General features: G+C 60.1%; 80 protein-coding genes, 1 other RNA gene and 2 pseudogenes. 47 read left to right on the top strand and 36 right to left on the bottom strand.

The features are described from left to right. Positions 1-72 precede the first annotated feature (72 nt). Positions 73-1470, bottom strand: coding sequence for a NorM family multidrug efflux MATE transporter (locus GVL50_RS17120; protein ID WP_159814409.1), 1398 nt, complete (start codon positions 1468-1470; stop codon positions 73-75). 159 nt (positions 1471-1629) lie between these two features. On the opposite strand from GVL50_RS17120, the gene GVL50_RS17115 reads away from it, so the two are divergent. From GVL50_RS17115 to GVL50_RS17105, 3 genes are all read left to right on the top strand, one after another. Then, a complete protein-coding gene (locus GVL50_RS17115) occupies positions 1630-2550 on the top strand; it encodes a LysR substrate-binding domain-containing protein (RefSeq protein ID WP_159814407.1) in 921 nt (306 codons plus the stop codon). 189 nt (positions 2551-2739) lie between these two features. Continuing rightward, complete coding sequence (locus GVL50_RS17110) at positions 2740-4716, top strand: methyl-accepting chemotaxis protein (protein ID WP_159814405.1); 1977 nt, start codon at positions 2740-2742, stop codon at positions 4714-4716. 219 nt (positions 4717-4935) lie between these two features. Further along, entirely contained in the window at positions 4936-6150 is a 1215-nt protein-coding gene (locus GVL50_RS17105; protein ID WP_159814403.1) for an aldose 1-epimerase family protein, read from the top strand. On the opposite strand, the gene GVL50_RS17100 is transcribed toward GVL50_RS17105, so the two are convergent. The 4 genes and pseudogenes from GVL50_RS17100 to GVL50_RS17085 all read right to left on the bottom strand — a co-directional run bounded on the left by GVL50_RS17100 (position 6147) and on the right by GVL50_RS17085 (position 9525). Further along, entirely contained in the window at positions 6147-7640 is a 1494-nt protein-coding gene (locus GVL50_RS17100; protein ID WP_053124981.1) for a YifB family Mg chelatase-like AAA ATPase, read from the bottom strand. The genes GVL50_RS17105 and GVL50_RS17100 overlap by 4 nt on opposite strands. A gap of 383 nt (positions 7641-8023) precedes the next feature. Then, the gene (locus GVL50_RS17095) at positions 8024-8488 is read right to left on the bottom strand and encodes a hypothetical protein (RefSeq protein ID WP_159814401.1); all 465 of its coding nucleotides are present in this window, start codon (positions 8486-8488) and stop codon (positions 8024-8026) included. 184 nt (positions 8489-8672) lie between these two features. After that, a pseudogene (locus GVL50_RS17090) lies at positions 8673-8900 on the bottom strand (phage antirepressor protein); the annotation flags it as partial. 364 nt (positions 8901-9264) lie between these two features. Next, on the bottom strand, positions 9265-9525 hold the full coding sequence (locus GVL50_RS17085) for an accessory factor UbiK family protein (RefSeq protein ID WP_008086041.1): 261 nt from the start codon (positions 9523-9525) through the stop codon (positions 9265-9267). Positions 9526-9939: 414 nt separating this feature from the next. On the opposite strand from GVL50_RS17085, the gene glnK reads away from it, so the two are divergent. From glnK to sutA, 4 genes are all read left to right on the top strand, one after another. Next, positions 9940-10278 carry a P-II family nitrogen regulator gene (gene glnK, locus GVL50_RS17080; RefSeq protein ID WP_002555808.1) on the top strand — a complete coding sequence of 113 codons (339 nt, stop codon included), beginning with the start codon at positions 9940-9942 and terminating at the stop codon, positions 10276-10278. A gap of 38 nt (positions 10279-10316) precedes the next feature. Further along, positions 10317-11654: an ammonium transporter gene (locus GVL50_RS17075; protein ID WP_016985874.1), complete on the top strand. Its 1338-nt coding sequence runs from the start codon at positions 10317-10319 to the stop codon at positions 11652-11654. Positions 11655-11870: 216 nt separating this feature from the next. Further along, the gene (locus GVL50_RS17070; protein ID WP_007920418.1) at positions 11871-12296 is read left to right on the top strand and encodes a secondary thiamine-phosphate synthase enzyme YjbQ; all 426 of its coding nucleotides are present in this window, start codon (positions 11871-11873) and stop codon (positions 12294-12296) included. Positions 12297-12398: 102 nt separating this feature from the next. After that, positions 12399-12725, top strand: a complete 327-nt coding sequence (gene sutA / locus GVL50_RS17065; protein WP_007920420.1) for a transcriptional regulator SutA — start codon at positions 12399-12401, stop codon at positions 12723-12725. 234 nt (positions 12726-12959) lie between these two features. Here sutA and GVL50_RS17060 read toward each other — a convergent pair whose 3' ends face one another. Genes GVL50_RS17060 through GVL50_RS17035 form a run of 6 tightly spaced genes read right to left on the bottom strand, consistent with a single transcriptional unit; the run spans position 12960 to position 17569 of the window. Beyond that, complete coding sequence (locus GVL50_RS17060; protein WP_159814399.1) at positions 12960-13667, bottom strand: HAD family hydrolase; 708 nt, start codon at positions 13665-13667, stop codon at positions 12960-12962. Beyond that, on the bottom strand, positions 13664-14563 hold the full coding sequence (gene xerC / locus GVL50_RS17055; RefSeq protein WP_053124977.1) for a tyrosine recombinase XerC: 900 nt from the start codon (positions 14561-14563) through the stop codon (positions 13664-13666). Before xerC ends, GVL50_RS17060 begins: the two co-directional genes overlap by 4 nt. Before the next feature lie 2 nt (positions 14564-14565). Then, positions 14566-15291: a DUF484 family protein gene (locus GVL50_RS17050; protein ID WP_053124974.1), complete on the bottom strand. Its 726-nt coding sequence runs from the start codon at positions 15289-15291 to the stop codon at positions 14566-14568. 13 nt (positions 15292-15304) lie between these two features. Beyond that, on the bottom strand, positions 15305-16135 hold the full coding sequence (gene dapF / locus GVL50_RS17045) for a diaminopimelate epimerase (protein ID WP_053124973.1): 831 nt from the start codon (positions 16133-16135) through the stop codon (positions 15305-15307). A 3-nt stretch (positions 16136-16138) separates the two neighbouring features. Next, entirely contained in the window at positions 16139-17386 is a 1248-nt protein-coding gene (gene lysA / locus GVL50_RS17040; protein ID WP_159814397.1) for a diaminopimelate decarboxylase, read from the bottom strand. A 9-nt stretch (positions 17387-17395) separates the two neighbouring features. Next, positions 17396-17569 (bottom strand): lipoprotein, encoded by a 174-nt coding sequence (locus GVL50_RS17035; RefSeq protein WP_082341500.1) that lies wholly within the window; start codon positions 17567-17569, stop codon positions 17396-17398. 318 nt (positions 17570-17887) lie between these two features. Here GVL50_RS17035 and cyaY point away from each other — a divergent pair, with 318 nt between their 5' ends. The 3 genes from cyaY to rnk all read left to right on the top strand — a co-directional run bounded on the left by cyaY (position 17888) and on the right by rnk (position 19131). Next, positions 17888-18220: an iron donor protein CyaY gene (cyaY, locus tag GVL50_RS17030; RefSeq protein ID WP_008084571.1), complete on the top strand. Its 333-nt coding sequence runs from the start codon at positions 17888-17890 to the stop codon at positions 18218-18220. A 4-nt stretch (positions 18221-18224) separates the two neighbouring features. Next, positions 18225-18443 (top strand): DUF1289 domain-containing protein, encoded by a 219-nt coding sequence (locus GVL50_RS17025; protein WP_159814395.1) that lies wholly within the window; start codon positions 18225-18227, stop codon positions 18441-18443. 268 nt (positions 18444-18711) lie between these two features. Further along, positions 18712-19131, top strand: a complete 420-nt coding sequence (gene rnk, locus GVL50_RS17020; RefSeq protein ID WP_053124969.1) for a nucleoside diphosphate kinase regulator — start codon at positions 18712-18714, stop codon at positions 19129-19131. Positions 19132-19138: 7 nt separating this feature from the next. On the opposite strand, the gene GVL50_RS17015 is transcribed toward rnk, so the two are convergent. From GVL50_RS17015 to GVL50_RS17005, 3 genes are all read right to left on the bottom strand, one after another. Next, positions 19139-21982 carry a class I adenylate cyclase gene (locus GVL50_RS17015; RefSeq protein ID WP_159814393.1) on the bottom strand — a complete coding sequence of 948 codons (2844 nt, stop codon included), beginning with the start codon at positions 21980-21982 and terminating at the stop codon, positions 19139-19141. 181 nt (positions 21983-22163) lie between these two features. Further along, complete coding sequence (locus GVL50_RS17010; RefSeq protein WP_008084565.1) at positions 22164-22409, bottom strand: TIGR02647 family protein; 246 nt, start codon at positions 22407-22409, stop codon at positions 22164-22166. A gap of 196 nt (positions 22410-22605) precedes the next feature. Continuing rightward, positions 22606-22896: a hypothetical protein gene (locus tag GVL50_RS17005; protein ID WP_053124965.1), complete on the bottom strand. Its 291-nt coding sequence runs from the start codon at positions 22894-22896 to the stop codon at positions 22606-22608. Positions 22897-23019: 123 nt separating this feature from the next. Here GVL50_RS17005 and GVL50_RS17000 point away from each other — a divergent pair, with 123 nt between their 5' ends. Continuing rightward, on the top strand, positions 23020-23679 hold the full coding sequence (locus GVL50_RS17000; RefSeq protein WP_159814391.1) for a glutathione S-transferase family protein: 660 nt from the start codon (positions 23020-23022) through the stop codon (positions 23677-23679). Between the two features lie 98 nt (positions 23680-23777). On the opposite strand, the gene argH is transcribed toward GVL50_RS17000, so the two are convergent. Then, positions 23778-25172, bottom strand: coding sequence for an argininosuccinate lyase (gene argH / locus GVL50_RS16995; protein WP_008084559.1), 1395 nt, complete (start codon positions 25170-25172; stop codon positions 23778-23780). Between the two features lie 272 nt (positions 25173-25444). Between argH and GVL50_RS29455 the strand changes: the two are divergent. The 8 genes and pseudogenes from GVL50_RS29455 to GVL50_RS16960 form a co-directional block, all read left to right on the top strand. Then, positions 25445-25648 (top strand): annotated as a pseudogene (locus tag GVL50_RS29455) (sensor histidine kinase); the annotation flags it as partial. Next, the gene (locus tag GVL50_RS16990) at positions 25645-26391 is read left to right on the top strand and encodes a LytTR family DNA-binding domain-containing protein (protein ID WP_007911111.1); all 747 of its coding nucleotides are present in this window, start codon (positions 25645-25647) and stop codon (positions 26389-26391) included. The pseudogene GVL50_RS29455 and the gene GVL50_RS16990, both read left to right, overlap by 4 nt. A 138-nt stretch (positions 26392-26529) precedes the next feature. Continuing rightward, a complete protein-coding gene (gene hemC / locus GVL50_RS16985; RefSeq protein WP_159814389.1) occupies positions 26530-27471 on the top strand; it encodes a hydroxymethylbilane synthase in 942 nt (313 codons plus the stop codon). Then, complete coding sequence (locus GVL50_RS16980) at positions 27468-28229, top strand: uroporphyrinogen-III synthase (protein WP_159814387.1); 762 nt, start codon at positions 27468-27470, stop codon at positions 28227-28229. Before hemC ends, GVL50_RS16980 begins: the two co-directional genes overlap by 4 nt. Positions 28230-28245: 16 nt before the next feature. Then, positions 28246-29388 (top strand): uroporphyrinogen-III C-methyltransferase, encoded by a 1143-nt coding sequence (locus GVL50_RS16975; protein WP_053124956.1) that lies wholly within the window; start codon positions 28246-28248, stop codon positions 29386-29388. Next, the gene (locus GVL50_RS16970; RefSeq protein WP_159814385.1) at positions 29385-30623 is read left to right on the top strand and encodes a heme biosynthesis protein HemY; all 1239 of its coding nucleotides are present in this window, start codon (positions 29385-29387) and stop codon (positions 30621-30623) included. The genes GVL50_RS16975 and GVL50_RS16970 overlap by 4 nt, the downstream gene beginning before the upstream one ends. A gap of 219 nt (positions 30624-30842) precedes the next feature. Beyond that, positions 30843-31394, top strand: coding sequence for a disulfide bond formation protein B (locus GVL50_RS16965; protein WP_159814383.1), 552 nt, complete (start codon positions 30843-30845; stop codon positions 31392-31394). 184 nt (positions 31395-31578) lie between these two features. After that, positions 31579-32037 carry an Rsd/AlgQ family anti-sigma factor gene (locus tag GVL50_RS16960; RefSeq protein WP_053124949.1) on the top strand — a complete coding sequence of 153 codons (459 nt, stop codon included), beginning with the start codon at positions 31579-31581 and terminating at the stop codon, positions 32035-32037. A 58-nt stretch (positions 32038-32095) separates the two neighbouring features. On the opposite strand, the gene GVL50_RS16955 is transcribed toward GVL50_RS16960, so the two are convergent. Then, positions 32096-32761: an FKBP-type peptidyl-prolyl cis-trans isomerase gene (locus GVL50_RS16955; protein ID WP_159814381.1), complete on the bottom strand. Its 666-nt coding sequence runs from the start codon at positions 32759-32761 to the stop codon at positions 32096-32098. A gap of 193 nt (positions 32762-32954) precedes the next feature. On the opposite strand from GVL50_RS16955, the gene GVL50_RS16950 reads away from it, so the two are divergent. After that, complete coding sequence (locus GVL50_RS16950) at positions 32955-34199, top strand: AlgP family protein (RefSeq protein WP_159814379.1); 1245 nt, start codon at positions 32955-32957, stop codon at positions 34197-34199. Here the strand turns inward: GVL50_RS16950 and GVL50_RS16945 are convergent. Continuing rightward, on the bottom strand, positions 34196-34657 hold the full coding sequence (locus GVL50_RS16945) for a TIGR02444 family protein (protein WP_159814377.1): 462 nt from the start codon (positions 34655-34657) through the stop codon (positions 34196-34198). The two genes, GVL50_RS16950 and GVL50_RS16945, sit on opposite strands and share 4 nt — an antisense overlap. Before the next feature lie 50 nt (positions 34658-34707). Here GVL50_RS16945 and GVL50_RS16940 point away from each other — a divergent pair, with 50 nt between their 5' ends. The 3 genes from GVL50_RS16940 to rhtB all read left to right on the top strand — a co-directional run bounded on the left by GVL50_RS16940 (position 34708) and on the right by rhtB (position 37984). Continuing rightward, a complete protein-coding gene (locus GVL50_RS16940) occupies positions 34708-36618 on the top strand; it encodes an ATP-binding cassette domain-containing protein (protein ID WP_053124941.1) in 1911 nt (636 codons plus the stop codon). Next, on the top strand, positions 36618-37199 hold the full coding sequence (locus GVL50_RS16935) for a mechanosensitive ion channel family protein (RefSeq protein ID WP_016985893.1): 582 nt from the start codon (positions 36618-36620) through the stop codon (positions 37197-37199). Before GVL50_RS16940 ends, GVL50_RS16935 begins: the two co-directional genes overlap by 1 nt. Positions 37200-37351: 152 nt before the next feature. After that, positions 37352-37984, top strand: coding sequence for a homoserine/homoserine lactone efflux protein (rhtB, locus tag GVL50_RS16930; protein WP_053124937.1), 633 nt, complete (start codon positions 37352-37354; stop codon positions 37982-37984). Between the two features lie 198 nt (positions 37985-38182). Here rhtB and GVL50_RS16925 read toward each other — a convergent pair whose 3' ends face one another. The 5 genes from GVL50_RS16925 to GVL50_RS16905 all read right to left on the bottom strand — a co-directional run bounded on the left by GVL50_RS16925 (position 38183) and on the right by GVL50_RS16905 (position 42940). Further along, positions 38183-38929: a penicillin-binding protein activator LpoB gene (locus tag GVL50_RS16925; protein WP_159814375.1), complete on the bottom strand. Its 747-nt coding sequence runs from the start codon at positions 38927-38929 to the stop codon at positions 38183-38185. Positions 38930-38932: 3 nt separating this feature from the next. Further along, on the bottom strand, positions 38933-39520 hold the full coding sequence (gene lpoB / locus GVL50_RS16920) for a penicillin-binding protein activator LpoB (protein WP_016772610.1): 588 nt from the start codon (positions 39518-39520) through the stop codon (positions 38933-38935). A gap of 36 nt (positions 39521-39556) precedes the next feature. After that, the gene (locus GVL50_RS16915; protein ID WP_007911131.1) at positions 39557-39931 is read right to left on the bottom strand and encodes a YcfL family protein; all 375 of its coding nucleotides are present in this window, start codon (positions 39929-39931) and stop codon (positions 39557-39559) included. A gap of 15 nt (positions 39932-39946) precedes the next feature. Then, the gene (locus GVL50_RS16910; RefSeq protein WP_159814374.1) at positions 39947-41341 is read right to left on the bottom strand and encodes a COG3014 family protein; all 1395 of its coding nucleotides are present in this window, start codon (positions 41339-41341) and stop codon (positions 39947-39949) included. A 195-nt stretch (positions 41342-41536) separates the two neighbouring features. Beyond that, complete coding sequence (locus GVL50_RS16905) at positions 41537-42940, bottom strand: COG3014 family protein (RefSeq protein ID WP_159814372.1); 1404 nt, start codon at positions 42938-42940, stop codon at positions 41537-41539. A 178-nt stretch (positions 42941-43118) separates the two neighbouring features. On the opposite strand from GVL50_RS16905, the gene GVL50_RS16900 reads away from it, so the two are divergent. Continuing rightward, the gene (locus GVL50_RS16900) at positions 43119-45017 is read left to right on the top strand and encodes an FTR1 family protein (RefSeq protein ID WP_159814370.1); all 1899 of its coding nucleotides are present in this window, start codon (positions 43119-43121) and stop codon (positions 45015-45017) included. 109 nt (positions 45018-45126) lie between these two features. After that, positions 45127-45582 carry a YaiI/YqxD family protein gene (locus GVL50_RS16895; RefSeq protein WP_127930187.1) on the top strand — a complete coding sequence of 152 codons (456 nt, stop codon included), beginning with the start codon at positions 45127-45129 and terminating at the stop codon, positions 45580-45582. A gap of 131 nt (positions 45583-45713) precedes the next feature. Here GVL50_RS16895 and elbB read toward each other — a convergent pair whose 3' ends face one another. After that, positions 45714-46382, bottom strand: a complete 669-nt coding sequence (gene elbB, locus GVL50_RS16890) for an isoprenoid biosynthesis glyoxalase ElbB (protein ID WP_008084520.1) — start codon at positions 46380-46382, stop codon at positions 45714-45716. 115 nt (positions 46383-46497) lie between these two features. On the opposite strand from elbB, the gene GVL50_RS16885 reads away from it, so the two are divergent. Further along, entirely contained in the window at positions 46498-47733 is a 1236-nt protein-coding gene (locus GVL50_RS16885; RefSeq protein ID WP_159814369.1) for a sterol desaturase family protein, read from the top strand. On the opposite strand, the gene GVL50_RS16880 is transcribed toward GVL50_RS16885, so the two are convergent. After that, on the bottom strand, positions 47714-48382 hold the full coding sequence (locus tag GVL50_RS16880) for a DedA family protein (RefSeq protein ID WP_159814367.1): 669 nt from the start codon (positions 48380-48382) through the stop codon (positions 47714-47716). The two genes, GVL50_RS16885 and GVL50_RS16880, sit on opposite strands and share 20 nt — an antisense overlap. 207 nt (positions 48383-48589) lie before the next feature. Here GVL50_RS16880 and hemB point away from each other — a divergent pair, with 207 nt between their 5' ends. Both hemB and ppk1 read left to right on the top strand, forming a co-directional pair. Continuing rightward, on the top strand, positions 48590-49603 hold the full coding sequence (hemB, locus tag GVL50_RS16875; protein WP_159814365.1) for a porphobilinogen synthase: 1014 nt from the start codon (positions 48590-48592) through the stop codon (positions 49601-49603). Between the two features lie 18 nt (positions 49604-49621). Further along, positions 49622-51847, top strand: coding sequence for a polyphosphate kinase 1 (ppk1, locus tag GVL50_RS16870; RefSeq protein WP_159814363.1), 2226 nt, complete (start codon positions 49622-49624; stop codon positions 51845-51847). 195 nt (positions 51848-52042) lie between these two features. On the opposite strand, the gene ppx is transcribed toward ppk1, so the two are convergent. Beyond that, on the bottom strand, positions 52043-53545 hold the full coding sequence (gene ppx / locus GVL50_RS16865) for an exopolyphosphatase (RefSeq protein WP_159814361.1): 1503 nt from the start codon (positions 53543-53545) through the stop codon (positions 52043-52045). A 449-nt stretch (positions 53546-53994) separates the two neighbouring features. On the opposite strand from ppx, the gene GVL50_RS16860 reads away from it, so the two are divergent. The 4 genes from GVL50_RS16860 to GVL50_RS16845 all read left to right on the top strand — a co-directional run bounded on the left by GVL50_RS16860 (position 53995) and on the right by GVL50_RS16845 (position 58352). After that, positions 53995-54630, top strand: coding sequence for a DUF1120 domain-containing protein (locus GVL50_RS16860; protein WP_159814359.1), 636 nt, complete (start codon positions 53995-53997; stop codon positions 54628-54630). 112 nt (positions 54631-54742) lie between these two features. Beyond that, a complete protein-coding gene (locus GVL50_RS16855; RefSeq protein ID WP_256671876.1) occupies positions 54743-55462 on the top strand; it encodes a fimbria/pilus chaperone family protein in 720 nt (239 codons plus the stop codon). A 3-nt stretch (positions 55463-55465) separates the two neighbouring features. Next, the gene (locus GVL50_RS16850; protein ID WP_159814357.1) at positions 55466-57847 is read left to right on the top strand and encodes a fimbria/pilus outer membrane usher protein; all 2382 of its coding nucleotides are present in this window, start codon (positions 55466-55468) and stop codon (positions 57845-57847) included. Next, a complete protein-coding gene (locus GVL50_RS16845) occupies positions 57837-58352 on the top strand; it encodes a hypothetical protein (RefSeq protein WP_159814355.1) in 516 nt (171 codons plus the stop codon). Before GVL50_RS16850 ends, GVL50_RS16845 begins: the two co-directional genes overlap by 11 nt. Positions 58353-58356: 4 nt before the next feature. Here the strand turns inward: GVL50_RS16845 and GVL50_RS16840 are convergent, their stop codons facing one another. The 4 genes from GVL50_RS16840 to GVL50_RS16825 are packed head-to-tail and all read right to left on the bottom strand — an operon-like array spanning position 58357 to position 61209. Beyond that, positions 58357-59094: an amino acid ABC transporter ATP-binding protein gene (locus GVL50_RS16840; protein WP_159814353.1), complete on the bottom strand. Its 738-nt coding sequence runs from the start codon at positions 59092-59094 to the stop codon at positions 58357-58359. Next, complete coding sequence (locus GVL50_RS16835) at positions 59081-59731, bottom strand: amino acid ABC transporter permease (RefSeq protein ID WP_159814351.1); 651 nt, start codon at positions 59729-59731, stop codon at positions 59081-59083. The genes GVL50_RS16840 and GVL50_RS16835 overlap by 14 nt, the downstream gene beginning before the upstream one ends. Then, the gene (locus GVL50_RS16830) at positions 59728-60402 is read right to left on the bottom strand and encodes an amino acid ABC transporter permease (RefSeq protein ID WP_159814349.1); all 675 of its coding nucleotides are present in this window, start codon (positions 60400-60402) and stop codon (positions 59728-59730) included. The genes GVL50_RS16835 and GVL50_RS16830 overlap by 4 nt, the downstream gene beginning before the upstream one ends. A gap of 21 nt (positions 60403-60423) precedes the next feature. Further along, positions 60424-61209: a transporter substrate-binding domain-containing protein gene (locus GVL50_RS16825; RefSeq protein WP_159814347.1), complete on the bottom strand. Its 786-nt coding sequence runs from the start codon at positions 61207-61209 to the stop codon at positions 60424-60426. 256 nt (positions 61210-61465) lie between these two features. Between GVL50_RS16825 and GVL50_RS16820 the strand changes: the two genes are divergently transcribed. From GVL50_RS16820 to GVL50_RS16790, 7 genes are all read left to right on the top strand, one after another. Beyond that, positions 61466-62173, top strand: coding sequence for a FadR/GntR family transcriptional regulator (locus GVL50_RS16820; protein WP_159814345.1), 708 nt, complete (start codon positions 61466-61468; stop codon positions 62171-62173). A gap of 120 nt (positions 62174-62293) precedes the next feature. Further along, the gene (trxA, locus tag GVL50_RS16815; RefSeq protein ID WP_003206727.1) at positions 62294-62623 is read left to right on the top strand and encodes a thioredoxin TrxA; all 330 of its coding nucleotides are present in this window, start codon (positions 62294-62296) and stop codon (positions 62621-62623) included. A 249-nt stretch (positions 62624-62872) separates the two neighbouring features. Beyond that, positions 62873-64132: a transcription termination factor Rho gene (rho, locus tag GVL50_RS16810; RefSeq protein ID WP_003229334.1), complete on the top strand. Its 1260-nt coding sequence runs from the start codon at positions 62873-62875 to the stop codon at positions 64130-64132. A gap of 196 nt (positions 64133-64328) precedes the next feature. Continuing rightward, a complete protein-coding gene (locus GVL50_RS16805; protein ID WP_159814344.1) occupies positions 64329-66326 on the top strand; it encodes an acyltransferase family protein in 1998 nt (665 codons plus the stop codon). Positions 66327-66395: 69 nt separating this feature from the next. Beyond that, a complete protein-coding gene (gene ubiD, locus GVL50_RS16800; protein ID WP_008081413.1) occupies positions 66396-67862 on the top strand; it encodes a 4-hydroxy-3-polyprenylbenzoate decarboxylase in 1467 nt (488 codons plus the stop codon). Then, a complete protein-coding gene (locus GVL50_RS16795) occupies positions 67862-68830 on the top strand; it encodes a CDP-6-deoxy-delta-3,4-glucoseen reductase (protein WP_159814342.1) in 969 nt (322 codons plus the stop codon). Before ubiD ends, GVL50_RS16795 begins: the two co-directional genes overlap by 1 nt. Positions 68831-69039: 209 nt before the next feature. Beyond that, positions 69040-69708, top strand: coding sequence for a gamma-glutamylcyclotransferase (locus GVL50_RS16790; protein ID WP_053124899.1), 669 nt, complete (start codon positions 69040-69042; stop codon positions 69706-69708). Here GVL50_RS16790 and glpT read toward each other — a convergent pair. After that, complete coding sequence (gene glpT / locus GVL50_RS16785; RefSeq protein WP_053124897.1) at positions 69684-71033, bottom strand: glycerol-3-phosphate transporter; 1350 nt, start codon at positions 71031-71033, stop codon at positions 69684-69686. The genes GVL50_RS16790 and glpT overlap by 25 nt on opposite strands. Before the next feature lie 222 nt (positions 71034-71255). Here glpT and GVL50_RS16780 point away from each other — a divergent pair, with 222 nt between their 5' ends. Then, positions 71256-71885: a phosphoglycerate mutase family protein gene (locus GVL50_RS16780; RefSeq protein WP_159814340.1), complete on the top strand. Its 630-nt coding sequence runs from the start codon at positions 71256-71258 to the stop codon at positions 71883-71885. Between the two features lie 19 nt (positions 71886-71904). Here GVL50_RS16780 and GVL50_RS16775 read toward each other — a convergent pair whose 3' ends face one another. Then, positions 71905-72882: an NADPH:quinone oxidoreductase family protein gene (locus tag GVL50_RS16775; RefSeq protein WP_053124892.1), complete on the bottom strand. Its 978-nt coding sequence runs from the start codon at positions 72880-72882 to the stop codon at positions 71905-71907. Between the two features lie 150 nt (positions 72883-73032). Here GVL50_RS16775 and GVL50_RS16770 point away from each other — a divergent pair, with 150 nt between their 5' ends. Then, positions 73033-73440, top strand: a complete 408-nt coding sequence (locus tag GVL50_RS16770; RefSeq protein WP_053124890.1) for a flagellar basal body-associated protein FliL — start codon at positions 73033-73035, stop codon at positions 73438-73440. 115 nt (positions 73441-73555) lie between these two features. Here the strand turns inward: GVL50_RS16770 and GVL50_RS16765 are convergent, their stop codons facing one another. Then, positions 73556-74008, bottom strand: coding sequence for an EVE domain-containing protein (locus tag GVL50_RS16765; RefSeq protein WP_159814338.1), 453 nt, complete (start codon positions 74006-74008; stop codon positions 73556-73558). 197 nt (positions 74009-74205) lie between these two features. Between GVL50_RS16765 and GVL50_RS16760 the strand changes: the two genes are divergently transcribed. Beyond that, complete coding sequence (locus GVL50_RS16760; RefSeq protein WP_008081430.1) at positions 74206-74361, top strand: hypothetical protein; 156 nt, start codon at positions 74206-74208, stop codon at positions 74359-74361. Between the two features lie 34 nt (positions 74362-74395). On the opposite strand, the gene GVL50_RS16755 is transcribed toward GVL50_RS16760, so the two are convergent. From GVL50_RS16755 to GVL50_RS16740, 4 genes are all read right to left on the bottom strand, one after another. After that, complete coding sequence (locus GVL50_RS16755) at positions 74396-75001, bottom strand: 5-formyltetrahydrofolate cyclo-ligase (RefSeq protein WP_159814336.1); 606 nt, start codon at positions 74999-75001, stop codon at positions 74396-74398. Positions 75002-75080: 79 nt separating this feature from the next. Further along, a non-coding RNA gene (ssrS, locus tag GVL50_RS16750) (6S RNA) lies at positions 75081-75259 on the bottom strand. Positions 75260-75289: 30 nt separating this feature from the next. Further along, positions 75290-75607, bottom strand: coding sequence for a cell division protein ZapA (locus tag GVL50_RS16745; protein WP_008081434.1), 318 nt, complete (start codon positions 75605-75607; stop codon positions 75290-75292). Then, positions 75604-75813: a TIGR02449 family protein gene (locus tag GVL50_RS16740; RefSeq protein ID WP_007911197.1), complete on the bottom strand. Its 210-nt coding sequence runs from the start codon at positions 75811-75813 to the stop codon at positions 75604-75606. The genes GVL50_RS16745 and GVL50_RS16740 overlap by 4 nt, the downstream gene beginning before the upstream one ends. A gap of 130 nt (positions 75814-75943) precedes the next feature. On the opposite strand from GVL50_RS16740, the gene GVL50_RS16735 reads away from it, so the two are divergent. Genes GVL50_RS16735 through GVL50_RS16715 form a run of 5 tightly spaced genes read left to right on the top strand, consistent with a single transcriptional unit; the run spans position 75944 to position 80755 of the window. Next, complete coding sequence (locus tag GVL50_RS16735) at positions 75944-76504, top strand: YecA family protein (protein WP_053124884.1); 561 nt, start codon at positions 75944-75946, stop codon at positions 76502-76504. Between the two features lie 27 nt (positions 76505-76531). Further along, positions 76532-77866 (top strand): Xaa-Pro aminopeptidase, encoded by a 1335-nt coding sequence (gene pepP, locus GVL50_RS16730; protein ID WP_159814334.1) that lies wholly within the window; start codon positions 76532-76534, stop codon positions 77864-77866. After that, the gene (gene ubiH / locus GVL50_RS16725; protein ID WP_053124880.1) at positions 77863-79050 is read left to right on the top strand and encodes a 2-octaprenyl-6-methoxyphenyl hydroxylase; all 1188 of its coding nucleotides are present in this window, start codon (positions 77863-77865) and stop codon (positions 79048-79050) included. Before pepP ends, ubiH begins: the two co-directional genes overlap by 4 nt. Beyond that, a complete protein-coding gene (locus GVL50_RS16720; protein ID WP_122594598.1) occupies positions 79043-79528 on the top strand; it encodes a DUF4442 domain-containing protein in 486 nt (161 codons plus the stop codon). Before ubiH ends, GVL50_RS16720 begins: the two co-directional genes overlap by 8 nt. A gap of 9 nt (positions 79529-79537) precedes the next feature. Further along, entirely contained in the window at positions 79538-80755 is a 1218-nt protein-coding gene (locus tag GVL50_RS16715) for a 2-octaprenyl-3-methyl-6-methoxy-1,4-benzoquinol hydroxylase (protein WP_178124199.1), read from the top strand. Positions 80756-80881: the final 126 nt, after the last annotated feature.

The raw sequence follows: 80881 nt of genomic DNA, 5'->3' as shown, positions 1-80881 counted from the left end.
GCGCCGGGTCAGTCAATGCACATATCGACTGACCCACCGCTTTCGCGAGCAAGCCCGCTCCCACAGGGGATCTCACTCCGGTTGTGCGACGGCGTATTGCCGTAAAGACGCAGGCTCCAGCCGAATCATCCGCTTCATCTTCCACTCAAACGCCAACGTCAAACTCACCGCCGCGCACGCCAACCCCAGCGCCAATCCCCACCAGACGCCCGTCGGCCCCCAGTTCAAGTGGAATGCCATCCACCACGCCGCTGGCGCGCCAATCAGCCAATAACAGCCGAGCCCGACCAGAAACGTGGTCTTCGCATCCTTGAGCCCGCGAATACAGCCCATGGCAATCGTCTGCGTGCCGTCGAACAGCTCGAACCATGCCGCCACGGCCAGCAGGCTCACCGCCAGACGAACGACCTCGGCAAACGCCGGATCGTTGTGATCGAGGAACAACCCGACCAATTGATTCGGCAAGAACCAGAACACCATCGCAAAGCCGAGCATCACTACCGCACCAAAGACGATCCCGACCCGGCCCGACATCCGTGCATCGAGCAATTGCCCGGCGCCGTAATGCTGGCCGATGCGCATGGTGATCGCATAAGACATCCCCGCCGGCACCATGAACGCCACCGAAACAATTTGCAGAGCAATCTGATGCGCGCCGAGTTGCGTGCTGCCCATGGTGCCCATGCACAGTGCTGCGAAGGCGAACAATCCAACCTCCACCGCGTAGGTGCCGCCAATCGGCAGGCCGAGGCGCCAGAGTTCTTTAAGGTACTGGCGGTTCGGCCGCGATAACCCTGCGCGCAGCGGATAAGCGTCATACGCCGGGTGCCGACGAATGTGCCAGGCCAACCCCAGCGCCATGCAGTTGGCGACAATCGCCGTGACCAGACCGATGCCCATCAGACCCATTTTCGGCAGACCGAACATGCCAGTGATCAGCGCGTAATTGAGCAGGAAATTGGCCACGGTGCCGGCCAGACTGATGACCATCACCGGTGTCGCCCGACCAATTGCACTGGTGAAACCGCGCAGGGCCATAAAGCTCAGGTAGCCGGGCAGGGCGAACGGCAGGGCGATCAGGAATTGCCCGGCGGCGTTGACGTTGGTTTCGGTCTGGCCGAACAACAGCAACACCGGTTTCAGGTTCCACAGCAGCAAACCGGCGCCCAGCGCCATCAGCCACGCCAGCCACAATCCGGCCTGGGTCAGACGGGCCGCGCCAATGATGTCGCCCGCACCTTTGCGAATCGCTACCAAGGTGCCGACTGCGGCAATCACACCGATGCAGAAGATCGACACGAAAGAATAGGTTGCTGCACCCAGCCCGCCGCCGGCCAGCGCTTCGGGACTGAGGCGCGCCATCATCAAAGTGTCGGTCAGCACCATCAACATGTGCGCCAACTGTGAAGCGATCAACGGCCCAGCCAGCCGCAGAATGGCCCAGAGTTCAGTACGCACAGGATGCTGCATGGGTATCACCACTCAATTTTCAGAGGGAACAAGAGACCGTCGATTCTCGGCGCTTGGCAGGCATTGCACAAAGGGATAAAAAGGATGGGTGGCATGACTAAAACTCATCCTGAACAAATTCCGCTCATTTCGCTGCATCCCGCCACTGGAGCTTTGTGCATGGCCCGTCGACTTCCTCCGTTGTATGCCCTGCGCGCATTTGAAGCGGCGGCGCGACATAGCTCGTTCACCCGGGCGGCGGAAGAACTGTCGATCACCCAGAGCGCGGTGAGTCGGCATATTCGTACGCTGGAAGAGCATTTTGCCTGCCGCTTGTTTCACCGCAGCGGCCGCAATCTGCAACTGACTGAAGCGGCGCGGCTGCTGTTGCCAGGGATTCGCGAAGGTTTCACGGCGCTGGAGCGCGCCTGCAACACCTTGCGTGCCGAGGACGACATCCTGCGCATGAAAGCCCCGTCGACCCTGACCATGCGTTGGCTGTTGGCGCGGCTCAGTCGGTTCCGCCATTTGCAGCCGGGCAACGAGGTGCAACTGACCAGTGCGTGGATGGATGTCGATTCGGTGGACTTCAACGATGAGCCTTTTGATTGCGCCGTGTTGCTCAGCGACGGCCATTTCCCTCCTGACTGGGAGGCGAGTTTGCTGTTTCCCGAAGAACTGATCCCGGTCGGCGCGCCGAATTCGCTCAATGATCAACCGTGGGATCTTGATCGACTGGCAAACACCGAATTGCTCCACCCGACCCCGGATCGCCGCGACTGGCGCAGTTGGCTGGAGCACATGGGCTTGTCCGATCAGGTCTCGCTCAAGGGTGGGCAAGTGTTCGACACGCTCGAACTGGGCATGATCGCGGCGGCGCGCGGCTATGGCGTATCGATGGGCGATTTGTTGATGGTCGCCGAAGATGTTGCGCAAGGACGCTTGAGTCTGCCGTGGCCGACCGCCGTTGCCAGTGGCCTGGATTATTACCTGGTGTGGCCAAAAACCCGTCCAGGAGGTGAGCGTTTGCGCCGCCTCAGCGACTTTCTTCAAGGCGAAGTCCGCGCCATGGAACTGCCGGCCGTTGCGCGCTTGAGCTGAAACGTTCGAGCCGCCACAATGCCGGCCCCGTGCCATACCCTCGCACAGCGCTCAAGTATTCGGATTTACCGCCGACTATGAGCAAGTGGAACCGTCGTGCCGGTCTCCATGCTTCACCCCCATTATTAGAATTATTCCGAGCATCAGCTGCGATCAAGGAGGATCCGGTGGCTCGGCCAGGAGCTGTTCATGTCTCAACCTCGCGCTCGGATTGCCTCGCAGCTGGGCCTTGCCCTTGCTGTGATTCTGGCGGTCGTCATCAGTGGCAGTACGGTGTTCGCGTTGCGTTCGCTGGACACCGCGAACCTCGCCACCCGTGAAGAACATCTGGCCAGTGAGGCGCGGCTGCTGGCCGACCAACTGAGCACCTTCCACGGCACGTTGCGCGAAAGCACCCAGCGCCTCAGCGGGTTGTTCGAGAAGCGCTTCAGCAGCGGGTTGAGCCTTCATCCGGACGAGCCAGTGAGTGTTGCCGGCACCCAGACTCCGGGCCTGCATCTGGGCAGCGAAGTGCTGAACAACAACTTCAAGGAAGTCGACGAGTTCAAGCAGATGACCGCGGGCGTCGCCACGTTGTTCGTGCGCAGTGGCGAAGACTTCATCCGCGTCAGCACCTCGCTGACCAAACAGGACGGCAGCCGCGCCATTGGCACCTTGCTTGACCACGCCCATCCGGCCTACGCGAAGTTGATGGCCGGACAGGGTTATGTCGGCCGCGCCTTGCTGTTTGATCGTTCCTACATGACCCAATACACCCCGGTGCGCGATGGCAGCGGCAAAGTGATTGCGGTGCTGTTCGTCGGTTTCGATTACACCGATGCGCAGAACGCTCAGTTCGACAATCTCAAACGCTTCCGCATCGGTCAGACCGGCTCGCTGGCGTTGCTTGATGAGCAAAGCAAATGGCTGGTTCCACCAGCGAGCGTGCAGGCGCTGGATCAAGCAATTCCGCTGATCAAGGATCTGGCGAAATTGCCGGGCAAAGGCCAGTTCTGGGGCGACACGTCCGAAGATTTCTACAGCGTCGCGGTGCCGTTCGACGGCGGCCCGTGGTCGGTGGTGGCAAGCATGCCGAAAGCCGAGATTCGCGCAGTGACCTGGAGCGTCGGCACGCAACTGGCGATTGGCAGCCTGTTGGCGATGTTGCTGGCGGTCGGTTCGGCGATGTGGCTGCTGCGTTCGAAACTGCAACCGCTGGGTGATCTGGTGCGTCAGGCCGAAGCCTTGGGCGCCGGTGATCTGAGCGTGCGTCTGAATGTAGCGAGTAACGACGAAATCGGTCAGTTGTCGCGCGCGTTCAACCAGATGAGCCAGGCGCTGTCGACCATGGTTGAGCACATTCGCCGTTCCTCCGCGGAGGTCAACAGCCGAGCGCAGGCACTGTCCGGTTTGTCTGGCGGTGCTTATGAAGGCATGGAGCAGCAGTCCGGCGAAATCACCAGCATGGCCGGCGCGGTGGAAGAATTCAGCGCGACCTCGTTGAACATCGCCGACAACATGGGCGCGACCCAACGTCTGGCACAGGAAAACGCCCAGCAGACGCAGATTGGCCGCAGCTCGATGGAAGAAGCGTCGTCCTCGCTGGAGCAAATCGCTGGCGCCCTTAACAGCACCGCCACCGTGATCAACACCCTCGGTCAGCGCTCGCAGGAAATCGGCGGCATCGTTGGCGTGATCACCTCGATTGCCGAGCAGACCAATTTGCTGGCGCTCAACGCTGCAATTGAAGCGGCGCGTGCCGGTGAGCAAGGTCGCGGCTTTGCCGTGGTGGCGGATGAAGTGCGCAGCCTGGCTTCGCGTACCCGTCAGGCGACCGATGAAATCTCGGTGATGATCCACAGCATTCAGCAGGAAACCGGCAACGCGATCAGCACCATGGAGCAGGGCAATGTGCTGATGCAGGAAGGCTTGTCGCGTAATGCCAATGTCGCCTCGGCACTGGCGCGGATCGATGAGCAGAGCCGTTCTGCCGGGCAGCAGTTCGCCGCGATTACCACGGCGACTCAGGAGCAGAGCAGCACCGCGACGTTGTTGAGCAGCAATTTGCAGAGCATTGCGTTGGCCAACAGTGAGCAGCGTGAGGTTGTTTCGAATCTGGCGGTGACGGCTAAAGAGCTGGAAGGCTTGGCGGCGGACTTGCGTGCCGAGGTTGATCGGTTTCGTTGAGGTGCGCCTGAAATAGCTTTCGCGAGCAAGCTCGCTCCCACAGTTTCCAGGGTCGCTCACTAATCGTGTGAACAACCCAAAACCCTGTGGGAGCGAGCTTGCTCGCGATTGCATCACTGAAGATCTTCGGCAGAACATGCGATCTGTCGATCCAATACACTTGCTGAAACGTTTCCGCAGCGCTATACAAATGGCACAACTCCAATAAAGGCTGCTGCCATGACCCCGCTCAAACTCGCCGTCGCCCTCGGCGCATTCTCTGCTGCTTCCCACGCCATGGCCTGGGATTACGTCCTCCTCGATACCAACAAGTCCGCGCAAAACTGGAGCATCACCAGTGAGCAGCTCGGCGTGAAAACCGACAAACCCTTCTCCGTAAGCCTGCGTACCTTGCACGGGGGGCGGCAGGAAGGCGTCAGCATCGTCGATATCGATAACGGCACGATGAAACTCTCGGTTGTGCCGACCCGCGGCATGAATGTCTTGCAGGCCTCTGTCGGCAACGTGCGCATGGGTTGGGATTCGCCGGTCAAGGACGTGGTCAACCCGGCCTTCATCGAGCTCAACGGGCGCGGTGGTCTGGGCTGGCTGGAAGGTTTCAACGAGCTGGTCGCCCGCTGTGGTTACGAATGGGTTGGCCATCCCGGCATGGACAACGGTGAACTGCTGACCTTGCATGGCCGCGCCGCCAACATCCCGGCCAGTACCGTCACGCTGCACATCGACGAAAAGCCACCCTACGCCATCAGTCTGCGCGGCGAGCTGAAAGAGCAAGCTTTCAAGAAAGTCGATTTCTCGGTTGTCACTGAATTGGTCACCGAACCTGGCAGCGTGCGCTTTGCACTTAACGATACGCTGACCAACAACGGCGACTATCCAAAGGAATACCAGGCGCTGTATCACAGCAATTTCAGCACGCCGTTCCTCGAGCAGGGCGCCCGTTTTGCTGCACCGGTTAAACAGGTCTCGCCGTTCAACGACAAGGCCAAGGGCGATCTGGCTGACTGGCAGACTTATCGTGCGCCGACCAAGGACTACGACGAAACCGTCTACAACGTCGTGCCCTATGCCGACGCCAAAGGTGAAACCCTGACTGTTCTGCATAACAAGGCGGGCAGCCTCGGCGTCTCTGTTGGCTTCAATACCCAGCAGTTGCCGGTGTTTTCCCTGTGGAAAAACACCGATACCCATGGGCAGGGCTATGTCACGGGGCTGGAGCCGGGCACCAGTTTTTCCTACAACCGCCGCTATCAGCGTCCGTTGAATCTGGTGCCGACCATCGCACCGAAGGAACACAAACAGTTCCAGATCAGCTACAGCCTGCTCGCAGACAAAGGTGCTGTGGATAACGCCTTGAAGCGCGTGACCGAAATTCAGGCGGGGCGCGACACCGAAGTGCGGCAGACGCCGCTGGTTGATCTGACCGAGCATTAAGGTGTCGCCGGCCGATATTGCAGCGCCTCGGCCAAGTGTTCGCGTTTGATTGCATCGACTTGCTCAAGGTCGGCCAGTGTCCGGGCGACTTTGAGTAGGCGATGGGCCGAGCGCAGCGAAAGCGTTAATCGCTCACAGGCCGACTCGAGCCATTTTTCATCGGCTGTGGATAACGCGCAGTGCCGCTTCAGCCCCGGCAAATCAAGAAATGCATTGGCGCAGCCCTGACGTTTCTGCTGTCGTTCCCGCGCCTCAGCGACCAAGGCAGCGGCGGTGGCACTGTCCTCTCCCGGCTTTACCTGCGGATTCAACGCGGTCGCCTCCCGCGCGACCGTCAGGTGCAGATCGATTCGATCCAGCAACGGCCCCGATAGCTTGTTGCGATAGCGCTGCACCATGTCCGGTGTGCAGGAACATTTGCCGCTCGGCTCGCCAAGATATCCACAGGGGCAGGGGTTCATTGCTGCGACCAACTGGAAACGTGCCGGAAAACGCACACGATCCTTGGCTCGGGAAATCACGATGTGTCCGGACTCCAATGGCTCGCGCAGCACCTCCAGAACCTTGCGATCAAACTCCGGCAATTCATCGAGAAACAGCACGCCGTGGTGGGCGAGGGTGATTTCACCGGGTTGCGGTTTCGAGCTGCCACCGACCAGTGCCGGGCCGGATGCCGAGTGATGCGGCTGGCGAAACGGCCGCTGCGGCCAGTGGGTCAGCGGCACGCAACTGGCGACCGATTGAATGGCCGCCACTTCCAGTGCCTCGCTTTCCGCGAGTGGTGGCAGCAACCCGGGCAGGCGACTGGCCAACAAGGTTTTGCCCGTCCCCGGCGGGCCGCTGAACAACAGGTTATGCGCGCCCGCCGCGGCAATCAGCAGCGCACGTTTGGCAGCTGATTGACCTTGGACTTCGTTGAGATCGGGATAGGGTTTGCTGGCGTACATCAGGCCGTTAGAGACATACGGTTCAACCGGCGTATGGCCATTGAAATGCGCCACCGCCTCCAGCAGATGATCCACCGCAAACACTTTCAACCCCGATGCCAGACAGGCTTCCTCAGCATTCGCTCGCGGCACCACCAGAGCACGACCCGCCTTGCGCGCCGCCAATGCTGCCGGCAACACGCCACGCACTGCTCGTACGGCGCCGGACAGCGCCAACTCACCAAGACATTCCACATCATCCAGCGTCAGACACGGCACCTGCACACTCGCCGACAGAATCCCCAAGGCAATCGCCAGATCAAACCGCCCGCCATCCTTGGGCAAATCAGCCGGCGCCAGATTCAAGGTGATCCGCCGCGCGGGAAACTGCAGCCCGGAATTGATGATCGCGCTGCGCACCCGATCCTTGCTCTCCTTCACCGCCGCCTCGGGCAGGCCGACCATGGTCAGCGACGGCAGGCCGTTGGCCAGATGGACTTCGACGGTGACAGCGGGGGCTTCCACGCCAATCTGGGCGCGGCTGTGGACGATGGAGAGGGACATGGTCGTTCCTTGAGCTGAATCGGGGGGGCCGCTTCCTGCGGGTTTTTTAAGGGTAGTTGAGCCGGGTTTCAGTGCTGAAATAGAGGTTTACAAGACGTATCAAGACCCGATGGGCTGTCACTGCTTGCCTGAATTGGAGCGTTGACTCTCGACCGGCATTGACGGATCATCCTGTTCGAGGACTGCAACTGCGCATTCGTCGGGACTGGGCACCAGCAAAAGCTCCCCCGCATTTTTGGCAGCAGAGAAAGCTGGTTTCTCTGAAGTAGTGACGACGGGCTAGCCTGTCGGATTCTGAACCCAAGGCCGTAAAGCCCGGAGCTAAAGAATCGCTGCGACTACTCCTCAAAAAATACTTAAAAGGCGTCCATCGGACGCCTTTTTTATTTCTGATTTGATGGTGCTCGTGGTATCTGCCCTACTAACGTGCCATGTGCGCGTTTTTGCGGGTACCAAGTCACCACGAAGTAACCAAATCCTGTGGCGCGCTCGTGTCGCGGTTCAAGAATCAGTGTTCCCATAGATGTCCTCAGTACCGCGATCCTGTTTCCACATCGCTGTTCTTTGAACTCACAATAGATTTGTGCTCCCGGGACAATCATTTTCGCAACAATCGCTGCTATCCCATCGGCAGTCTGGCAACCATGCTTGAGCAAATCGGCACTATGGGCTTCCCAAATGTGCACTACGCCAAAACCACTATTCGCTCGACGGTGGATACCTACACGCAGATAAATCTTCCCGCCTGGCAAGCCGAATTTTGGCATATCGGGGATCGTGCCAAAGATGTAACCACCATCTGGATGCTGAACCAGCGTGTTTTCTTTGAGCTTAAGCAAATCAGACAAGAGGGATCCAGAACCAGAGTGTCTGGCGATCAATGTGTATCGCCTGGAACTCGACAAATAGGATCGACCAGCGCAGGCGAAAACCACCAGCCTAATCACAGCGAAGAACTCACGTAATCAGGCGCAGACGCTGATTCTCGTAGGGTTATGCCCTAATAGTTGTAGGACGCCGGCGAAACGGTTTGCCCGATTCGCTGATCAGCAGGGCGTTTTCGATCTGGTTGTGGATCAAGGTTTTGCGGGTTTGGTATTGGTCGGGGTCGAGTTTTCGCAGCATGCGTTCGTTGAGGTAGATGTGCAGCAGGCGACTCAGGTCTCGTGCGCAGAACCAGGGTTGGTTCTGGATGAGAAGGGCGTGGAGGGGGAGTTTGTGGCGGGTGAAGATGTTAGGTGTCAGGTAGTTTTCGTCCATGGTTCAGTTCTCGAATTCAAGTGAAGAAAACTGCTTCTGTTCGTCGCCAAACGAAAAGGGTGGCAGCTATGCGCGGGTTGGCGAACCGGTGAATTCGAAACCGGCAGACCCTGAGGTCTCCCACGCAAAGCCGCCATAACTCGTTGAGAGAAAAAACCTCTCTGTGAGTTTAGTTGCATTGCGTCAAATTCGATCCAGGTCGCCAAACCCGCTGCTGAACATTCAGCATCGGGTGAGCTTAGAAACCTGGGCTTATCGGCGCAATCGGACGGCGGTCATTCAGGTTGTAGGACGTTGCCGGGATGGTTGAAGGGCTGGAGATCAAAAGATCGCAGCCTTCGGCAGCTCCTACAGGGGGCGTGGGTTATTCAGCGGGCGGCGTCAGCTTGGCTTCCATCTCGGCGACTTTGGCTTCGAGGCTTTCGAGGCGGGCGCGAGTGCGGGCCAGTACGACCATCTGGCTGTCGAATTCTTCACGGCTGACCAGATCCAGTTTGCTGAACGCACTCTGCAGCAGCATCTTGAACTGGCTTTCGATTTCGGCTTTCGGCAGCGGGGTGTCGCCGTTGAACAGGCGGGAGGCGGTGCCGCTCAGGGCGTCGAGGAAGTCTTTGGGCGCGAGCATGGTGGATGTCCTGGAAACAATGGCCGGCAGTGTATCACGCAGTGTCTATAGTCAATCCCGTGGTCAGGGATGCACGCTTTTCGCGCAGGCGGACGGACGGCGACGCACCGTTGTTGTGCGTATCCGGATGGGGTTTCGCACGGGATGGCGTGCGGCAGCGGCCAAGGGATTGAAATCAGTGGTTTTTGGCGAGATGGCAAGCTTTCTGCTTAGTCACCTTCGACCCATGCACTGATGCAGTCGCTGTGACGAATGCAGTGCGGCAGACGGAGCGGGGAGTTTCGTCGGCAGCGGTTAGCTGGCGTCAGTCGGGCAGGTACGGCCGACGATGCGTTACAAAGCCAGGCACTGCGCTTAGACTTGAGTCGGGTTTGTTTTCCTGGGGCAAGTCCACCAATTCGGGAGAGAGTTTTCATGAAGCTAGTCACTGCCATCATCAAGCCGTTCAAGTTGGACGACGTGCGCGAGTCGCTGTCCGAAATCGGCGTGCAGGGCATTACCGTTACTGAAGTCAAAGGCTTCGGCCGGCAGAAGGGTCACACCGAGCTGTATCGCGGCGCGGAATATGTGGTCGATTTTCTGCCCAAGGTGAAAATCGACGTGGCCATCGACGACAAGGATCTGGATCGGGTTATCGAGGCGATAACCAAAGCGGCCAACACCGGCAAGATCGGTGACGGCAAGATCTTCGTGGTCAATCTGGAACAGGCGATTCGCATCCGTACCGGCGAAACCGATACCGACGCGATTTAAACGCCGCCACAAACCCCAACGCCCCAGGAGAAAACAATATGACTCTGCGTAAATTCGCAGGGCTAGGAGCCCTGTTGTCCATCGTAATGCCAAGCCTTGCAATGGCGGCAGACGAAGTGGCGGCCCCAGTCCTCAATTCTGGCGACACTGCCTGGATGCTCACCTCGACGGCACTCGTGCTGTTCATGACCATCCCGGGCCTGGCGCTGTTCTACGGCGGCATGGTTCGCTCGAAAAACATTCTTTCCGTGATGATGCAGTGCTTCGCCATTACCGGTCTGATCAGCATCCTGTGGGTCATTTATGGCTACAGCATTGCGTTCGACACCACCGGCATGGAGCAGGGCGTCGTCAATTTCAACTCGTTCTTCGGCGGCATGGGCAAGGCGTTCCTCGCCGGTGTCACGCCTTCGAGCCTGACCGGTCCTGCGGCGTTGTTCCCTGAAGCGGTGTTCATCACCTTCCAGATGACTTTCGCGATCATCACCCCGGCGCTGATCGTCGGTGCGTTCGCCGAGCGGATGAAGTTCTCCGCGATGCTGATCTTCATGGGCATCTGGTTCACCCTGGTTTACGCGCCGATCGCACACATGGTCTGGTCCGGCAACGGCGGCCTGATGTGGGACTGGGGCGTGCTCGACTTCGCGGGCGGCACCGTGGTGCACATCAACGCTGGTGTGGCCGGTCTGATCTGCTGCCTGGTGTTGGGCAAGCGTAAAGGCTTCCCGACCACCCCGATGGCTCCGCACAACCTCGGTTACACCCTGATGGGCGCGGCGATGCTGTGGGTCGGCTGGTTCGGCTTCAACGCCGGTTCCGCTGCGGCGGCCAACGGCACTGCCGGCATGGCGATGCTGGTCACCCAAATCGCTACCGCTGCGGCGGCGCTGGGCTGGATGTTTGCCGAATGGGTCACTCACGGCAAGCCAAGCGCACTGGGCATTGCTTCGGGTGTGGTTGCCGGTCTGGTCGCGATCACTCCGGCTGCCGGCACCGTGGGCCCGATGGGCGCACTGGTGATCGGTCTGGCTGCAGGCGTGGTGTGCTTCTTCTGCGCCACCACCCTGAAACGCAAGCTCGGTTATGACGATTCCCTGGACGCGTTCGGCGTACACGGTATCGGCGGTATTCTCGGCGCGATCCTTACCGGTGTCTTCGCTGCGCCGGCTCTGGGTGGCTTCGGCACCGTCACCGATATCGGCGCGCAAGTCTGGATTCAGGTCAAAGGCGTCGGCTTCACGGTGATCTACACCGCGATCGTCACCTTCATCATCCTCAAGGTGCTGGACGCCGTCATGGGTCTGCGTGTGACCGAGGAAGAAGAATCGGTCGGCCTCGATCTGGCACAACACAACGAACGCGGCTACAACCTGTAAGTACGCGCACTGAAAAAAATTGCCCGGTTCGCCGGGCATTTTTTTGTCCGGGATTTGTCATTAAGCGACAGGCTGAAAGGATTTTTCGTACGCCTTTAGTCGTGTTTACGACGACGGTTTTTCACCGGCCAAACGCTTACGTCATTGCACGCGTATTAGGGCCTTTGTTTTTTCCCAGAGCGCGCTAGAATGCGCCCCGAACGTGCGGAGAACTGTATGTGGCAACAGACTCTGATTACCCTGCGGGCACGGCCCCGGGGCTTTCATCTGGTAACGGACGAGTTACTCGCTGGCCTGCCTGAACTCAGGGAGTGCCGGGTCGGTCTGTTGCATTTGTGGCTGCAGCATACCTCGGCGTCGTTGACCATCAACGAGAACGCCGATCCGGCGGTACGTCGCGACTTCGAACGATTTTTCAATCGTCTGATCCCACAAGGAACAGACGGCTATGAGCATAACGACGAAGGCCTGGACGACCTCCCGGCGCACTTCAAGGCCAGCGTGCTTGGTTGTCAGATCAGTCTGCCGGTGTCGGCAGGGCGACTGGCACTGGGTACCTGGCAAGGTGTTTATCTGGGCGAGCACCGTGATCATGGCGGTGCCCGTAAAGTCCTCGCCACCTTGCACGGTGAAGGGGCATAAACCGTTGGTCACCAATGGTTACTGATTTTTTAACGGCGACTTTCGACAGTTGCCAAAGCTGGTCTATAACTAATCTGCTTTTCGCAAGTCATGAGGTAGAACATGAGCGACGATGATCTGGAAAACGACGACCTCGAAGTAGGCGACGAAGACGAGGCCGAGGAAGGCCTGGAAGCAGCAGCGGAAGACGTTGCTGACGACGATGGCGGTGACGATACGCCGGCCCCGGCTGCCAAAGGCAAAGCCAAGGCTGCGGTGTCGGTAGATGAGTTGCCGAGCATTGAAGCCAAGAACAAGGAGCGCGACGCCCTGGCCAAGGCCATGGAAGAGTTCCTGTCGCGCGGCGGAAAAGTGCAGGAAGTGGAGGCCAATGTGGTCGCCGATCCTCCGAAGAAGCCGGACAACAAGTACGGCAGCCGCCCTATCTGAGGCGTGCCGGTTGCTTGCTGAAAAAGCCCGCCGTCGCTGCGGGCTTTTTCATGCCTTTAGAAAATGCACGACCCGCTGCGGTCACTGTGGCGAGGGGATTTATCCCCGATCGGTTGCGCAGCAGCCGTGAAGTCAGCTTGCGCGGTGTGTCAGGATTGTTGGGTTTTCTGCATTTGGGGCCGCTTCGCAGCCCATCGGGGATAAATCCCCTCGCCACAAAAAGGCGGTTGTGCGTCAGGCGGAGGCGGCATTCCAGCGTGCAAGCACGGCTGGCAAATCGCTGAGGCTACGGATTTCCGCATCCGGCAGACGATCCGCTTCCCACGGTTTACCCGCCGGGTTAAACCAGATTGCCCGCAAACCCGCCTGTTGTGCGCCGGCAATGTCATCACCCGGATGATCGCCGATGTGCACGGCGGTTTCGGCGGTGGCGCCACCGCGTTGCAGAGCCTCATGAAAAAGCCGCGCGTCCGGTTTGGCGATGCCGATATCTTCCGCGCACAACGCAAACTTGAAGTAATCCGCCAGGCCCAACCGACGCACATCGGCGTTGCCGTTGGTGACCACGCCAAGGGCGTAATGATTGGCGAGAATTTCCAGCACTGGCTCGACTTCAGGAAACACTTCGATTTGATGTCGCGCATGCAGAAACACTTCAAAGCCCTTGTCTGCCAGGTCGGTGGCTTCGCCATGGGCGTAGCCGGCGTCTTCCATCGCATGAAACAACACCCGCCGACGCAACGCGCTGATGCGATGTTTCAGCCCCGGCTCATTGGCCAGCACACGCTCACGAATCGCCCACAAATGCTCGACCGGCACCGCGCCCAGATTCGGCGCATGTTCGCTCAGCCATTCGCGCAATACCGCTTCGGCGCTGACGATCACTGGCGCGGTGTCCCACAGCGTGTCGTCGAGGTCGAAGGTGATCAACTGGATGCTCATGAATCGTCGCCTTTCATGCGTTTGGCCCGTGGGTGGGCGCTGTCGTAGACCGCCGCCAGGTGCTGGAAGTCCAGGTGGGTGTAGATCTGCGTGGTCTTGATGTCGGAGTGGCCGAGCAATTCCTGCACCGCGCGCAGATCCTGTGAGGATTCGAGCAGATGGCTGGCGAAGGAATGCCGCAGCATGTGCGGGTGCAGGTTCTGCCCGAGCTCGCGTTCGCCGGCCAATTTGACCCGTACCTGAATCGCTCGCGGGCCAAGGCGTCGACCTTGCTGGCTGACGAACACGGCGTCGTCCGCCGGGTTGGTCATCGCGCGCAATGGCAGCCATTGTTCGATGGCTTCGCGGGCCTTTTTTCCTACCGGCAGCAGACGGGTTTTGCTGCCCTTGCCGAGCACTTGCACCATGCCATCGGCCAGATCAAGTTGATCTAGATTAAGCCCGGTCAGCTCGGAGAGGCGCAGACCGGAGGAGTAGAACAACTCCAGAATCGCCTGATCCCGACGCGCGAGAAAATCATCCTCGACCGCACCTTCCAGCAGTTGCAGCGCACGGTCAGTGTCGAGGGTTTTCGGCAGGCGGCGCTCGCCTTTCGGTGGCGCCAGACCGGTCGCCGGATCATGGTCGCAAAGGCCTTCGCGATTCAGATAGTGATAGAGCCCACGCACCGCCGAGAGCAACCGGGCGAGGCTGCGCGAGGACTGGCCTTGCGCATGCAGGCGGGCGATCAGGCTGCGCAGGCGTTGAATATCCAGCGCCGCCCAACTGCCGATGTTCTGTTTGATGCACCAGCCGAGGACTTTATCGAGGTCGCGGCGGTAGGCCGAGAGCGTGTGCGGCGACACCTGTCGCTCACTGCGCAGGTGTTCGCAGTAAGCGTCCAGTTGTCGTTCCATGTTCAGCGTACCGAGCGCAGGGAGCTGTTGACCCGTGGCAGCACGCGGCCCATGACTTCGGCGATGTAGCTGAGGAACAGCGTTCCGACCGAACTCTTGTAGTGCTGCGGATCACGGCTGGCAATCGCCAGAATGCCGTGGATGCCTTGATGGCTGACCGCGACGACGGCGGTGGAGCCGATCTGCTTGCGCTGTTCTTCGCCGAAGAGGAAGTCCAGTTCATGTTCGCGCAGGCTGCCGCTGACGCTTTTGCCTTCGGTGAGCAAGCCGCCGATGGCGACTTGCGCATCGGCGTGGGTGACCCAGCGGCCAACCGGTGCCGGGTTGTCGCCGAGCAAAATCAGGCTGACAAAAGGCACTTGGAAATCCTGACGCAGACTGTCTTCGACGCTGATCACCACGTCTTCCAGGCTGCTGGCATCCATCAAGGAAAGAATCAGGCGACGGGTTTTGTCGAACAGGCGATCGTTGTCGCGGGCGACGTCCATCAACTGCGAGAGGCGATGACGCATCTCGATGTTGCGATCACGGAGGATGGTCATCTGCCGTTCGACCAGCGAAACGGTGTCGCCGCGCTGGTGCGGAATGCGCAGGGCGGGCAGCAGTTCTTCGTGCTCGACGAAGAAGTCCGGATGCGCCTCAAGGTACGCAGCAACCGCTGCCGCCTCCAGGCTCTCGGACGCTGATTCGTCGGACTGTCGGGCGGGTACCTGAGGCTTATCGGTCATGGTTTTTGCTCACTCAAAGACGCACTTGTCCTTCGTATACACGCACTGCCGGACCGGTCATCAGCACCGGTTGGCCAGGGCCTGCCCATTCAATGGACAGACGCCCGCCGGGCAAGTCGATCAACAGCGGCGAATCCATCCACCCCTGACTGATGGCCGCAACCGCCGCCGCGCATGCGCCGGTACCGCAGGCCTGGGTTTCCCCGGCGCCACGTTCCCACACACGCAGTTGCGCGCGGTTGCGGTCGATGACCTGGAGAAAACCGACGTTCACGCGCGCGGGGAAGCGCGGGTGATGTTCGATTTTCGGCCCCAGTTCATGCACTGGCGCGTTGTTGATGTCCTGCACGCGCAGTACCGCGTGAGGGTTGCCCATCGACACAGCGGCCAGTTCGACCGTGGTGCCATCGACTTCCAGTTGATAGCTGATGGCTTGCGCCGGTGCGTCGAACGGAATGTCCGCCGGCACCAGGCGCGGGGCGCCCATATTCACGCCAATCTGGCCGTCGTTACGCACGTCCAGTTCGATGATGCCGCCCTTGGTCTCGACGCGAATCTGCCGCTTGGCGGTCAGACGCTTGTCGAGCACGAAGCGCGCAAAGCAGCGCGCACCGTTGCCGCACTGCTCAACTTCCGAGCCGTCGGAGTTGAAGATCCGATAACGGAAATCCACGTCCGGATTGCTCGGCGCCTCGACGATCAGCAATTGGTCGAAACCAATGCCAGTGTGGCGGTCGCCCCATTGCTTGGCGTGCTTTGGCTGAATATGCGCGTGCTGGCTGACCAGGTCGAGAACCATGAAGTCATTGCCCAAGCCGTGCATTTTAGTAAAACGCAGCAGCATGGGTTACTCCGGCAGCAGGCTTTCGCCGGCAAACAGCTCGGCCACGGTCTCGCGGCGACGCACTTCAAAAGCCTGATCACCGTCTACCAACACTTCAGCGGCACGGCCACGGGTGTTGTAGTTGGAGCTCATCACAAAACCGTAGGCGCCGGCCGAATGCACGGCCAGCAGATCGCCTTCGGCCAGAGCCAATTCGCGATCCTTGGCGAGGAAGTCGCCGGTTTCGCAGATCGGGCCGACGATGTCGTATTTGCGCGCAGCAGTATCACGCGGTTTGACCGCGGTAACGTCCATCCACGCCTGATACAGCGCCGGGCGGATCAGGTCGTTCATCGCCGCATCGACGATGGCGAAGTCTTTGTGCTCAGTGTGCTTGAGGTACTCGACCTGAGTCAGCAGCACGCCGGCGTTGGCAACGATGAAACGGCCCGGCTCGAACACCAGTGCCAGATCACGACCGTTGAGACGCTCGCGTACGGCTTTGATGTAGTCGGCAGCCAATGGCGGCTCTTCATCGCGATAACGCACGCCCAAACCACCACCGAGATCGATGTGGCGCAGGTGAATGCCGCAATCGCCGAGACGATCGACCAGATCCAGCAGACGGTCGAGCGCATCGAGGAACGGTGGCAGCGTGGTCAGTTGCGAACCGATGTGGCAGTCGACACCGACCACTTCGAGGTTCGGTAGATGCGCGGCGCGCACGTACACGTCTTCGGCGTCGGCAATGGCGATGCCGAACTTGTTCTCTTTGAGACCGGTGGAAATGTACGGGTGGGTGCCGGCATCGACGTCCGGGTTCACACGCAACGAAACCGGCGCACGAACGCCCAGCTCGGCAGCCACGACTTGCAGGCGCTCGAGCTCGTCGGTGGATTCGACGTTGAAGCAGTGCACGCCGACTTCGAGGGCGCGACGCATGTCATCACGGGTCTTGCCGACGCCGGAGAACACGATCTTGTCAGCGCTGCCGCCAGCGGCGAGCACGCGTTCCAACTCGCCCCGGGAAACGATGTCAAAACCGGCACCGAGACGGGCCAGGACATTCAGAACGCCGAGGTTGGAGTTGGCTTTGACCGCAAAGCAGACCAGGTGCGGCATGCCGGCCAGCGCATCGGCGTAAGCCAGATACTGCGCTTCGATGTGTGCGCGCGAGTAAACGTAGGTAGGGGTGCCGAAGCGGTCGGCGATGGCGGACAGCGCCACACCTTCCGCAAACAGCTCCCCGCCACGGTAGTTAAAAGCGTCCATGGCGATCCCTTAATAAACGTCGTGCTTGTGTGCTTTGGAAGCCGGTTGTTTTTGCGACGATTTGGCTTGCTCGGCCGGATCCTGAGTGTCATCGGGCAGGTACAGCGGGCCTTTTTGACCGCAGGCCGAAACAAGGCAGGCAACCGCGACGAGCGCAGCAAGGGAAGAGATCAGGCGCTTCATGGCGAAATCCTTGAAAATGCGTTAATTGCGCCGGAGTATACCGGCCACCCGGCAGCTTGCCTATGCGATGGCCTTCCCGTCCGGCGGGGCTTGCTGCAGATGCACAAACCCCTGTGGGAGTGGGCTTGCTCGCGAAAGCGCTGGTTCAGGCGGCAAATATGTTGGATGTGCCGGCCCCTTCGCGAGCAAGCCCGCTCCCACCGGTACGGTGTCTACAGTGCCATTGAGGTGCTTGGTCGTTAATCTTTGCAATCGGCCGGAAGCGTCCGTATCTTTCGGCGCTTGAGCCTGATCAGAACATTTTTTGAGGTTGCCGCAATGAGTTTGTCCGAAGCCCGTTTCCACGATCTGGTCGATGAAACCCAGGAAAAACTGGAAGACATCTTTGATGAAAGTGACCTGGATATCGACATGGAGAACTCTGCCGGTGTGCTCACCGTCAAGTTCGAAAACGGCTCGCAGCTGATCTTCAGCCGTCAGGAGCCGCTGCGTCAGCTATGGCTGGCGGCCGTGTCCGGTGGTTTCCACTTTGATTACGACGAAGAAAGCGAGCGCTGGATGTGCGACAAGAGCGAAGAGCAACTGGGCGAAATGCTCGAGCGCATCGTCAAGCAACAGGCCGGCGCCGATTTCGATTTCGAAGGTCTGTGATTCCGTGACTGATACCGCTCCCGTTTGTCCGCCGAAGCCGCTTTACAGCAATGTCAGCGCGGCCGTGCCTTCGCCGTGCAGCGGGGTTTGTCGGCTGGACGAGCAGAAGGTTTGTCTGGGCTGCTTTCGGCATGTTGAAGACATTCGCGAATGGCGTTCGGCAGATGATCAGCGCCGGCGGGTCATCTGCGCCCAGGCTGCTGCCCGCCAAAATTCTGTTTGATACCCATTGTGGCGAGGGGATTTATCCCCGTTGGGTCGCATAGCGGCCCCAAAATCTTTACGACTGCTGCGCAGCCGAACGGGGATAAATCCCCTCGCCACAAAGGTTCCCGGATGGATAAGTGGGGGCTGGGGCAGGGTGGCTTGTATATTTTTTGAGCTGTGATAGTGTCCGCAGACGCCTCAAACCACCGAGGCACGGTGAAAACCCCGTCTTTTTTGGCGGGGTTTTGCTTTTTATGTGCAGAAGAAAGGAGTCTGCCCGGATCATGACCGCACCTTCCATCACCCTTACCCGTCTGGACGTGCAACGTCTGGAGCGCTTGATCGACAACCTGAACGAGAAAGACCAGGCTGCGCCGGGCGTGATTGCGCTGCAAACCGAACTGGATCGCGCCGACACCGTGGTCGGCCACGATGAAGTGCCCGCCGATGTCGTGACCATGAATTCCCGCGTGCATTGCCGCGAAGAAGGCAGTGGCAAGGATTACCACCTGACGCTGGTCTATCCCAAGGATGCCAACGCCGACGAAGGCAAGATCTCCATTCTGGCGCCGGTCGGCAGTGCGCTGCTGGGCCTGAAAGTCGGTCAGCACATCGATTGGCCGGCGCCGGGTGGCAAGACTCTCAAGCTGACCTTGCTCGAAGTCGAATCGCAACCGGCCAACGGTGGCGCGTTCCCCGAGTAATCCTGCCTCAGACCTGTTCGAGCGCCTCGTTCAGTGCGCGCTCCAGGTCAGCCTTGTAGCGCAGATACAAATTGCTTGAACTCTGCCCGTCACCGAGCAGGCCCGAAAGGTCGAGGTCGGTGATGTAGCAGCGGTAGCGCTCGGTCTCGCGACGCTGCTCGACGATCTCCCGGGCGACCACGCTGAACAGCTGGTCGCCATGTTCCAGCTCGCTGAATTCCCGTTGATTGCAATACAAAGTGACCTGCACTTCGCCCGGTGCGGCTTTGCCGACGATCGCCTGCACGTCGTAGAACGGTTTGTTGATTGGCGTTTGCGGCGCGGGCCGTGCTTCGACCCGGCGCGCGCGCCCGGGGCCCGATGGCAATAACTGGTAATACAAAGTTTCGAGGGCAGCGTCTGGGCCTGCGTCCATCGGCAGCACGGCTTCGCGGCGGAACAGGATCGATTGCAGAAAACGCTGCAATGGCACCAGCAGACTTTGCTCATCGTGATACGGCAAACGCTGCAGCCACAGCGCATTGAATTCATCCAGCACGTACAACTCGGCCTGTTGCTCAGTGATCCGGTAGAACACCTGAATGCATTCCGGCTGGCCCATCGGCAGGATCAAGGCGAGGTCGTGCTCCTCCAGCGCCATCGGATCCAGATGCAGCGGGCTATAACGCGGCTGTTCTTCACCGAGATAATCGAGCAACGCCGGCAGCGTGGCGAGGGCGACGTGGTTGACCTGGCCGGGCACCAATTCCAAAACGTGATAGTGCTGCTGCACCTGAATCAGGTAACGATGATTCAGCTCGCTGAGCAACAGGTTCTGCGCGGTGTCGACAATCTCTTCGACGCGGCGGGCAATGAACTGTGCGCGGTTATGACAAAAGCAGCGTACCTTTAATTTCGGCTGCTGCGGCCCGCGCGGCAGGTTGTTGAGGTAGTCGCGCAGGCAGTCGAGCAAGGCGTGTGGGCCGTCGAAACGGTTGACCAGCACTTCGTTCCAGCTGTTGAGCGTGACCTGATCCAGGGTCAGCACCAGATTTTCGCGCACGCCGGCGTAGCTCAGCGAGTCGGTGCGTTCGGTGGTCATCAGGATGTTGAGGTCGCGGTGATGCTTGAGCGGGTCGATGCCGACGTTGACCAGCATCAGCACTTCGCTGGGCACTGCGGCGCGCAGCAACGGGATTTCGTCGACCGTGGGCAAGGGCAGGGCGATGCACTGTTGCAGGCTGCCGAGCAGGTTGAACAGTTCGAACTCGCTCATGTCACTGGTGCCGGGGTGCAGCGCCAGGCGCGTGCTGCTGTCGATCACGCCGTTGCGATGGCTCCAGGTCAGCAGTTCAAGCAACTCGCGGCTGCGTTTGATCGGTGCGAAATGCTCCCATTCCTGCGCGGTGAGGCTGCCGTTGTACAGGCCCCACTGGGTTTGCCCGGGTTCCTTTTTGTTGCGCGATTGCACCAGCGTCAGGGTGTCTTCGGCCAGATCCGGGGCGATGCCGGGGTTGATGAACTCGACCTTGTCGGCCTTGCGTTCAAACGCGGCGTACAACCGTCGGCCGAGCACATTGAGGTCACGCTTGTTGATCAGGCTGACGGTTTGCTCGGTGCGGGCGAATTGGGTCAGGAAGCGATAGCTGTAATTCAGCTCGCTGACCAGCGCGCGGCGTTCGGCGCTGACCTGACGGACTTTCCACTGGCTGCGGCTATCGAGCAGCGCCAGCTGCCGCTGATCCCAATGCCATTCGCTGGCCAGACGTTCGAGCAGCGAGCGCTGCCAGCTCTGCGTGCGGCTGTTGCCGGTGAGCTTGCGATTGACCTTGAGGTACAGCGCGCGCCGCACCAGTTCCAGACGCTCCGGCTCATTGCGCGCCTTGAGGTATTCCTCGATGCGCCGGTACACGACCATGTACGGATCCAGTTCATCCAGATCCAGTTGATTGGCGAACACGGCTTTTTTGAAGCGCAGGCTCAGGCACTGCACTTTCGGATGCTCGCTGGCGTAGACCTCGGTCAGCAGCAGTTTGAGCACCGATTTGTACGGTGACTCGATGCCTTTGAACAACTGCCACAACCCGGCGCCGATGAACTCTCCCGGCGGAATCGTCGCCAGATGGCCGAGGTCGAGGGTTTCGTCAGCGCGAATAAAGCGCTTCGACAGCAGGGTGTGAGTGTAAACGTCGTAGGCGGTTTCTTCGTAAACCGGCACCAGCCACCAGATCGGCGTGCGCCCGGCCAGCCAGATCGCCGTACGATAAAACTCGTCCAGCAGCAAATAGTGCTGGGTGGTGCCGCAGTTTTCCGAGCTGAGCTGGTTGTCGCGTTCACCTTTGACGAAGCGCACCGGGTCGATCAGGAAGAAATGCGCCTCGGCGCCCTGGCTCGCGGCCCAGGCTTCGAGCAACTGGCATTTCTTGCTCAGCTCACTGAGTTCGCTTTCGCTCAGATCCGGTGCGTGGCAGACCCACACGTCCATGTCGCTTTGATCGGCCTGCGCCAGTGTGCCGAGGCTGCCCATCAGGAACAGGCCGTGAATCGGTCGCGGCGGGTTGCTGCCGTGGCGCGGCTTATAAGAAAACGAGCGAGTCAGGCGTTGGGCTTCAGCGAGCACATTGGTGTCCGGCTCGTAATTCGACAGGCCGGCCGGCGCACTGCCCGAGACGTAACCCGGCAGCAGCGGATGATTGACGTGGAAGAACAGCGGCAACAGCGTCAGCACGCTCTGTTGGCGCGGCGACAACCCTTCGAGGGCACGGCCGAGGCGGCCTTCATTGAGTTTGAGAAACCGCGCGCGCAGCTGGCTGAGAACCTTGCGGTCAATTCCCTCGTCCAGGTCGGGGCGGATTTCGTGGGTGCGCGTCATATCAGCTCAAACCGGCCCGCAGGCTCGGACGTAGAGGGTCTCGGAATGTCGGGCAGTTTAGCCTTAGCGCAGCGGGACTTTTAAGCTGAATTTGTTTTTGACGTCAGATTTCTATCGTTTCGCCCGCACAGGCCCGCGGAAATCCCGTGGCAGGAGTTTCCGTGGGCGAAGTCGGGGGGAATCAGGCGGTTTCTTGCTCTCTCAGAATGGTCAGCACGGTTTGCACATTTTGCGCAGCATCGCGACCGAGGCTGGTCAGATAACCGCCATCGGGCTGATCCGTCAGGTCTTTTTCAAAGAGGCGTTTAGCGGCAGAGATATGTTTCGGGGCAGCGGTCTGATGAATTTTCAAACCTTCCTGGGAACTGTCCAGGGGAAAGAGTGCGAGGACTTCCAGTTCGGCAACCAACTCAGGGGTAAGCGACATAAGGACTCCAGACTTTCTAGGAATTAGACGACAGCGCCCCTAAGGTGAACCCGCTTTTGCGGCATGTCCAGTGCACAGATCAGGGATTTTGTCGTGAGGCGGATTCCAGTGTAGTCCCCATAAAAAAGATCGCAGCCTTCGGCAGCTCCTACAGGGGATTTGTGTAGGAGCTGCCGAAGGCTGCGATCTTTTGATCTTAGGCTTTTTCTGGTGGCAACTCAGGGAGTGCACGCAGGGCCGCTTCGTACCATTCAGTATCAAATGCGCGGTCTTCATCGAGCATCGCGTCAATCTCGTAGGCCAGCACGTGGGCCATCAGATTGAGGATTTCTTCGCGCTCGACGCCGACCAGGGTCAGTTTGTTGAACGTCGCTTTAGCGGCCGGCGGGTTGTCGCTTTCGATCTGGTTTTCGATGGCTTCGATCAACGTCGCTTCGGTGAACTCTTCTTCGTCGTTGTCATTGTCGATGTCTGTCGGCTCGCTCATGGCAGGCTCCTCAAGGAAAGGCGCCAGTTTACCCGCATTCAGCGGCGTGATGCTGCTGGCGGGATTGGCCTGAGCGATCTATAAACAGGCACTGCCCACCCCGCACGGCCTGGAGGCTATGTGATGCTCAAGCTCTACGGATTCTCAGTCAGCAACTACTACAACATGGTCAAACTGGCGCTGCTGGAAAAAGGCCTGCCGTTCGAAGAAGTCACCTTCTACCCGACACCGACCCCGGAATCACTGGCCATCAGCCCGCGCGGCAAAGTCCCGGTGCTGGGCGTGGACGCCGGTTTCATCAACGAAACCGCGATCATCCTCGAATACCTGGAGCAAACCCAAAAAGGCACGCCGCTGCTGCCGAGCGATCCGTTCGAACGTGCGCAAGTGCTGGCGATTGCCAAGGAAATCGAGCTGTACATCGAATTGCCGGGCCGCGCCTGTTACGGCGAAGCGTTCTTCGGCATGACCTTGCCGGACGCGATCAAGGAAAAGACCAAGTCTGAATTGCTATTGGGTTTTGCGGCGCTGGGTCGTCACGGCAAATTCGCCCCGTACGTGGCGGGCGACAGTCTGAGCATTGCCGATTTGTACTTCCTCTACAGCGTGCCGTTGGCCTGTGCGGTCGGGCATAAACTGTTCGGGATCGATTTGCTGGCGGAGATGCCGCAGGCGAAGGCGCTGCTGGAGCGGCTTGAGCAGAATCCGCATGTGCAGAAGATTGCGGCGGACAAAGAAGCGGCGATGCCAGCGTTTTTGGCGATGATCGCTGCCAAGAAGTAGGAGTTTATTGTTCTGAAGTCAGTCTTCGCGGGCAAGCCTTGCTCCTACAAGTTCACACCGAACCCGTAGGAGCAAAGCTTGCTCGCGAAGCTTTGCTGTTAGCGGCTGGCGATCAGCGCCTGACCGCGAACTACAGCAGCCTTGACCTGCGCCGGCGCAGTCCCGCCGATATGGTCACGGGCATTCACCGAGCCTTCCAGGGTCAGCACGGCAAACACATCCTGCTCGATCTGATCGCTGAACTGACGCAGTTCTTCCAGGCTCATCTCGGCCAGATCCTTGCCAGTGTCCACGCCGTACTTCACCGCATGACCAACGATCTCGTGGCAATCACGGAACGGCAGACCACGGCGCACCAGATAATCCGCCAGATCGGTCGCGGTGGAGAAACCACGCAACGCCGCTTCACGCATGATCGCGTGCTTCGGTTTGATCGCCGGGATCATGTCGGCAAAGGCGCGCAGCGAGTCGCGCAGGGTGTCGGCGGCGTCGAACAGCGGCTCTTTGTCTTCCTGGTTGTCCTTGTTGTAGGCCAGCGGCTGGCCTTTCATCAAGGTCAGCAGGCCCATCAAGGCACCGAACACACGGCCGGTCTTGCCGCGCACCAGTTCTGGCACGTCAGGGTTTTTCTTTTGCGGCATGATCGAGCTGCCGGTGCAGAAACGATCCGGCAGATCGATGAACTGGAACTGCGCGCTGGTCCAGAGCACCAGCTCCTCGGAGAAACGCGACAAGTGCATCATCGCGATGCTCGCGGCCGAGCAGAATTCGATGGCGAAGTCGCGATCGGAAACGTTGTCCAGCGAGTTGCCGCCGACGGCGTCGAAACCGAGCAGTTGTGCGGTGTATTCGCGGTCGATCGGGTAGGTGGTGCCGGCCAGTGCGGCGCTGCCCAGTGGCATGCGGTTGGTGCGCTTGCGGCAGTCGACCAGGCGCTCGTAATCGCGGCTGAGCATTTCGAACCAGGCCAGCATGTGGTGCCCGAAGGTCACTGGCTGCGCGGTCTGCAGGTGAGTGAAGCCGGGCATGATGCTCGCGGCTTCGCGCTCGGCTTGCTCCAGCAGGCCTTTTTGCAAACGGGTGATTTCGGCGAGGATCAGGTCGATCTCGTCACGCAGCCACAGGCGGATGTCGGTGGCGACCTGGTCGTTACGGCTACGCCCGGTGTGGAGCTTTTTACCGGTGACGCCGATGCGATCGGTCAGGCGTGCTTCGATGTTCATGTGCACGTCTTCGAGGTCGATGCGCCAGTCGAACTGGCCGGCTTCGATTTCGCCCTGAATGGTGTTCAGGCCGTCGATGATGCTGTCGCGCTCGGCATCGGTCAGCACGCCGACCTTGGCCAGCATGGTGGCGTGGGCGATCGAGCCCATGATGTCGTGGCGATACAGGCGCTGGTCGAAAGTGACGGAGGCGGTGAAGCGGGCGACGAAGGCGTCGACGGGTTCACTGAAGCGGCCGCCCCAGGACTGATTGGTCTTGTCAGTGCTCATGAATTCGCTCGTATCGGCTTGAAGAAAAAAGGCGTGAAACGCTGGCGCGGATAATAACAGGGTTGCCAATCCTGTCGTTGACACTGGTCGATACGTTTTTTTCTCATCGAACCGGCCATAGTCGGCACTGCTCCCGGGGGATTTGCGTAAGGATATTTTTCGATTGAGCAATATCGGCCCGACGAGCGTCTACAGTAGGACATAAGGGTCGGCGCGACTTTGGATCGCGCAAAGGTCTGGTCGCCGACTATAAGAAGAGGGGGTGGGTGTAATTGTCCTTCGGCAATCCCTGCGAAAAACGCGAGAAACAGCGGGCTTTGAGTGGTACGACTCGGACTCTGGCAAATATTGCTGGCCGACGTACGGCACTTTTTGGCGCTCGGGCTAGTCTTAGCGTGGATCGCGGTGACGGACGTCACTTCACCTGTCTACGCTATCCTTGTGCGAGACTCACGCAGGAATCCAGCGCAATATGAATGTCCTGATCGTTGATGACGAACCACTGGCTCGCGAGCGCCTCAGCCGAATGGTGAGCGAGCTCGAGGGTTATACAGTTCTGGAGCCCAGCGCCACGAATGGCGAGGAGGCGTTGGCACTGATCGACAGCCACAAGCCGGATATCGTCTTGCTCGATATCCGCATGCCAGGCCTCGATGGCCTGCAAGTCGCTGCCCGTCTGTGCGAACGAGAAACGCCGCCCGCCGTGGTGTTTTGCACCAGCCCCGATGAATTTGCCGTGGAAGCCCTGCAGGCCAGCGCCGTGGGCTATGTGGTGAAACCCGTGCGAACTGAACATCTGCATGACGCCCTGAAACGGGCGGAACGTCCCAACCGGGCGCAACTCTCGGCCCTGACCCGTCCCGCTGCCGAAAGTGGCACCGGCCCGCGCAGCCATATCAGCGCCCGCACCCGCAAAGGCATCGAACTGATCCCGCTGGATCAGGTGGTCTATTTTATTGCCGACCACAAATACGTGACCTTGCGCCACGAGGCCGGCGAAGTGCTGCTGGACGAGCCGCTCAAGGCCCTCGAAGACGAATTCGGCGAACGCTTTGTGCGGATCCACCGCAACGCCCTGGTCGCCCGCGACCGCATCGAACGTCTGCAACGCACGCCGCTGGGGCATTTCCAGCTGTTCCTCAAAGGCCTCAATGGTGATGCGCTGATCGTCAGTCGTCGGCACGTGGCCGGCGTACGCAAAATGATGCAGGGCCTGTAAGCCGGACTTTTCCGGCGGCTCACTGTTCTTTTCACCGGGCATGGCGGGCCAGGGAGGCCGCGCCGAGGCTGATTCAAGTCAAAGTGGATTTGGCTGAGCTGTTATTATCCGCCGTATCTATTCAGTACGGATTGATCCATGTCCTCTCGCGAAATCCGCATCGCCACCCGTAAAAGTGCGCTGGCCCTTTGGCAGGCCGAATACGTTAAAGCCCGTCTGGAAGCGGCCCATCCGGGCCTGCTGGTGACGCTGGTGCCCATGGTCAGTCGCGGCGACAAGCTGCTCGATTCGCCACTGTCGAAAATCGGCGGCAAGGGTCTGTTCGTCAAAGAACTGGAAACCGCGCTGCTCGAAAACGAAGCCGACATCGCCGTCCACTCGATGAAAGACGTGCCGATGGACTTCCCTGAAGGTCTCGGTCTGTTCTGCATCTGCGAGCGCGAAGACCCGCGCGACGCCTTCGTTTCCAACACCTATGCCAGCCTCGATGCGTTGCCTGCGGGCGCCATTGTCGGCACGTCGAGCCTGCGTCGTCAGGCGCAATTGCTGACGCGTCGCCCGGATCTGCAAATCCGCTTCCTGCGCGGTAACGTCAACACGCGTCTGGCCAAGCTCGATGCCGGTGAGTACGACGCGATCATCCTCGCTGCGGCCGGTCTGATCCGCCTCGGTTTCGAAGAACGCATTACCTCGGCGATCAGTGTCGATGACAGCCTGCCGGCCGGTGGCCAGGGCGCGGTCGGCATCGAATGCCGCAGCGCCGACACTGAAATCCACGCCTTGCTTGCACCGCTGCATCACGCCGACACCTCGTCGCGCGTGACTGCCGAACGTGCCCTCAACAAACATCTGAATGGCGGCTGCCAAGTGCCGATCGCCTGCTACGCCGTGCTGGAAGGCGAGCAGTTGTGGTTGCGCGGTCTGGTCGGCGAGCCGAGCGGTGGCTTGCTGCTCAGCGCTGAAGCTCGCGCACCGCGTGCCGACGCCGAAGCGTTGGGCGTGCGGGTCGCCGAAGACTTGCTGAGCCAGGGCGCAGCCGAGATTCTCAAGGCAGTCTATGGCGAGGCAGGTCACGAGTGACCGCTTGGCGCCTGCTGCTGACGCGCCCTGCGGAAGACTGTGCGGCGCTGGCCGAGACGTTGGCGGCGCAGGGTGTTTTCAGTAGCTGCTTGCCGCTTCTGGACATTGTCGCGCTGCCGGTCTCTGACAATATTCGTCAGGCGATGGCGCGCTTGCAGAGTTATAACGCGGTGATCGTGGTCAGCAAACCGGCGGCACGCATTGCGCTGGATCTGCTCGGCAATTCGTCTGCGCTAACGATGCCTTGGTTCAGCGTCGGCGCGGCGACCGCACAGATTCTGCGCGAGCATGGCCTCGACGTGAGCTTCCCGGACGACGGCGATGACAGCGAAGCCTTGCTGCAATTGCCGCGTCTGCGTGAAGCGGTCAGCCAGCCCGGCGCGCAGGTGATGATCCTGCGTGGCGAGGGCGGGCGCGAGCTGCTCGCCGAGCGTCTGCGCGCGCTAGGTGCTAGTGTCGAGTATCTGGAATTGTATCGACGCGACCTGCCAGCGTACGCGCCCAAAGAGCTGCCACGGCGGTTGCAAGCGGAACGCTTGAACGGGCTGGTGGTCAGCAGTGGACAGGGTTTTGAGCACCTGCGCGAAATGGCCGGCGATGCCTGGCCGGAAATTGCGCAATTGCCGTTGTTTGTACCAAGCCCGAGAGTCGCCGAGCTGGCACGTGCCGCCGGGGCTCAAACAGTTGTGGATTGCCGCGGCGCGAATGCCGCGGCTTTGCTGACGGCGTTACGGGAAAATCCCGGGCCCGTTCTCTAATGCAAAGGATGGATACGTGAGCGAAACAGCCTTGCCTAAAGATGATGTCCAGCCTGTGATCGATGCTCAGGTTGAAACTCCACCGCCGGCCAAAGAGCCGCGCCGAGGCAATGGACTGGCCATCGTCGCCCTGTTGCTTGGCGCAGCCGGCGTCGCGATCGGTGGCTGGGGTGTCTGGCAGGTGCGTCACCTGCAGACCAACACGCAAGCGCAGTCGGGTGAAGTGCAGGCGCTGAACGATCAGGCACAGACCCTGAAGCTCAACGAGCAGCGCCTGACCGAACGCCTTGCGCAGTTGCCGGGCGCCGACGAACTTGCCGAACGCCAGCGTCTGGTGACGCAGCTTCAGGGCGATCAACAGCGCCTCAATCAACGTCTGGAAACCGTCCTTGGCGCAAGCCGCAAGGATTGGCGTCTGGCCGAGGCCGAACATCTGCTGCGTCTGGCCAGCCTGCGTCTTTCAGCGTTGCAGGACATCAGCAGCGCTCAGGCACTGGTGCAGGGTGCCGACGAAATCCTCCGCGAACAGAACGATCCGGGCGCCTTCGCGGCCCGCGAGCAAGTGGCCAAAACCCTCGTCGCCCTGCGCAGCACCGAGCAGCCGGATCGCACCGGATTGTTCCTGCGCATCGGTGCACTGCGTGATCAGGTGGTCGGGCTCACCGAGCTGGCGCCCGAGTACAAAGATCGCGGCGAATCGCTGCTGGGCCTGACCGCTGACGGTGACGGCGCCAGTCGTTGGGCGCAGTGGTGGGATCAAGTCTCGCGTTACATCCGCATCGATTTCAATGCGGATAAAAACGTGCGGCCGCTGCTGGCCGGGCAGAGTCTGAGCCAAGTGCGTCTGGCCCTGAGCCTGGCGCTGGAGCAGGCGCAGTGGGCGGCCCTCAATGGTCAGGCGCCGGTTTACACCCAGGCCATGGCCGAAGCGCGTGATGTGCTCAAAGGCAATTTCAATCCGGACAACCCGCAAAGCAAAGTGATGCTGGAACAGGTTGGCGAGCTGAGCAAAGAACCGGTCACCGTCAACACGCCGGACATGACCGGCACCCTGAGTGCAGTGCAAGGCTATCTCGAACGCCGTAACGTCAACGCTGAAGAATCGGTGAAACCGTTCGCCAAACCTGCCGCGAATCCTGCGCAGGAGGCCACGCCATGAAACGCTTGTATGTGATCGTGTTTCTGGTGATCGCGGCGACGGCAGCGCTGGGTTTTGCGGTGGCGCAGCAGTCCGGTTACGTGCTGATCGCCTACAAGAGCTTCCGCTATGAAGCGAGCCTGTGGGCAACGCTCGGGCTGATCGCGGTGTTGTGGCTGCTGATCTGGGGCATCAAGGCGCTGATCGAGCTGGTGATGACTTCCAGCGGCGTGGTCAATCCATGGTCGCGACGCAATCGCAGCCGTCGTGTGCAAGTGGCGATCGAGCATGGTCAGCTGGATCTCGCTGAAGGTCGTTGGGCCAGTGCGCAGCGGCATCTTTCTCGCGCCGCCGAGGCCGAGCGCCAGCCGCTGCTGTACTACCTCGGTGCCGCCCGTGCGGCCAATGAGCAGGGCAATTACGAAGAATGCGATCGTCTGCTGGAGCGCGCACTGGAACGTCAGCCGCAAGCCGAGCTGGCGATTGCCCTGAGTCATGCGCAGTTGCAGACCGATCGTGGCGACACCGACGGTGCGCTGGTCACCCTGCAAGCCATGCACGAACGCCATCCGCACAACGCGCAAACCCTGCGCCAATTGCATCGCCTGCATCAGCAGCGCGGCGATTGGTCGGCGGTGATTCGCCTGCTGCCGGAGCTGCGCAAAGACAAAGTGCTGCCGCCGGCTGAACTGTCTGAACTGGAGCGTCGCGCCTGGGGTGAAAACCTCTCGCTGGCTGCACACCGCGAAGAAGACGGCACCGTGGGTTTGCAGTCGCTCCAACGGGCGTGGCAGCAACTCACTTCGGCTCAGCGTCAGGAAGCGCCGCTGGTGCTGGCCTACGCCGAACAACTGCGTCAGCTGGGCGCTCAGGTCGAGGCGGAAGAAGTGCTGCGCACCGCGCTCAAGCGCCAGTACGACAGTCATCTGGCGCGTCTCTATGGTCTGGTGCGCGGCAGCGATCCGGCGTGTCAGTTGCAGACCGCTGAAGGCTGGCTCAAGGAACATCCGAATGATCCGAGCTTGCTGCTGACCCTCGGCCGTCTGTGTCTGCAGACCAGTCTGTGGGGCAAGGCGCGCGACTATCTGGAAAGCAGCCTGCGCGTGCAGCGCAACCCGGAAACCTGTGCGGAGCTGGCGCGTCTGCTGGCGCAGCTCGGGGACACCGATCGCAGTAATCAGCTGTTCCAGGAAGGCCTAGGCCTGCTCGATGAGCGTCTGCTTGCTGCGCCATTACCGGCGCCGGCGCGCGTCTGAATCGACGAGGGAGTTCGCTCCCTCGTGTAGGTTTTCCGACCGAATAATTCCCCGCAAATGGGCGCCAGAGGCAAAGTCCTACGAGCGCCTTCTTCTTTTCCTTCCTGCCCTGTCGGGTTTTCCCTACACCTTTGCCGAAGTGTCGGCAGCCCCTTGCCTTGAAAGGCTTACGCGCTTTCCTCTACCGTAACTACCTGTCTCTACTGTTACGGAAAAGCCATGTCGTTGGCCTGCTCACGCTCCTTGTTTTTCATAGCTTTCACTGCGGGGGCCGTTGCCCTGGGAGCTTCCTATTACCTCGAATACGCGATCGGGCTGGCGCCGTGCAGTCTGTGCCTGGTGCAGCGCTTGTTTCTGACGCTGCTGACGGCCGTCTGCGGTTTGGCGGCGGTGCATGGCCCGCAACGTGTCGGTCTGTCGCTCTATTGGCTGGCGGCGCTGGGTGCCAGTCTGGTGGGCACGACGGCGGCCTGGCGGCAGGTGCTGTTGCAGAGTGATCCGTTGTTGCAACTGGTGGAATGTTCGCCCGATCCCGAGACCCTTTTCAGCCGTCTACCGTGGCTGTGCGCAACACTGCGGATGTTTAACGGCAGCGCCGATTGCGCCGAAATTTCCTGGACGCTGTTTGATTTGAGCATCCCGGAATGGAGTTTGCTGTTCTTTGTCGGGGTGTCGATTCTGGCGTTTTATCAACTGCTGCGGCTGGTCTGCAACGCTCTGCAACGACCGCTCAGCGGCGAAGCGTCGCACCAAGGGCTGGTCAGGGATTAAACACTTGTATGAACTTTATCTCCTGCGTACCTTGATGCCATAGGCGCGCGGGCATAATCTGGCCCGCACGTGTCATTGGAATTATGTTGCTCGATGACGCTCTGCCCGGCCGCCCTCCAAGCGATAAACCAGAAGAGAGGCGCGGGTGTAGAGCAGCATGACCCACAAGGGAAGAGAGATCGCCATGCTCGAAAGTTGTCAGAATGCTCAGGAACGTTGGGGTGGAGTTCATCTGCTGATCGACCGCTGGTTGCAAGAGCGTGAAGATCTGATCGGTGCCTACGACAATCTCGGTGCACAGCCTGAGTCGCTGTCCGAGAGCCGCAAGCCTTTGCAGGAATTCTGCGGCGTGCTGGTCGATTACGTGTCGGCCGGGCACTTCGAAATCTACGAACAGCTGACTGGCGAAGCCAAGGCGTTCAACGACAAACGCGGTCTGGAGCTCGCCGAGACAATCTACCCGCGCATCGACGTCATCACCGAGAAGCTGCTCGCGTTCAATGACCTTTGCGATGAAGGCAAATGCGTTGCCGAGAAATTCAAAGAACTCGGTGGTTTGCTGCACGAGCGCTTCGAACTCGAAGACTGCCTGATCGAAGTGCTGCACACAGCACACAAGGAAGAAGATCCGGTTCAGGCCTGATTCTTTTCTCTGATCAAAAAAACGGTGCGCCCAAAGCGCACCGTTTTTTATTGCCTGCTCAACTGCTCGCGCCGCGCAACTCCACTTCAAATACCAGCGGTGTAAACGGTGCGATCAAGTCGCCGGCACCATCAGCGCCATAGGCCTGATCCGATGGAATCACCAAACGCCATTTCGCCCCCACCGGCATGTTTTGCAAAGCGCTGCGCCAGCCGGCGATCACGCTGTCGAGGTTGAACCATTGCGGCTGAGTGTTCTGATCGAACACGGTGCCGTCCGGCAAGCGACCGACATACAACACCTGCACTTTTCCATCCGGGCCGGCCTTGGTGCCGGTGCCTGGCGCGAGCTCGGTCAGCAGGATGCCATCGGCCAATTCCTTCACGCCCGGTTTGGCTTTTTCAGCGGTGAGAAAACGCTGTTCGTTTTCCATCGCGGCATCGCTCGAAGGCTGTGTCGAGTGCTCGGCATTTTGCGCTTCGTGATCGGCCAGAACCTGTTCGATACGCGCTTCACTCAGCGCCAGCGGCTTGCCTTGATACGCCTGCTGCAAGCCCTCGACCAATGCCTGAATTTGTAGCTGCGGGACTTCCTGACGCAGCCGTTCACCCAGGCTGGCGCCGAGGCTGTAGGCCAGATCGTGAGCATCGTTCGCGGTGGATTTTTCGTCAGCGTGGGCTGCGGAAAAGATCACGCAGAGGGATAAAAAAAAGTAGCGCGACATGGTCACTGCTCCGTCCTGAATTGCGCTGGATTATGCCAGCGCAAACGTCTGCAACGGTGAACTGCTTTTGCCTTTGTGCAGAACATTTTCACTTCGTTGCAACGCAACTGTTTCGATACTGTCAACATGACCTAGCGGCGGTGTCAGCAGAGGTCTAGTATGAGCCGCACTCACGTCAGCCAGGAGGTAAACCATGTCGGCCACCAAGAAGCCTGTAAACACTCCGTTGCACTTACTCCAACAACTCTCGGGCAGCCTGCTCGAGCATTTGGAAAACGCTTGCTCGCAAGCCTTGGCTGATGCTGAAAAACTGCTCGCCAAGCTGGAAAAGCAACGCGGCAAGGCGCAAGAAAAACTGCACAAATCCCGCACCAAATTGCAGGACGCAGCCACTGCCGGTAAAGCCAAGGCACAGACCAAAGCCAAAGGCGCAGTGAAAGAACTGGAAGACCTGCTCGATGCGCTGAAGGATCGTCAGTCCGACACCCGCAGCTACATTCTGCAACTCAAGCGCGATGCCCAGGAAAGCCTGAAACTGGCCCAAGGTGTTGGCCGCGTTCAAGAAGCAGTGGGCAAGGTATTGTCGACTCGCTCGGCCAAACCAGCGGCGGCACCGGCGAAGAAAGCTGCCGCAAAACCTGCTGCAGCCAAAGCTCCGGCGAAAACTGCGGCGGCCAAGCCTGCTGCAAAAGCGGCTGCTAAATCCGCTGCCAAGCCTGCTGCAAAAGCACCGGTGAAAGCCGCTGCAAAACCAGCTACCAAAGCGGCTGCAAAACCTGCTGCGAAAAAACCTGCTGCGGCGAGCGCTGCAAAACCAGCAGCTAAAACCACAGCGGCAAAACCTGCTGCGCGGACTGCCGCTGCCAAGCCGGCTACCCGTGCCGCTGCTACTAAACCAGCTGCGAAGCCAGCCGCTGCCAAAGCTGCTCCAGCGAAAACCGCCGCTGCTAAACCGGCCGCCAAACCTGCTGCCAAAGCTGCGGCAAAACCTGCTGCTAAAACTGCTGCTGCAAAACCCGCTGCCAAGACTGCCGCTAAACCAGCAGCAGCCAAGCCTGCGGCAAAAGCGCCAGCCAAAGCTGCTGCAAAACCGGCTGCCAAACCAGCCGTGAAAGCCGCCGCCAAACCGGCAGCCAAGCCAGCCGCTAAACCGGCCGCTGCTGCCAAACCGGCGACTGCTGCCGCCAAGCCTGCTGCTGCAAAACCAGCCGCCAAGCCAGCTGCGAAACCTGCCGCAAAACCAGCCGTTAAAAAGCCAGCCGCTGCCAAACCAGCTGCCGCCAAACCGGCTACCGCGCCTGCCGCCAAGCCTGCCGCACCGGCAGCGTCGGCTGCGCCAGCGGCACCTGCTCCAGCCGCTACGACCTCGACGCCATCGACTGCGCCATCGCCAGCCGCTGTGTCGAGCACCAGCAACAACCCAACCAGCGCTTCCTAAACGCCGGTCGCCGCGACGCGCAGCACTTGCAGCGCGTCGCGGTTCGGGTTGGCCGCCGTGCCGGCCAAGCCTTCAAGCCAGGTCATCGAACCTGCATAGTTTCGCGTCCATTCCTGCGCCACACCTTCAAGCCGTGACAGCAACGCTCGCTCAGCTTCCAGCTCAAGTGATTTGATCTGCTCGCGCATGCCTTTCAACACCGCGTCATCCATCGCCCGTGCTTTCCATTGCATACGCAGTGTCCGCAGCGGTTGCACCACTTCGATATCCCAAGGCCCGGTCAGCGCCTGAAGTTCGCTGATGCGTTGTTCATCGCAGGTCACCCCGCGTTGCTCCAGCCATAAACCGCACAACAGCAGGCACACGTTCACGCCCGCCGTTTGCAGTTGCAGGCAGGCGTCTTCCACGCCCGGACGGGCGTAGGTGGCAAGGGAAAAGCTCCACAGGTCAGAGGACATCGTGCTACTCGCGCCAGTTGTGAGCGAAGCTGGTAGACTCCGCCGCCATTATGATCCGACTTCAGAACCTGACTTTACAGCGTGGCCCGCAACGTCTGCTAGAAGACGCCGAGCTGACCCTGCACGCCGGCCACAAAGCCGGCCTTATCGGTGCCAACGGCGCCGGCAAATCGAGCCTGTTCGCCTTGATTCGGGGTGAACTGCACCCCGACTCGGGTGACTGCTTCTTGCCGGCTGACTGGCGCATCGCCCATATGCGCCAGGAAATCGAGACGCTCGAGCGCCTTGCCGTCGACTATGTGCTCGATGGCGACCTGCGTCTACGCGAGGTGCAACGTGACCTCGCCGCTGCCGAGGCCGCGCATGACGGTGCCGCTCAGGCCCGTCTGCACTCGGAACTCGACAGCGCCGACGGTTACACCGCCGATGCGCGGGCGCGCAAGTTGCTCGCCGGTCTCGGTTTCACCAACGAGCAGATGGATCGTCAGGTCGGGGATTTCTCCGGCGGCTGGCGGATGCGTCTGAACCTGGCGCAAGCGTTGATGTGCCCGTCGGACTTGTTGCTGCTCGACGAACCGACCAACCACTTGGACCTCGACGCCATCATCTGGCTCGAAGAGTGGCTGAAAAACTACCCGGGCACTTTGCTGCTGATTTCCCACGACCGTGATTTCCTCGACGAAGTCGTCGATCACGTCGCGCATGTCGATCAGCGCAAGATCACCTTGTACCGCGGTGGCTACAGCGCCTTCGAGCGCGCCCGTGCCGAGCGTCTGGCCCAGCAACAACAGGCCTACGAGAAGCAGCAGGCGCAGCGTGCGCACATGGAAAGCTACATCGCCCGCTTCAAGGCGCAAGCAACCAAGGCCCGTCAGGCGCAGAGCCGGATCAAGGCGCTGGAGCGCATGGAAGAGCTGTCGGCGGCCCACGTCGATTCGCCGTTCGACTTCGTCTTCCGCGAGTCGACGAAGATCTCCAGCCCGCTGATCGACCTGTCCGATGCCAGCCTCGGTTACGGCGACAAAACCATACTCGAGAAGGTCAAGCTGCAACTGACCCCGGGTGCGCGGATCGGCCTGCTCGGGCCAAACGGCGCGGGTAAATCGACGCTGATCAAGAACCTCGCCGGTGAGCTATCGCCGATCGCCGGGCGTCTGACCCGTGGTGAAAACACAGTGGTAGGCTACTTCGCCCAGCATCAGCTCGACTCGCTGGATTCCAAGGCCAGCCCATTGCTGCACATGCAGCGCCTGGCACCGAGCGAACGCGAGCAGACCCTGCGCGACTTCCTTGGCGGTTTCGACTTCCGTGGCGCGCGCATCGATGAGCCGGTGCTGAATTTTTCCGGTGGCGAAAAGGCGCGTCTGGCCTTGGCGTTGATCGCCTGGGAACGTCCGAACCTGTTGCTGCTCGACGAACCGACCAACCACCTCGACCTGGAAATGCGCCTGGCGCTGACCATGGCGCTGCAGGAATTCAGCGGCGCGGTGTTGGTGGTGTCTCACGACCGGCACTTGCTCAAGAGCACCACCGATAACTTCTACCTGGTCGCGGACGGCAAGGTCGAAGAGTTCGATGGCGACCTCGAAGACTATGCGCGCTGGCTGGTGGAATACCGTCAGCGCAACGCGCCGGTCAGCAACACTCCGGTCAACCCGGACAAGACCGACAAGAAGGCTCAGCGTCAGGCTGCCGCTGCTCTGCGTCAGCAACTGGCACCGCATAAACGCGAAGCCGACAAGCTCGAAGCTGAGCTCGGCAAACTTCACGAGAAGCTCGCCAAGGTCGATGCTAGCCTCGGCGACAGCGACATCTACGAGCCAGCGCGCAAGAACGAGTTGCGTGATCTGCTCGCCGAACAGGCCAAACTGAAGGTTCGCGAAGGCGAGCTGGAAGAGGCGTGGATGGAAGCCCTCGAGGTGCTGGAAAGCATGCAGGCGGAGCTGGAGGCGCTGTCCTGATGGAAGCGTTCAAGCTGCCGCTGCCGGCGGTGTGGGTCGAGCCGATCTGGTTTACCGTGCAGATTCTGCTGATCCTGCTCGCCGGCTACCTCACTCAGCGCTTCGTTGCCAAAGGCCTGACCCGACTGGGCGAGCGCTATCCGTTCCCGCCGCAGTTGCTGATGCCGCTGCGCGGCGTGTTGCGCTGGCTGATCATGGGCAGCGCGCTGATCTTCGTCTTGGAGCGCCTCGGTGTCTCGGCCACGGTGTTGTGGACGGCGCTGTCGGGTTTCGTTGCGGTGGCGGCGGTCGCGTTCTTTGCGATGTGGAGTGTGCTGTCGAATCTGCTTTGCGCGATTCTGATCTTCACGGTCGGGCCGTTTCGGCTGGGCGATATCGTTGAACTGGTCGACACCACGGACAAGCCTGGCGTGAAGGGGCGGGTGGTGGCGATCAATCTGCTCTACACGACGTTGATCGAAGCGGAAGAGTTGGGGACGGGGAGCGCGATGGTGCAGGTGCCGAACAGTTTGTTCTTCCAGCGTTCGGTGCGGCGTTGGCGTGGGACGGATGTGTTTCCGTCTAGCGGGTTTGAGAAGTAGGGTTTCAAGCAAGATCAAAAGATCGCAGCCTTCGGCAGCTCCTACAGGGATCGCATTCTCATGTAGGAGCTGCCGAAGGCTGCGATCTTTTGCTTTTAGCCCCAAACCGCATTAGCTTTGACAACTTGTTACAGCATGAGTCGAGGTGTGCGATGGAGCTTCAAACATGGCTGGCGTTTTTTGCCGCCTGCTGGGTGATCAGCCTTTCCCCGGGTGCTGGCGCCATTGCGTCGATGTCCAGCGGTCTGCAATACGGTTTCTGGCGTGGTTACTGGAACGCGCTCGGCCTGCAAATCGGTCTGGCCGTGCAGATCGCGATTGTCGGCGCCGGTGTGGGTGCGATCCTGACTGCTTCGGCCACAGCCTTCCACGCGATCAAATGGTTTGGTGTCGCTTACCTCGTGTATCTGGCGATCAAGCAATGGCGCGCGCAGCCCATGGACATGAGCGATGACGCAGCGGTGCGGCCGATCGGCAAGCCGCTGGCATTGGTGTTCCGAGGCTTTCTGGTGAACATCAGCAACCCCAAGGCCCTGGTGTTCATGCTCGCGGTGCTGCCGCAGTTCATCAATCCGCATGCGCCGCTGCTGATTCAATACGTGGTGATTGGCGTGACGATGGTCTGTGTCGACCTGATCGTGATGGCGGGTTACACCGGTCTGGCCTCGAAGGTGCTGCGCCTGTTGCGCACACCGCAGCAGCAGAAACGCATGAACCGCACGTTTGCCGGGCTGTTCATCGGCGCGGCAGCGTTTATGGCGACGCTGCGCAAAGCAGCCGCCTGAACCTCACAGATACACAAATGTGGTGAGGGGATTTATCCCCGATGGGCTGCGCAGCGGTCCCTTCTTTTAAGATCAAGAGGGGGCCCGCTTCGCGAGCCATCGGGGATAAATCCCCTCACCACAAAGTCCACAGCACAAGAGTCCTCAGCAGAAAAGTCCCCAGCACAAAGTTCACAGCACATTTGTGCAGGCCTGCAATCAGCGCAAGATCACCGGCGCAGTATCACGCGGCAAATTGTTGCGCTGCGGCGCCTCACGCGGCTGTTCATAACCGTTGCCACCACCGAGCTGCATGCTCAGTTGCCCGGCCACGTCCTCACCCAGCGCTTTCGACACATCACGCACCACCCGTGGGCGGTTCAGCGAGATCTTGATGTCGCGGTGGTTCACCAGTTTGGTGTCCTGCGCTTCGCCCATCGCCGTGAAGGCCGAAGTGATCTCGAAGGTCTTGGTATTGATCAGGCTGAAATCCGCCACCAGCGTCAGGCCCAGCACCGCCGAATAGCTGTCGGTGTTCGCCAGTTCGTTGATGTCCTGGGTGAAGTCGATGTCCGACACGGTACCGAACAGCACGTAGTCGGCGCCCTTGAAGTTGCCGGCCTTGATCCGCTTGATCACGTCGTAGACGTCACCCTTGGACGACGCGGTGTACGGCGTGCCCTGCACCAGTTGGAACATGCCGGTACGCAGAATTTCACCCTTGATGTCACCGGTGAATTTACGCAGCTCGCCTTGTTCGATGTAGCTGGTGCTCGCTTCGATCTCGTTGTAGCTCGAAGAACCGCTGGCGCTGTAGTAACCCTCGCGATGGCTGCTCTGCGCCGAAACGATGTGTATGTATTGCTCCACACGCTCCTGATACGCCAGATCCGTTACCGCAACTTTCGGGGCCGCTTGCACGCTGAACGCGCAAGCCAGGGCCATCATGCCAATCCATGCGCGCATCAATTAACGCTCCGTGGTTTTGCGAATCTCTTTTTCGTCCATCCACTCGGCCAGACCGCTTTCAACGTCGATCAATTGCAGGCTGAATTTGTAGAAGACGTCCTTGTAGTCGCTGCTGCGCTTGACGATCGAGCTGATCGAACCTTCGATGCGGTACTTGGCGGCAACCATGTTGCCAGTCTTGGCCACGGTGCTCTTCTTGTACAGACCGCTCTGGTTTTGCAGCTTGAGCTGGTCAACCTGGCTCTGCATCGCATTGTTGTCGCTGGCGAAACGCGCAACGCCGGTCTTCATCAACTGAGTCTTGATGCTGGTGGTGATTTCGCGGGTGTCGATGTACTCGCTGGTCTTGTTCTTGACGTCGTAGACCTGAACCACCGGACGGCCCTGCAGGATGCCGGACTGGGCCAACGAGCGGGTCATCGATTCGGCGATCATTTGCAGGTCGGTCGAACCGAATTCGTTGGTCACGGTTTCAACCGCTTTGGTGTCGCCGTAGCTGATGTTCTTGCTGCCCAGGGTCGGCGAAGTATTGGCGCAACCGGAGGCCAGCAGGGCGATGACGGCGATGCAGGAAAAGCGTGCAAACATGGGAGTGCTCTCTAAATCAGGAATAGGGTGGCGGGCTTACGGCGTCTTGATTTCCAGACGGAAGTCCACGGCTTTCGGGGTCGGGGCGATGCCCTGAATGAAGCTGGTCTGGGCGCCGTACATCATTTGGCTTTTCCAGACTTCTTCTTCGGCGATCGGGAAACCTTCCGCACCGAGCCAGGCGAAGCGGTAGTAGAAAATCTTGTTGCTGTTGAGGGTGTTGCTCAACTGCACATTAACCGTCATGAAACCGTTTTCGCGGGCGACGCGCATGGCGCCGACGACGATGTGTTTCTGCGGGCCCATGGCCACGACTTTGCTCGCGGCGCTGCCCGGCTCAGGCGGTGGCGGGGTGGCGCAGCCGCTGGCGAGCAAGGCGAGGGCGGCGACGGCGATGAGTTTGAAGCGCATGCAAAGACTCCGTTCTTAAGGTTGTTTGAGGCTGGCGACGTTGGTCGCGCTGGCGCTCGGCATCACGTGGGCGGCGATACCGCCGGCGAACACCTGATTGCCGACGGCGCGCAGGCTGATCACTTGATAACGCTGATCGATGGTGACCTTGACCACCGAGCCGCCGACGGCGCTCGGCAGGGTGACCTGATGCTCACCTTTCTTCAAGCGCAGACGCACCACCTGGGTGTTGTCTGGCAGGGTGCGCCACGTACGGGTATCGGCACCTTCGAGCACAGCTGAAGAAATACCCACGGCGAGACCGGCCAGCGGGCTGGTTTCGTTGAGTTTCTTTTGCGCCACACCTTTGGTGATCGCGCGCACGGTGGTGCGGACGATGATGCCCGGCATGTCATCACGCAGGGCGCGGCGGGACATGGCGGTGGTGCTGTTGAGTGCGGTCAGATTCACTTGCTGACCGTCGACGCCGATCTGCGCAAAAGTCGCAGTGGAGGTGTCCGCTTTGATGATCGGGAACGACAGCGGGGTGATCACCACGTTGTTGGCAATCGGCAATGGCAGCGGAATGCGGATCGAATCACGCGCCGGTGCCAGACCGCTTTGCACCACGATCAGGATGTCGCTGTCATCGGACTTCGACGGCTTGTCGAGGTCGATCAGCGCTTGTTCCAGCAGTGGCGTGTTCGGGCGCAGTTCGGCGGCTTTGCGGTAGCCCGGCGCGGCGAGGTCTTTTTCGCCCAGCGCTTCGTAAACGTAGCCGGCCAGGTAGTGGCTGAACGCACTCTGATAGCTGTTTTTCAGGCCGACCACTTCCGGCGCGTCGAGGCTGGCGACCGGGTAACCCTGCAGGTCTTTGTACTGCGTCTTGACGCCTTCTTTCTCGGCCTCTTCTTCGCTCTTGAGGTATTCCTTGTCGCGCAGGTCGGCGATCACCGCTTCACGTTCGTGAGTCTTTTTGATCGCGGTGCGGGCGCCGTCGAAATCGTTGACCGCCAACAGGTTCAGGGCCATCTGCGTGGTCAGCATGACTTTTTCGTAGTCGTAGCCTTCGTAGCGACGCACCTTGTCGTTGACGATGAAGCTGCCGAACTGGGCCAGGTACTTGCCGGTATCGAGCTTGACCGAATCTTCCCACTGACCGACCACCACGTCGGCGCTGGTCCAGGCGTTCTGGCTGCCGGACAGGTCGCCCTTGGCGCGCAACAACTCACCTTTCTCGAAGTAATAGAGCAGGTCTTTGTCCGCGCTAGAGTTGTTCTTTTCCAGCAGGGTCAGCGCCGCGTCGACGTTGCCGGAGGCCAGTTGCTGGTTGGTCTGGGCCAGTTCCGAATCGTAATTGCGAAAGGCCGAACAGCCGGACAGCAGAGTGACGGCGCTGAGCGCGATCAGAGTGGGGGCGCGGAATGCCATGGGGTGACGTCTTCCCTGAGTGCAGATAAGTGCAGCCGCGTGTGCTGGTCGGGCTGTAGTGACCGATCGACAGTGGCGCTGGCCTCCTGCCAATTCCTCATAACCAGAGGAGCTTTAATGCCGTTTCGCCATAGCGAAGGCGCGGCATTATAAGCGCGGGATGATGGCCATGTGATAGCTTTTTAATTGCATGTGTCAGTCAGGTGCCATTACGGCCGCTGCCGGTGTTTCGGGGAACAGCCACGACGATCCGATGAAAAAGCCCTGATACAAAAAGACCCGTAGGCTCAATAGCTGGTGGCTTTGGTCGATGCGCACGGTCAGGCCGCCCTCCGCACCTTCGTAGGGAAAACGCACGCGGTGCAGGCCTTTTTTCAGGCGCAGCCGGGCGACCAGGGTTTTGTCCGGCAGGGTGCGCCAGGTGCGCGTGTCAGCCTCTTCGAAAGGGTCGGGATCGGTGACTACCAGCGAAGCCTTGGAAGGATCGCGCTCGTTCCTTTCCGCCTGGCCGATGGCGGCCATGTTGGCGCGGAACATCGCCCGCGAAATGATCTGCGGCATGTCATCGCGCAAGGTACGCATGGCCATGTCGGTGACGCTGTTGATCATCGTCAGTTTCTGCTGTTTCCCGTCGACGACGATATGCGTCAGGGGCGGTGTAAGGGTGTCGGGGAGCATCACCGGAAATGAGATCGGCGCAACAATCGTCAGGTTTTCGTTGAGGCGCACCGGAATCGGCACTTGCACCGAGCTGCGCGCCGGGGCGAAACCGCTCTGCACCAGGATCAGAACTTCGCTTTCATCATCGTCCGGTCCGGGCTTGTCGAGATTGCGCAACGCGCTTTCGAGGAAGGGCACGCCCGGCCGCAACTCGATCGCCTGACGATAACCCGGCGCCGCGAGCGTGCGTTCGCCCAAACCTTCATAGGTGAAACCGGCCAGATAATGGCTGAACGCACTTTGGTAACCGTTCTTCAGCTCGATGACCTGCGGAGCGTCGAGGACGGCGACCGGGTAGCCTTGCAGGTCTTTGTAATGCAGCTTGATCCCTTGCTGCTTGGCTTGCTCTTCAGCCTCTTCGTATTGCCGTTCGCGCTGGCGGGCAATCAGGGTTTCACGTTCGTGGGTTTTCTTGATGTCGGCGCGGGCCCCGTCGAAATCGTTGTCTGCCAATTGATTGAGGGCCATCTCGGTGGTCAGCATGACCTTTTCGTAGTCGTAGCCTTCGTAGCGCAGCAGCTTGTCATTGACCAGCATCGTGCCCATTTCATTGCCGAAACGGGTCAGCAGCTTCATGGGCGCGGAGGGCACGGCGTCTTCACGCTGGATAATCATCTGCTCAGCGGTGCGCCAGGCTTCCTGACTTTTTGGCAGGGCGGTGCCAGCGCTGAGAATCGCGCCTCGCTCCAGGTAATACAGCAGATCCTTGTCTTCCCACGGATTGTTGACCTTCAGCACGTACAGCGCTTCGTTGAGGTCGCCCTTGGCCATCTGGTTGATGGTTTGCTGCATTTCCTCATCGTAATTGCGGTAAGCGGCGCACCCGCTCAGTTGCACGATGGCGCTGAGCAGCAGGAAGAATGGCAGGCAATGGCGCATGGAGACAGGTTCTTCCTTGAACGGCAAAGGCTGGGAGGTGACGCATTATAGGGGCGGTTTGCGCCCGGAAGTGGTCATCGAATTCAGCGCTGAAACATATCAAACAGCGACAAAGCTTGAGGGAAATGGCGCCGGAGTGAACAATATGTAACTCCGTATTTCCCCTTGAGACTCCTTCATGACTGCCTCGTCCCGATTTCTGGCCTGGCTGCTGTTCCCTTTGTTTGCCTTGAGCAGCTTCAATCTGCTGGCCGATACCGTGGAAGGCGCGCCACAAGCGCTGCACCTGCTCGATTACATCAGCGCGGATTACCCGCCGACGGTCGAGGCGGGCACAGTTGTCGATGACGCCGAATACCGCGAGCAACTGGAATTCACCCAAGCGCTGCAAGGCTTGATCGCCGACATGCCGGCCAAGCCTGAAAAGGCTGCGTTGGAGCAGGGCGTCGCCGCGTTGCGTGCGGCCATCACCGCGAAGCAGGACGGCGCGGAAGTGGCCCGTCAGGCGCGGCAACTGGGCGCGAAACTGGCCGTGGCGTATGAAGTCAGTCAGGCGCCGATCATCACCCCGGATCCGACCCGTGGCGCGCCGTTGTATGCGCAGAACTGCTCGGTGTGTCACGGCGATACCGGCCTCGGCGATGGCCCGGCGGGTGTCGGCATGTCGCCGGCGCCGGCCAATCTGCGTGAGGCGGCGCGGATGGATCACCTGAGTCTGTACGCGATTTACAGCACCCTCGGCCAAGGCGTCGAAGGCACCGACATGCCAGCGTTCGCCGATCAGCTCGACGATCGCCAGCGTTGGGATCTGGCCACTTACATCGCCGGTTTCAGTGCTGATGCAGCGGCCGCTCAATCCGAGAAAACCTACAACATCGCCGATCTGGCGCGCCAGACCCCGGCCGAAGTGCAGGGCGCTGAAGGCCCGCAAGCGGCGGCGACTTTCCGTGCGCAGCGAGCGCAACCGCCGCAGGTCAAACGCGGCCCGGCGCAGTTGCTCGACTACACCGCAGCGACGCTGGACAAGAGTCTGGCGGCGTACCGCGCCGGTGAACACGATCAGGCTTACGACCTGTCAGTGGCGGCGTATCTGGAAGGTTTCGAGCTGGTTGAGAGTTCGCTGGATAACGTCGACGCCAACGTACGCAAGGACACTGAAAAATCGCTGATGGCTTACCGTCAGTCGTTGCAGGACGGTTTGCCGGTCGCACAGGCCGAGCAGCGTCTGGACGCGGCCAAGGCCAAGTTGAAAGAGTCTGCCGGGTTGCTCGGCAGCGATGGTTTGAGCTGGTCGCTGAGCTACATCTCCGGTTTGCTGATTCTGCTGCGCGAAGGCCTGGAAGCGATTCTGGTACTGGCGGCGATTCTGGCGTTCCTGCGCAACACCGGCCAGCAGTCGGCGGTGCGCAGCGTCAACGTCGGTTGGGGCTTGGCGCTGCTGGCCGGCCTCGGCACCTGGGCGTTGGCGGCTTACGTGATCGATGTCAGCGGTTCGCAGCGTGAATTGCTCGAGGGCGCGACGGCGCTGTTCGCCAGCGTCATGGTCTTGTGGCTGGGCGTGTGGATGCACGATCGTCGCCACGCCGCAGCCTGGCAGGATTACATCAAGAGCAGTCTGGTCGGCGGTGGCGGGCGGTTTGGTTTTGCGATCCTTGCGTTCTTCTCGGTGTATCGCGAGTTGTTTGAAGTGATCCTGTTCTACGAAACCCTGTGGTTGCAGGCCGGCCCCGCCGGGCATGACGCGGTACTCGCCGGTGGTGCGACGGCGCTGGTGCTGCTGGTCGGTCTGGCGTGGGTGATCCTGCGCGGTTCGGCGAAACTGCCGCTGACGTTGTTCTTCAGCATCAACGCGGCGCTGCTCTGCGCGCTGTCGGTGGTGTTTGCCGGGCATGGCGTCAAGGCGTTGCAGGAAGCCGGAATCTTCGGCACGCGGCCGGTGGCGTTCTTTGAGTTTGACTGGCTGGGGATTCATGCCGATGCGTATTCGTTGACGGCGCAAGCGGTGGCGATTCTGGCGATTGTTGTGTTGTATGGGCGTAGTTGGGTGGCTGAGAAGAAGCGGATTTCGGCTGCTTGATTGGGTGATCCCTTAAAAGATCGCAGCCTTCGGCAGCTCCTACATAGGTTCGTGTATACCTGTAGGAGCTGCCGCAGGCTGCGATCTTTTGCTTTATGAGGTAAACAAAATGCGTGTATGGATCGATGCCGACGCCTGCCCACGGGCGGCGAAGGATCTGGTGGTGAAGTTTGCGCTCAAGCGCCAGTACGAAGTGGTGCTGGTGGCCGGGCAGCCGCAGATCAAGCCGGGGCTGGCCATCGTCAAACTGATCGTGGTGCCGAGCGGGCCGGATGCGGCGGATGATTATCTGGTCGAGCACGCGGTGCCTGGCGAACTGGTGATTTGCAGCGATATCCCGCTGGCCGATCGGCTGGTGAAGAAGGGCGTGGCGGCGCTGGATCCGCGCGGCAAGGAATTTGATGCGCAGAACATGGGCGAGCGATTGGCGGTGCGCAACCTGTTCACCGATCTGCGCGAACAAGGCCAGATGAGCGGCGGCCCGGCACCGTTTGGCGATCGCGAGAAGCAGGCGTTTGCCAATGCGCTGGACCGGATTCTCACCCGACTGACCCGTAAACCCTGAGCCCAACACAAATCCCCCTGTGGGAGCGGGCTTGCTCGCGAAAGAGGTGTGTCATTCAACTTGATGTTGGCTGATACGACGCCTTCGCGAGCAAGCCCGCTCCCACATTTGGTTTTGTGTGTTGTCTTGGATCAAGCGTCGTTTTCGTGGGTCAGTTCGAGCACGCGGTCGACCAGTTTGTTGATCCCCGAAGCCGCCTCGCTGATGTTCTGCGCCAGCATATAAGCCGGGGTCGTCACCAGTTTGCGCGCCTTGTCTTCGATGATCTCGGTCACTGCGCAATCTTCATGCGTCGCGCCCATCTTGTTCATCGCCGTGGCGGTGTCGGCGTCATTGCCGATGGTGCAGGTCACGCCCGGACCGTAGATCTTCGCCGCGAGTGCCGGCGAAATGCACATCAAACCCACTGGTTTGCCTGCTTCGGCAAACGCCTCGGCCAGCGCCAGTACTTCAGGCTGTACGCTGCAGCCAGCGCCTTCGACAGCAAAGTTCGACAGGTTCTTCGCCGCACCAAAACCGCCGGGCACGATCAGCGCATCGAAGTCATCGACGTCAGCCTCGCGGATGTCCTTGATGTTGCCTCGGGCAATCCGTGCCGACTCGACCAGCACGTTGCGGGTCTCGGGCATTTCTTCGCCGGTCAGGTGGTTGATCACATGCAATTGCGCGATGTTCGGGGCGAAGCACTGTACCTGCGCGCCGCGTTGATCAAGGCGCAGCAGGGTGATGACGCTTTCATGGATCTCGGCGCCGTCGTACACGCCACTGCCGGACAGGATCACTGCAACTTTTTTGCTCATGGGTTTCTCTCCAGATTCATGGCGCTAAATGTCCACTAAATTGTCGCGCGTTGCCATAGGGTAAACAGGCGGCTACACCTAGGATCTGTTCATACGATTGCGAGCAGGGCGCGTCATGGACTTGATTCTGTATGCGGTGCCGTTTTTCCTCGTGTTGATTGCGCTCGAACTGATCGCCGACCGCTGGCGCGGGGTGAGCAATTATCGCCTCGCCGATGCGGTGAACAGCATCAGCACCGGCGTGTTGTCGACCACCACCGGGCTGCTGACCAAAGGTGTCGGGCTGTTGACCTACGCCTTCGCCCTCGAGCATCTGGCGCTGTTCAAACTGCCAGCGAACAGCGTTTGGGTCTGGATGCTGGCCTTCGTCTTCTACGATTTCTGTTACTACTGGCTGCACCGCATGGGCCATGAACGCAACATCTTCTGGGCCGCGCATTCGGTGCATCACCAGAGCGAGGAATACAACCTCTCTACTGCGCTGCGCCAGACCAGCACCGGGTTTCTGCTCGGCTGGATTTTCTACCTGCCGATGGCGGTGCTCGGCGTGCCGTTGCTGGTGTTCGTCAGCGTCGCGGCGCTGAACCTGCTCTATCAATTCTGGGTCCACACCCAACACATTCCCAAGCTCGGCTGGTTCGAGTGGTTCTTCGTTACGCCGTCCAATCATCGGGCCCACCATGCACAGAACGCTCTCTACATGGATCGCAACTACGGCGGAGTGTTCATTCTTTGGGATCGTCTGTTCGGCACGTTTCAGGAAGAGGACGACAACGAGCCGGTGATTTTCGGCGTGACCACGCCGCTGGCGAGCTGGAATCCGTTGTGGGCCAACCTGCAGTTTTATGCGCAATTGTGGGACGACGCGCGTCGGGCCGAGCGCAAGTGGGACAAGCTGCGCATCTGGTTTATGCGCACCGGCTGGCGCCCGGCGGACGTCGCGGCGAAGTACCCGATGAGCAAGCCGGATCTGGCGCAGTTTCGCAAATTCGAGGTGCCGCTTGAGCGTCGCCAGCAATGCTACGTGGCGCTGCAGTTTTGCGTGTACATCGCGCTGGGCAGTTATCTGATGAATCTGGAGCGCAGCCTGCCGACCGCCGCGTTGTTAATCGGCTGGGGCGCGGTGGCGTTCGGGGTGTTTGCGTTGGGCGTGAGCCTGGAGAATCGCCCGTGGGCGTTGAAGGTCGAGCTGTTGCGGCTGGGGTTGAACGTGCCGCTGGTGGGGCTGGCGCCGCTGGTTGGATTGTGGCCGGCCAGCCCGATGATCTGGGCTGGTTTGCTCGGGTACAGCCTGCTCAGCGGCATCGGGCTGTATAGCTGCCGTCAGCGCGTTACTCGGCTGGCGGTTTAGGTTCGGCGGACTTGGCTGGCTCGGCGAGTTGCAGTTGCTCAGCCTTGGCAGCTTGTTCGGCTTTTGCAATTTGCTCGTCTTCGTAAATCTTCTTCGCCAGACGCGCATTCTTGAAGCGGCGGCGCAGCCACAGGCCAACACCGAGCACCAGCAAGGCGCCAAGCACCCACAGCTCGTATTTCTTGATGCTGCCGAGCATGCCTTCCAGCACCGCGCCGAAGTGGTACGCCGCAGCGGCCAGCGCCGTGGCCCAGATCGCCGCGCCAATGCCGTTCAGCAGCAGGTAGCGTCCCGGCGGATAACCCGACAGGCCGATCGCCACCGGCATCACCGTGCGCAAGCCATAAACAAAGCGGAAGCTCAGCACCCAGATGTCCGGGTGCTTGCGAATGTGTTCCAGCGCGCGGTCACCCATCATCTGCCAGCGCGGTTTGCGCGCGAGCAATTTGCGCCCGTGCTTGCGCCCCATGAAGTACCACAGCTGATCACCGGCATAGCTGCCGAAGAACGCCACGACCACCACCAGGTTTATGTCCATGTATCCACGGAACGCGAGGAAGCCTGCGAGCACCAGGATGGTTTCGCCTTCGAAGAACGTGCCAAGAAACAAGGCAAAGTAGCCGAAGTCATGCAGAAATTGTTGGAGCATTGTCTGGGTGCTGGCGAAATGAACGCGCAGCCTAACCCTTCGGACACATTCATGAAAGTGTCCAAATGTGTCTCGACGTGAACAATTCCTACAATAAGAATGGAATCCGGCTACGTGCCACAGGCCTCACACAACTGTAATCTGTTCGTCATAATGGCCGTCTATAACTGTCACGCTCGCCCGTTTGCGCGGGCTCAGGAGTCCGCCGTGAGCTTTACCCCTGCCAACCGTCTGTTCCCCGCCACTCGCTTGCGTCGCAACCGCCGCGATGATTTTTCGCGTCGGCTGGTAAGGGAAAACGTACTGACGGTTGATGATCTGATCCTGCCGGTGTTCGTGCTCGACGGTGAGAACCGTCGCGAAGCCGTGGCCTCGATGCCCGGCGTAGAGCGCCTGAGCATCGACCTGTTGCTGGAAGAAGCCGCCAAGTGGGTCGAACTGGGGATTCCGGCGCTGGCGCTGTTTCCGGTCACGCCTCCTGAATTGAAATCCCTCGACGCCGCTGAAGCGTGGAACCCTGAAGGCATCGCCCAGCGCGCCACTCGCGCCTTGCGTGAGCGCTTTCCGGAACTCGGTGTGATCACTGACGTGGCGCTCGACCCGTTCACCACCCACGGTCAGGACGGCATTCTCGACGAAGAAGGCTACGTGCAGAACGACATCACCGTCGACGCACTGGTGCGTCAGGCGTTGTCCCATGCCGAAGCTGGCGCACAGGTGGTGGCGCCGTCGGACATGATGGACGGTCGCATTCAGGCGATTCGCGAAGCGCTGGAAATCGCCGGCCACGTCAATGTGCGGATCATGGCCTATTCGGCCAAGTACGCCAGCGCCTACTACGGCCCGTTCCGCGATGCCGTGGGTTCAGCTTCGAATCTCGGCAAGGCCAACAAAGCCTCTTATCAGATGGATCCGGCCAACAGCGACGAAGCGCTGCACGAAGTCGGTGCGGACTTGTCTGAAGGCGCGGACATGGTCATGGTCAAACCGGGCATGCCGTATCTGGACATTCTTTTCCGGGTAAAAGATGCCTTCAAAGTGCCGACCTTCGTCTATCAGGTTAGTGGCGAATACGCCATGCACATGGCGGCGATCCAGAATGGCTGGTTGAGCGAGGCGGTGATTCTCGAATCACTGACCGCCTTTAAACGTGCCGGCGCTGATGGCATCCTGACTTACTTTGCTGTCCGTGCCGCTCAATTGTTACGAGAGCAGAAATAGCCCTCCCAGGAACATTCGATGAATACCGAAGGACTCACTGAAGTTGCAGTAAAAGAAGCTCAGCCGGTGGTGGAGCAGATCACCGAGACCCCGCCGGAACTGGAGCCAGCGCCACCCGCGCCGGTGGCCGAAACCGCTGTGGCGGTGCCGGCGATCGCCATTCCCGGTCTGGATGACAGCAGCCTGTACATCCACCGCGAGCTCTCGCAACTGCAATTCAATATCCGCGTGCTGGAACAGGCGCTGGACGAGTCCTATCCGTTGCTGGAACGTTTGAAGTTCCTGCTGATCTTCTCCAGCAATCTCGACGAATTCTTTGAAATCCGTGTCGCCGGCCTGAAGAAGCAAATCACCTTTGCCCGTGAGCAGGCCGGTGCCGATGGCCTGCAACCGCATCAAGCGCTGGCGCGGATCAGCGAGCTGGTGCACGGTCATGTTGACCGTCAGTACGCGATCCTCAACGACATCCTGCTGCCGGAGCTGGAAAAGCATCAGGTGCGCTTCATCCGTCGCCGCAACTGGACGGTCAAGCTCAAGACCTGGGTGCGCCGCTATTTCCGCGACGAGATCGCGCCGATCATCACCCCGATCGGCCTCGACCCGACGCACCCGTTCCCGTTGCTGGTGAACAAGAGCCTCAACTTCATCGTCGAGCTGGAAGGCATCGACGCCTTCGGTCGCGATTCCGGTCTGGCGATCATCCCGGCACCGCGTCTGTTGCCACGGATCATCAAGGTGCCGGAAGAAGTCGGCGGCCCCGGCGACAACTATGTGTTCCTGTCGTCGATGATCCACGCCCACGCCGATGACCTGTTCCAAGGCATGAAGGTTAAGGGTTGCTACCAGTTCCGCCTGACCCGAAACGCCGACCTGGCGCTCGACTCCGAAGACGTCGAAGACCTGGCCCGCGCGCTGCGTGGCGAATTGTTCTCGCGTCGTTACGGTGATGCGGTGCGTCTGGAAGTCGCCGACACCTGCCCGAAACACCTCTCGGATTACCTGCTCAAGCAGTTCAACCTGAGCGAGAGCGAGCTGTATCAGGTCAATGGCCCGGTCAACCTGACGCGGCTGTTCAGCATCACCGGTCTGGACAGTCATCCAGAGCTGCAGTACACGCCGTTCACCCCGCAGATCCCGAAACTGCTGCAGAACAGCGAAAACATTTTCAGCGTGGTCAGCAAGCAGGACATCCTGTTGCTGCACCCGTTCGAGTCGTTCACCCCGGTGGTCGACCTGCTGCGCCAAGCCGCGAAAGATCCGCACGTACTTGCTGTACGGCAGACGTTGTACCGCTCCGGCGCCAACTCCGAGATTGTCGATGCGCTGGTCGATGCCGCGCGTAACGGCAAGGAAGTCACGGCGGTCATCGAGTTGCGTGCGCGCTTCGACGAAGAATCCAACCTGCAACTGGCCAGCCGTCTGCAAGCGGCCGGTGCGGTGGTGATCTACGGCGTGGTCGGTTTCAAGACCCACGCCAAGATGATGCTGATCCTGCGTCGCGAGGCCGGCGAAATTGTGCGTTACGCGCACCTCGGCACCGGCAACTACCACGCCGGCAACGCCAAGCTGTACACCGACTACAGCCTGCTGACTTCCGACGACGCCTTGTGCGAAGACGTCGGCAAACTGTTCAGCCAGTTGATCGGCATGGGTAAAACCCTGCGCATGAAGAAGCTGCTGCATGCGCCGTTCACGCTGAAGAAGGGCATGCTCGACATGATTGCCCGCGAGACCCAGTTCGCCGTCGAAGGCAAACCGGCGCACATCATCGCCAAGTTCAACTCGCTGACCGATCCGAAGATCATCCGCGCGCTGTACAAGGCCAGCCAGTCCGGTGTGCGCATCGATCTGGTGGTGCGCGGCATGTGCTGCCTGCGTCCGGGGATTGCCGGGGTTTCGCACAACATTCATGTGCGCTCGATCATCGGTCGCTTCCTGGAACACACGCGGGTGTTCTACTTCCTCAACGGCGGCGACGAACAGATGTTCCTCTCCAGCGCCGACTGGATGGAGCGCAACCTCGACAAACGCGTCGAGACTTGCTTCCCGGTGGAAGGCAAAAAGCTGCTGACCCGGGTGAAGAAAGAGCTGGAGCTGTATTTGACTGACAACACTCATAGCTGGAGTTTGCAGTCGGATGGTCGTTACATCCGCAACACGCCGACGGGTAATCAGAACCCGAGGAGTGCGCAGGCGACGTTGCTGGAGCGGTTGGGTAGCCCGATTTTGCCGGTGAGCAGCTAGGGCCAAAGGCAAGAGCCCCTCATCTCAAACCAAACCCAATAAAAAAGGCGATCCCCGCGGATCGCCTTTTTCATACCTGTCATCCACACACCTGTAGGAGCTGCCGAAGGCTGCGATCTTTTGACGTTGATCGTAAAAAAACAGATCAAAAGATCGCAGCCTTCGGCAGCTCCTACAGTGGAGATTTTCGGTGTCTCAGTGGACGGTGAGGACGATGCCCACTCGCGTCAGCCAATCGGCTTCGAGGCCAAAATCTGCCTGAGTCAGCTGATTTTCATCCAGCCAGTTCTCCGGGAATTCCACGTCCAGGGTGTCGCCCTTGGCATGCAACACCACCTGCGGCATCGCCTGTGTGCCACGGATGTGGTGGAACAGAATCGCGAAACGCAGCAGCACGCACAGGCGAATCAGCTTGGCGCCGTCGTCACCGAAGTCGGCGAATTTGTCTTTGGGAATGTTACGGCGATGGCCGCGCACCAGCAGGGCGAGCATCTGTTGGTCTTCGCGGGAGAAACCGGCGAGGTCCGAGTGCTCAATCAAATAAGCGCCGTGCTTGTGGTAGTGGTAGTGCGCGATGTCGAGACCGACTTCGTGCACTTTCGCCGCCCAGCCGAGCAATTCGCGCCAGATGCCGTCGTCCAGCTCCCAATCCACGGCGACCTGATCGAACGCGTGCAAGGCTTTGCGTTCAACCCGTGCCGCTTGTTCCTGATCAACGTGATAGCGCTCCATCAGCGAAGTGAGGGTGCGTTCGCGCACGTCTTCGTGATGATGGCGACCGAGCAGGTCATACAGCACACCTTCACGCAGAGCGCCTTCGCAGTGATCCATGCGTTGCAGTTCAAGCGCATCAAAAATTGCTTCGAGAATCGCCAGACCCGCCGGGAAAATCGCCCGGCGATCAGGCTTGATGCCTTCAAAATCGATCTTGTCGGCATCTCCCAGTTTGAACAGACGACGCTTGAGCCACGCCAGCCCCTCGGCATTCACTTCGCCGGTGCCATGCCCGCCAGCCTTCAACGCGAGGCCGATGGCGCGGATGGTGCCCGAGGAGCCGATGGCTTCATCCCAGGTCAGGCGATGCAGGGCGTGTTCGATGCTCATGATCTCCAGCCGCGCCGCCGTGTATGCCTGGGCGTAACGGGCCGGGGTGATCTTGCCGTCCTTGAAATAGCGCTGGGTGAAGCTGACGCAGCCCATTTGCAGGCTTTCGCGCAGCAGCGGTTCGAAGCGCTGGCCGATGATGAACTCGGTACTGCCGCCACCGATGTCGGCGACCAGACGTTTGCCCGGGGTGTCGGCGAGGGTGTGCGACACACCGAGGTAAATGAGGCGGGCTTCTTCACGGCCGGAGATGACTTCCACCGGATGACCGAGGATTTCTTCGGCGCGGTGGATGAATTCGAGGCGGTTGCGCGCTTCACGCAAGGCGTTGGTGCCGACGATACGCACGGCACCGAGCGGCATACCGTTGATCAGTTGGGCAAAACGCTTGAGGCAATCGAGGCCTCGCTGCATCGATTCTTCGTTGAGCTTGCGCTCATCGTCGATGCCGGCGGCCAGTTGCACCTTCTCGCCGAGGCGCTCAAGGATGCGGATTTCGCCGTTCTGGGCCTTGGCCACGACCATGTGAAAGCTGTTGGAGCCCAGGTCGATTGCGGCGATCAGGGACAAATTCTTGGCTTTGGATTGCGGCATGGTCAGGGGGTCTCGGTCGATAACCTCGACATCGTGCCACGATCAACGGCTGCCGCCAACGCACAGAGATCAAGGTTGATGCTGTAGATGGCCGATCGGATGCTGATCCGGGAATAGTGATTGCTGTGTTAGTTGATACAAAGAGTGACTCTATAAGCGGAATGTTTTCCTACGGCATATAAAGCTTTTTACCTCGGTGCTGCAGAACTTTTTCGGCAAGTGTTAATAACTTCTTCCTTCGCCATGTAAGTGCAATTTCCTACTGGCTTTGACACCGTGTCTTCTTCTTATTCGTAGGCAATGTCCTCAGACTGTGTAAGTCGGGTATGAGTGCTGGCTGTAGCCGGCTCGTACTCTTTTTGCAGGGATGAAGGCTTCAACTGAATTGAAGTCAATAAGTGTCGGGTAGACAAACTATGAAAACAATAAGTGCTTTAATGGCGGCTGCAATGATTGCCAGCGTTTCTATCAATGCTCAGGCGGCTATTGATCTGCGGGTCAAGGGCACGATTGTGCCGGCCAGTTGTGTGCCGTTTCTGCAGGGCGGTGGCGTTGTCGATTACGGCAACATTGCGGCAGAGGATCTTAATCAGACCTCGTACACGGTGCTGGAAAAGAAAGAGATCGTCTTTAACATCAATTGCCGGGGCCAGACCAAGGTCGGACTCAAGGCGCAGGACGGCAAAGACTTCAGTCAGGTGCCGGGCATTCTGGCCAGCACGATCGGTGCGGATTACACCGACAACTACAACTACGGTCTGGGCGCGACTGCCAATGGCGAGCATATTGGCGGGTATGCGATCAACCTCAAACCGGACAGCTTCCTGTCCGCGAGCCAGCCAATCAGGCCGATTACTTCGGTGGACAATGGCAACAGCTGGCTGGCAACTGCCACCGGTGCGGTCGGTCAGGCAGATAACGTTGCGGCTTGGTCGCGGATGAGCGGACTGCTGGCGCCGGTGTCCTTCATCACCTTAACCGGTGTGCTGGAAGTTCAGGCGGTAATCAATAAGGCAGGGGAATTAACCATCGATAATGATGTGCCTCTGGATGGCCTGGCTACTTTCGAACTCAGCTATCTCTGATCGTCGTCAGCGCCGCCGGCATGTCACTGAGCAGTGATGTGCCGGAACATGCTGTTAAATAATTAACTGTCGTTGTTTTGTCGCGAGGCTGTGTTGCTCGTGAGGGTGTTCTGTGGCCAGAGTAATGGTTTTAATTAAAGTTATTCCAATTGTTTTCTTTGTTGCCGTGTTGGTCGCAAGTTTGTCGGTGCGCGCCGACGGCATGGTGCCAGAAACTACTGTGGTCATTCTTAATGAAGAGGATGGCGAAACAACCATCAATATAAAAAATACCGATGCGACGCCAGCCTTGTTGTACTCGTCGATCAAGAACCTCCCGGAAGATTCCGAGTTTCTCGCGTTGGTAACCCCGCCAATCACCCGGGTAGAAGCCTCGGACAAACAATTGGTGCGGGTGATCGGGCAGTTCTCCGAACCGCTGAAAACCCAGCGCCTTAAACGCATCATTTTCGAAGGCGTACCGCCGAGAAAACCCGCAGACACGGCATCCGTCGGCGTTACGATCCGGCAAAACCTGCCGCTGATCATTCATCCGCGTGGCCTGGCGAAAAATCCCACGCCGTGGACGCTGCTTGATTGGTCGCTGGTGGGCGATGTCCTGCAAGTGCGCAATGAAAGCCCCTACGTCGTACGGCTATCCCAAGAGGTCGTGCTGACCCCGCAGAATCACCTCGCGGATATTGGTCGAACCTACGTGCTGCCGGGCGAAGTCCTGCAGCGCAAGCTTGATAAACAGCCGCAATCGGCCACGGGAGTCACGTTTTACCCGGCAACGGTTTATGGCTTCACCGTCGACAGCTACGACGCTCGCCTCAATGTCCAAGGGCCTTGAAGCATGGCCAGCGGGGTTGCCCGAGCGGTGTGTCTGGCGGCGCTCGGTGTCTGTGAGCACGTACTCGCTGCGCAATCCCGGACGGTGGAGTTCGACACCGATGTACTCGGCAGTCGCGGCATCGACCCGGCCATGGCCGAGTATTTTCGGCTGGCTCCGCGTTTTAGCGAGGGCCGGCGCGTGGTGACACTGTTCGTCAATGGCCGTCAGCAGGGCTGGGCCGAGGCGCAGTTCGATACCGCCGGTGAGCTATGTTTTACCCAAAGCCTGTTGGACAAGGCTGGATTGCGCAGCGTCGATAAAAGCATCACCGACAGCCAGGGTTGTCTCGCTTTCCAGGCGCATTACCCACAGACACAAGTGACTTTGCGGCCGAATCAACAAGAAGTGCTTCTGCTGGTGCCAACCCATGCGCTGGCCGATGTGGCGCAAACGACCACGAATTTCACCCGTGGCGGCACCGCCGGGATGTTCAGCTACGACTTGTTGGGACTGGATAACTCGTCGTCGACCGGCAGCAGTCGCTACATCTCGGCCTCCACTCTGGCCGGTTTCAACACGGCGGACTGGATCGTACGCAGTCGTCAGCAGTGGAATTCCGGGCAGCAGACTGGCGGCGTCGAACACCTCTACAGCTATGCCCAGCGCGATCTGCAACGGCTGGATTCAACGTTGCAATTGGGCCAGATCAACACCAGCAGTCCACTGTTTGCCGGTGTGCCCATCACTGGCGCGCAGCTTTTTCCAGCCCAGAGCGCTGTGCGGCCAAGCGAATCCAGCGCCGCTGTCGATGGCATCGCCAACAGCCCATCGCGCATCGAAGTTCGCCAGTCCGGAGCGCTGATCTACAGCACATGGGTGCCACCAGGGCCGTTCAGCCTGAACGGTTTTGCTTTGCTCAACGGCAGCGATGATCTACAGGTGAAGGTCATTGGTGAGGACGGCGCGACAAGGGAGTTTGCGGTACCAGTCTCGGCGTTCCATCAAATCACTCAGGCCCGACCCGGCTATCACCTGGCGGTGGGTACCCTGCGTTCGCGAGCGGATGAACAGATCGACAATCAAACCGTCGCCACGCTCAGCGGCAGTTGGGGTTTGGGGCCAACGTCGCTGCTAAGCAGCGGCCTGATGACAACGCCAAATTATCAGGCGAGCGGCTGGGGCATCGATACCCGTCTGTTTCAGCACGCTGACCTGCGTTGGCGCACAGTTTTAGCCCGGCAGGCCGACACCGATTCGCAGGGAGTGCAGCAGAGCCTCTCTATATCGAGCGCATTTTTCGAACGGGCCAGTTTCGGCCTCAGCGCCACACTGCGCAGCGAGCAGTACCGCGACGTACTCGATAACCAGGCCTACAGCGCCGATCAATTACAGCAGCGCTTCGCCAATCAATTCAGCGCGACGCTAGGTTGGGCGGATCCGCAGTGGGGCGGGTTCAGCGCTGCAATCAGCCGCAGCGCCTTGCACAACGGTGAGCACCGGCAACGCTTGAGCGGTTCGTGGGGCAAGGGATTCAAGCACGCCAGCGTGTCGTTCAACATCGAAGCCGAATCGAACGCGACGGCAATGCACCTGAGCATCGGCATTCCCCTCGGCGGCTCGCGCCAGTTGCGCACCTATGCCAGCCACCGCGATACGCAAACAACGCTGGGCTCGGCGCTGAGCGAGCAAGTCAACGACACGGTGAGTTATCGCTTGGGCGTCGACGGCATCGGCGAGGCGCGCGGTTCGCGGCTGAACGCCAGCGTCGGCCTGCTTCCGCGCTATGCCCAAGTCGGGCTTGGCGTGAACCGCGACGCGGCGAGCAACAGTTACATGGGCCAGCTCAAGGGCGGCATCGCTGTGCACGAGGACGGCGTGACGTTTTCCCCTTATGCCATTCAAGACACCTTCGGCATCGCTTCCGTGGGAAATCTTTCGGGGGTGCAGTTAACGACGCCGTCAGGCCCGGTGTGGACGGATGGCGACGGCCGCGCGGTGCTTCCCGGGCTGTCGGCGTACAGCCAAAGCCGCGTGCAAGTGATGACTCGAACGTTGCCGCGCCGGGTCGATCTGATCAATGGTTTCAAAGAAGTGCAGGCCGGACGCGGCTCATTCAATACGCTGGATTTCGAAGTGATCAGCGTGCGTCGGGTGCTAATGCAAATTGTCGATGAGCAAGGAATGCCCATCAGCCGAGGCGCGTCGGTTTTGACGGAGCAGGGGCAGTTGCTCGGTTCAGTCGTTGAGGGCGGCAAAGCGTTTTTGAGTGATGTGCAGGGCGCGCAGACGTTGCACGTTCAGCTCGCCAACAACCGCCGCTGCGAGCTGCAACTGGAACCGCCGCCCGACACTCACAGCGATCAATTGTATGAAGCCATGGAGGGCGTTTGCCATGCGCGCTAAATCAGCCGTCGCGCTAGTCATCTACCTGCTAATGACACCGATTTTCGCCGCTGACTGCGAATCACGATTGAGCCAGTCCGAAGTTGATTACGGCCAATTACATCGCGGCGCATTCCCCGACCAACCCCTCGGCCAACATTGGGTAAATCTGGACACTCACCGACTCACCTTGACGGTGATCTGCCAGACGCCAACGCCAATCAAACTGCGCTTCAACGGCACCAGCGCGGGCCCGAATGTTTTCCGGTTAGGCCAACAGGGCCAATTCAGCCTGCGCATCAGCGACGCGGTAATAGACGGCAGCGCGGCGATGCTGACCCGCGATACCGACCCCCAGCCACGCGCGGAACAGTTATTCGATGCGGCGCAAACCATTCAATCGCCGCGCGCCCGACATTTCACCGCGCAGATCGACGTTCAGGCGCAGCTGGACACCCGCCAGTTGCAGATCCACGACGAAACCCTGTTCGAAGCCGCCGGCACATTCGAGTTGCTGCACGACTGAATGCTCAGCCCGCGTGCTCCACCGTGCCGATAAAGTTGGCCAGTTCCGCCGTCTGCGGATTGGCAAACAACAGCTTCGGATCGCCCACTTCATGCACCTTGCCGTGGTGCATGAATACCAGTTTGTCGCCGACTTCGCGGGCAAAGCGCATCTCGTGAGTGACCATGATCAGCGTCATGCCTTCCTTGGCCAATTGCCGAACGACGCTGAGCACTTCGTTGACCAGTTCCGGATCGAGTGCAGAAGTAATCTCATCACAGAGCAAGACCTTCGGCGACATCGCCAATGCCCGGGCAATCGCCACGCGCTGCTGTTGGCCGCCGGACAGTCGATCCGGAAAGGCATCAAATTTTTCCCCGAGGCCCACGCGTTCGAGCATCTCTCTCGCCAGTTCCGCCGCTTTGGCTTTCGGCACTTTCTGCACCACTTGCGGCGCGAGCATCACGTTCTCACCGACGGTCAGGTGCGGGAACAGATTGAACTGCTGAAAGACCATGCCGACTTTCTGCCGCAGGCTGCGCAGGTCGGCGCGGGCGGCGTCGAGGTATTCGCCGTCGACTTCGATCACGCCGTCGTTGATCGATTCCAGACCATTAAGCGTGCGCAGCAGGGTGGATTTGCCCGAGCCGCTGCGGCCGATGATCGCCACCACCTGGCCTTCTTCGACGCTGAGGTCGATGCCTTTGAGCACGTGGTGATCGCCGTAGTATTTATGCAGGGCGGAAATTCTAAGCAGAGGCATGCAGTCTCCTTTCCAGGTAGCGCGCACTGAGGGACAAGGGGTAGCAGAGCAGGAAATAGCCGAGGGCGACGAGGCCGTAGACCATGAACGGTTCAAACGTGGCGTTGGCGAGCATGCCGCCGGTCTTGGTCAATTCGGTGAAGCCGATGATCGAAGTCACGGCGGTGCCTTTGACCACTTGCACCGAGAAACCCACAGTCGGCGCCACGGCAATGCGCAGCGCTTGCGGCAGGATCACGTAGCGCAGTTGCTCCAAAGGATTGAGCGCGAGACTCGCCGAGGCTTCCCACTGGCCATGCGCGATCGACTCGACGCAACCGCGCCAGATCTCCGCCAGATAGGCGCTGGTGAACAAGGTCAGGGCAATCGCTGCGGCCATCCACGGCGAGATTTCGATCCCGGCCAGGGCCACGCCGAAGAACACCAGAAACAACTGCATCAACAGCGGCGTGCCCTGGAACAGTTCGATCCAAGTGCGGGCGATGTTGCTCGATAGAGGGTTTTTCGAGATGCGCATGATCAGGATCAGCAGCCCGACGAGGCCGCCGCCGATAAACGCCACCAGCGACAATGCCAGCGTCCATTGCAGGCCGATCAGCAGGTTGCGCAGGATGTCCCAGAAGGTGAAATCGCTCATGCGCGGCCCCCGTTTCGGCTGATGTAACGACGGCCGATCCAGTTGAGTAACTGGCGAATCAGCAGCGCCATGCACAGGTAGATCAACGTGGTCAGCGCATAGGTTTCAAAGGCGCGGAAGTTGCGCGATTGAATGAAGTTGGCAGCGAAGCTCAACTCTTCGGTGGCGATCTGCGAACACACCGCCGAACCGAGCATGACAATGATGATCTGGCTGCTTAGCGCCGGCCAGACCTTGCCCAGCGCCGGCAGCAGCACCACATGGCGGAACGCTTCAAAACGCGTCATCGCCAGAGCCGCTGCGGCTTCCAGCTGCCCGCGCGGAATCGCCTGAATGCCGGCGCGGATGATCTCGGTCGAATAGGCACCGAGGTTGATCACCATCGCCAGCACCGCCGCTTGCCACTCGGAAATCTGCACGCCCAACGACGGCAGGCCGAAGAAGATGAAGAACAACTGCACCAGAAACGGCGTATTGCGGATCAACTCGACGTAGACGCCAAAGATTGCCGAGAACGGGCGGATGTTCCACGCCCGCACCAACGCCCCGACAATGCCCACGCCAACCCCGAGCAGCGCGCCGATGGCCGTCAGCTCAAGGGTGAACAGCGCGCCGCGCAGCAGCAGGTCGGTGTTTTGCACCACCGGCATGAAATCGAACTGATAAGCCATGAAGGTCTCCCGCGCAGTCGATCAGAGATCGGCCGGCAGCGGCTCTTTCAGCCAGGTCTGCGAATTCTTTTCCAGGGCGCCGTCAGCCTTGGCGCTGGTCAGGATGTCGTTGACCTTGGCCAGCAGTGCCGCTTCGTTCTTGTTCACGCCAACGTAAACCGGCGAATCCTTGAGTTTCACTTTCAGCGCCGGCACGCGTTTCGGGTTCTTTTCGCTGATCGCGACCATCACCACGTTGCCGCTGGCGATCAGGTCGACCTGCCCGGCGAGGTAAGCGGCGATGGTCGAGTTGTTGTCTTCGAAGCGCTTGATGGTCACGCCTTCGGAGGCGACCTTGGTCAATTCGATGTCTTCGATGGCGCCACGGGTGACGCTGATGGTCTTGCCCTTAAGGTCGTCGAGGTTGTTGATCGCAGCGTCTGGCGGGCCGAACACCGCGAGGTAGAACGGTGCGTAGGCGCGGGAGAAGTCGATGACTTTCTCGCGCTCGGCGTTTTTGCCGAGGCTGGAAATCACCAGATCGACTTTGCCGGTGGTGAGAAACGGGATGCGGTTGGTGCTGTTGACCGGGGTCAGCTCGAGTTTGACCTTGAGCTGGTCGGCCAGCAGTTTTGCCGTGTCGATGTCGAGGCCGCGAGGTTTCATGTCCGGGCCGACCGAGCCGAAGGGCGGGAAGTCTTGCGGCACGGCAACTTTCAGCGTGCCGCGTTTGACCACGTCATCGAGACCGTCGGCGTGAGCAGGTATCTGGCTGAGCAGCAGGCTGGAAAACAGGGCGGCGAGGAGGGCGCTGTAACGCTTGGTCATGGACAATCTCCGGATCGGCGGGAAGTGATTTCTGCGATCGGACAGAGCATGCGCCGTGCCAATACGTGGCTGTCGTCGCGGCAGGCCGCGGTTTCAGCGGCTTTGTTCGGTCTTACTGGTCTGAACAGTCAGGTTGTTTTTCGCACTGCCATGGCGCATCGGCCGCGATCACCGAACCCCGCTGGGGCATGACTTGCCGGACTCGGCGAATAGCTTTACAACTAGCCGCACATTGGCCTGACGCGTCTGAAAAACCATGAATTCGATTTCCCGTGCGGTACCCGAAGTGGCGCTGCAAGCGATCCGCAAACTGATCACCGAGCAGGGTTTCGGCGCCGGCGATGCCTTGCCGTCGCAACGTGATCTGGCGCTGCAACTGGGGGTGAGCCGGGCGTCGTTGCGCGAGGCGTTGTCATCGCTGAGTGCGTTGGGCGTGGTCAGTATCCAGCCGGGCAAAGGCGTGTTCGTGCAGGCGCCGGTGGAGCTGTCTTCGGGCGAAAATGCACCGGGCTGGTCATTCGCTGCGCAGGCGTCGCCGCTGGATATCTTTCAGTTGCGTTATGCGCTGGAAGGCTTTGCCGCCGGGTTGGCGGCAGTGACGTTGAGCACGTTTGATCTGGATGCGCTGGAGGATAATGTCGCGGCGATGCGCGAGCAATTGAAGGCCGGTGACTTTGAAGCGGCAGCGAAACTCGACTTCGAATTCCACCGGCGCATCCTCCTGGCCAGCGGCAATCAGGCGATGCTGAGCATCCTCACCGCCAGCGCCGAGATGTTCCTCGAGAGCCAGAAACTACCGTTCATCCGTGCCGAACGCGCCATGGAAACCTGGCAGGAACACCGCAAAATCCTTCGCGCCCTCGCTCGCCGGGCCTCGGCTGCCGCGCAAAAAGCCATGCAGGAACACGTGCGCAATGCCGCGCTGCGCACCGGAATCGCCTTCATCGCTCCCGCTACCGCGTGACTTGAGCTATACCCAAACTCATCGAGTGCCATAGCAAGACTCAATCATCTGCGGCTTCCTGAACAGGGGAAGGGCGGCTATGATGGGCCACGTTTTTTTGCTTACAACCTGGAGAATTCCATGAGCAGCGATCTTATCAAACACGTTAGCGACGCTAGCTTCGAAGCCGACGTACTCAAGGCCGAAGGCGCTGTCCTGGTCGATTACTGGGCTGAATGGTGCGGTCCTTGCAAAATGATCGCTCCGGTTCTGGACGAGATTGCCGAGACTTACAAAGGCAAGCTGACCGTTGCCAAACTGAACATCGACGAAAACCAGGAAACCCCGGCCAAGCATGGCGTGCGTGGTATCCCGACGCTGATGCTGTTCAAGAACGGCAACGTTGAAGCGACCAAAGTCGGCGCACTGTCGAAGTCGCAGCTGGCAGCTTTCCTCGACGCCAACATCTAAGCGTCGCTGTAAAGTGCATTAAAAAAAGCCTCGCAAATTGCGGGGCTTTTTGCGTATTCAGGGCTAGACGCTCAGAAACTCAGGTGGTACATTCGGCCCCGCAGTGGTTTCTCCACTGCCCCCTGCTAGCCGTCGCCGACGCACTCCTTTTCGAATAAGTACGCGATCCTGTCGCCTTCTCTGCGGCGCGGCCTCATTAAGCCAAAAGCTTAATTTCCCCCCCTCCATAAATGATTACGTCATTCCTATATGAATCTGACTGAACTCAAGCAAAAGCCGATTACCGAACTGCTCGAATTGGCCGAACAGATGGGCATAGAAAATATGGCCCGTTCGCGCAAGCAGGACGTGATTTTCTCCCTGCTGAAAAAGCACGCTAAAAGCGGCGAGGAAATCTCCGGTGATGGCGTGCTGGAGATTCTCCAGGACGGCTTCGGCTTCCTGCGCTCCGCTGACGCTTCCTATCTCGCCGGCCCAGACGACATTTACGTCTCGCCGAGCCAGATCCGCCGTTTCAACTTGCGCACCGGTGACACCATCGTTGGCAAGATTCGCCCTCCGAAGGAAGGCGAGCGGTATTTCGCACTGCTCAAGGTCGACACGATCAACTTCGATCGTCCGGAGAACGCGAAAAACAAGATTCTCTTCGAGAACCTGACTCCGCTGTTCCCGACCGTGCGCATGAAGATGGAAGCCGGCAACGGTTCCACCGAAGACTTGACCGGTCGTGTGATCGACCTGTGCGCCCCGATCGGCAAAGGCCAGCGTGGTCTGATCGTCGCACCGCCGAAAGCCGGTAAAACGATCATGCTGCAGAACATCGCAGCGAACATCGCCCGTAACAACCCTGAAGTTCACCTGATCGTATTGCTGATCGACGAGCGTCCGGAAGAAGTAACCGAAATGCAGCGCACCGTGCGCGGCGAAGTGGTTGCCTCGACCTTCGACGAGCCGCCGACCCGTCACGTACAGGTAGCTGAAATGGTGATCGAGAAGGCCAAGCGCCTGGTCGAACACAAGAAAGACGTGGTGATCCTGCTCGACTCCATCACCCGTCTGGCCCGTGCCTACAACACCGTGATCCCGAGCTCCGGCAAGGTATTGACCGGTGGTGTCGATGCTCACGCCCTCGAGAAGCCAAAGCGTTTCTTCGGTGCGGCACGTAACATCGAAGAAGGCGGCTCGCTGACCATTATCGCCACCGCGCTGGTTGAAACCGGCTCGAAAATGGACGAAGTGATCTACGAAGAGTTCAAGGGTACCGGCAACATGGAACTGCCTCTGGATCGCAAGATAGCCGAGAAGCGCGTGTTCCCTGCGATCAACATCAACCGCTCCGGCACCCGCCGCGAAGAGTTGCTGACCGCCGACGACGAACTGCAGCGCATGTGGATTCTGCGCAAGCTGCTGCACCCGATGGACGAAGTCGCAGCGATCGAGTTCCTGGTCGACAAGCTGAAAACGACCAAGACCAACGACGAGTTCTTCCTGTCGATGAAGCGCAAGTAACATCGCAGACTGAGCCGATAAAAATGGCGTCCCTACGGGGGCGCTATTTTTTTGCCCGTATTTTGTCCGGGCGAAGGGACGATGGCGATCTGGTAAGGTCTGTGCCTTGCAGAATGAGCAGCAACGTACGAGACCGTTTCCGGGTAAGAGAATCAGGCTGTACAAATAATAACCAACTGATTGGCATTCAAGATTTATGAGCACACTCGCTTATCGAAGGGATATCGACGGCTTGCGGGCCGTTGCGGTCATCGCCGTGGTCCTTTTCCACTTTGGCGTCCCGGGGTTTACCGGCGGTTTTGTCGGCGTAGACGTGTTCTTCGTGATTTCCGGCTACCTCATCACCTCGATCATCTGGAACCAGCGTCAGGCCGGGCGTTTCAGCTTCGTCGAGTTCTGGGCACGCCGTGCGCGGCGGATCCTGCCGGCGCTGTTTGCGATGATCGTCGCCGTGCTGGCGGTGGGCTGGTTCCTGATGGCGCCCAAGGATTACGAAGAGCTGGGGCGCTCGGTGCGTTATCAGGTGCTGTTCGTCTCGAACATTCTGTTTATGCGTCAGGACGGCTATTTCGACGTCGCGTCCGACCTCAAACCGATGTTGCACACCTGGTCGCTGGCGGTTGAAGAGCAGTTCTACATTCTCTTCCCGCTGCTGCTGGCCGTCATGTCGAGTCGTCTAAAACACTGGCGACTGGCGCTGTTCGCGATTCTGCTGGTGTCCTTCGGCCTGAGCGTGTGGGCGGTCAGCCACCACCCGGAAAAAGCCTTCTTCCTGTTGCCGATGCGCGCCTGGGAACTGCTCGCCGGTGCGATGCTGGCAGTCGCGCCGAAGCAGGCCTGGCGCTTGAAGCCAATGGATGCGCAACTGCTGAGTTTGCTCGGCATGGGCCTGATCCTGCTAGCGGTGTTCGGCTACGACAAATCCACGCCATTCCCCGGTGCGGCGGCGTTGCTGCCGGTGCTGGGTGTGGTGTTGCTGATTTTCGCCAACGGTCATCGCGAGACGGTGGTTGGTCAATTGTTGAGCAGTAAGGTGATGGTCGGTTTCGGCCTGATCTCCTATTCCTGGTACCTCTGGCATTGGCCGGTGTTCGTGTTTTCCAGCTATGCCAGCGTCGAAGACACCACTGCGCTCGACAGCGCCGGTTTGATTCTGCTGACGCTGGTGCTGGGTTATCTGTCGTGGAAATTCATCGAAACGCCGTTCCGCGAGCGCCGTTTGCTCGCTGGTCGTCGGCCGATTCTGATTGCCGGCGCCCTCGGTGTGCTGGTGCTGGCGCTGGCCGGGCAAACCCTGCGCTGGACTGATGGTTTGCCGTGGCGCTTGTCCGATCAAGCCCTGCAATATGCCAAGGGCCACGACTGGCGGCCGGAGTTGATGGCGTGTCTGGCGGACGACAAGACACCTGATGACAAACTGTTCTGTCATTACGGTGTGGCCGACGTGCCTGCGCAGGCGCTGGTCTGGGGCGACAGTCACGCCACGGCGCTGATTCCGATATTCGATGACAGCGCGAAAGCCCACGACGTCAGCGTGATTCTCGCCAGTTCACCGGGCTGCATCCCGGTGGAAGGTCTGGAACATGGCCCGGTGTGCGCGAATTTCAATCGCCGGATCGAGCAGGCGTTGAAAGAGAAAACCGTCAGCGATGTGGTGCTGGTCGCGCGCTGGAGTCTGTATGTCTACGGTGCAGCCAATGGCGACCTGGGCCACGTCCTGCGGACTGCGGACGGTCGTTATGATCGCGCGTATGCCGAGCAACGTCTGGCCGACGGTCTGCGTGCGCGGGTTGCGCAGTTGCGTGCCAGCGGCCATCGCGTCTGGCTGGTCAAAGAGGCGCCGTTGCAGCCCTACAGCCCGCCATATCGCCTGACGCGATTGGCGATGCTCGATCGTTCGGTCGAAGGTGTTGGTCAGCAAGTCGCCATTCATCACGAGCGTCAGGTGTTTATCAGTCAGTTGTTCGCTGAGTTGGCCAAAGACCCGTCCGTGCGCATCGTCGACCCGGCGCCGCGTCTGTGTGACGACAAGGGTTTGTGTTACGCCGAGCTCGACGGCTACTCGCTGTACACCGACGACAATCACCTTTCGGAAGTCGGCGCGCGTCTGGTGGCACCGATCATGGAACCGTTGTTCATTAACCTGCAACGCCAGGAAAACCTTGGCAAAGCCCAGACGAATGCAGCCAAGTAAGCAGCGACAGGCTGCCACAGGGCTGCATAGCAGGTAGGATGTACGCCTATTTTGAGGGTGCCATCGTCAATGAAATTCAAGGATCTTCGGGATTTCGTGCAGCAGCTTGAGCAGCGCGGAGAGTTGAAACGCATCCAGATTCCCGTCTCGCCGGTGCTGGAGATGACTGAGGTGTGTGACCGCACGCTGCGGGCCAAGGGCCCGGCGCTGCTGTTCGAAAAGCCCACCGGCTACGACATTCCGGTGCTCGGCAACCTGTTCGGCACGCCCGAGCGGGTGGCCATGGGCATGGGCGCCGAGTCGGTCAGCGAGCTGCGCGAAATCGGCAAGCTGCTGGCGTTCCTCAAGGAGCCGGAGCCGCCGAAGGGCTTGAAAGACGCGTGGTCGAAGCTGCCGATCTTCCGCAAGATCATCTCGATGGCGCCGAAAGTCGTCAAAGACGCGGTGTGCCAGGAAGTGGTCATTGAAGGCGACGACGTCGACCTGGCGATGCTGCCCGTGCAGACCTGCTGGCCCGGCGACGTCGGCCCGCTGATCACCTGGGGCCTGACCGTCACCAAAGGCCCGAACAAGGAACGCCAGAACCTCGGTATCTACCGTCAGCAAGTGATCGGCCGCAACAAGGTGATCATGCGCTGGCTCAGCCACCGTGGCGGCGCACTCGACTTCCGCGAGTGGTGCGAGAAGCATCCGGGCCAGCCGTTCCCGGTGTCCGTGGCATTGGGCGCGGATCCGGCGACCATCCTCGGCGCCGTAACACCGGTGCCGGACAGCCTCTCTGAGTACGCTTTCGCTGGTTTGCTGCGCGGTAACCGCACCGAGCTGGTCAAGTGCCGTGGCAACGACCTGCAAGTGCCGGCCACTGCCGAAATCATCCTCGAAGGCGTGATCCATCCGGGCGAAATGGCCGATGAAGGCCCGTACGGCGACCACACCGGTTACTACAACGAAGTCGACAGCTTCCCGGTGTTTACCGTCGAGCGCATCACCCACCGGATCAAACCGATCTACCACAGCACCTACACCGGCCGTCCGCCAGATGAACCGGCGATCCTCGGTGTGGCGCTGAACGAAGTGTTCGTGCCGATCCTGCAGAAGCAGTTTCCAGAGATCACCGACTTCTACCTGCCGCCGGAAGGCTGTTCGTACCGCATGGCCATTGTGACCATGAAGAAGTCGTATCCGGGGCATGCCAAGCGCGTGATGCTCGGTGTCTGGTCGTTTTTGCGACAGTTCATGTACACCAAGTTCGTTATCGTCACTGACGACGATATCAACGCCCGCGACTGGAACGACGTGATCTGGGCCATCACCACGCGCATGGATCCCAAGCGCGACACGGTGATGATCGATAACACGCCGATCGACTACCTCGACTTCGCCTCGCCGATCTCCGGTCTGGGTTCGAAAATGGGCCTCGATGCCACCCACAAGTGGCCGGGCGAAACCACTCGCGAGTGGGGCCGCGTGATCGTCAAGGACGACGCCGTCACCCAGCGGATCGATGCCATCTGGAATCAGTTAGGAATAGATTGATGCGTGTAACCCTGCAGCCCTCCGGAGCAGTGCTCGAGATACAGCCCGGTGAGCGGATTCTCGATGGTGCGCGGCGCCTGGGCTACGAATGCCCACAAAGCTGCCGCAACGGCAACTGTCACGTGTGTGCGGCGCTGCTGGTTGAAGGCCGCGTCGAACAGGCCGGCAAGGTGCATGACCATGGCGAGTTCTACACTTGCATAGCCGAGCCGCTGGAAGACTGCATCCTGCTGTGGGATGGCGTGCTCGCGCTGGGAGAACTGCCGGTGCGCAGCCTGTCGTGTCAGGTTATTGAATGCCGCGATGTCGGTGGCGACACCTGGCGCGTGCGGCTGCGTGCGCCGGCAGGCAAACCACCGCGCTACCACGCCGGGCAATACTTGATGATCGAACGCGAGAACGGCGAGAAATCGGCGTTCTCCATGGCTTCGGCACCGCATGGCGGGCGTGATCTGGAAATCCATGTGCTGGCGCGCGAAGCCAGTGCACTGAGCCTGATCGAACAGCTGCAACGCAACGCGATGGTGCGCGTTGAGCTGCCATTCGGTGATACGCATCTGGCCGAGCTGCCGGATGGGCCGCTGGTGCTGGTCGCTGCGGGTACCGGCATGGGCCAGATTCACGCGTTGATCGAACACTGCCGCGCCAACGGCTTCAAACATCCAGTGCATCTGTACTGGGGCGTGCGTCGTCCGGAAGATTTCTATGAGATCGAACATTGGGACGAATGGCAGAAGTTGCCTAACCTGTTCCTGCACAAAGTCGTCAGCGATCAATGCGGTTGGGAAGGGCGCTGCGGCATGCTGCACGAAGCAGTCTGTGAAGATTTCCCCGATCTGAAACCGCTGCACGTCTACGCCAGCGGCTCACCGGCCATGGTCTACGGCACCCTCGACGCCTTGGTCGAAGCCGGGATGGACGCCCATCAAATGCGCGCTGACGTGTTTGCCTACGCTCCGCGCTCTTAAGCCGCGCTCCTGATTCGTTATAACTCTCTATATAGCCGATCGGTATTTATGCAATTGCATAAATACCGCTAGGTTATATATCAATCAGGCAATCAATTAAGAACTGTGCCATGGCACTCAAATTGCCTTAAAACATATGTGCCTTATTGTTACAGCGGTGCGTTCTATTAAGTAATTCTTTACCCGCGGGGAGCTGAACGCTATTCGCCATGAGCGCCATTGAAAACGCTTTTCTGAATCTGAATTACCCTCCGCGGCTCGATCTTGGGCCGCAGCTGACGCACGAACAACTTCTCGCTTCCATGCAATCGACCATGGCGCGCCACAAGGGCGGGCCGGTGTGGCTGTTCGCCTACGGTTCGCTGATCTGGCGGCCGGAGTGTTCAGCGGTGGAGCGCGTTCGTGGACGCGTGCACGGCTACCATCGCGGCTTGTACCTGTGGTCGCACGAGCATCGCGGTACGCCGGAAATGCCCGGTCTGGTATTTGGTCTGGATCGCGGCGGTTCGTGCAGCGGCTTCGCGTATCGCTTGCCGGAAGACAATCTCGATGCAGCGTTGTACGCCTTGTGGAAACGCGAGATGCCGGTGCCGTCCTATCGGCCACACTGGCTTAACTGCCGGCTCGCAGATGGCAGTCAGGTTCAGGCCTTGGGATTTGTCTTGGAGCGGCACCTGCCCAGCTATGCCGGCAACTTGCCGGATCACGTGCTGAGTCAGGTGTTCGAAAGCGCCAGCGGGCGATACGGCACCACTCGCGATTATGTCGAGCAGACCGTACACGCCCTGCGCAGCCACGCCATGCCAGACCGAAATCTGGAGGCGCGGCTTAAGCGCTGTCAGTCACAGTGCGATCAGGCGACCGCTTCGCGACTCTGACTGGCGACTTGCTTGTGCCATAGCGTCGGGGCGAGGAAGGCCATCGCCAACAGGCATGCGCCGATCAGCAGGACAAAACCACCGTCCCAGCCGAAATGGTCAACGGTGTAGCCCATCGCCGCACTGGCCGCGACCGAGCCACCGAGATACCCGAACAGACCGGTGAAACCCGCCGCAGTGCCGGCGGCTTTCTTCGGTGCCAGTTCCAGTGCCTGCAAACCGATCAACATCACCGGGCCGTAGATCAGGAAGCCGATCGAGACCAGCGCGATCATGTCGACGGTCGGGTTGCCGGCCGGGTTCAGCCAGTAAACCAGCGTCGCCACAGTCACCAATGCCATGAACACCATGCCGGTCAGGCCACGGTTGCCACGGAAGATCTTGTCCGACATCCAGCCGCACAGCAGCGTGCCCGGAATACCTGCCCACTCGTAGAAGAAGTAAGCCCATGAGGTTTTATCGACGGTGAAGCCTTTGGCTTCCTTCAGGTACGTCGGCGCCCAGTCCAGCACGCCGTAGCGCAGCAGGTAGACGAAGACGTTGGCCATGGCGATGTACCAGAGCATTTTGTTGCGCAGCACGTATTTGACGAAGATCTCTTTCGCGCTGAATTCGTCTTCGTGGCTGGCGTCGTAGCCTTCCGGGTAATCGTTCTTGTACTTCTCGATCGGCGGCAGGCCGACCGATTGCGGGGTGTCGCGCATGGTGATGAAGGCGAACACCGCCACGCCCAGCGCTACCGCTGCCGGTACGTAGAACGCTGCGTGCCAGTCGTTGAACAGGCCCATGCCGAGCAGGAACAACGGGCCGATCAGGCCACCGCCGACGTTATGCGCCACGTTCCACACGGACACCACGCCGCCGCGTTCTTTCTGCGACCACCAGTGCACCATCGTCCGCCCACTCGGCGGCCAGCCCATGCCCTGGGCCCAGCCGTTGATGAACAGCAGAATGAACATCATGGTCACGCTGGACGTCGCCCAAGGCGCGAAACCGAACACGAACATGACGCCCGCCGAAACCAACAGGCCGAACGGCAGGAAGAAGCGCGGATTGGAACGGTCGGACACCAAGCCCATGAGGAACTTCGACAAGCCATACGCGATGGCAATCGCCGACATCGCCAGACCCAGATCGCCACGGCTGTAGCCTTCATCGATCAAGTACGGCATGGCGAGCGAGAAGTTTTTGCGCAGCAGGTAATAACCCGCGTAGCCAATGAAGATACCGGCGAAGATCTGCCAGCGCAGACGTCGGTAAGTGCTGTCTATTTGTTCTTCAGGCAGTGGAGCCTGATGTGCGGCAGGGCGAAAGAAAGCAAACATTCAAGAGCTCCAGATTTCTTGTTTTGACTGCGGATGCGAATGTTACAGTTTCGTTACCGAAAATAGCACCGGTTCGCATCGGCAAAACAGCGGAAAATGTTGGAAGTCGCGTGTTCCTTTACGAACCTGTCGCTCAGCTGTAAGAACAGGGCGTTTTTGTAGCGATCAGCGCGTTGTGTCTTAGACTCGCGCTCAATGAATGACTGATTGCAGAGATGAACCATGGCTCCGAATGTGCGTAGGTTATTGCCGAGGTTGCTGATGGTGGCCGTCGTCACCGTTTCGGTGCTGGCGCTCAGTTTCGCCCACGGTTCTGCCGCATCGGGGCTGCGCAACACCACCGTGCTGATCATCCGCCATGCGGAAAAACCGGACGTGGGCCGAGAGCTCAACGCCCAAGGCCAGCAACGCGCCGCCGCGTACGCCGACTATTTCACCCCGCTGAAACTGGCTGACGAAACACTCACCCCGCAACGCCTGATCGCCACCGCCGACAGCCCACAAAGCATCCGCCCCCGGCAAACACTGATCCCGCTATCACAACGCCTGCAACTGCCGATCGAACAACCCTTCGCCAATAACGACGTCGACAAACTGGTCAGCCAGTTACGCGCCAGCAATCAGGCAAAAACCATCCTGATCGCCTGGCATCACGGCCACATCAACAAACTCATCGCCGCATTCGGCGGCAACGGCCCGGCACTGATCGGCCAGCCGAAATGGCCGGTGGGGGTTTATGACTGGCTGATTGTTTTGCGTTTTGACGACAAGGGGCAGTTGGTGGAGTCGCGTAGCGAGAAGGTGCTGGAGCATTTGATGCCGGGCGATGTTGCGGCGTCGCCCGGCAGTTGAAGGGTGTCCGTTTCTTTAGTTAGCGAACCTGCACCACAACCTTCCCCACAGCCTTGCGCTGCCCAAGGTCATTGATCGCCTGCGCCGCATTGCTCAGCGGATAGACCTGCGACACCAACGGTTTCAACTTGCCCTCGGCAAACCAGCCGAACAGTTGCTGAAAGTTCGCCGCGTTGTCCTGTGGCTGGCGTTGAGCGAAGGAGCCCCAGAACACGCCGAGCACCGCCGCGCCTTTGAGCAGGGCGAGGTTGACTGGCAGTTCGGGGATGCGCCCGCTGGCGAAGCCGACCACCAGCAGGCGGCCGTTCCAGGCGATGGCGCGGATGGCTTGATCGAACAGATCGCCGCCGACCGGATCGTAGATCACGTCGGCGCCCTGGCCGTCGGTGAGGCGTTTGATTTCGTCCTTGAGGCTGGCTTCGCTGTAGTTGATCAGTTCGTCAGCGCCGGCAGCCTTGGCCACCGCGAGTTTCTCGGCGCTGCTGGCGGCGGCGATGACGCGGGCGCCCATGGCTTTGCCGATTTCCACGGCAGCCAGGCCGACACCGCCGGATGCACCGAGCACCAGCAGGGTTTCGCCCGGTTGCAGGTTGGCGCGTTGCTTGAGCGCGTGCATCGAGGTGCCGTAAGTCATGCTGAAAGCGGCGGCGATGTTGAAGTCCATCGACGGCGGAATCGGCAGGACGTTATAGCCCGGCACCGCGACCTGTTCGGCGAAGCTGCCCCAGCCGGTCAGGGCCATGACGCGGTCGCCGACCTTGAGATGGCTGACCTTTTCCCCGACTTCGCGCACCACGCCCGCCGCTTCGCCACCCGGCGAAAACGGGAAGGGCGGCTTGAATTGATACTTGCCCTCGATGATCAGCGTGTCGGGGAAGTTGACCCCGGCGGCGTGCACGTCCAGCAGGATTTCGTTCTTCTTCGCGACAGGACTGGCGACGTCTTCCAGCACCAGCGATTCGGCAGGGCCGAAGGCTTTGCACAGCACGGCTTTCATCAGGGCTATTCCTTTGGGAGTGATGGCCGATAAGTGTAGGTGTGTCAGTTAAAGGGTCAACGAGCATGCCCGACCCTGATAGTCAGCCATAAGCTTGTGCTTGCGCGGCGGGTCGTTATGCTAGGCCGCAAACCGGATAAGGAGCGAATTGTGAAAGCGTGGATCATGTTGTTGCTGGCCCTGTCTCTGCCTGTGGCAGCGCTGGCCGAAGAAGCCAAAGAAGGCGAAGCGCCGAAGGTCAGCTACATCAGCCTGAGCCCACCGTTCGTGGGTAACTACGGGTTGGACGGCACGCCGAAACTCAAGGTCTACAAGGCCGACGTGGCGCTGCGCGTGACCGGCGATGACGCAGCCAAACTGGTCAAGGCCAACGAGCCGTTGATCCGTAATCAACTGGTGGCGCTGTTTACTCAGCAGACGACCGAGGCGATGGGCAGCATCGAAGGCAAAGAGAAGCTGCGCCAGGAAGCGTTGAAGCAGACGCAGCAGGTGATGAATGATGAGACTGGGAAGCCGGTGGTTGAGGATTTGTTGTTCAATAACCTGATCATTCAATAAGCCATTCGTTGTCCGGGCGGGCCTCTTCGCGAGCAAGCCCGCTCCCACAGTGGAATGCATTCCAAATGTGGGAGCGGGCTTGCTCGCGAAAGCGATTTGGCAGGCGCCAAATGAATCAGGGTTTAAGCGCAAGCACCGCCGCCCACTGCTCAGGTGTGACCGGCATCACCGACAACCTCGAACCCTTCTGCACCAACGGCATTTCCGCCAGCGCCGTCTGCTGCTTCAGATAATCCAGCTTCAACACTCGCGCAAACGTCTCGACGTGTTCAACGTCGATCGCACTCCACGCATTCTTCTCCGGCGTCGCCTTCGGATCGAAGTAATGACTCTCCGGCTCCAGCGCCGTCGGATCCGGGTACGCCGCTTCGATTATTTTGCCAATCCCGGCAATCCCCGGCTCCGGGCAGCTGGAGTGGTAGAAAAAGAACTCATCGCCCACCGCCATCGCCCGCAGGAAGTTGCGCGCCTGGTAGTTGCGAACCCCGTCCCAGCGCGTTTTGCCGAGTTTTTCCAGGCCCTTGATCGAGAGCTCGTCGGGCTCGGATTTCATCAGCCAATAGGCCATGTTTTGTTCTCCTGGCGGGATCAGTGGACAAGTTGTCGGGCAATTTTATGACAAACCGACAGTCGGTTGACGTCAGCGTTTGCGCAGCGGTTCACGTTGCCGCAAAATGCCGGCCTTTAAAGCTTGACGCTGCTGCACGGCCTACAAACGGAAACCGCTGCTGTCATCGTGTTGATGTGCCTTGAGGGGGGCAATCGATGAAACGCAAACCGGATTTACTATGGACTTTGGTAATTTTGTTTGGCCTGGGCGTCGTGACCACCGGTTACGCGCAGAGTCTGTGGACAACCAAAGCTGACGCTCCAATCGAAGTCGCGCAACAGGTTCAACAGTCGACCGCGTTCAAGCGCTGAAACTGCACACCCGACGCCGCTGATCTGCGGCGTCCTATCCCGCGAAATACCACGCCTTGTCGCTGACCGTGCCTTGTAACGGTACATCCCAGCTCGCCTGCGCCAAGCGTTCGACTTTCTGACATTCATGGGCCAGCCCCAACAGCGTCGGCTTGCGCCAGCTTTTGCGTCGCGCCAGATACGCCAGGCTGCGATCGTAAAAACCGCCGCCCATCCCCAGTCGCCCGCCGACATCGTCAAACCCCACCAATGGCAACAACACCAGATCCAGCGCCCAGACCTTGCGTTGCCGAGCCAGATTGGCCCGTGGCTCAAGAATGCGGAAGCGATTGGGTTTGAGTTTCTCGCCGGGACGAATGCGCTGGAAAACCATTTTGGTTCGCGGCCAGGCACTGAGCACCGGCAGATAAGTCGACTTGCCTCGATGCTGTGCTTCACGCAGCAGCAGGCGCGGATCGATTTCACCGTCGGTGGGTAAATACAGAGAGATGTGTTTGGCCCGGCGAAAGTGCGGGTCTTGCGCCAGTTGCCGGTAGAGGCCTTTGGCGGCCTGGCGTTGCTCGCTTTTGCTCAGCGAGCGGCGCGCCTTGCGCAGCAGGCGGCGGAGTTGCGGGCGGGGCAGCAGCGCGGGTTCGGTCATGGTTCGGCTTCGGCAGGTTGGACGAAAACGTACGCATAAAAAATCCGATGGCGGTTTTCACCGACATCGGATTCGAATCAGGCTCCCCGGATGAACCGCTGTCAACTTAGCCCTTGAACCCGAAAGTTCAAGGTGGAAGATGCAGTAGACTTTAAGGCTTTCCGTCTAGCGGACATGCACACCAGCCCAACGTGCAACTTCCAGGGTAGTGCGAATCGGCTCAGGGACATCGTCAACTGGCAAGCACCCCAGGGAGTGCCGCGAGTATACCGCAAGCGGCCAGTCGAATCAGCCCTTGGTGTTGGTCTGATCGTCGGCGAGCACCAGATCGACACGATCGAGCAAGTCGCGCACCTGTTCACGGGTCGAACCGCTGGCCTGGATGTCCGGACGCTCTTCTTTGTGCAAGAGGTCGTGGGTGATGTTCAGCGCGGCCATCACGGCGATGCGATCGGCGCCGATGACTTTGCCGCTGCTGCGGATCTCGCGCATTTTGCCGTCGAGGTAGCGCGCGGCGCTGACCAGATTGCTGCGTTCTTCCTGCGGGCAGATGATCGAATATTCTTTATCGAGGATCTGCACGGTGACGCTATTGCTTGAACTCATGAGTCTTGCTCCAGGGCCTTGAGGCGCGAAATCATCGATTCGACCTTACGCCGGGCGATTTCGTTTTTTTCAATGAGGTGAGCGCGTTCCTCGCGCCAGGTCTTTTCCTGAGCTAGTAAGAGTGCGTTTTGACTCTTAAGTTGCTCGACTCGACCAATCAACAGTTCGAGTCTGGCCATCAGCGCTTGCAGGTCGGTGTCTTCCATTGTGTCCACTGAGTTGGAGTCTGTCTGATGGGATAGCTGGCGGACAGCCTTTAATAGTCTTGGCGAGTCTGTCGATGTAGGATACAAGGCCTTCATTCTAGACATAGCGCCGTCTGGCGCCTAGCTGCCCATGACCATTCAGAATTCCCCGTACCAAGCCTTCGCCACCCTGCTGACTTCCAGCGGCCACAACGTCTCGCCTGCCGAACTGCATGGCCTGCTGCTCGGACGCAGCTGCGCCGGCGCCGGTTTCACTGCCGAAGAATGGTTGATCGACGCTGCCGAACTGCTCGAAAGCGAGCCGCAGGACAACGTTCGCAACGCCTTGATCGGCCTGCAAGAGATGGTCAAAGGCGAACTCACCGGCGACGACGTTACCGTCGTTCTGCTGCTGCCGACCGATGACGCGCCGCTGGCCGAGCGCGCCGCTGCACTGGGCGAGTGGTGCCAGGGCTTCCTCAGCGGTTTCGGCCTGAACTGCCGCGACAGTAGCATGCTCAGCACCGAAGCCACCGAAGTGCTGCAGGATCTGGCGGCGATCTCCCAAGTGCAAGACGCTCTGGAAGAATCCGAAGACGGCGAGACCGACTACATGGAAGTCATGGAGTACCTGCGCGTCGCGCCGCTGCTGCTGTTCTCGGAAACCAAGAAAGCCGACGTGCCGCCAGCGGCCAAACCGTCGCTGCATTAATCGCGTGCCAGGGAAAGCCATCTGCCCATGACCCATATCCCCAAAGCGGAATACAGCCGTCGCCGCAAGGCCCTGATGGCGCAGATGGAACCCAACAGCATCGCGATCCTGCCCGCCGCCGCGGTAGCCATTCGCAACCGCGACGTCGAGCACGTCTACCGTCAGGACAGCGATTTCCAATACCTCAGCGGCTTTCCCGAGCCGCAAGCCGTCATCGTCTTGATGCCCGGCCGCGAGCATGGCGAGTACGTGCTGTTCTGCCGTGAACGCAACGCCGAACGCGAATTGTGGGACGGCTTGCGCGCAGGGCAGGAAGGCGCGATCCGCGACTTCGGTGCCGACGACGCCTTCCCGATCACCGACATCGACGACATCCTCCCGGGCCTGATCGAAGGCCGCGACCGGGTGTATTCGGCGATGGGCAGCAACCCCGAATTCGACCGTCACTTGATGGACTGGATCAACGTCATCCGCTCCAAGGCGCACCTTGGCGCCCAGCCGCCGAACGAATTCGTTGCGCTGGATCATCTGCTGCACGACATGCGCCTGTATAAATCGGCGGCAGAAGTGAAGGTGATGCGCGAAGCCGCACGGATCTCGGCGCAAGCGCATATTCGCGCGATGCAGGCCAGTCGGGCCGGGCTCTACGAGTACAGCCTCGAAGCCGAACTCGACTACGAATTCCGCAAGGGCGGGGCGAAAATGCCCGCTTACGGTTCGATCGTCGCCGCCGGGCGCAACAGCTGCATCCTGCATTACCAGCAGAATGACGCGCTGCTCAAGGACGGCGATCTGGTGTTGATCGACGCCGGGTGCGAGATCGACTGCTACGCCAGCGACATCACCCGTACCTGGCCGGTCAACGGCAAGTTTTCGCCCGAACAGAAAGCGATCTACGAATTGGTGCTGGCCTCGCAGGAAGCCGCATTCGCCGAAATCGCCCCGAACAAGCATTGGAATCAGGCGCACGAAGCCACGGTGCGAGTGATTACCACAGGGCTGGTGAAACTTGGTTTGTTGCAGGGCGAGGTCAACGAGTTGATCGCCAGCGAAGCCTATAAAGCGTTTTACATGCACCGCGCCGGCCACTGGCTGGGCATGGATGTACACGATGTCGGCGAGTACAAGGTCGGCGGCGAATGGCGCGTGCTGGAAGTCGGCATGGCGCTGACCGTGGAGCCGGGCATCTACATCGCCCCGGACAATCAAAACGTCGCGAAGAAATGGCGCGGTATTGGCGTGCGCATTGAGGACGACGTGGTCGTGACCAAAACAGGCTGTGAAATCCTCACCACCGGCGTACCGAAAACCGTCGCCGACATCGAAGCGCTGATGGCGCAAGCAAGGACACACGCGGCATGAGTCGAGTCAATCTGGCAATCATCGGTGGCGGTCTGGTCGGCGCCAGTCTGGCGTTGGCCTTGCAGGCCGGGGCCAAGGCGCGCGGCTGGAAGATCGTGCTGATCGAGCCGTTCGCCCCCGGCGACAGTTGGCAGCCGAGCTACGACGCACGTTCGTCGGCGCTGTCCTTCGGCTCGCGACAGATTTATCAACGGCTGGGCGTGTGGCAGGAAATCTCCCGCCGCGCCGAGCCGATCAAACAGATTCACGTCTCCGACCGTGGCCGCTTCTCCACCGCGCGTTTGTCGGCGATGGAAGAGGGCGTACCGGCGCTCGGTTATGTGGTGGAAAACGCCTGGCTCGGCCATTGCCTGTGGCAGCACGTCGACAAAGACGTGATCAGTTGGCGTTGCCCGGCAGAAGTCACGCGCATGGAGCCGCTGGCCGACGGCTATCGCCTGACCCTGAACGATGAAACCACGCTGGAATGCGACCTCGCTGTACTTGCTGATGGTGGTCGCTCCGGTCTTCGCGAGCAGTTGGGCATCAACGTGCGCCAGCGTCCGTACAACCAGAGCGCGCTGATCGCCAACATCACCCCGAGCGAAGCGCACAACGGCATGGCTTTCGAGCGCTTCACTGATGAAGGGCCGATGGCGCTGCTGCCGCTGCCGGAAAACCGCTGCGCCCTGGTCTGGACGCGTCTGGGCATGGACGCGCAACGTCTGGCCGATTTGAGCGAGCGTGATTTCCTCAGCGAATTGCAGGGTGTGTTTGGTTACCGCCTCGGCACGCTGAAACAGGTCGGCGCGCGGCATTTATATCCGTTGACGCTGGTCGAGGCCGAAGAGCAAGTGCGCTCACACCTAGCCGTGCTCGGCAATGCGGCGCACAGCCTGCACCCGATAGCCGGGCAGGGTTTCAACCTGTCGCTGCGCGATGCCGATGCACTGGCCGCTGCGTTGCTGGCCAGCGACAAACCGCTGGGCGACTTCGCCACATTGCAGGCGTATCGCGAGCGTCAGCGTCTCGATCAGGATCTCACCGTCGGTTTCTCCGATCAGGTCACGCGCCTGTTCGGCAGCACGCAGCCGCTGGTGTCGCTGGGGCGTAACATCGGTTTGCTTGGCCTCGATCTGCTGCCACCGGCCAAGCGCTGGTTTGCGCGTCAGGCCATGGGGTTGGGGACGCGTCCGGATGCTTAAGTGGCTGACCGCAACATTTGGCAAGGCGCGGCTGATGCGCTGGGTCATGACGTTCTACCCGCCGTATCTTGGCGCCGGTGTACGGGTTCGGCACATCAGCGATGATTTCCGCGACGTTCAAGTGTCGATGGGGCTCGGTTGGTACAACCGCAACTACGTCGGCACGCAGTTTGGCGGCAGCCTGTATTCAATGGTCGATCCGTTCTTCATGTTGATGCTCATGGAAAACCTCGGCTCGAAGTACATCGTCTGGGACAAGGCTGCTGACATCGATTTCATTGCGCCGGGCAAAGGCCCTGTGTTCGCCCGGTTCAGCATCGACGAGACCTTGCTCGCCGAGATCCGCCGGCAGACCGCCAATGGCGAAAAATACCTGCCGCAGTTGCAGGTCGATATTCATGACGGCGCCGGCAATCTTGTCGCGCGGGTCGGTAAAACCCTTTACGTGCGGCTCAAGCCGCAAGCGAGACAGGCTTAAAGCATGGACATGCGCGCAGATCTGCTGATTGTCGGAGCCGGAATGGTCGGCAGCGCCCTGGCGTTGGCGCTGCAGGACAGTGGGCTGGAAGTGCTGCTGCTCGACGGCAGTCCGCTGAGCGTCAAACCGTTCGATGCTGAAGCCGCATTTGAACCGCGAGTGAGCGCGTTATCGGCGGCCAGCCAGCGAATCCTCGAACGCCTCGGCGTGTGGGACGGCATCGCCGCACGGCGCAGCAGCCCGTACACCGACATGCATGTGTGGGACGGCAGCGGCACCGGGCAGATTCATTTTTCGGCGAGCAGCGTGCACGCCGAAGTACTCGGCCACATCGTCGAAAACCGCGTGGTGCAGGACGCCTTGCTCGACCGTTTGCACGATTGCGATCTGGGCATGCTGGCCAATGCGCGGCTGGAACAGATGCGCCGTTCGGGCGATGACTGGCTGCTGACGCTCGCCGATGGTCGACAGTTGCGCGCGCCGTTGGTGATTGCCGCTGATGGGGCTAACTCGGCGGTGCGCCGTCTCACCGGGATGGCCACGCGCGAGTGGGATTACATGCACCATGCCATCGTCACCAGCGTGCGCAGCAGCCAGCCGCACCAGTCGACCGCTTGGCAGCGCTTTACCGATCACGGGCCGTTGGCGTTTCTGCCGCTGGAGCGTGACGGGCAGCAGGATTGGTGTTCGATCGTCTGGTCGACCACGCCGAGCGAAGCCGAGCGTTTGATGGCGCTGGATGAAGCGGGTTTCTGCCGCGAGCTGGAGCGTGCTTTTGAGGGACGTCTTGGCGAAGTCATCAGTGCTGATCCGCGACTGTGCGTGCCGCTGCGTCAGCGTCATGCCAAGCGTTATGTGGCGGAAGGGCTGGCGCTGATCGGTGACGCGGCGCACACCATTCACCCGTTGGCGGGGCAGGGTGTGAACCTTGGTTTCCTCGATGCGGCGGTGTTGGCCGAAGTGTTGCTGCAAGCGGCCGAGCGCGGGGAGCGTCTGGCTGATGTGAAAGTGCTGAGCCGTTATGAGCGTCGGCGCATGCCGCACAACCTCGCGCTGATGGCAGCGATGGAAGGGTTTGAGCGGTTGTTTCAGGCGGATCGTTTGCCGGTGCGTTGGCTGAGAAATGCCGGGTTGAAGCTGGTGGAGCAGATGCCGGAGGCGAAGGCGCTGTTTGTGCGGGAGGCCCTCGGGTTGACGGGTGATCTTCCGGCGCTCGCCAAACCTTGATCATTTCGTTGCTGCTGATGGCCTCATCGCGAGCAGGCTCACTCCTACATTTGGAATGCATTCCCCTGTAGGAGCTGCCGCAGGCTGCGATCTTTTGATCTTAAAAACAACATCAAAAGATCGCAG

It is taken from the genome of Pseudomonas sp. 18058, from assembly GCF_902706155.1.
Classification (GTDB): domain Bacteria; phylum Pseudomonadota; class Gammaproteobacteria; order Pseudomonadales; family Pseudomonadaceae; genus Aquipseudomonas; species Aquipseudomonas rustica.
The sequence above is the reverse complement of the archived record's forward strand: the minus strand, read 5'-3'. Positions and strand labels throughout refer to the sequence as shown.

Excerpts from the sequence above, each read along its gene's own strand:
- GVL50_RS17010 (WP_008084565.1), bottom strand. The coding sequence starts at position 22,409 with ATGTCGCTTACCCCTGAGTTGGTTGCCGAACTGGAAGTCCTCGCACTC.
- sutA (WP_007920420.1), top strand. The coding sequence starts at position 12,399 with ATGAGCGACGATGATCTGGAAAACGACGACCTCGAAGTAGGCGACGAA.
- ubiH (WP_053124880.1), top strand. The coding sequence starts at position 77,863 with ATGAGTCGAGTCAATCTGGCAATCATCGGTGGCGGTCTGGTCGGCGCC.
- GVL50_RS16990 (WP_007911111.1), top strand. The coding sequence starts at position 25,645 with ATGAATGTCCTGATCGTTGATGACGAACCACTGGCTCGCGAGCGCCTC.
- rho (WP_003229334.1), top strand. The coding sequence starts at position 62,873 with ATGAATCTGACTGAACTCAAGCAAAAGCCGATTACCGAACTGCTCGAA.
- GVL50_RS17110 (WP_159814405.1), top strand. The coding sequence starts at position 2,740 with ATGTCTCAACCTCGCGCTCGGATTGCCTCGCAGCTGGGCCTTGCCCTT.
- ubiD (WP_008081413.1), top strand. The coding sequence starts at position 66,396 with ATGAAATTCAAGGATCTTCGGGATTTCGTGCAGCAGCTTGAGCAGCGC.
- glnK (WP_002555808.1), top strand. The coding sequence starts at position 9,940 with ATGAAGCTAGTCACTGCCATCATCAAGCCGTTCAAGTTGGACGACGTG.
- GVL50_RS16955 (WP_159814381.1), bottom strand. The coding sequence starts at position 32,761 with ATGTCGCGCTACTTTTTTTTATCCCTCTGCGTGATCTTTTCCGCAGCC.
- GVL50_RS16850 (WP_159814357.1), top strand. The coding sequence starts at position 55,466 with ATGGCCAGCGGGGTTGCCCGAGCGGTGTGTCTGGCGGCGCTCGGTGTC.
- GVL50_RS16940 (WP_053124941.1), top strand. The coding sequence starts at position 34,708 with ATGATCCGACTTCAGAACCTGACTTTACAGCGTGGCCCGCAACGTCTG.
- GVL50_RS17105 (WP_159814403.1), top strand. The coding sequence starts at position 4,936 with ATGACCCCGCTCAAACTCGCCGTCGCCCTCGGCGCATTCTCTGCTGCT.
- GVL50_RS17000 (WP_159814391.1), top strand. The coding sequence starts at position 23,020 with ATGCTCAAGCTCTACGGATTCTCAGTCAGCAACTACTACAACATGGTC.
- GVL50_RS17115 (WP_159814407.1), top strand. The coding sequence starts at position 1,630 with ATGGCCCGTCGACTTCCTCCGTTGTATGCCCTGCGCGCATTTGAAGCG.
- GVL50_RS16805 (WP_159814344.1), top strand. The coding sequence starts at position 64,329 with ATGAGCACACTCGCTTATCGAAGGGATATCGACGGCTTGCGGGCCGTT.
- glpT (WP_053124897.1), bottom strand. The coding sequence starts at position 71,033 with ATGTTTGCTTTCTTTCGCCCTGCCGCACATCAGGCTCCACTGCCTGAA.
- trxA (WP_003206727.1), top strand. The coding sequence starts at position 62,294 with ATGAGCAGCGATCTTATCAAACACGTTAGCGACGCTAGCTTCGAAGCC.
- GVL50_RS16795 (WP_159814342.1), top strand. The coding sequence starts at position 67,862 with ATGCGTGTAACCCTGCAGCCCTCCGGAGCAGTGCTCGAGATACAGCCC.
- GVL50_RS16910 (WP_159814374.1), bottom strand. The coding sequence starts at position 41,341 with ATGGCATTCCGCGCCCCCACTCTGATCGCGCTCAGCGCCGTCACTCTG.
- GVL50_RS17085 (WP_008086041.1), bottom strand. The coding sequence starts at position 9,525 with ATGCTCGCGCCCAAAGACTTCCTCGACGCCCTGAGCGGCACCGCCTCC.
- dapF (WP_053124973.1), bottom strand. The coding sequence starts at position 16,135 with ATGCTGCTGCGTTTTACTAAAATGCACGGCTTGGGCAATGACTTCATG.
- GVL50_RS16720 (WP_122594598.1), top strand. The coding sequence starts at position 79,043 with ATGCTTAAGTGGCTGACCGCAACATTTGGCAAGGCGCGGCTGATGCGC.
- GVL50_RS17035 (WP_082341500.1), bottom strand. The coding sequence starts at position 17,569 with ATGAAGCGCCTGATCTCTTCCCTTGCTGCGCTCGTCGCGGTTGCCTGC.
- ppk1 (WP_159814363.1), top strand. The coding sequence starts at position 49,622 with ATGAATACCGAAGGACTCACTGAAGTTGCAGTAAAAGAAGCTCAGCCG.
- GVL50_RS16935 (WP_016985893.1), top strand. The coding sequence starts at position 36,618 with ATGGAAGCGTTCAAGCTGCCGCTGCCGGCGGTGTGGGTCGAGCCGATC.
- GVL50_RS16845 (WP_159814355.1), top strand. The coding sequence starts at position 57,837 with ATGCGCGCTAAATCAGCCGTCGCGCTAGTCATCTACCTGCTAATGACA.
- GVL50_RS16830 (WP_159814349.1), bottom strand. The coding sequence starts at position 60,402 with ATGGCTTATCAGTTCGATTTCATGCCGGTGGTGCAAAACACCGACCTG.
- GVL50_RS16835 (WP_159814351.1), bottom strand. The coding sequence starts at position 59,731 with ATGAGCGATTTCACCTTCTGGGACATCCTGCGCAACCTGCTGATCGGC.
- GVL50_RS17070 (WP_007920418.1), top strand. The coding sequence starts at position 11,871 with ATGTGGCAACAGACTCTGATTACCCTGCGGGCACGGCCCCGGGGCTTT.
- pepP (WP_159814334.1), top strand. The coding sequence starts at position 76,532 with ATGACCCATATCCCCAAAGCGGAATACAGCCGTCGCCGCAAGGCCCTG.
- GVL50_RS16760 (WP_008081430.1), top strand. The coding sequence starts at position 74,206 with ATGAAACGCAAACCGGATTTACTATGGACTTTGGTAATTTTGTTTGGC.
- GVL50_RS16900 (WP_159814370.1), top strand. The coding sequence starts at position 43,119 with ATGACTGCCTCGTCCCGATTTCTGGCCTGGCTGCTGTTCCCTTTGTTT.
- GVL50_RS16925 (WP_159814375.1), bottom strand. The coding sequence starts at position 38,929 with ATGCGCGCATGGATTGGCATGATGGCCCTGGCTTGCGCGTTCAGCGTG.
- GVL50_RS17015 (WP_159814393.1), bottom strand. The coding sequence starts at position 21,982 with ATGACGCGCACCCACGAAATCCGCCCCGACCTGGACGAGGGAATTGAC.
- rhtB (WP_053124937.1), top strand. The coding sequence starts at position 37,352 with ATGGAGCTTCAAACATGGCTGGCGTTTTTTGCCGCCTGCTGGGTGATC.
- GVL50_RS17075 (WP_016985874.1), top strand. The coding sequence starts at position 10,317 with ATGACTCTGCGTAAATTCGCAGGGCTAGGAGCCCTGTTGTCCATCGTA.
- GVL50_RS16860 (WP_159814359.1), top strand. The coding sequence starts at position 53,995 with ATGATTGCCAGCGTTTCTATCAATGCTCAGGCGGCTATTGATCTGCGG.
- GVL50_RS16880 (WP_159814367.1), bottom strand. The coding sequence starts at position 48,382 with ATGCTCCAACAATTTCTGCATGACTTCGGCTACTTTGCCTTGTTTCTT.
- GVL50_RS16945 (WP_159814377.1), bottom strand. The coding sequence starts at position 34,657 with ATGTCCTCTGACCTGTGGAGCTTTTCCCTTGCCACCTACGCCCGTCCG.
- GVL50_RS16755 (WP_159814336.1), bottom strand. The coding sequence starts at position 75,001 with ATGACCGAACCCGCGCTGCTGCCCCGCCCGCAACTCCGCCGCCTGCTG.
- argH (WP_008084559.1), bottom strand. The coding sequence starts at position 25,172 with ATGAGCACTGACAAGACCAATCAGTCCTGGGGCGGCCGCTTCAGTGAA.
- GVL50_RS16965 (WP_159814383.1), top strand. The coding sequence starts at position 30,843 with ATGTCGTTGGCCTGCTCACGCTCCTTGTTTTTCATAGCTTTCACTGCG.
- GVL50_RS16745 (WP_008081434.1), bottom strand. The coding sequence starts at position 75,607 with ATGAGTTCAAGCAATAGCGTCACCGTGCAGATCCTCGATAAAGAATAT.
- GVL50_RS16735 (WP_053124884.1), top strand. The coding sequence starts at position 75,944 with ATGACCATTCAGAATTCCCCGTACCAAGCCTTCGCCACCCTGCTGACT.
- lysA (WP_159814397.1), bottom strand. The coding sequence starts at position 17,386 with ATGGACGCTTTTAACTACCGTGGCGGGGAGCTGTTTGCGGAAGGTGTG.
- GVL50_RS17050 (WP_053124974.1), bottom strand. The coding sequence starts at position 15,291 with ATGACCGATAAGCCTCAGGTACCCGCCCGACAGTCCGACGAATCAGCG.
- cyaY (WP_008084571.1), top strand. The coding sequence starts at position 17,888 with ATGAGTTTGTCCGAAGCCCGTTTCCACGATCTGGTCGATGAAACCCAG.
- GVL50_RS17100 (WP_053124981.1), bottom strand. The coding sequence starts at position 7,640 with ATGTCCCTCTCCATCGTCCACAGCCGCGCCCAGATTGGCGTGGAAGCC.
- lpoB (WP_016772610.1), bottom strand. The coding sequence starts at position 39,520 with ATGTTTGCACGCTTTTCCTGCATCGCCGTCATCGCCCTGCTGGCCTCC.
- elbB (WP_008084520.1), bottom strand. The coding sequence starts at position 46,382 with ATGAGCAAAAAAGTTGCAGTGATCCTGTCCGGCAGTGGCGTGTACGAC.
- GVL50_RS16950 (WP_159814379.1), top strand. The coding sequence starts at position 32,955 with ATGTCGGCCACCAAGAAGCCTGTAAACACTCCGTTGCACTTACTCCAA.
- GVL50_RS16970 (WP_159814385.1), top strand. The coding sequence starts at position 29,385 with ATGAAACGCTTGTATGTGATCGTGTTTCTGGTGATCGCGGCGACGGCA.
- GVL50_RS16765 (WP_159814338.1), bottom strand. The coding sequence starts at position 74,008 with ATGGCCTATTGGCTGATGAAATCCGAGCCCGACGAGCTCTCGATCAAG.
- GVL50_RS16790 (WP_053124899.1), top strand. The coding sequence starts at position 69,040 with ATGAGCGCCATTGAAAACGCTTTTCTGAATCTGAATTACCCTCCGCGG.
- hemC (WP_159814389.1), top strand. The coding sequence starts at position 26,530 with ATGTCCTCTCGCGAAATCCGCATCGCCACCCGTAAAAGTGCGCTGGCC.
- GVL50_RS16840 (WP_159814353.1), bottom strand. The coding sequence starts at position 59,094 with ATGCCTCTGCTTAGAATTTCCGCCCTGCATAAATACTACGGCGATCAC.
- GVL50_RS16715 (WP_178124199.1), top strand. The coding sequence starts at position 79,538 with ATGCGCGCAGATCTGCTGATTGTCGGAGCCGGAATGGTCGGCAGCGCC.
- GVL50_RS16960 (WP_053124949.1), top strand. The coding sequence starts at position 31,579 with ATGCTCGAAAGTTGTCAGAATGCTCAGGAACGTTGGGGTGGAGTTCAT.
- GVL50_RS16825 (WP_159814347.1), bottom strand. The coding sequence starts at position 61,209 with ATGACCAAGCGTTACAGCGCCCTCCTCGCCGCCCTGTTTTCCAGCCTG.
- GVL50_RS16780 (WP_159814340.1), top strand. The coding sequence starts at position 71,256 with ATGGCTCCGAATGTGCGTAGGTTATTGCCGAGGTTGCTGATGGTGGCC.
- GVL50_RS16885 (WP_159814369.1), top strand. The coding sequence starts at position 46,498 with ATGGACTTGATTCTGTATGCGGTGCCGTTTTTCCTCGTGTTGATTGCG.
- GVL50_RS16915 (WP_007911131.1), bottom strand. The coding sequence starts at position 39,931 with ATGCGCTTCAAACTCATCGCCGTCGCCGCCCTCGCCTTGCTCGCCAGC.
- GVL50_RS16820 (WP_159814345.1), top strand. The coding sequence starts at position 61,466 with ATGAATTCGATTTCCCGTGCGGTACCCGAAGTGGCGCTGCAAGCGATC.
- xerC (WP_053124977.1), bottom strand. The coding sequence starts at position 14,563 with ATGGAACGACAACTGGACGCTTACTGCGAACACCTGCGCAGTGAGCGA.
- GVL50_RS16740 (WP_007911197.1), bottom strand. The coding sequence starts at position 75,813 with ATGGAAGACACCGACCTGCAAGCGCTGATGGCCAGACTCGAACTGTTG.
- GVL50_RS17005 (WP_053124965.1), bottom strand. The coding sequence starts at position 22,896 with ATGAGCGAGCCGACAGACATCGACAATGACAACGACGAAGAAGAGTTC.
- GVL50_RS17060 (WP_159814399.1), bottom strand. The coding sequence starts at position 13,667 with ATGAGCATCCAGTTGATCACCTTCGACCTCGACGACACGCTGTGGGAC.
- ppx (WP_159814361.1), bottom strand. The coding sequence starts at position 53,545 with ATGCCGCAATCCAAAGCCAAGAATTTGTCCCTGATCGCCGCAATCGAC.
- GVL50_RS16905 (WP_159814372.1), bottom strand. The coding sequence starts at position 42,940 with ATGCGCCATTGCCTGCCATTCTTCCTGCTGCTCAGCGCCATCGTGCAA.
- rnk (WP_053124969.1), top strand. The coding sequence starts at position 18,712 with ATGACCGCACCTTCCATCACCCTTACCCGTCTGGACGTGCAACGTCTG.
- GVL50_RS16895 (WP_127930187.1), top strand. The coding sequence starts at position 45,127 with ATGCGTGTATGGATCGATGCCGACGCCTGCCCACGGGCGGCGAAGGAT.
- GVL50_RS16775 (WP_053124892.1), bottom strand. The coding sequence starts at position 72,882 with ATGAAAGCCGTGCTGTGCAAAGCCTTCGGCCCTGCCGAATCGCTGGTG.
- GVL50_RS17120 (WP_159814409.1), bottom strand. The coding sequence starts at position 1,470 with ATGCAGCATCCTGTGCGTACTGAACTCTGGGCCATTCTGCGGCTGGCT.